Genomic DNA, 115,343 nt, shown 5'->3' on the forward strand with positions numbered 1-115,343 from the left:
ATTCTTTTTCTTCCGGGGTGATTTGATCGAAACCATCTTCTTCCGGCTTGCCTCTGCCAAAGAAAATCCAGTCTGTTGATTTTCCCTTTTTATCAGCATAAGAAATAATTTCTTCATAAGGAATGCTATTTTCCTTCTTCCTCAAAGAAAAAGCAGCCGGTTTAAAACCCAACAATGAAGCCAATGCAGTATTATTTTTTGCACCACTTGTCTTTTTAAGGCGAACCATTATTTTAGAAAATATAAATTTTTTTCTTGACATGTTAGCAACTCTAAAATAAAATGTTTTTAGCTATATAACTCACTAAAAGAATGGGGTGGTCACCATGGTTAAAAAATATCTTCCTCTTTTAAGAGACTTCGACCGGGAAATCAGTATTTTACCCAGGTCACCCCATCGTCTGGAAGCGAAGAAGGCCATCGGCACGCTTCTCGACTTCATTTTACTGCTTCAGCAATCTGAAAACTTGAAAGGGGCAACAACCGGGCAACACACGATAAAGCCCCCAACAAGGCAAAGGGGTCCCGTCAAAACTGATACCGTTGGCGCGGAGTATGTAAAGGCGGGGCCTCTTTCTTTTATTCAAAACGAATAATATAACATCACTCGATTTGATGCAAGGTTTTCGATTTTGGATAGAGAAAGAATAGTTGCTGGTTGCTGGTTGCCGGTTGCCGGTTGCCGGTTAAAACTCTAACCCCCCCGGCCCCCCTTGACAAGGGGGAAGTATCGTTGCAGGGTTTAAAATCCTGATAATCCCGTTAATCCTGTCAGAAAAAAGCAAAATTTTTACCACGGACAGGGCCGGAAAAGGGCCGGAAATTAAAATCAGATCAAAAGAAGTGTTATCCACGAAGGAACACGAAGAAAAGAAAATATTTGAAGTTTTAAAATCCTGTTAATCCTGTCTAAAAAAAATAGAATCCTTTCTTCGTGAAACTTCGTGTCCTTGGTGGCTAAATCTTTTAGCTTTTAAAATCCGGTTAATCCTCTCAATCCTGTCAAAAAAAGGGGCAACGATTAGAGGCTGCTTATAAACATTGAATGTTTACTTCAATAAATCCTCGATAATATTAGTCAAGACCTCCACAGCGGGAGGCTTCATAATATATGCGTCAAAACCTTCACCCAGGAGTTTGCCTTCTTCATCCTCTTTTGCGCTTGCCGTAAGCGCTACAACAGGTATTTTTTCTTGTCCCGGAATTTCTTTCACTTTATTCATCGCTTCTATGCCGTTCATTCCAGGCATGTTGAGATCCATAAGAATCAGATCGGGGCTTTCCTTTTGCGCCTTTTTTACGCCCTCATAGCCATCGTCGGCATCGATTACTTCATAACCGAGTGTTTTCAAAATATCACCGGTAATATTTCGAATCAGCATATTGTCGTCAACAATAAGAATCTTTTTCATGCTTATGCTCCTTCAATAATTTATTAGTTTGCATTAGAACTTATTTTTTTATTCCCTGCAGATAAAAGGCTTCTATAAAAGCGTACATTATTTTTTACCATTATCAATCAAAATCCGCCGATTATTTAAAATAAGCATGAAGGCAGAAATGAGGCTTGCAAGTTGCCGGCTGCTGGTTTTTACAATCCCCTTAATTATGCGACTAAAAAAAGACCTTCACTTTATCACGCCTTTCAAGGTCCAGTTCCTCTGCCGCATCACCTTGATTCATGGCAATTTCAAGACAGCCTGAACTACCCATAAGCAGCAGCGGTTCCCCTTCTTCCACATCACTGTATGTCCTTTTTATCCCTTTAATTTTTCTGTGGTCTATCACGACCCTGGCTTTTTCAAAATCCCTTCCGGCAAGGTCTTTTTGGCGGATGTTAGTCGTGGCGTTTCCAAAGGCGTCGATAAAGAGAATTTCTCCGACGATCTCATGATCGGACCTGAAGGGAGCAGGAATGCTGAGCCTTTGGGGATTATCAATGATGTTGCCCAGGGAACCGGGGGCTATTCCCAGGCCGGCATGGGCCGCAACGGGTGCAAAAATATCACGGCCGTGAAAGGTGGCGCTCACCTCTTTTCTAAAATAGTCTTTATTGGACAGTTCAATAATCTGCTTAATGGACTCATTTTTAAGGACCAGAGTAAAAAGCCCGTTATCGGGACCGATAAAGAGGTGCTTTTCCGTCTCAATCAAAATGCCGCGCCTCTCCGATCCGACGCCGGGATCGACGACAGCCACGTGAATGGTCCCCCTGGGGTAGAGATGATAAAAATTGGAAATAAGCAAGGCCCCTTCCAGCACATTTTGCGGCTCCACCATATGAGAAATATCAACGATATTCACCGGGGGATTAATGGAATAAATAACTCCCTTCATCTCTCCCACATAACTGTCCTGGAGACCGAAATCAGTCGTTAAGGTGATAATGGACGGCATGAAAAAATGCTCCTTACGTTGTAAACGGTATAATCAGGAATATAGCATATTGAAGAGGGCGAAACAAAGAGACTCTTGGGGGCTGCAAAGAAGCGTTGCAGCAAAATAAAAAGGGGAGCCAAAAGGCTCCCCCCTTAGTAGATATTTATTTAATTATCTGCAGGCTTTGTTATTAGCGCAGTCTGAATCGGCACAATCAACAGCGCCGTCACTGTCATTGTCGATTCCATCACTGCATGTGTTTCCATTGCCCTCGGAATGACCGCCACCGGTACAAAGAGGGTCTTTGCGGCAATCCCCCTTGTCGGAGCAATCCGCCTTGCCGTCACAGTCATTGTCAATGCCATCATCACAGACCTCAGGCACGCAGACAGGGCACGCCGGACTACCTGTACAGTTGCCGTCTGCACAGTCAATCTGTCCGTCACAGTCATTATCTGTCGCATCACTGCAAGCCTCGACAGCGCCGGGATGAATCCCGGAATCGGCATCGTTGCAATCTATAGGACCGCAATCAAGCCCTTCAACGGCGTAACCGTCACCATCGGCATCGGTACAGGGGATACACACAGGATCTGTTTCACAGACCGTATCCTGGCAATCAATTAAACCGTTGCAGTTATTGTCCTTCGTATCATCACACACTTCGGAAGCCTGGGGATTAATAAAGGGATCGGAATCATCGCAATCACCGGGGAAACACAGGCTCGAATATGGATTGAAACCATAGAACCCATCACCGTCGAGATCATAATCCGCGCAGTTTACCGGGCAGGGATCATCGAATTGGCCATTGCAATTTTCATCGATACCGTTACCGCAGATTTCGGCAGCGCCGGGATAGATGTTCGGGTCATTATCATTACAATCATAATCCGCGTTAAAACCGTCACCATCATTATCGGGGGGTGGACAAGTATCATCAAAGTTGCCGTTACAGTTTTCGTCAATGCCATTGCCGCAGATTTCCGTTGCATAGGGATAAATTAATGGATCATTATCATTGCAGTCACTAGGGTAGCACTGGCCCGTATACAGACTAAAACCGTAGAAACCGTCACCATCGGTATCATAAATTGAGCAATCTATGGCGCAGGAATCATCGGACATACCATTGCAGTTTTCATCAATGTTGTTACCGCAGATCTCGGCGGCGCCGGGATAGATATTCGGATCATTATCATTACAATCGCTCCATGTACAGTTTGTGCCACCGCTATATGTGGCGAAGCCCGCATCGTGACCGTCCCCATCATTATCAATACACCCCGGTTCGACAGCCATTGCCTGCCCGCTGAAAAGCAAAAGGGACAGAACCATTGTTAAAAACAACCTCATCTTGTGACTCATGATAAACCTCCTTTGTTTGATTTTTAATTTATTGACTCTTATATCACATTAAAAACCAAAATGCGACACATATTTCTCATTTAAATTCATTTTTTTTGCGGGAGGGGAAAGAAATATACCATTGACGAGTTCCCATTGGCGATTGAGAAAGCCCGACAGCTTGTTAAAATACTCCGGGATTTCAGGCCAGGACCGCTTATTCCTCTATTTTTTCAAAACCGCTTTTATCAATACCACAGATGGGACATAGCCATTCATCTTCATCGAGGTCTTCGAATGGCGTGCCGGGGGGGACATCAGCCTCGTCATCTCCTTTTGCCGGATCATAAATATAACCACATACTGTGCAGCGCCACTTTTCCATAAAAGAAACTCCTCAATCTGTATTTGCGCAAGCTTTCCAGCACAACCCCTTAAAAAACTCGGCTTACGTCAAATTTTTAACATCAAATATTTTATCAACTTCCTCTTTAGCAAGAATGCCTTTTTCTATAACCAATTCACGGATGGTAAGGCCTTTTTTCAGGGCCTCTTCCGATAATTCCGCTGCTTTGTAATAACCGATATGCCTGTTTAGAAAGGTGGCCAGGCCCACCGTCTTTTCCGCATAGTCCCTGCAACGGTCCTCATTGGCAATTATGCCGTCGATACAGCGCTTTGCCAGCAGGGTCATGCCGTTTTTGAGTATCTCCAGCGAGGCAAGTATATTGTGATTAATGACCGGCATCATGACGTTAAGCTCCATCTGCCCTGCCTGAACAGCCATGGCGACGGTATGATCGTTCCCGCAGACCTGGAAGGCCGCCATGTTGATGGCTTCAGCCATAACGGGATTGACCTTGCCCGGCATGATGGATGAACCGGGCTGCAGGGGAGGAAGGATAATTTCCGCAAAGCCCGTTCTTGGCCCCGAGCTTAGCAGGCGAAGATCATTGGCAATGCGTGTAATTTCAAGGGCGAGGTTCCTTAGCGATGAAGAGAGGAAGGCAAAGTCGGCCATACTCTGAGTCGCCTCAAAAAGATTGGCGCTTTTTTCTATCTTATGGCCGGACAGTTCCGACAGATAGGGGACCACCGCTTCCCGATAGCCTTCCGGCGTATTCACCCCTGTTCCGGCGGCCGTGGCGCCAAGACCGGTAAAGCGAAGGGCATGGAGAGCGAAAAGGATCTTTTCCCTGCATTTTTTCAAGGCCTCACTATAGCCGCTGAATTCCTGGCCCAGCCTGACGGGAACGGCATCCTGAAGGTGAGTTCTTCCCGATTTTATAAGAGGATAGAATTGACGGGCCTTAAGGTCAAAAGCCTTTATAAGCGTTGCCGACGATTCCAGAAACTCATCTCCCAGCATCAGGGCGGCAAGCCGCATGGCGGAAGGAAAAGCATCGTTTGTCGACTGGGACATATTAACGTGATCATTGGGATGGATGCGGGAATAATCCCCTTTTTTGCCGCCCAGTATTTCTATGGCCCTGTTGGCGACAACCTCGTTGGCATTCATATTGTGGGAAGTGCCGGCACCTGCCTGATAAACATCAACGACAAAATGACGATGCCATTTGCCATGAGTAACCTCTTTGGCCGCTTCTGCTATGGCGCTGCCTCTTTGGGCGTCAAGGGCGCCGCAGTCCATATTTGCCTCTGCGGCGGCGTATTTGACAATGGCAGTGGCTTTGATAAAAACAGGGTGGGCCTTTAAGCCGCTAATGGGAAAGTTTTCAACGGCCCTCGCCGTTTGCGCGCCATAATAGGCGTCCATTGGCACCCTGACTTCACCAAGGGTATCTTTTTCTACGCGGCAATCCATACACCCCCCCTGATTAATTTGCGTCATTCCAGCGGGACACTACCCGCTTATTCCAGGAGATGTAATAAGTATAGCAGAAAAGGGAATAATTATTTGGAAGTGAGTTTAGACTTAAGAAAGTCCTTGATTCGACTCTGAACCTGGTCAGGAATCTCCTTGCAGGAGATCTCACCGGTCAGTTCTTTTGTTTTCTTGTAGGTTTCAAAAAAAGCAAGGCATGATGAGCAGTCATCAATATGACGCTCAAATTCTTCCTTGAATTGAGGGTTCATTTCCCCCTCAAGGTAGTCGTTGATCAATTCTATCAGGTCTTCGCATCTCATAACGCTTCTCTATCCTTTGTAGTAACGGGCCAGCCTGTCTCTCAAAAAAAGCCTTGCCCTGTGCAGCCGCGACTTTACGGCAGGAATAGTCATGCCCGTCGCATCTGCAACCTCTTCCGTTGATAAACCCTGAATATCTCTCATCACCAAAACGGTTTTATATTTTTCCGAGAGCTTATCAATGTTCTCCATGATGAGTTGACGCATCTCTTTCCTGACAAGCTGGTTATCAGCTTTATCGGCCCAGTTGCTCACAGGGTACTCGTGCATACCGCTTTTTTCAAACTTGGGCATGTGTTCCTCAATCGGTATGTAGTCGTGCCTCTTGATTTTCCTGATCTTCATATAGGAAAAATTGATAGCAATCCTGTAAATCCAGCTTGAAAGCGCCGCTTCACCCCTGAAGGTATGGATTTTTTCAATGACCTGAAGCAAGGTATCCTGAACGACATCTTCAGCATCCTGCTCTTTTTTCAAAAGGCCCATAGCAAGATGATAGATCTTGTCGCTATAAGCGTCTACCAACTCATCCATGGCTGAAGCTTCTTTGGCCTTCAGTCGTTCTACAAAGTCGGTATCTTGTGATTGTGCCATCAGGCTACCTCAACTTACGATAATTAGGTGCTTAAAAAGATTCAAAAAAGGATAACAACAGAAAAAGAGCGCGTCAAGGAGATTTGAAGACCGAAATGCCTCTTCAGGGGATGGGAAAAGACAGGCCTGCAAAAGGAGAATAACTAGTCTTGCGCTGTCGGGTCCTTATGCGACGTATAGCGCAGGGCGATAAAATAAATGACGACAGAGATTAGCAGGATATACTTAATAATAACACCTCCGCTGCCGAGATACATGAGCGCCCCCGCACCGATAGCAACAACAAAGGAACCATAATCGATATAGGTCAGCGTCTGCGGAGAAACTTTCTGCAAAAACCTTCCGCCACGATCGAGCGCAATGATAAGTCCGATGATAAAAACTGCCGAGATAATGATTTCCGTTGACATCATGTGAGCGATTCTATAATAAATGAGATCTCTATGTCAAGCAAATGCAGCGTCCCCAACGTTGAAAGGATCAATTGAAAAAGAGGCGGAAAATTATCTTATGCGTTTATAGCTGATTCTCCCCTCCCGAACGGACAAAATGACAAAGGTAAAGTCCATGAAGCTTATCTTATTTATTGTCATGGGAAAGGTATAGGTCTTCACACCCTGCAGTGGTATCAACTCACCCTTATCCCCTTTTTTATCGTAACTTACCTGCTTAAAAATAATTTCCCTGTCATTTAATCTGATGACAGAAATATCGAAGGATTGTCCGGGTTTATTTTTCCCTCCCTCCCCTGCCAACCGGTAAGAAAAAAAGATTTCGCCAACCGCTGCATTCGACACGTCACCGGGCCCAATATATTTAATGTCACTTTTCTTTATTGTCTCCCTGTAAGCGCAAGCGCCGCTAAAAGAGGTGATGACTATAATAAGAACAGCGAAGAGCACGCTTTTTTGGGGGCCATTATTTATTTTCATTCACGGCACCGGACCTTCATATTTTTCAAATCTCCTGCTTTTTTTACCATTTTCACGTTTATAACACAAAAGAAATACGGCTTCACCTGTTATGTTGCCTTTTTCCGAAAAAAGTGCTGATGAAAGCCTTTACCAGAACCTTCTGGCGCCAAGATAACGTTTTTTGTAATAGGAATCTGAAAGGCTCGTTCTTTGTACCTTTTTGCCACTGCTCGGAGAATGGATAAAACCTCCCTTTCCATCGTATATGCCAACGTGGGAGGCCCCTTTTTTGTAGGTCTCGAAATAAAGCAGATCACCGGGTTTCAGGTTTTTACGGGAAATTTTCTTTCCCTGACCATACTGGTCCCAGGATTGTCTGGGAATGTTGATTCCATTCATCTTATGTGACCACCAGGCCAGACCGGAACAATCAAAACCTTTTTTTGGCGATCGTCCCCCGAAACAATATTTTTTTCCTATCTGCGATTTGGCCGTTTTCAATATTTTTTTACCCAGTTGAGGATGGGACCCTCCGACCCCCTTTGTCGCTCCTGTACAGGCGGAATAAAAGAAAAGCATAAGAATAAAAAAGCTGACAGGAAATAAAAAAAACCGGCGGGAAATATCAAATTTACCTTTCATCATCATCTCCTCCAATGAGGGGCTCTGCCCCCTTTGTGAGGGGACCATCAGATGACAGGCCTCCGGGGCGCCTCGATACTTTACTTTTTTCTGTAAACATAAACAGGATCTTTCTGTACACGATGATCAGCAGTAATAACGCTTTCAGGAAACCAGCCGGGCAGGGGGAAGTTGCAGCTTATCAGCAAGGCACCCTCTTTCATTTCCCTATCCACCTTGAGGGCAAGTTTCTCCATCACATCGGGAAAGAGATAGCAGAATATAATATCGCTATCACCAAGATAAACATTAAAGAAGTCTTTTCGACTTACTAAAACGCCGGCAGGCCCAAAAAGAAGCCTCACACGAGCCATAAAAAGAGCCAGAAAATTAATATCATACCCCCTGCCTGTAACACCGTATCGCCCTGCGGCAGCGGCGAGAAAACGACCGTCACCACAACCGAGATCAACTATTTTATCTCCCTTTTTCATCGGAATGGCATCAAGAACAGCATCTATTTTTGAACTGTGGGTAAAACAGAAAAGAGCGCCTCCCGTCCTGGGAAGTGCAATTACCATTGAAAAAACGTAGACCATCTTCACCAGGATAAGCAAGGCAATAGCGGCAATGGCCGGCCAGAGTATGTTCAGTTCCATCAATAGCTCTTCTCCTCTCTTTAGAATCTCCCGGCAGGGTATCCCTGTCAATGACGATCTTTAAGCAGGGGGAATATTATACCGCCCTTCATACCCCGCCGCTTGCTGCGGGACGGATGATGATGATATTTAAGTGTAACATATGCGCTTTACAATGCTTTCAAATAATTTTGCTTTCACCATCACGAAAGGGGCGCTTTGGAATCCTGCTGCAAAAGCGGCACCTTGCACCGGAAGCCATGCGTCAAGCGCCCTTTCCAGGTTATATTTTACGCTATGGCTCACTTATGATTTATGATAGATTTACCTCATGGAAGTAATTACGACCCATACCAATGGAGACTTTGATACCCTGGCCTCCATGATTGCAGCCAAAAAGCTCTACCCCGGCGCAATTACCGTCTTTCCTGCGGGCGTTGAAAAATCGGTCAGAGAATTTCTCCATAACTACCCCATCCCGGACTTTAAACAGGTAAAACCGAACAAGGTAAATATGAATGACGTGGACCGCCTTATCCTCGTTGATACAAGGCAAAAAGGAAGAATCGGCGCCTTTGCTTCCATTATAGGCAAAGAAGGTCTCGATATCCATATATACGATCATCACCCCTCATCTGACGACGACATTAGCGGCAGCCTTGAAATAACGGAAAAATACGGATCCACAACGACCATCATGGTACAGGTGCTGAGAAAAAAAGGATTTACCCTTAGCCCCGAAGAGGCAACCGTATTAATGCTTGGCATCTATGAAGATACGGGCTTCCTCTCCTTCATTTCCACAAGGCCGGAAGATTACCAGGCGGCGGCCTACCTCCTTTCTGCCGGAGCAGATCTTAGAATCGTATCGGATACGATCAGAAGAGAAATGTCCGCAGAAGAGGTCGCCCTTCTTAACGAACTCAATTCAACGGCCCTTACTCACAGGATTGCAGGCGCAGACATCGTCATTACCAGGGCGTCGGCAGAAAAATATGTGGGCGATGCAGCCGCCCTTGTTCACAAAATGATGGAAATGATGACTATTGATGTCCTTTTTGCGCTCATAAGGATGGACAGCAAAATTTATCTTATTGCCCGAAGCAGGGTAAGGGAAGTCAATGTGGGAGAGATTGCCTCCAAACTCGGCGGAGGCGGTCACCCTACGGCTGCTTCGGCAACAATCAAGAAGCTGACCCTCATAGAAGCAGAGGATAATCTTCTGAAAATCCTGAAAGATGAAGTCAGAGAAATCAGGTGTGCAGCCGATATCATGTCTTCACCCGTTAAAACGGTAGAAGTTAATGACTCACTGGAAGCAACAAAAGAAATTATGGCCAAGCTGAACCTCAATGTACTCCCTGTCATGGAAAAGGGAAAGCTCGCCGGTCTTGTATCGAGACAGGATATAGGAAAAGCGCTTTATCACGGACTTGCCGGCCACGAACTGAGTGAAATCATGACGAGCGACTTTTCCACAGTCAGTGCAAAGGCGCCCCTTTCAAAGGTGCAGGAACTTATCATCGATGGAAACCAGAGATTTCTCCCCGTCATCGATAATGAGAGCATTAATGGCTGCATTACCCGCACCGATATTCTGAGAATACTGCATGACGAATCAAAAAGGCTTTACCATAAGACAGACAGGGAAGTTCAAAGGCGAAACCTGAAAGGAATTCTTAAAGGGAGGCTCCCTCTCTGGATCCAGGAAATCCTCCAAAAAGCAGGCCAGGTCGCCGATGAGTCAGCCATTAACGCCTATCTTGTAGGCGGCTTTGTAAGAGACCTTCTCATGGGCAGGGAAAATCTCGACATTGATATTGTCGTTGAAGGCAACGGCATCGACTATGCCGAATCGCTGGCCGGAGCCCTTGGAGGCAGGGTAAAAAGCCACGCAAAATTCGGTACGGCAGTCGTTGTGCTTAAAGACGGCTTCAAGCTGGATATTGCCTCGGCAAGAATGGAATATTATCAAAGACCGGCAGCCCTGCCGACGGTAGAGGCGGCTTCCATAAAAATGGACCTTTACAGACGGGACTTTACCATAAACAGTATGGCTATCAGACTCAATAAAAGTAACGCCGGCGAACTGATTGACTACTTCGGAGGGCTTAGAGACTTAAAAGAAAAGGTTATCAGGGTACTTCACAGCCTTAGTTTTATCGAAGATCCAACGCGGGCATTCAGGGCTGTCAGGTTTGAAGTAAGGCTCGGCTTTCACCTGGGCAAGCAGACCCTCTCACTTATAAAAAGCGCTGCAAGACTCGATTTTTTCGACAAGGTATCATCTTCCCGCATCTTTAATGAACTCAAGATCATTATCAGGGAAAAAGAGCCCCTATGGGCGCTGAAAAGAATGGAGGCCCTCGACATTATGCGTTTCATCCATCCAAAAATAAAGATCGGCAGTGATACGGAGGAACTTTTCGGGGAAATCAAAAAAGTAACTGACTGGTACGATCTGCTTTTTAAGAAAAAGGGCTATGAACTATGGATTTTATACCTGTCGGCAATGTTGAAAAACCTGAACACCAATGAAGTTGCAGGCATGCTTAAAAATATTGGCATTGCCTCAAAGTTCGGCGACAAGATAATAGAAATCAAAAAGAAGTCTGCAAAAAATACTTCCTTATTATCCAAAAGAAAGATTGATGATCTGACGCTCTTTCATACACTTATGCACCAGCAAGTAGAGACACTGCTTTTTATGATGGCCCATAGCAAGGATGTAAAAATAAGGGAAAGAATATCACTATTTATAAGGGATTTACAAGAAACCTCCATCGAAACTACAGGTCAGGAAATAATGAAGCTGGGATTAAAACCGGGCCCTTTATTTAAAGAGATTAAAGAGACACTGGTCGATGAAAAACTAAAAGGGAATATTAAAAGCAGAAGTGATGAGATAAACTACATAAAAAAAACCTGGTTACAGGAAAGCAGGAAAGCATACCCTACCTGACAGGCCTGGCTTCGAGATATTTCTTGTTCAGATACTGGTATATCTGAAAAGAAACATTCAGCTGATCAATAACATGAATCTCATCATTGTCATCAATATCAATATCCATAGGCAGGTTAAATCCCCCCGGCATTCCGGCCGTCGATGGCGCTCCAAGCAAAAGGAGAAGATCTCCCTCCATCGAAAATATTTTAAAATGACTTGCCAGTGCATCAGTCACGTAGATATGATCTTCACTATCGACAGCAATGCCTTTTATCATCTGAAAACCACTTATGCCCTTACCCCGTTCACCAAAAGCCCTGACAAACCTGCCCTCCTTGTCAAATATCTGTATCCTGGCATTAAGCGAATCGGCAACGACTACCTGCCCGGCGGAACCGACATCAACATCTGTGGGAAAATTAAAAGTGCCTTCCACATTCCCCCGTTTCCCTATGGTGTAGAGGAAATCACCATTGAGGGTAAAGACTTTAACGTCATGCGCCAGGGTGTCAACGCAGTAAAGGAGTCCCAGTTCTTTGTTGATGCCGACGCCCGCAGGTCCGACAAGCTCATTCTCACCAAAACTTCTTAACGCCTTTCCGTCACCATCAAAAACCATGACGGCATGATACTTTCTCGATGAAATATAGAGCAGGCCTTCTTTATCAACAGCAATACCATAGGGATGCTCAACTTCTTCGATGACCTTAACTTCACGGTCTGCCATATCGAAAATAATAAGGGCCATCAAAGGAGCGTCCGTAATATAAACTTTTCCTTCCCCGTTAGATGCAATGCCCCAGGGCTTTGAAAAAACTCTCACCCCTTTATCTTCACCAAAAAGCCGGGCAAACAAAACCTCCCCCCGGGTCAGTTTTGGAAAGTCTGCGCTCGTCCCGTATGTGCCTATATATTCAATTCTCGGAGTATCAGGCAGGGGCGGCCAAAAATAACGCCGCTTTTCAGGCATGGAAAGACATGCAGAAAAGAAAATAATGAAGAGAGTTAAAAAGAAATATCTAATCATACTGTTTATATTTTTCTCATGGATTTAAGTCAAGCAGCGTCTCATGCACAAAAAGGCCGTCCTTTTGTATTAACTGATCATCAAAATAGATCGCTCCATCTCCCTTAAGAATTCTGATCAGGTCCCAGTGAACGGCGCTTTTATTTCCATTATCACAGGCCTCGTAACACTGCCCCGGTGTGAAGTGAATAGAACCGAAGATCTTTTCATCAAAAAGAATATTTCGCATGGGCTTATTAATGTTAGGATTAACGCCAATGGCAAATTCACCGATATATCTTGCCCCTTCATCAGTATCAAGCACACGGTTTAGCTCAACATCCATTCCCGGAGAAGCAGCCCTTACAATTTTCCCCTTTTCAAATTCAAAACGGACCTGATTAAACTCTTTTCCCTGATAAATAGACGGACAGTTATAGCTTATGCAACCTTCCGCAGATTCACGCAGGGGAGCAGTATAGACCTCACCATCAGGCATATTACGATGACCGTCACACTTTTGCGCTGCCATGCCTTCAATGGAAAAGGTCAGGTCCGTATCGGAAGCAACGATCCTTACCATGCAGGTCTCATCCATCAACTTCTTGAGTTTGTCCTGCTTTTTGGAAATTTCACTCCAGTCAATATTACAGGCCCCAAAAAGAAAATCTTCGTATTCTTCAAGGCTCATTTTTGCATCCTGAGCTGCGCCATGTGTCGGGTAACGACAAACAACCCATCTTGAATTTTTTACTCTTTCATCGAGAACAGGCCGCATAAGCCTGTCATAGGCTGCAATATTTTCCTGGTTAGCCATGGCCATTTCCATACTGTTTTCAGCGGCGGAAATCCCGATATAAACATCGACCTTTTTCAGAAAGTCCATTTTATGCTGCGGAAAGTAGGCAAGCTGATCATTATGGGCATGGTTATAAAAAGTGCGGGAGATCTCCGGTAAAACAAGATTATAGTCAACATATTTTGCGCCAACTTGCAGACATTTGATATAAACTTCCTTGAGCAGGGGCAAGGCCCCTGTTCCATTGGCAACAATCTGGACAATGTCCCCTTTTTTTACATTAACTGAATAATTAACGAGAGTATCTGCATACTTTTCAATCCTGATGTCTTTCAATTACGCCTCCCGGTACTCTTATTTTACCGTCTTTTAAACGCTTTTTCAGAAGTTTCTCATTGTACAACAGTACTTTAAATATAATCAAGTTGCAGTTACCCGTGACATTTTCAGGGATTCTGCCCCCTGAAGGATATTTTTTACCTCTCCTGAATAATAAAGAACGTTTTTTTATGCTAAGCTATCTCTTATTAAATCAGGTGGCAATGACGGGTCATCTATTTTCAGGATAAAATTGCACTTCATTACAAGAAGCGGAGCTATTGGTTCTTTTTGCAATATAAAGGAGTAAGAATACGGGCTATCTGCTTTTTTTTTTGGCTTATCTGAATAATCGTGGCCCCCGTAAAAAATCAAGAGCAATCTATCCTTGACAGATGGAAAATAATAAGATATTTTTCTACTTTTAAGGAACCATCCTTAAAATAACAATCTATCGTTTTATTTAATACTTTTTAGCAGATTATTTATTAACGAAAGGAGGCATTTAATTTAATTTAATTTAATTTAATCTAATTTAATTTATTTTATTAATCAAAAGGAGGAAAAAATAAAATGTTATTGAGAAAACAGTTTAGTCTATTATCGGCGCTACTTGCAATTCTTCTGATTGCAGCAGGGTGCCAGGGGCAGAAGGCTCCTGAAACAGCAACAAAGAAAGAGGAAAAAGCTCCCGCTGCAGGAGCGACAGCAACACTGTCAAAGGAAGATTTTGAAAAAGCGAAGGATCTTTATTTCGACAGATGTTCAGGTTGCCACGGCGCTCTCAGGCAGGGTGCAACGGGTCCAAACATCACCCCTGAAAAAACGCTCAAAAAAGATGTCGCAAAACTTGAAGATATTCTTTTCAACGGCACCGACGGCGGCATGCCCGGTTGGGGTAAAGACGGCTTCATGACCAAGGAAGAAACAACACTCATGGCCAAATACATCCAGCTTGATCCGCCACAGCCACCTGAGTGGGATATGAAGAAGATCAAAGCTTCCTGGAAGGTTCATATTCCTGTTGAGCAGAGGCCTAAATCACCACAAATCAATGGCTGGAAAAACTTCTTTGGCGTTATCCAGAGGGATGCCGGTAAGGTTTCTATTATCGATGGTGATAAAAAGAAGATCCTCGCTACTCTTCCTTCCGGTTTTGCAGTACATATCCTGAGAACTTCCGCTTCAGGCCGTTATATGTACTCTATCGGCCGTGACGGTAAAGCGACTATGATCGACCTATGGTCTAATCCGCCTACGCTTGTAGCTGAAATCAAGACGGGTATCGACGCAAGATCTATAGATACTTCCAAGTATAAGGGTCCCAAGGGCGATTTCAATGACAAATATGCCGTTGTCGGTAACTACTGGCCGCCTCACTATGTCATCATGAAAGGTGATACGCTGGAGCCGATTAAAGTCGTTCGTACCAGCAGCTATACTTATGACACTAATGAATACAAAAAGGAAACCCGTGTTGCTTCCATCGTTGCTTCTCACCACGAGCCTGAGTGGGTACTTAACCTGAAAGAGGCCGGTATCGTTGTGCTCGTAGACTACAGCAAGGTTAATGTTGGAACGGTAACTGAAACCAAGATCAACTCTGAAAGGTTCCTTCATGACGGTGGATGGGATTCTACCAAGAGATACTTCCTCGTTGCAGCTAATATGAGGGATACCATCTCTGTTATCGATACGGTTGAAAGAAAGCTTGTAAAGAACGTAGAAGTGGGCACCAAGCCACACCCCGGCCGCGGCGCTAACTGGGTCGATCCCGAGTTCGGTCCCGTATGGGCAACGGTTCACCTTGGCGAAGGGCTTGTTTCCATGATCGGTACGGATCCGAAAGGTCACCCCAAGCAGGCCTGGGAAGTTGTTAGAGAGTGGAAGCTTGACGGTAACTCTCTCTTTATCAAAACTCATCCCAAGAGTAACAATGTTTACTGTGACAACACGATCAACAAGAACAAGTCTAACGTGATCACTGTATTCGACAAGAACAATCCAACGGCTGATCCAAAAGAGCTGACCTTCGAAAAGAAGGTTGTTCACCTCGAGTACAACCAGGCAGGTGATGAGATGTGGATATCTCTCTGGGATAAAGACGGCGCACTCATCGTCATCGATGACAAAACGCTTGAAGAAAAAACCAGAATTACCGGTCTTGTAGCGCCGACAGGCAAGTTCAACGTTTACAACACCATGCTGGATATCTACTAGGATTATCCACATAAGAAAATGAAAAAGGGTTGGATGGGAAACCATCCAACCCTTTTTTTATGAAGTGCTAATAATTGCGGCTAAATATGTAGAAAAATCACCCCCCCTGAAACAAGCAGCGAGGAATTTTCTTCATCGTAGCCGACTTAACATCGAATTCAGGCAGCCCTGAGCTTTTGCTATTCACGGGAGTTTTCACACTAAATACGACAATAAAAGCGGCAATTGGATCAGGGTTTCCGGCACAATCTCTTGATTCCAGAACGCTTTCAATAAAAACCCTCTTAACCTGTGGATGAAACTAAAATTTTTTTAAAGCGCTGTTAAAGCAATAGCTTACCCTATAAATTCATGCCCAACTGCCATTTTCTGGATTAAGAGCGTTAAGTAAAGAATCCACGCCCAGAGGACGGGGATTTCAACGATTAATTAAACTCGGAAACGCTTAGTCTGTAGGCACTTACTGAATTCCCTCCACGACCTTTTGCTCCCTGAGCTGTAACCCAAACCTGATCTCCCTCCGGCGAAACATCGAGGCCGACGGGATAGGAATCTGTCGGCACTTTCATCACCAATTCCATGGTATCTGTTCTGATCACTGCGATGCGGCTTTCATATTTAATTGCCGCAAAAATGAGACTTCCATCAGGGGAAACCTGAATTGTTCTTGTTCCCACACCTGTCCTGACTTCATGAAGCGCTTTAATACTTCTCCTCCCCTTAATGACAGCCTCAACAATGTCATTCAAACGAAAAGATGAAACATATCCACTGATATTTGAACTCAGATAAAGCGTTTCGCCATGAGGGGATAAAACCATATGACGGGGTGTCGGTTTCATTCCAAAAACGGTTCCCATATATTGCAGTTTTTCCATATCAATAACTGCGATTCCGCCACCCTTCATACGACCAACAAGAAGGTACTTACTGTCAGGCGTAAAAACACCACCCCTTAAACAATAGCCGCAGGCAGAGTCCCTATTGAGGTGTTTATCTCCCTTTACAACATATTTTTTTTCGATCTCGATGAGTTTTTCGTAGTGGTAATCGGCAGGACTTTCAGTTGACACATTAACGATACCCACACTATTTTCCCCCCAATTGATTATTGCAACTCTTTTACCATCGGGAGAAGCAGCAATACTTTTTGGTATAGCCCCGGCAGGCATAACGCGTACAATGGAATCAGTTAAACTATCTATAACAGCCACGGCAGATGGCAGGGAAGCATTAGCATCATAACTTCTCCTATAATAAGTGACCCAAATGTACCTGCCCTTATGAGTTTCCGCAAATTCAACAGGTTTACCCCAAAAAACATTACTTATATTCCCATTGTTGCCATGGAAAGAAACAGGTTTATCCTCCCGAATAGCTTCAAAGAGTGACGCATCCTCCTTTTTAAAGCGATGCTTAATTGCACTCAGCTTTTCCAGCTTATTGTAGTCATAAGCTATTGTCGCCAGCCCTTCCAATGCATTGACATAAACCTTATTGCCGGAACTTTGAAAATGGACTGACTTTGGGGAAAAAACATGCTTATCATAATGATCGGAATTATGCGCAGGACGGCTGTTATAATGTTGAAAACGCCCAATAAGCTCAACAGATAGTTTTCTCTTCTTCCCCGACTCTTTATCTATAATAACTCTCTCCGTCTTATCTCCAATAAGGGTTCGTGTCAACTGGGGAGCCTTTTTCCCTTTACCCTGGCCCTTCGAATTTACAGAGTCTGCGGCAAAAAGAAAACAAGGGAGTATCAAACTTAAGCAAACCAGGATGAATGGAGACCCGATTTTACGTTTACTTACTATCAAGACAAAACCTCCTTAAAAATTACGAACATAAAAAAAGGGAGTGACCCGACAGCGGTCCTCCCTTTATCATTTAACTGCAGATAACTGACTTATTAATTTAGAATATAATTTTTCGGATTAACGGGAACGCCGTTGACACGTACTTCATAATGAAGATGCGGCCCCGTTGACCTGCCTGTGCTGCCGACAGCGGCAATTTTCTGCCCTCTTTTGACGACATCACCGATTCTAATAAATATTTCTGAATTATGGCCGTATCTTGAAATAACACCATAACCATGATCAATAACCAGCAATTTTCCATAGCCCGATTCAACACCTACAAAAGTTACCCTGCCGTCAGCGGGGGCAATAATCGGTGTGCCGGCCCTGGTTGCAATATCGAGCCCTTCATGCATTTTCCAGGTTCCAGTGAATGGTGAAACACGCTTTCCAAAGGTCGATGTCACCCAACCCCTTACAGGCCATACGGAAGGAGTCGATGCAAGGAGAGACTTTTTATCTTCCAAAAACTCCTGCAGTTCGACAAAGCTCTCTTCCTGAACCGCAGCTTCAACCTGAAGGTTTTCCAGTTCAGAGTGCATCTTCTGGATAAGCATATCTTTTCTGTTGCCATAATCAACGAGCGCGCTTTCCCCCGGACCGCCAATACCGATATACTGCTCACCAACGCCGGGTTTTTCAAGGTTTGTAATGACCCGTAACTTGGCATCGAACTGACGCAGCTTGATCATCTGCGTCTCAAGCGTTGTTATTTTATCCGCAAATGATCTTATCTGGTCTTTCTGGGCATAATTTTCTTCCCTGAGTTCCTTCAGTACCCAGATCTGATTCTTCACACCAACATAGTCGTAGGTGAGCCAGCCTAAAGCAACAACAATAGCCGCAGAAACCGCTGCAACGATCTGAACGCGCCCTTTGGACACTTTATATCTTTTAACACTGGATGACCTTTGAGGAACAACTATAACGGTATAGGAGTCTTTCCCCATGCGTCCCCTCCCTGATAATTATTTTATTCACTTTTAATATAACAAACAACGAGTTACAAGTCAAAGTTTCTATCATATACACCTATCTGTGTCAACAATTATTTAACTTTATAACAATTTATGGGAATTTTCAAATCATTATGAAAAAATTCTACCTTAAAGTTAGAGGCAAAACCCCTAATAAATAACTCTGCTCACCCCTATTTTCTCCAGAATTCGGGGATAAAAAGAATAAGGAGGGTATAAAGCTCAAGCCGTCCCATAATCATGCAAAAACTCAATATCCATTTGCCAAAACCGGGAATAGCGCTGAAATTATCTGAAGGTCCTACGGTCCCCAGACCAGGACCGATATTACCGATTGACGCTGCAACCGATGTAATAGCACTCATCATATCAAGTCCCAGAAAACTCATGATGACAATGGCAAAAACCGTAAGAATCATGTAAAGAAAGAAAAAGCCCAGGATAGCGTCCATAACCTCCGGGGATACCTTGCCCTTATTAAACTTGACATGAACGACAGCATGAGGATGGATAAGCCTGTAGAGCTCACGATAGCCCTGTTTTAATAGCAAATAGATCCTGACTACTTTAATACTGCCCCCTGTCGAACCGGCGCAACCACCGACAAACATAAGGACGAGAAGAAAGTACTTCCCTGCGTCAGTCCACTGCTCGAAATCAACAGAAGAAAAACCTGTCGTCGTCATGATGGACACAACCTGGAAAGAAGCAAGGCGAAATGCATGAAGCGATCCATGACCGTCAAAGAGAACAAGGCCCACCATGACAAGAACAACGGAAAAGATTATGATGAGAAGATAAAACCTGAATTCCTCATCTTTGATGAGTGCCTTAAAGTTACCCTTAAGAAATTGATAGTGCAGCGCAAAGTTGGTTCCCGCAAGAAGCATAAAAAAGGTAATAACCCCATCAATATAAGCGCTGTTATAAGCTTCAACACTTAGATTTTTGGTTGAAAACCCTCCCGTTGCCATCGTGGAAAAGCTATGACAAACGGCATCATAGAAACCCATTCCACCGGCCCTTAAGAGAATAAATTCGACAAAAGTAAAAAGGAGATAAACTTTCCATAATATCTTTGCCGTTTCCCCTATTCTCGGTTTTAACTTATCCGTTACCGGTCCGGGCACTTCCGCCTTGTATAGCTGCATGCCGCCAACACCGAGCAGGGGCAGAATAGCAATGGACAGGAGAATAATTCCCATCCCGCCGAGCCACTGGGTAAAACATCGCCACATCAAGGTAGCATGGTTTAATGCCTCAATATTGGTAACAACCGTTGCGCCGGTCGTTGTAAAACCGGAGGCAGACTCGAAAAAGGCATCCGTAAAACTAGCCAGGGCGCCTGACAAAAAATAGGGTAAGGCTCCGAAAAAAGCGACTATAATCCAGCCGACGGCAACAATGGCAAAGCCTTCCCTGTGGCTGATCTCCCTTTTAGGCCTTCTGGTAAATAGGAAGAGAAGGGAACCGAAGAGCATGCAGGCAACAAGGGAAGTCAAAAAGGCGCTAAAGTCCTGTTCACCATAGATTAACGATACGGTAAGGGGCAAAGACATGGAAAGGCCCAGAAAGAAAATGAGCAGGCTCATGTTGTGTAAAAGAAAAATGACTTGCACTAAAAAAACTCAACTTTAACAGTTAACGCTTTTTCAACGTCGGGAATAGAAGAACGAAGTGTAAATATTAAAACTCTGTCACCGGGAAGAATAATATCATCCCCCTTTGGAATAATCACCTTGCCCTCCCTCTCAATGGCCCCTATTATGGCGCCCCCGGGACCTTTAATATCCTTGAGCGGTTTGTTTACAATATCAGAGGTATCAAGCGCAATCACCTCTATTGCTTCTGCATTTTCCTCATGGATAGAGGTCACGGACAGGACCTTGCCTTTTCTCACATGTTGCAGAATACCGCTCACCGTGGACAGTCTCGGGCTGACAGCCACATCAATTCCAACGGTAGACATGAGAGGAATATAACCGGCCCTGTTAACAAGGGTAATTACTTTCTTTGCGCCCATCTGTTTGGCCAGAAGCGACGAGAGGATATTGGCTTCATCATCATTGGTAACAGCGATGAAGCAATCCACATTGGCAATGTTCTCCTCCTTGAGAATGGTCTGGTCCGAAGTATCCCCCTTAAGAACGACTGTCCTGGACAAATCAGATGCCAGCTTTTCACACCTTTCCTCATTTCGTTCTAATATCTTGACGCTAAGTCCTCTTTTTTCAAGATTGCCGGCCAGGTAAAAACCGATATTACCGCCGCCTGCAATCATTACCCTCTTGATCGTTTCTGCCTCAAAACCGAAGAGACTGACAACCTTGTTGACATTATCACTTTCCGTAACAACAAAAATTTCATCATCACCTTTAATAACGTCCTGTCCATGGGCAATGATAATCCTGCCATCCCTGTAAATTGCCGGGACAAGAACATTCTCCCCGGGATGAAGAAAGGAGATATCCTTCAATGCCTTTCCTTCAACAGGAGAGGGGGAACGCATTTTCAGACTAAAAAGCTTGACCTTGCCGTCGAGAAACTCTGATACAGAGCTTGCATGGGGAACATCCTGCGTTTTGAGAATAACTTTGGCTGCCTCTCTTTCCGGGCTGATGGCAAGATTAATATCGAGATGGTCCTTATCGAGAATGGTTGTATTTTCCGAGTATTCAGGATTTCTGATGCGGGCAATTTTAATGGGAACCTTCGATTGAGAACCGGCAATAAGACAGGCAATCATATTGACTTCATCACTATTTGTAACGGCGATAAGTATATCGGCCTGTTTAAGGCCCGCCTCAAGTAATGTCTTGGGATTACTGCCGCTTCCACAGACCGTTTTAATATCAAGGCTATCCTTTATTCGTTGAAGATTTGCCTCACTGGAATCGATGACGACAACATTTTTATTTTCCCGGGAAAGCCTTTCAGCAATGTTAAAGCCGACTTCGCCGGCGCCTATTACAAGAATTTCCATAGAGAAATACCTTAACAACTAAAGAATTAATGCATTATTTTGAACATAAGTTGTGAGGAATTAAAAAAAGGGGAGAGAAAAAGCCCGATCAAAGGCAATAGGAATGTCAGGAAATATTCAGCAGTTCCTTGACAACAGTCATCACATTATTTGCCTGGATAGGCTTGGTAATATAAGAACTGGCGCCGAGCGCCATGGCCCTGTCCTTATCTTCCTGGCCTCCCTCCGTTGTAATAACAACAATAGGAACTTCTTTATGGGTTGCATCACCTCTTATGAGGCTGACCAGTTTCAGTCCATCCATGACGGGCATATTAATGTCTGTCAGAACCAGGTCAAACTTGGCACTCGATATTTTTTTCAAACCGTCAACACCATCGTTCGCTTCCGTAATACTGACATCTCTCAGTCTCTTCAAAGCAAACACTATGAGTTGCCTCATAGTCGGTGAATCATCAACAACGAGTATGTTATATTGAGCCATATGGATAGTGCCTCCACAAGAGTTTGGAAATTACTTGGTCAAAAGATCCATGAATCCCTGGATCGTTGACAGTTTTCTTTCTGATTCGGAATAAAGCTTTGAGCCGAATATTGCCGTCGCGGCATGCCCCGCCAGCAAGGTAAAGAGTTCATAATCAACATCCCTGAAGTTATCCTTCTGCTGAAGGAGCTTATAAATAACGATTACGCCGATAACCCTCTCTTTAATTTTGAGAGGAATACAAACCATGGGATGAAGCGGTTCAATTTTCTCTGTTTCAGCCAGACTTTCCTTGAAATAATTTTCACCCGATTTGACGACGTCACCGATAATTCCTTCACCGATCTTGACAGGAGGAAGATCTTCCTTTTCCATTCCTTCCGTGGCGAAGGCCGTAAGCTGGTTGGATTTTTCATCAAAAAGGAGAACACCAAAAATCTCTGCGCCGACAAGATTAATAATGATCTCCATAATGATCTGTAAAACTTCTGAAAAATCAAGTGTGGAATGCAACTGGTAACTTGCAATGTAGAGGTTGGCAAGATTGTTATTCTCCTCCTCAACTTCTACATAGCGATTGGCAAAATCCTGGTTTTCCGCTTCAACTTCTCTGATCCGCTCCAGAATCTCTTCTTTTTCCTCTTCAAGCTTTTTGACTTTATCCTCAAGGACTTTAGAAGGTACCTCTTCCCCTCCACTGGCGCGAACCGCCTCTTCAAGCTCTACAATACGATACCTGAGCCGCTCATTCTCCTTGAGCAGGTCCTGAGTAAATTCAGACCCCTTTTTGAAAGTCTGAAGAAACTCATCTCCTCTATGCTCAGGAGGCTCTTTACCTTCTTTTTCATCCTTATCAGCGTCACTCATGACGGGACTCCTAAAGCTTATTTAAAAAGCACTCTGGAACTGAAAAAAATATACACCACATAAGAATCGATGTCAACCCAATCCCTTGTTATGACATAAATTAATAATTTCATGAGGAATTTTTTCAAGGGGAAGGATTTTATCAACCTTTCCCGTATTGACGGCTTCCTTGGGCATGCCATAAACAATGGCCGACTCCTCGGATTCGGCCATTACATAAGCCCCTCTTTTCTTGAGATCGATGACCCCCCTTTTTCCATCCGATCCCATCCCTGTAAGAACCAGCCCTATGGACCTGCTTTCATAATTCTCCGAAACGGATGTAAACAATTTATCGATAGAGGGTGCATAGGTATCATCCAACGATTTACCTCTTATGCGTACCAGCGTATCCTCTCCTTTACCGAATAAGGTCATATGGGTTCCTCCGGGAGCAATCAACACGCTTCCCTTGTCCAGTACGTCTCCGTCTTCAGCCTCCTTGATGCGTAAATCACTCAATCGGTTTAAGCGCTCTGCAAATGCCTGCGTAAAGCCTTTAGGCATGTGCTGGGAAACGACAACAGAAAGAGGAAGGTCTTTGGGAAGCGATGTAAATATGGACTGAAGGGCCGGAGGGCCTCCCGTTGAGGAACCGATTGCAAGGACGTCATAAGTTCCACCCTCCCGGGGAGCAATATAGTTTTGCTCTTTCTTAGCGACCCTTGAGACCCTTTGTTTAAGGGCTACCCTTTTTTTTATATTATCCATACGGAGTTCGGATACCATTCTCACCTTGGAGATAATATCCTTTTCTATATTGAGAAGGTCCCTTGATATTCTGGCCGTGGGCTTTGCCAGAAAATCGACGGCCCCAAAATCAAGCGCCTTAAAAACATTGGCATCATCATCTCTGGAACTGACGACAATGACAGGAATAGGCATTCTGCTCATTAAAAGCCTGAGAAAAGTGAAACCGTTCATTATGGGCATTTCCAGGTCAACAGTAATAATATCCGGTTTGAGTGAAAATGCTTTTTTCAGACCTTCTTCCCCATCAGACGCAGTCCCGATAACTTCAATGTGGGGCGACTTCTCAAGCATTTCGGAAATGGTTCTTCTGTTGAAGGCCGAATCATCGATAACAAGAACCCTGGTTTTCTTCATTCAACAGCCTCTTTCACAGTATGATCAGCATAAGCCGTCAGTTCCGGCTTCTGGTAAACCATATCGTTTTTCAGGTGCTTCAACTTAAATGAAGTGGTAATATTCATTAACGATTCGGAATGGCCCAGCAGCAGGTAACCGCCATCAGACAACTTTCGATAAAAATTTTCGATGACCTTCTTTTTGGTTTCAATATCAAAATAAATAATGACATTCCGGCAAAATATTATGTCCATCTCAGGAATAAGATTAATTTTTTGTGAATCAAGAAGGTTAAGCTTCCCAAAAGTCACCTTTTCCTTCACTTCATCATTAATATACAGTCTGCCCTCTTCCCCTTTATAAAAAAAGCGATCTTTGTAAAAGTCGGGCATGACTCTGAAGGAGGAACCGGCGTAGCCCCCCCGTCTCGCAACCTGGAGTACCCTCTGAGAGATGTCACTCCCGATAACCTCGACTTTCCAGTTATTAAAAAGACGGGATTCAATGAGCAGCATGGCTATCGTATAGGGTTCTTCTCCGGTGGAGCACCCGGCGCTCCATATCCTGATAGTCTTATCGTTTTTTTTCTCAGTCAGTTCAGGAAGGATTTCATCCTTAAATGCCTTGAGCTGATATTCCTCCCGCAAAAAATAGGTTTCATTTGTCGTCAGAATATCGACGATCCTGTTGAGTTCTTCGGCCTTGTCTTTATCATAAAGGAGGTAGTAATGATATTCCCTGAAGCTGTTTAACTGATGTTCATGAACTCGCCTTGAAAGTCTTTTTTCCAGAAGATATTTTGAGGAGATTTCAAAATAAAGGCCGCATTGACCGTTGATAAAGTCCCTTATTGCATAGAACTCTACTTCCGACATGACTAGGGTCTTTTCAGGATTATTGAACAAAAAAATCTCCCCGATGCATTATTAATATGAGGATAGTTTGAGCAGCGCTTCTTTCAAGGCATCCCTGACGATGGGATTATCTTCAATGGCAAGCTTTTCTTCCATCACCTTTCCAAGTCCTTCAACCTTTTTGTTTCCTAACAGGGAGGCGGCTGAAGCTCTCACATCCCAGTTCTCATGATCAAGCATTAAAATCAGTTTTTTCAGAAAGCTTTCATCATTCCAAAAGGAGAGACTTTCAATAGCAGTTTTTACAATTTCTCCATCGGCGCTTTCCATTTTTTCCATCATAACAGGACCATAGCCGGGAAGAGATAATGAACCGAGCGCTTCAAGAGCGGCAATGACGACAAGACCGATATCATCATTGAGGAAGTTTGAAATGAATGCTGCCGCTTCCTCGCCGCCGATATGGGCAAGGCCCTTTAAAGCAACGCTTTTAACCCAGATATCTTCATCCTGCAAAAGGGAAACGAGCGGTTCAAAACCCTCCCTACACTTCATTTCACCGAGGTGGCCTGCCGCCGCCATTCTTACATCCTTATCTTCATCACTGAGTGATAAAATAATATGAGCCAGGGCCTCCTCTCCTCCAAGGCGGCCCAGCGCATCAACGGCATTTTTCCTGACAACGGCATCCTCATCTCTAAGGGCATTGAGGGCAAGGTCCACATTTCCATCTTTGCCTATGGAAGCAAGTACATGCGAGGCATTTCTTTTAAAAACAGCAGAATCGGAAGTGATCCCCTCTTTTAGCAGAACAAGGACACTCTCTCTATACTTCTTTGCCAGCAGGGACAAGGCCCCTACTGCTGCCGACTGAACATCGACATAGTCATCTTTCAACAGGGGGGCGAGAAAGGGTATGGCTCTGTCATCCCCTATTTTGCCGAGCGATGAAGCGCTTGAATGCCTGACATGACCGATAGGGCTTTTCACTCCATCGAGAAGGAGACCAACCCCCTTTGACGAGCCGATTTCACCGATAAAAAAACAGATAGCAGGTTTAATCTCATCAGGACCGGAATAATAATAATCAATGATTATTTTCTCCCCCTTCATTCCAATACCCCTGATAGCCTCTGTAAGGGCAGGCATGAGCGCCTCATTAAGAGCAAAGTTTAGCAGATCAGGGATGAAGTCAATAGATTCGAGCCACCCCATAAGCTTGATCACCGCAAGCAAGACCTCTTCATTTTCAGAACTGAGGCATGACGATACCAGTTGAGGCAAGACACCGCTTTTTTCCCTGATTAAAGCCATAAGTTCTTCTTCCTTGCCAAGAGACTCAACAAGTTTAACGAGGGAAAGAAGGGCTGCCTCTTTCGTACTCCTGGATCTCGATTCGAGGCCACTAATGAGATAAGGAAGGGCCGCCTTCTCTTCAGAGTTACCGAGCGCATCAATTGAAGCTTTTCTTAAAAGGGGGTTGTCCAGGAGGGGAATAATCTCTTTAGAGGGAATATTTTTACCGATTCTGCAAAGCGCCTCCAGTGCAGAATAGCATAATAGCAGGTCTTTACTTTTTAAAGAACCGACAAGCGATTTAACGGCTTCGTCATCACCAATCCTGCCAAGATTTTCAGCAGCAGCAGATTTTACATTTTCATCAGGATCAGAAAGCGCTTTAATGAGATAAGGAGTGGCTCTTTTATCTCCGATGCCACCTAAGATATCTACAATCTGTTTTCTTAAATCGTGGTCATCATCATCGATATAGGGGAACAGCGATTCAACAACAGCCTCTCCAATACGCTCCAGTGTTTCAATAGCGGCATTCCTCATACCGGCATTATCTTCGTTGCGGAGACAGTTGATGAGCAAAGGAAGGAGTTTATCTGCATGACCATAGTCAACAAGAAGGAGCAGGGCCGCTTTTCTTACTCGCCAGCTTTCATCACCAAGGGCATTAACTAAAAGATGAACTGCCTCATCGCTTCTGACTCCCTCCATATATTGCAGTCCCTTGATACGGAGTTCTTCGTCGGAAACCTGAAGAAGGGATTTTATCTTTTCTATATCAATCATAAAAAAGGGAGCGTCATGGTTTAGAGCGTCTTTCCATGGCTGTCTATAAATTCATCGAGAGATTCTTTCAGATAGTCCTTTTTTTCCCTGATTTCCTTGGGTACTCTTTGTATGAAAAGCTTTCGGCCCTCTTCTATGTCATCTTTCAGCAAATCATAAAAGTTATTATTCTTAATGCCTTCGTTGACCAGCTGTTCATTATAAAGCGCTATATCAGAGACGATGATTCGCGCAAGACGGCTTGCCTTTTCATGGTCCTCACCATTCTCTTCGGAAGAGGATTTACTGACCTCTTTTTCTGTTTCCGCAGCAACGACAGGATCGGGCGCCACGTGGCTTTGAGCAGGCAAGGCGCCCTTCTCATCGGTAAGGGCCCATATTTTATCAACGAGCCGATCATGAATGTGATGCTTTTCTATATAGTCATCAGCGCCATATAATGAGTCGGGATTTCTTTTATACTTGGTTTTATCGTAAATGGCTGCAATAAGTATTACCTTTATTGGGGCAAGATCTTTATCAGATTTAACGGTTTCACAAACCTCGAAACCAAATACCTTGGGAAGGGCCACATCGAGCAGTACGACAGCAGGTCTCAACTCCCTGATCTTACGGAGCGCTTCCTCACCGTCATAGGCGATTTCCGGATGTATTCCGCTTTCATCGAGGAGGTCGGAGACAGTTTGGCAAAAAGCCTTACTTTCATTGGCAATGACAACGGTATGCTTTTCATTGTCGCCATTATCAGGTCCCCCCCCCTTAACCAAAAATACCTCTTTACATTTGAAACACCTGAGCTTACCACCACCATCCGGAATTTTTTCTGCGCTTACATTGAATGTTGCCTTGCAATTAGGACAGTTTATGATCATTTTTTATCGTTTTAATCATACCTTGAATTTTTTGATTTCATTGCCCAAAACTTCCGTCTGGCTTATCAGTGACTCGACGGCGTCATGCATACCGCTGACAGCGGTTCCATACTCACCGGTGAGCCTTTTTATCTCTTCAATATCTCTCACAACAAGACTGACTCCCTGGGCCTGTTCCTGGCTTGCCCTGTTTACAAAGTTGGTCATCGTCGTAATCTTTTCTATGGCCGCCGTAATCTGCCTGCCCCCTTTTGACTGTTCCTGGGTTGCCCTCTTAACATGACCGGTAGAATCTTTCATGGCCTCTGTGGCATTGACAATAAGCTCACTCCCCTTTGACTGCTCATAGGTCGCCTGGGCAATCCGCATAACGATATTGTTGACATTCTCCATAGCCTCCTTAACCTGCGTGCTCCCTTTCAGCTGTTCAACAGTCGCTGCGGCTATATGGCTGATCATATCCTTGGAACGAATAGAACCATTCAATATTTTTTCAAGAGAAGCGCCCGCCTCCTGAGAAAGATCGGCGCCCTCTTCAACTCTTTTCAAACCGAGTTCCATCGATTTTACCGCATTATCGGATTCCTTCTGAAGGGCCTTGATAAGCCCTGAAATCTCCTTTGTCGATGCGGCCGTTCTTTCGGAAAGATCCATTATTTCATCAGAAACGACAGCAAAGCCTTTCCCGTGTTCCCCTGCCTGGGCGGCGATAATGGCGGCATTAAGGGCAAGAAGATTCGTCTGTTCCGCCACTTCGTCAATTACCGTTAAAATTTCTCCGATATCGCTCGACTTTTCTCCAAGCTTCCTGATAATCTCGGCAGACTCATTAACAGAGAGTTTAATTTTATTCATCCCTTCGATGGTCTTTTCAACAGCCGCCATCCCCTTTTCGGCATCAGCAGCAGCATCCTGGGCAACGGCTGAAGAATCCTTGGCGGACCGTTCCACCTCTTTGATCGATGCGCTGATCTGACCAATAGATGCAACGGTGCTGTCTGCCGAGACGGAAAGTTCCTCGGCAGTGCCTGCCACTTCCTTGATAGTCACCGACATCTCTTCGACAGAGGCCGATACTTCATCGACGGAAGAAGAAAAATCTTCGGCAATATTGGCCACTTCATCAATAGATGCGGCCATTTCCAGAATAGACGATGATGCTTCTTCCGTCGTCGATGACAGGTTATCAATATTGGTGGCAATTTCAGAAAAGTTGGCCTTCATCTGGTCAATCGATGATGAGGTGTTTTCCGTGGCAGTGTGCTGGCTCTCGGCGCCCTCACTAACGGCCGAAGAATAGGAAGAAATAGCCATTGTCGCTTCATATATCTGGCTTGTCGTATTCTTGAACTTGCGGATCATCGCCTGGGTGTTCCCCATAAAGAGATCAAACCAGTGGCTTAGTTCACCGATTTCGTCGCGGGAAGTAATGTTGAGTCGCTTGGTAAGGTCCCCTTCCCCCATGGCTATATCCTTTAACATGACCGTCACCCGGTCGAGAGGGTCAGCAACGGCCCTGCCAAAGAGGAATGCGGCGACAGCGACAATACCGATAGCCAGGACTCCGATAATAAAGGAAATCAGCACGGCGCTATTTAAGGCTTTAGAGACGACTTCTTCATAAAGACCGACACTGACATAACCGAGAACTTTATTGGAAGAATCTTCCACAGGGATTGAAATATCATAAAACCTGCTGCCCAGATAGGTGCTCTTTTGGACAACAAACTTGTCTTCCCCCTCCTGGATAAGTCCCTCCAGCCACACAGGGGGACGTCCTTTTCCCTTTTCCGTGGCGCTGCTGTGATAAATAATTTTCCCCTTTAAATCGGTTATCATGGCGTAGCCGATATTACGATTGTCACTCTCAATTTCAGAACATTTTGCGTTCATAGCTTCAATGGAATAAAAGGCCATTCCGTAGGAGATTTCATTAATCACCTCTCTCAAAAGGCTGCTCGCATGGGCTTTCCCTTCCGATTGAAGGGCAACGGTATATCGCTTTGTAAAATCGAAGCCTAAAATGAGGGCAAATAAAATTATCACTATGGAAGTAACAAGGATCATCATTAGTGAAACCCTCGTTCTCAGCCTAACGTCAAGCATGTAACCTCCTTCTTCGATCTGGCGGAAATTAATCAAAATGCAGCTATTAACAATTAATTATCAATCAGCTTTATGGATAAAGCAAGATGTTTCTTATCTTTTTTATCAATAAAATCAATACAATACCCCCTCTATCTCTACATTTTAAAACTTTCTACCTCCTCTTTCAGTATGGCGCTCAGTTCCTTTAAGGGTTTAACAAGAGAATTCAGTTTTTCTGAAGAGTCAACATTGACCCCGGAAGATTTGGTTATTCTCTCTGTGCCTGCCACGATCTCTTCTCCCTTTTCATACTGCCGCTGCGATGCTTCCTGTATATGGTGAAGCATTTCATTAATAACTTCATAGCTTTCCGAAATCATTTCCGTACTGCTGCTTCGCTTTTCAACAGCAGAATTTACCCTCTCCATGAGTCCCCTCATATCATGCATGAGACTGTTAATTTCATTACTCCGGGAAGCTTCTTCCTGAGATTGTACGGAAATCTTCCCTATCATTGACTGAATCGTTTTAGCCGACTCGAAGGCATTTAATATACCTGTTGACTGTTCTTTCCCTGAGCCTAACAGCCCGGCCGATGCGTCGGCAGCCTTGTGAGAGCTTTCAAAAATTTTTTCGAATGTCTTTCCTGCCGATTCAGCAAGAGCAACCGACTCATCAATACTATGAAGACCTTCTTTCATTGAACTAATCCCTTTGCCGGCCCATGACTGCAGGCCGCCCACAAGTTCCTTAATGTCCTCGGTGGAAGAGGTGATCATGTTGGAGAGTTTTTCCACTTCATCGGCAACGACGGCAAAACTCTTTCCATATTCGCCGGCTTCTGCAGCAATGATTGAGGCATTTAAGGCCAGGAGCTTTGTTCTGTCCGTAATTCCATTGATAATCTCTACAACCTCTGAAATTTCATCTGACCGTTCATCGACTTCTTCCATTATTCTCGATGAAGATTCGACAATCTCCCTGCTTTGTGCAATGCCTTTAACCGTTTCTTCGACCTTTTTTGCACTCACTTCGGCATGGGCAAGCACTTTCTGAGCCAGCAGACCCGCCCCTTCATTGTTAATATTCATCTCATTAATCGCAGTGGCGACACCCTCTACCGACTTCAGGACATTTTCGCAATGGTCCTTCAGGCCTTTAATGGTCTTGGCTTCATTAATGACATAGCCCGTCATGTTACCGACCCTCAATGAGGACTTTTCAACAATCGGTTTCAATTCAGAAATATTTCTCACCATCATGCGGGCATCTTCATTAAGAAGGGCTATCTCTCCGATACTTTCTGATGACGCCATTTTAAGACTTTCAATACTTTCATATATTTCCTGAATGGAGTTTTTAACATCATTCACGGAAGAAGCCATATCATGAGACACCTCTTTTTGGTCCCGGGCAATATCTTTTACCTCGGCAGTTTCCTTGTAAATGTCACCTGCCATTTTATCGATATTTCCGGCAGAGTAAGTCAATTTGGAGATCGTATTGATAAGCCTTCCTGTCATCTCATTGATGGCCAGGGCAAGTTCATTAAATATTTCATCATCATCGTCACCTTGCCGGATATGAACGGTCAGGTTTCCCGAACCGATCTCTTTCACAGAGGCGGTAATACTTTCGACAGACCTGGAGACATGCTTTTTGGTATAAAAGTACGTTAAATACGATGCTGCGGGAACAAGCAAAAGGCCCGGCAGGAGATAAATTATGCCACTCTCAATCATTACGTTTTCTTCCTGTATCCTGATAGTTTTCCGACGCCATTAAGGGAAACCGGGAAATTAATCGGCTTTTTTCTTTTTTTTGGAAATACTCCCTTTCAGGCCTTCAATCATTACCTTTTTCGCAGATGACAGTATTTTATCGAGATCGAGAAGGACAAGGGCGTCATCTTCCATTCTGCATATGCCCTTCATATATTTCGAATCGATACCTTCAGCTATTCTAGGCGGTGGCTGAATATCCTTCAAGGGCACCCTGATAATTTCATCAACGGAATCAACGAGAATACCAATAGCCATTTTTTTCAATGCAACAATGATAATCCTTGTCTCCGTACCGGCAGTTTCAGCTTTTTCCACAGAAGCCCCGAACCTTTCACTCATGGATACAACAGGAATAAGCGCACCACGCAGATTGATAACCCCCTTAATAAAGGGGGGAACATCAGGCAAGGGGGTTATTTTGAGCGGTTTGATGATTTCCTTTGATTTCATAACATCAATGGTGTATCTCTCACCGCTTACTTTAAAAAGAATAAGCTGGAGATCGGCATCTGCAACCATTTCTTTACCTGCTTTGTCATTATTCATGGCAATCCTGAAGAAGCACCATTAATATTATCTAAAATTTATTCTCTTTTGCGCCAAATCGACGGAAAAACAAAATACAACCCCCTAATTAACTCAATGACAGTTGCATTTTAATATCAAAAATTTTTGTAAGGTTCGGAATAATAAGCAATCTCTCATCATACCTTCCCACACCTTTTAAGAGATCGGCATCAATAGAGGTGAGCATGGTAGGAGGCGCTTCCATAATACCTTTTTTTAATCTCACAACTTCCGTTACGGCATCGACAACCATTCCCATCCTGGTATCACCGCTTGAAGCAATAATGATTCTCGTTTCCGGTGTATATTCCGTCACTTCAAGAGAAAGCCTCATTCTCAAATCGAGAAGCGGAATAATAACTCCCCTCAAGGATATAATGCCCAGCATAAAGTCAGGCGTCTTGGGGACCTCTGTAATATCCATTATCTTTATAATTTCCCCCACATTGTGGATATCAACAGCATACTCTTCATCAGATAACCTGAAACAGAGAAACTCCTCAATATCATCCTCTTCCTCTTCTTCTTCCGCCTCACACTCTTCCTGGTAAAGCGCATCGAGTACACCGGAAAGAAAGTCTTCCCTTCCCGCCTCTTCAGTGAGAAGAGAAAGATCACCCCCTTCTTCACCTTCCCCGGAAGAAAGGTCGGCCAGGGCATTTTTCCGGACGCCTTCTTTACCCTCCTCCGCTTCGGCCGCAGCTTCAGGTTCTTCAGGCAATTCAAGGCCCGGGGCAAGTCCTTCCTGACTTTCTGCATCCTCCGCTTTAGTTTCAACCTTGCCCTTGCCCTTCGATTCCTTCAGCTTCTTCGCTTTTTTCCTGATTTCTACGAGGTCCACGTTGACTCCTAATCGATGAGCTGCATATCACATGCAATATTAAAAACAATGTCTTTGTCGATAATGTCTGCTTCCTTGCCAAAACCCTCTAAAAGTGAATTTGATGCAATATTATTAATTATTCGGGGAACACCGCCGGAATATTTGAATATTTCCTCTACGGCTTCTTTTGTAAAAAGCGCTTCCTCTCTGCCTGCAACCTTGAGCCTGTGCTCTATATAGCTGGCAGTTTCTTTCAAATCAAGGGGCTTTAAGTGATAAAGGATACTCACTCTCTGGAGCAAAGGCTCATAATGTTTTCTCGCCAGTCTCGTTCGCAGCTCAGGCTGGCCCACAAGAAGAAGGGAGAAAAGATTCTGGTCGTCAAGCTGACAATTCGTGAGAAGCCTGATTTCATCAAAAGTTCCCTTTCCCGGAATCAGTTGGGCCTCATCTATTATTATAACGGGACAAATGCCCGATTCATAATGCTTAAAAAGAATATCATTTATCTCATCAATGAGGTCTGATTTAAAATAGCTCGGACTTTCAATACCGAGCCTCCGGGCCAAAAGTTTTAGAAACTGCGTCGGACTTAATCTGGGATTAATAATAAGGATAGGCTTAAAACTCTCATCAAGAGAATCGATAAGCGCGCGCGAAAGGGTCGTTTTTCCCGTCCCGATATCACCGGTAACAAGAACGAGTTCTCTCTCTTCCACACCGTACTGCATCCTGGCAAGGGCCTCACTGTGCTCACCACTCATAAAAAGAAACCTTGGGTCCGGTGTCTTCCTGAAAGGACGTTCTTTTAAACCGTAAAATTCTTCGTACATAAATTACACTCCCGTCAATTCTTCAACAATAGAGGCTACATCGAGGACAAGAACCGTTTTGTTGTTGCCAAGATCAGTGGCGCCTGCAATACCCTTGATACCGCTAAAAACATCACCAATGGGCTTGATAACAATGTCCTGTTCTCCCACAAGTTTATCAACGACCATGCCGAAACGGTGCTGGGCAATGGCAGCGACGACAACATAGAGGTCATTAGCCTTTTTTTTCTCCCTGGCGGGAAGGTCAAAGATTTCTTCAAGTCTCACAAGAGGCAAGGTGGCATTCCTGTTTTGAATGACCTCCTTTTTCTCCACCGTCTCTATCTCTTTTTTATTTACAAGCAGACTTTCCTGGATCGAATTTAGCGGTATGGCATAGGTCCTGGAAGCCGTCTCTACAATGAGGGCCTGTATAATGGCCAGCGTTATGGGCAAGGTAATCCTGTTCAGGGTGCCATGGCCTTTTTCACTTTCAATATCGATATGCCCGCTAAGCCGTGTAAGGTTGTTCTTGACCACATCCATTCCCACACCGCGGCCCGATATTTCACTGATTTCCGAACTCGTGCTGAAACCGGGAGTAAAAATCAGTTCCAGGATTTCATCATCGGAAACCTCCTTACTTTCAGAGACAAGACCTTTCTGTTTCGCTTTTCTGAGAATTTTCTCCTTATCTATGCCTGCGCCATCATCTTCTATTTCCATCATGACATTGTTTCCACGCTGGAATGCGCTCAGCCTGACAGTCCCCTTTTCCGGCTTTCCTGCCTCCCTTCTCAATTCAGGAGGTTCTACACCATGGTCTACGGCATTTCTTATAATATGCATGAGAGGATCGCCGATCTCCTCAACAATGAGTTTGTCAAGTTTGGTATCAGCACCCTTTATAATAAGATCAACCTCTTTATTGTTGGACCTTGCAATTTTTCTTACCGTCATGGCAAGCCTGTCGAAAAGATTGCCGAGAGAAACCATACGGATCTCCATCATCCCTTCCTGGAGTTCGGCAAGCTTCCGGTTAAGCTCCCTGTTCGATCTGTCAAGCGACTTGGCAAGCATATGATAACCGGGGAGCCCTTTCATCTCATCGGCTATACTGACCATACTGTTCTTTGTAATCAGCAGTTCACCGATAATATTCATGAGGAGGTCCATTTTAGATATATCGACTCTTACCGTTCTGCTGATCGCCTTGACGGAAGTCGTTTCAATACCCCTCTCTTCTTTCTTTACTTCCTCTTTGGCCGCCTCTTCCCGATCTGTTCCATCACCGGAAACAATGGTCATACTGACGTCACTTTTATCTATCTTGGATTCGATAAAGTGGGAACTTTTCTGGGAACTGAAGAGGAGATCGAACTGTATCCCCCCCTCTTCTCCTCCGGTGGCGCTGGGAAGGGTCGATATCACTTCTCCATGATCCCTTATACTGGCGTTAATATCGCCAAGCCCTTTATCAAAAGAATCCATACTGAAAGACGCGTGAATAAGGTAAATGTTCTTTCCGCTCTTAATGCCCTCCAGCAGTCGATGTTCTTCATATTCCGTCAGAACGGCAAGAATAGTGGGGTCGATATTGAGGGAATCGATGGGAGAATGCCGTTGAAGCTCCAGCTCCTTGTTCATCGCCTTTTCAAGGGTAGACAAAAGGCCCTCGATTTTGCCGGCAGACGTTAAGGCTTCCTCATTGCCCTTTACAAGTTCTGTAATGATTTCAATACATTCAAAGAGGACATCAAGTATTCGGTCGGTAACAGACACTTTCCCAAGCCTGAGAGAATCGAGAAGGTTCTCCATGTTGTGACTTACCTCAGTGAGGCTTGTAAGGCCAAACATGCCGGCAAGTCCTTTCAGGGTGTGGGCAGACCGGAATATACTATTCAGGGTATCAGGGTGGGCATTCTCTTTTTCACTGCCAAGCACAAGCAAATCAGAGTTGAGTTTTTCTATAATTTCTTCCGCTTCAGAGATAAACTCATCGAGCGCTTTATCATCACTGTCGTTATCTTTTACCATAGTTTAGCGTTCCAGGTATTTAACAATCAGGTTTTGAAGCTGCTCCGGCTTGAAGGGCTTAATCACATACTCATTGGCCCCAAGATCTATCCCTCTCCGGCGGTCCCTGTCACTCCCTTCCGTAGAGATAATAATAAGCGGGATTTCCTTATATTCTGAATTGGTTTTAACAAACTTGACCAGTTCGAGCCCGTTTATATCGGGCATATTAATATCGGTAAGAATGAGATCAAATTTCTTGTGAGGGAGTATTTTTAATGCTTCAAAGCCATTTGATGTTTCAGTGACATCAACATCATCGAGGATTTCCACGGTAGAAACGATGAGTGAACGCATGGTTGAAGAATCTTCAACAATCAGCACATTTTTTGCCATTTACATTACCTTTCCAGGGTTGAAGATCAGATCAGGCATGAGACATCTCACTTACTCTCCTTTCAAGAAGCGCCCTTTCCATGGCGACCCCCGCCTGCATAAGAAAGACATCCAGAGCCGAAGCATCACCAATTTCCTTATCTTCAGGCACATTGTCACAATAAAGAATGACGGCAACCTTGTCATTGGCAATAATGGGGGCGGCGTAGGACTCGAAGGGATAATGGCCCCCAAGGTTATCTATAATATACCTGTTACCTTCCGTGTCTTCCAGTTTTTTTGTAATACTTCGTTGACTTTCTGTAACATCTTTCAATATGGAAGGGATGTCTTTTGAAATCTTCATGGAGCGCACCCGCTTTTCCGCTATCTCTCCTTTCAGTTCAATGCCGAACTGGCCAAGCCCTTCGAAGCCGTCACTTTTGGCAAGAAAAATGACGGACCTGTTCATAAGTTCACTTGCAAATCTGAGCGTAAGAAGCGTTATCTGCTTTCCGCCTTCGGGACCGTTTAATTCCTCTATCATCGATTTCAAAATGGATATGCCGGGGCTCGATGGAGGTTGCGCCGGCCCTTCATCTTCAGGAAGAATCTCTCCAACGGCGGCAAACTCCTTTTCCAGTCCCACAGCAAGGTCAACAAGCCCTGACGCTTCAGCGGGAATACCCCCTTCTTCCTTTTTAAGTTCTCCTGAAAAAGCGGGTTCCAGAATAGAGGCAACTTTGTCAAGAAAACTCTCAACGGCGCCATGATCATACTCCGTACCGAATTGTGCTCTTTTGGGTTTATCTATGTAGGAATGAGCACCCATTTCGTCAGCCCTTTTTTCCGCATCACGGTTGACGTGGTCGGTCATGAGTATAACGGGTATATCGGGAAAGCCGCCCCTTAAGATTTCGAGCGTCTCAATGCCTCCAAGGATTCCCGTCCCGTCCATTCTCGGCATGATAAGGTCTGCAAGGACAACGACGGCGCCATCTGTCGATCTTAGCTCACTGATTACATGAAGGGCTGATTCCGTCTTTTCCTGTACGATAGCATCATATCCCCTGCTGCTTAGCCCATCTCTGATAACATTAAGTGTATTAGGATCATCATCGATAATGACAACGCCTTTATTGATATTATCTAAAGAAATTTCCTCTTTTACAGAAGGAACCGTCTCTTTCGGCTCTTCAGGCACAGTTTCCTCATGGAGGGCCTTTATTTCTTCACCGGAAATTTCGGGAAGGACTTCCTCAACAGGCTCCTCAGGAAAAACCTCTTCTGCAAAAGACGGTTCCACCGGCGGGGGCGCTTCCACTGCCGGCGCTGCTTCCGGAACGGGCTCAGGGGCAGGCGCCGCCGCCCCGGCAGCAGCGCCGTCCCGCCTTAACTCATCCTGCAAGCGGGTGCCTTCCATTGCAATAAATTGTGGATTCATTCCATGCTCATAAACAAAAAAGTCGGCATCCGTCAAATATTCATCAACATCTTTTAATTCAAAATTAAAATTCCCTGATATCCATCCAAAAAGAGAATAAGCCGATTTTTCTATACAGCCTTTTTTGAATTCATCAATTTTATCCTGCTCGATGCCAAACTTCTCTGTTAATATATTATCCAGCTTTTCCCGGCGGCCACCTTCTTCATAAAGCCTGACAGTTTCGGAAGCCTGATCTGCGCCGAGCAACCCCCGTTCAACGAGAACACCGGCAAGGTCTTCGTTAATATCCGTTGAAAAGGCCCTGATAACCTGCCCGTCTTTAAAAACAAGCTTGCCTTCCTTATCAGGAGTATTCAGAAAAAGGATACCGGATTTTCTGCTCAGGCTCACAATCTGAAGGATATCACCAAGTCCCAGGTCTTCAAGGTTACCGACTAAACTCATTATTCTCCAAAATAATTAATCTCCTTTTTAAAAATACGGGCTAAAAAATCAGGCAATCGCTTCATTCATGCTTCCTGTTCGGTAGCCCTCAATATCAAGTGAAATATAACTAAAACCGTTCTCTTTAAATCCCTTGATAATGGCATCTCTCACAGGTGGAGAAAGAAACTTCTCAAAATCTTCAACTGTCGTCTCTATTCTTGCCACATCATCGTGAAACCTTACCCTGAATTGCCGGAAAGAAAGCGACCTGAGAATATCTTCACACTTTTCTACCCGCTTTACCCTGTCGTAGGTGATTCCCGTACCATAGGGAAATCTCGATGACAAACAGGCAAAAGACGGTTTATTCCAGGTAGCAAGGCCCAGTTCTCTGCTTAAAAGTCTTATGTCCTCTTTTGTCATACCGGCTTCAACAAGAGGACTCCTGACGCCGAGTTCCTTTGCTGCATCTCTTCCCGGCCTGTAATCACCTAAATCATCACAGTTAGCACCGTCAGCAACATGGGTATAACCGAGATCACCTGCCTTCTCTTTCAGCAATCCAAAAAGTTCACTCTTGCAAAAATAGCATCGTCTCGGACTGTTTTCAGAAAAACCGGAAATTTCCAGTTCATTTGATTCGATAACCTCATACCTGCATCCAATGAAAGAGGCCAGTTTTTTTGCTTCTTCAAACTCATGCCCCGGATAAGTGGGCGATGTTGCCGTAACGGCAAGCACCTTGTCACCCAGAATGTCGCTGCATACTTTTAGCAAAAAAGTACTGTCAACCCCTCCCGAAAAAGCAACAACAAGAGATCCCATGTCTCGGACAAGGGTCTTTAATTTTTCATATTTCTCTTCAGGACTGCCCATGGATCAACGCAGCCACATTCGATTGACGTCAGCCTCCGGCAATGGGCCGGAAACGGGGTAAATCCCCTCGCCACGGGGCGAATGGTACTTCACCTCGGCAACATCTCCCCCTTCAAATTTGCTGAAGCGCAGCATAAGCCCTCCGGCCATTTCCATGATACCGTCATTATTTTCTCCGTCAATAAAAACGGTGGGACCTGAAAAATTATGAGGTGTCAGTAAGGTCCCCTTTCTCCCAATTGAAGCAATTCGTCTGTTTTCCATTTCATTCCTTCCCACAACGGCCTTTGTATTTTCTCCCAGCCTGAAATGCCTTCCCACCGTCAACAGCTTAACATCGGTCCAACTCTGTTTTTCCTTATGACCGAAGGAATCCTTTAACCTTGAAGCAAAGTTCTTTTCCGTGAGCAGGCATCCTCCCGAAGCACAGGGGTAATCCTCGATTTTATAATCGTCGGCAACCTTAATTTGCTCCTTCCTTGACCGGCCTTGTATGGAAAGCAGTTTTTCCCTATCGATAATGCCCGTCTTTTCCGGGATGGTAGGGGGGAGAAGCCCGGCAGAAAGGGGACGCAGGATAAGCCCTTCAAGGCCGCTTTCCCTTTCGATGAGAAACATGGGGTCCTTTCTCTGCGACATAGGTCTTTGTCCCAATACTTCTCCTGTAATGATAAAAGAAGCGCCACATTCTTCCATATACTTTTTCGCACTCTGAAATGTATAAATACGGCAGTCAACACAAGGATTCATAGCGCTCCCATAACCGAACCTGGGGTTTTTAACCACATCGAGATAACCGAGATCCTTATGGACAACCTTAACCTCAATGCCAAGCTGACCGGCAGCCGTCTGCGCATGAGAATTGCAGCCGCCACCGGCCATATTGCCGTCGCAGAGGCAAAAAGGACTTTTAAAATTTAGGGCCACAACCTCTATCCCCTGTTCGACAACAAGCTTGACGGCAAGTGTGCTGTCAAGGCCTCCCGACATAAGTGCAATAGCTTTTCTGTTCATTTTCTCCTTAAATATTAACAATAAAAGATGGTCTATGCAAAACAAGCAAACAAAGATAAATACCTATAGTATTTAATTTTTAGGGCAGTGTCAAAAGTTTTGTCCATCATTTGGCACAGGGAAAAGGGCGGTCAGGCTTCTTTAATAAAGGGTTCATCAATTAAATATCAACCCGGAAAGTCAGAGCAGATTAATGATGTGGTTCAAGATTTTTTCAAGAGGCAATGCAGCTTCAGCAAGCCCCGCCTGGATAACGGACCTTGGCATGCCGTATATTGTCGAAGTGGCCTCATCCTGGGCAAGTACCCTGCCGCCTGCTTTTTTTATAAGAGCAGCGCCCTTAGTACCGTCATCACCCATGCCGGTGAGGATAACACAGAGACTGTTTTTACCGTAAACAGATGCAATGGTTGCCAGAGATACATCGGCACAGGGCTTTAATGAACTCCCCGCCGGTTCTTTATCAAGCTTTATTTTTTTTTTCAATCCTCTTTTAAAAATCTTGAGATGCCACCCTCCGGGAGCAATATAGGCGCTTCCCGATGACAGGACATCACCGTCTTGCGCCTCTTTCACCTTTAAAGAACTCATCGAATCAAGGCTTGTTGCCAGAGACCGGGTAAAAAGCGGCGGCATATGCTGAACGATGACAACAGGCATGGGAAAAGCGGCAGGAAGCAGTGGAATGATCTTGCCCAGCGCCTGAACACCACCGGTAGAGGAAGCGATAAAAAGAATCGATTCGCGGGGACTGTCCAGCTTGGCTCCTTTGGGCATTTTCAAAACTTGCCGGACTTCAACCCTTTTTTTCCTCATCCTGGCTTTTGCAAGTACCGAGGCAAGGACCTTTTCAATCAGTTCATCTCGAACAGCGGAAAGATCGAGAGACAAACAGCCCTGTGGTTTCGCCACAAAGTCGATGGCGCCCTTATTAAGCGCCTTAAGCGCGACATCCGCCCCTTTCTCCGTACAGCCGCTAAACATAATGACAGGCGTCGGTTTTATTTCCATGATTTTTTCCAGCGTTTCGAGACCGTTCATACCGGGGAGATTAAAGTCAAGCGTAATAACATCGGGATTAACACTGTCTAACATGCGTAATGCCTCCTCACCGCTTCCAAGAAGAGAAGCTACCTCTATCCTTGAATGAGAAGCCAGAATAGCAGCCGTCGCCTTTCTCATAAAGTTTGAATCATCAACAATCATTACTTTTACAGCCACAATTTTACCTGCCCTGAAATCCTTTAAAGACAAAAAAAGGGGGAGGCGTTCCCCCCTCAAGATAAAAAAATTTTCTCTCTGACAAAAAGCGCCTATACAACAGGGATGAAGACGGTAAATACGGCCCCAACGCCTTCCTGGCTTTCTATCTGGATCTTCCCCTGGTGCATCTCAACGATCCTTTTAACAAGCGCCAGTCCCAGTCCGATTCCTTCATAGCCTCTTGTCATGGAACTGTCAACCTGAAGGAAAGGCTCAAAGATTCTTTTCAACTTTTCATCATTAATGCCTATGCCGTTATCTTTTATAATAAATTCTACATTCTTGCCGCTCTGTCTCGTTTCAAAACTCACATCGCCACCTTCAGGTGTAAACTTTACGGCATTTGTGAGTAAATGGTGAACCATGAGAAGCAATTTCTTCCTGGCACCGCTAATGTTGCCCAGGTTATCCTGGCAGACGACGGTACACTTGAGTCTGTTCTCTTTGGCATCTTCCATAAAGGGGTTCTCAAGCTCCCTTACTATCGATTCGGGTTCTATTAATTCAAACTTTTCCGTATGCTGCTCTTCCTGGAGAGAAAGCATTTCCAAAAGAGAATCAATAACAAAACCGAGGCGGCGGCTGCAATGATACATATCATTCATTATTTCAAACTGGGTGGGAGTCATCTTGCCGAGATCATTATTTAGAAAAAGTTCCAGATAGCCCATAACCGGCGTAAGAGGGGTTCTCAATTCATGAGATACGGTCTGCATAAATTCATTTTTTAACCTGTCTATGCTCTTTAACTCTTCATTTGCTTCGGAAAGTTCCTGGGACTTTTCTTCCAGTTCGGCAGTCACATTTTCCAGGTTGCCATAGGAATTTCGAAGTTCATTATTCGCCTTCTGAAGCTCCACATAGTTTCGCTTCAATTCGTGGTCCCATTTTTCAAGATTGTCCATCATATCATTAAATCTTTCAGCCAGCCTGGACAGGTCATCATCATTGGGAACGTCCATTCTAAGGCCAAGGTCCCCGCTTTTTGCAACATCGTCGACAGAGTCGATGAACTTCTGAAAAGGTCCTAGAATTGTAGACCTCAGGTAAACAATGATAAGAACGGTACTGATGATGATAACGGCAATACTCAGTATAATGATGATTTTGGTTATTTTCATGCCATAGCTGTCGGCAGCATAACTGTCGGTAATAATCTCTTCAGATATGTTATCAACCTCTTGCATGGATTCGCTAATAATATCCCCCAGGCCGGATATGGCTTTTATTTTCTCTTTTTTATTTTTTTCATCTCCCGATAAGACAAATTCATTAGCATCCTTTATGTAATCCGTAAAAGCGCTCTCAATTCTATCCCACTGAGCTTTAAGTTCCGGGGGGGCTTCATCTTTTGTCGTTTTTTTGAGCATTTCCTTCGACACCTCAGCGGTTTGCATGAATCTGCCAAGGTCTGCACTGTATCCCGCCTCATATTTATACAACTCTTCCCGGGATTTATTAAATTCAATAAGAAAGTAATGATAGTTTTTATGGTTTCTTTCCTTTTCAATAACCTTTTCATAATCGGAAAACATCGACATGGAAGTCCATAAAACAGAGGCGCTCATCCATAGCACCAGGATAACCATTAATATTGCATAATTTCTTATTTTCTTTCTCAAGTTTCAGCCTTTTTGGTGTTGGTTAATATTTTTTAAAGTCATTGCATTTAGACTGTTTTTCATGAATTACTCCTGACGGCACTTACAGATTATAAGCCTCTTCAAACATGCTTTCATTCTCAACGAGCGAAAGAAACACTTTCACCACATGAGGGTCAAACTGTGTGCCGGCACACCTTTCCAGTTCATCCATAACAGGTATCATATCGATCTTGTCCCTGTAAGGCCTGTTCGATCTCATGGCATCAAAGGCATCAACGACAGAAATTATCCGTGCTTCGAGAGGGATACCCTCTTCCCTGAGTTTGTCGGGATAACCGGTGCCGTCATAGCGCTCATGATGATGCCTTACGGCAGGTAAAAGGGAGGAAAGATATCTGACGGGCTTTAAAATGCTCTCACCGACAACAGGATGGCTCTTCATGATGCTCTGTTCTTCATCGGTCAGCCTTGAAGGTTTTTTAAGAATACTGTCATTGATTCCTATCTTTCCGATATCGTGAAGTCTCGACGCATGCCTTAACATTTCTACGAAGGATTTATCAAGCTTCATTGCCTTGGCCACTTCTATGGCAAACATGGTGACCCGCTCCGAATGCCCCCTTGTATACCTGTCCTTTGTCTCCAGGGCAAATACCATGGACTCAACAATGCCGACAATATAATCAAGCTGTTCCCTGTTTTTCTTAAGCTCTCTTTCAAATTTCTTTTTAAGACTCTCTATGCTTCTTTTCCTTCTCTTTTGAAAAAGCTCACTCAACGTTTTTTCAAGTTCTCTTTCCGACAAAGGTTTAAAAAGACAATCGAAAGCGCCTTCCCTGATTACATTTTTTACCAATGAAATATCGTCACTGTCGGCAAGAAAAATGATATCCGTACCGGGACTTCTTAAAGATATTTTCCTGATTAATTCGATAATATCCACATCTGCCACAGAAACATCTGCAACCCAAACATCGTACCGGTTCTTCGAAAGATGTGACAGGGCGTGCCTCAGCAATATACTTTCACAATAGCCGAATTCCCCGACCGCTTTTTCAAGCACTTTCATTTCACTCCTGTTTTCCGCTGAAAGCAAGAGTTTAGGCACCCTGGAATCCTTCTCAACATTCTCCCTGGCATAGATTGAGCTTTCAACAGCCTGAAGGAGTTCACCCTTGGAGAAAGGCTTGACCAGATATTCACTAAGGCCTTTATCAAGCATTTCAGCCACCTGAAAATCCGTTCCATAGGTAGTCATGAGGATAATTTCCGTATTTACATCACACGCTTTTATATCAGATAAAATGGTCTCTCCCAGTATCTGCTGAAGAAGATAATCGAGAAGAATGACATGCGGTGAAAGAGAGCTTACCAGGGGCAAAAACTCCTCCGCATTTGAAGTAGCCGCAACCTGATAGCCCTCCAGAGTCAACATGGTAGAAACCATTTTAACGGTCTGTTTATCTTTGTCGGCAACAAGAATTCTTTTCATAAAAAAACCTTATTCTCTTAAAGATACTTTTTTAATACTTCAAGAAATTTTGCCGTATTGAAGGGTTTGGTAATATAATCATTGCACCCCGCCTCAAGCCCTGCTTTTTCATCCCGCTCCATGGCAAAAGCGGTAAGAGCAATAATGGGGGTATGGGCAAATTGTTTCATCTGCCGCAATTTTTTTGTGACTTCAAGACCATCGAGCCTCGGTATTTGTATATCCATCAGTATAATATCGGGCAAACTCTCTTGAGCCACTTCCAGAGCCTGTATACCATCATAAGCCTCAACAATTTCACAATTTATAGGTTCCAGAACAAGCTTGAATAGTTTCAGATTCGATGGATTATCTTCGACAATCAATATTTTTTTTCTTTCATTATCCACTTTTCACCTCTTTACTATTTAGCGTTCAATTCATTTTGTAATAAATATAAATCCATATCCATTCCCGGGGCCGGAGATTCAACCATTGACAAGGCCCGGAGCCTTTCGGACTCAGGTCAAGTCTGCTGCGGGAAAGTTCTTTCCCCCGCTGCGGTCTCCTACGACAGTCTCCTTGCCAATTTTTCAGACAGCGATTCCCCCTCCCCCTTTTCTTCTGTCAGCAGAATAACAGGAATCTGCGAGGGCTCTAACTCTTTTTCCAGCTTTTCAATCAATTCCCTGTCATCTGCCGCGGCTTGAAGAAAATTAAGTGTAACAGCATCAGGCATAAGCATCTTTGCCGCCCGCAATAATTCATCCTCATTATAAAACATTATCACCTCATAACCATCTTCTTCAAGCTCTTTGCACAGTTTTTTGTTCCCCCCCTTACCGGGCTGAAAAATAAGCACAAGCCTGGCCGGTAAAGAGTCCTTGAGCCGCCCTTTTCTGATTTCTTCTTCAAACTTGCTGAAAAAAGACCGGGGCGCCACATAAGAAGAGCTATCGGCAATCTCTGCGGAGACAGAGTCTTCAAGGGTAAAGTAAAAAATACTTCCCGAACCTGCCCTGGTTTCAAACCATATAGTCCCTCCCAGAACGTCAACCAGCTTTTTACAAATGACCAGACCGAGCCCCGTTCCTTCATAATTCCTGGAATGGGAACTGTCTACCTGGACAAAGGGCTTGAAAAGCTTTTCTATATTTTTAGAATCAATGCCTATTCCATAATCTTTAACTGAAAATTCGACGGCATTTCCTTCCCGTTTTACACGAACCTCTATGCTCTGATTTTCCCCGCTGAATTTGCTTGCATTGCTCAGGAGGTTAAGCAGCACCTGCCCCAGCTTTCCCCTGTCAGAAGTCATGGACTCCACATCTGAATCGACATCCAGCTTTATCTGCTGGCTCTTTTTCTCTGCCAGAGGGCTTATCGTCCTGATGAACACCCTTACTTCATTTTCTACATTAAACATTTCTTTTTCAATTTCAATATACCCTGCCTCTATTTTGGACAGATCGAGAATATCGTTGACAATCTGCAGAAGGTGGAGTCCACTGCCCAGTATATCACCAACGCATTCCTTTTGCTTGACCGTCAATTCACCAACAAGTGAATCGAGGAGTATTTCCGAGAAACCGATAATTGCATTGAGCGGGGTCCTAAGCTCATGTGAAACGAGAGAAATAAATTCCCCTCTTAATTGGTCTACCTGAAGAAGTTCTTCATTCTTTTTACCAAGCATATCACTTTTAAGCTTAAGATCACTGGCCAGTTCTTTCAGTTTCTCTTCTGCAGCCACCTTTTCAATACCGATACCGAGAAGAAAAGACGCAAAATTAACAAACTCAAGTTCTTTATCAAAAAAATGATCTTTACCGAACAGGAGGAGGCCCCTCACCTGCATGTCCCCCCCCACGACAGGGGCACAAACTATTTTGTACGGCTTGTGAGAAGAAAAAAGACGTCTCACTTCATCGTCCTGCCCAAGCTCACTTAACACCCCGTCAATACTTTTATTGCTTTCAAACACTTCGCCCATTACACCGGAACCGGCATTGATTAAAGAAATATCTTCCACCCTGCCGGCAGTTGCAAGGTTTTCCATTTTTCTCCCTTTGCGGGAACCATAAAAGACAATCCCTCCCTCTGCCTGAAGATAGTCGGAAATATTTTCCAGGAAGCCTTTCCCCACATCTTCCTTTACGTTCGACTGGAGTATAACATAAAGGAGATCGTTATAAGCGGAAACGGCTTTACTCTGATCGGCAAGCTCTTTGTTATTCTTCTCCAGCCTGAGGTTGGCATCTTCCAGTTCCAGCTTCTGTTCACTGAGCCTGTCGAACATATTCCGGATGCTTCTTTCTAATATGAGAATTTCATCATTAGTCCGCAAATCCTGTTCAACAAGGTCTTCCACTCCCTTAAGACCCTTCAGAAAGCGGAGAATCTTTTCGATAGGATTTGTAATACGACGGGCAATTAAAAGGGCAATAACAATAAATCCCACGCTTCCCGACAGGGTAAGCCAGACAAAAAACTTTGCCAGCGCCTCGGCCTCTGTGTAAAGGCTTTCACGATCCTGGAGCGCTAAAATTTTCCAGTCCATACCGGGGAAATTATAGTATCCTTTGAGTTTTGACATGAAGGCCAGGTATTTTTCTCCCTCAAAGAATTTATTTTCTTCTATAGAATCAATAATTGCGCCAACACCGGGCAAATCATCGGCATAGTCGTTAAAAGCAGTCCTTGCGCCCTTAAGATCTGCCAGGATGATATTATCATGGGAAAGGAGAAATACTTCTCCATGGGGAACATTAAGATCGATTATATGGGCGGCAACGGCTGACAGTTTGATATCATTATGAATCACTCCCTTGAAATCCCCCCGGTAATCATAGACGGGCGCACAAAAATCGATGACGGGAACAGGTTCCGAAAGTCCTGACATGTGAGGATCGCCAAAAATGACATGGGGCGCCTTCCCATCAGGAGAATTCAGTTGTGAGAGCAGCTTCCGGAAACAGGAATCATCTCCCATAAAAGCCCCCATACCCGATTCATCACTTGAAGCGATGACAGTCCCTCTTTTATCGATCAGGCCGAGCCACGCATAGGGCGTATAGCGCTCTTTTACCATTTTGAAAAAATCTGATTTTTCCCGGTTTTTTCCTTCTTCACGCATAAGAGGCAACATGGAATGAATGTAAGTATCGTTATACCTGAAATAAAGAAGATGATCTATCCTGTGACCGGCCGGGGCCGGCATAATAGTGAAACGTTTCTTTATTTCCTGGGCGACCCCTTTTCTTGCTGCCCTGTAACTCACATATCCGCTGACGAGAAGCGGAATGATGCCGAGGAAAAAGAGCGTTAAAATTAATCTGGTGCGAATTTTCATAATTAGACGCTAACAGTTAAATTCTAAAGGGAACCGTCAGGCACCCTTTCTTGCCTTATAAAGAAAATAATAACTCATACAACAAAGCTGAGGCTTTCAATAAATCCACAAATAAATCATATTTCCAGCCATTCATAAAAATCATGGAGCGAGGAAAAGTTCAAAAAAATGGCCTCTGAAATAAGCTCTATCCTTTTAATAGAAGGAGAGAGATCATCCAATATATCCTTCATATCCATAGCTGAGAAAGAAGAGTCCTGCCATGGTATGGTATCAAATTCTCCTTTACGCCGCGCAGGTAATATGACAGACGGGGGCCGGCATTTCCCATTGTCAACAGTCTCGAGAAGAAGGGCTTCACTCCTTCCTTCGACATAAAAAATGACCTTTATATTTCCTCGCTCATCAAGAACTGAAGCCGCCTTTTTAAGGATAATCCCTGCAAGTTCATCTTCTTTTTTTTCAACATCAGGGGCAGGAATCTTTTTGCGTCTTTCATAGACAGGCGGCGGTTCCAGAGATTCCGAAATATGAAAGGTAATCGGTTTTGTCAAATCGGAAATGAGAGATGCATCACCGAGTCCGCCTTTTATTTTACCCATTTAATTACCTCTTTTGACATGCTGTAATAATCCTGTGCGCCGTTACTGCCTTTGTCATATTCGAAAATCGTTTTCTGGTAACTGGGTGATTCAGCCAGTCTTATATTAGGCCTGATAAATGATTTGAAAACTTTGCCGGGAAATGAGCTTTCAAGTTTATGGAGCACCTCCCTTGAAAGCATGTTCCTGTTATCATAGCGGATGACCAGAAAGCCCATGATTTCAAGCCTTTCATTAAGTTCCTTTATCTCTTCAATTTTTTTAAGCACCAGTCTCAGGCCCACAAGAGAATAAAAACCTACATCGACAGGAACAATGATCCACTTGCTTGCCATGAGGGCATTGGATACGAGAACACCCATTCTCGGCGGACAGTCGATAATAATAAAATCATAGTAGCCCTCTACCTGGGCTATCTTCCTTTTAAGCCGTTCTTCATGACGGTCCATTTCCATCATTTCAAGTTCCGCCCTGTGAAGTGACATGGTGGAAGGCGCAATATGAATATTACCTTTTTTAAAAATATTGTATTTAAAATCAACATCATCATCGAGGAGGATATCTGTCATGGAAATAACAATATCTTCGATATTAATTCCAAAGGTAAGCGATGAACTCCCCTGGGGGTCCATATCGATGAGCAGGACTTTTTTGCCTGCAACTGCTAGCGCCGCAGAAAGATTGACAGCCGTTGTCGTCTTACCGCAGCCTCCCTTCTGATTCGCTATTGAAATAATTTCAGCCATTTGTGCCTTTAAACCCGGAAACGGTAGTTGGGCATGGTTTCCAGGTTAAGTCTCAAATTCCTTTATATTTTCGCCCTCTTTACAGACAACCATCTTTTCATTATCCTCAAAAATGTTTACCATGGCCCCTATATGCTTTTTCCCGATATAATAACTTTTTCCCCGAATACTTATCTGGCCCGATGAAGAAACCTTGTAAGAGGGGGGCTCACTGCTCTTTTTAGTTTCCGCCTCAACAGAAGCCGGCTCTTCAGATCTTTCAGCGGGGAGGGGGCCTTTCAGCCCGAGCCCCTCTTTCATGACAATCTTTTCGGTAGCAGAAAAAATCTCATCAAGATTAAGTATTATAGTCAACTTGTCTTTAACCTCGACTACACCATCAATGTAATCCCCTTTTAATCCTCCAACCAGCTTCGGTGGCGGTTCAATAGTATCTTCCGGCAATTTAAGCACCTCATAGACCTTATCAACCTGGATACCTACGGAAAAGTCCTGCATTTCAAGGACGATAATTCGCGTCTCTTCGTCCCTTTCTCCCGGCGCCATTTCAAACCTGGCCCTCATATCGACTATAGGAATAATATCCCCTCTCAGGCTGATTATCCCCTCGATAAACTCAGGAGACCTGGGAAGTGGAACGATGTTATAATCGGCAATGATCTCCCTGGCTTCATCTATGGAGATGCCGAACTTTTCACGGCCAAGACCAAAAGTGATAAACTTTAAAACCGCTCCTGACGAAATATTTTCTTTATCTTCCCCGTCCGTCATAAACCATCCCTCTATATTTTAAAACGCTCCGTAAGTCGTCTCAGGTTATCTCCCAGTCTGGCAAGCTCCTGTGAAGTCTGCGCAATTTCTTCAGAGCTTGCAGCCGTCTCTTTGATAATGGTGGCGATATTCTCCATTGACACAGCCACCTCATCGGAAACAGCGGCCTGCTGTTTGGAAGCTTCGGCAACCATTTCAATGGAATCGACAGTCTCCTTAACCTGGTTAATAATATGCTGGAGCGCCTCACCCGTATCATTAGAGAGCTTGCTCCCCTCCGACACCTCATTGGTAACACCCGTCATTGAAGCAACCGTTGCCGACGTATCGCCCTGGATTTCTTCCACAATTTCAGTAATCCGGACTGTGGAATCGGCCGACTTTTCGGCAAGCTTCCTGATTTCTTCAGCAACAACCTCAAAACCGCGCCCATGCTCGCCGGCTCTGTTCGCCTCAATGGCGGCATTCAAGGCAAGCAGATTTGTCTGGGCCGCGATCTCTTTAATAACTTCGACGATCTTACCAATTTGCCTGGAACGTTCACCCAGTCCCTGGACCTTTTCACTGGACTCGGAAACGGCATACTCGATCCTCGACATTCCCTCCATTGTATTTGAAACAATCTGCCCCCCCCTGGCAGCCGTTTCAGAGGTTTTTTTTGAAACTTCAAGTGATTTCTGGGAATTGGCAAATGTAGCTTGCACGGATGATGCCATCTCTTCTATGGCCGAGCCAATTTCAGCGGATTGTCTCGACTGGTTATCGACCCCCGCCGCCAGTTCTTCCGTCGAACTCGATATCTGCTCGGAGGCAGAGGCAATACTGTTTGCCGCCTCTTTAATGTCTCTGATCATTTCCTGAAGGCCATCCATAAACTTGTTAAAGGCCATAGAAGCCTGAGCAACTTCATCGCTCCCTGCCACATCGACACGGAGTGTAAGATCGCCGCCGCCTGAAGCGAGTTCCTCCATCGATTTTCGCTGCATAATAACAGGTGTCGTAATACCACTATTAATAAAATAAGCGGCTATGATGGCAAAAAGAAAGGCAAAAACGGTAATGATTATGTATCTCACAAGAGCTAAAGAAGCATTTTGACGAAATTCTTTCGCTTTGGCATAAAGGTCTGTTGAAAGTTTGTCTTCCACTTCCTTTAACAGGTTAATTTTGCCGGTAATCATCTTGAACCAGTAACCGGGAGCAATACCGAAGGAACCTGTCGCCGCTTTTTCAATAGCTACTTTCCTCATTCTAAGGACTTCACTCACATATTCACCTTGAAGCTTGCTCCGGTAATATTCTTTTTGTTCGGCAGGGGCGAACCCGAGAAATACCCGCATATAGGTGTTCTGGGCCTCGACAAGAGACATGAACTTGCTGTACATTCCGGGGTCAAAATGATCGGCGGCAAAGGTACTGCTCATAACAGCCCTTTCAATACCTGCCCTTTCCTTTCCCTGAAGGAAATTGACATAAGCGGTAATCAAGGTGGAGAGTTCGGCATTTTTGCTTATTTTACCGATAAAGCCGATGGAATCAAGGAATGCGGCATTCATATCCGTATACCAGCCAATGGCCTCCCTGGCCGATAAATCAAGTTCACTGACGAGGTTTCTTTTTTTCTCGATCACATCAAGAAAAACCATCCCCTTGTCAAATGCCTCTTTAAACTCTTTACTTAATTTGCCACCATTAAAAGTCTTCAAAAAAACTTTCAAACTTGCGATTTTTGCATCAGTCAAACTGCGCTGCACCGAAATTTCACTGACAAAGCGGGTCCCTTTGCTGCCCAGGTAGCCTGCCGTTCTTCCCCTCTCCTTCTGTGTCTCATGAACAAGGGCGCTGATCTTTACGGCAAGTTGGGAAAGAAGCTCCAGATCGTGCATATCCCTGGAAAGCTGGTATTTTTCCAGAATCCCGCTGGACGAAAAATAGAGCAACCCGGCAAGCGGAAAAAACATCATCAATGCCAGTTTGCTCCTGATTTTGAGATTGTTCAGAAAAGACATGCTCTCCTCCTTCATAAAAACAACGTTTAATAATGACTAAATTTCAGCGCTGTCCGCTTTGGCAATTACAGCCGTGTTTCGTTTCAAATAAGCGGAGAAAGCCTTCTCTCGAATGCAGTGAGAGATCTTTAAGGTTTCTCCTCACACCTCTCAGAAACCTCCGGCTCGAAATGGCAGATTTATCAGATTAATTATCCTAAATATTAATCCTTGCAAATTTCTAACGGAACAACACTGACTGGATATTAACATTACAATCCCTTCCATAAAGCCGGCACATCGAGAACAAGCACAAGCTCTCCGCTGCCGAGGATGCTGGCGCCGGAGATCCCCTCAGGAGGTGAAGCAAGCCTTTCAATAAAGTTTCCAAGCGGTTTGATGACCGTCTCCACCTTACCCATGAATTCATCAATAATAAGGCCCGCCCTGACACCCATCTGGTTCAGTATAACGGCATTCATCGTCCCCTCCCAGAGACCTGAGAATTTTTCCATACCGAACAGGTCCGACAGGCTAACGACAGGCACGGGCTGGTGCCTTAGCATGTAGATTTTTTCTCCCTTAACATATTCAAAACTTTCATCAGGGATCATTATCGTCTCATCGACGTAAGACATGGGAATGCCGAATATGTGCATTCCTTCTCTCACAAGGAATAGCTGAACAATGGCAAGCGTAAGCGGAACCCTGACGGTAATAGTCGTGCCAAGGCCCTCTTCCCAGGCCAGTCTCACATGACCGCCGATCTTTTCGATATTCGATTTGACCACATCCATACCGACACCTCTGCCTGAGACGGAATCGACGCCTGATGCCGTAGTGAAACCGGAAAAAAAGATGAGTTTTGCCGCTTCATCATCATTCATGTTTCGGGCATCTTCAGCGCTCACTATTCCTTTTTCAAGGGCCTTTTCCTTTATTTTTCCCACATCGAGCCCATTGCCGTCATCCCTGACTTCAATATAGATACTGTTATGTTCATGGTAAGCATTGAGAATGATAGTTCCCGACTTGCTCTTACCGAGCTTCAAACGTTCACCTTCACTTTCAATACCGTGACTGATACAGTTTCTAACAAGATGAACAAGAGGATCATAAAGGAACTCGATAACACTTTTATCGAGTTCCGTCTCCTCCCCTTCAGTAACGAGCTTAACGTCCTTTCCAAGGGAACGGCCCGTATCTCTCACAAGCCTGTAAAACCTGCCAAAAAGGTCTTTAACAGGAACCATCCTTATTCCCAGCACTTCATCCTGAAGCTGAGCCGCAATAGTATCGATGTAAGAAGCAATCTCCGAAAGTCCGTCATTTTTGAGTTCATTACTTATCTGGAGAAGCCTGCTCCGTCCCGCCGTCAGTTCTCCCACAAGGTTTACCATCCTGTCGAGACGGACTGTGTTTACCCGCATGGAAGCGCTGTCACGGCCTTCAGGCCCGGCAGCAGTCTCTTCACTCTGCTGCGGTATATCTTTTTCGTCCACATGAGCGGCGGCAGTCTCTTCCTTGAAATCTGCCGGGGGGCCCTCTAATAACTTTTCCAGCTTGCTCATTATGCCGGAAATATCTCCCGCTTCTTCACTTCCTGATATAAAATCTTCAAGAAGCCTGTTAGCGAGATCGAGGGAATCAAAGAAAGTATCGATTATTTCGGGAAAAAAAGGGAGGGTTCCTTCTCTTAAGCTTTCAAGAACATTTTCTATTTTGTGCGAAATATCGCCAAGGGCCGTAAGGCCAATGAAACCGGCATTGCCCTTAAGGGTATGAGCCAGGCGGAAAAGACTGTTAATAATATCCTTATCTCCGGGAGAGTTTTCAAAACTGACCAGTTCTTTAGACAGTTTTTCCAGAATTTCCTTGTTTTCGGAAACAAACTCACCATAGAGTTCACTTAGATCAGGAATATTATTATCTTCGCTCATCTCCTATCGTTCATCCTATTATTTTTTCCACGGCTCCCAACAGTTCGGGCGGCTGAAAAGGCTTGTTCAAAAAATTGCTTGCCCCCAGTTCCATCGCTGTCTGCCTGTCGGTCTCTCCTTTTTCACTGGTCAGCATAATAACAGGCGTCTTTGCAAACTCAGGATTCCCCTTTACCTCTTTCAGTACCTCCAGGCCATTCATTCTCGGCATCATGATATCAAGGATAATCAGGTCAAAGGTATCGTTTGAAACCTTCTCCATACCTTCAACACCATCATTAGCAGTAACAACTTCGTAGCCTTTATACTTTAAGGTAAAGGAAATGAATTTCTGAGTTGCCGGCGAATCTTCAATACAGAGTATCTTTTTTGCCATCTCTTCTCCTTTACTAATCCATATAAACGGGTTCTTTTTAATACCCCTTGCGGGGTATAAGTACCTTTACGAAATTATTTTCTATAAAAAATCTTAGAAAATAATTTCTATAAAGGGGCTCTTTTTTAATACCCCTTGCGGGGTATAAGTACCTTTACGAAATTATTTTCTATAAAAAATCTTAGAAAATAATTTCTAAGGTACTAAATTAAACCTTCACGTAAACAGGGCCACCCCTGTGAAATTCAAGCCTGAAAGGTATCTTTTTCACATCGATTATTTCAGCATTGCCAAGAATCAAGGCCCCCCCTTTCGGCAGAAGCTCATAAAATTTCCGGGCAATTCTCTCCTTTACTTCCTCGGGAAAATAGATAAAAACGTTTCTGCATAAAATAACATCCACTCCCCGGAAGATATCAAGGGAATCAACATGAATCAGGTTAGCATGCCGATATGTTATCATATTCTTTACTTCATCCGTAGCATGAAAATGGCTATTCTTCTCTACAAAATATTTCTTCCTGAAATTCTTCATGGGAACCCTGAAGGAATTTTCGCTAAATTCTCCTTTCCTTGCCTTTTCCAGGGCGCTGGTAGAAATATCAGTGGCCATAATGGAAAGGGACCAGTGAGAAAGTTCCTTAAAATACTCCTTTAGAAGTATTGCAAGCGTCAGCGGTTCTTCGCCGGTGGAGCAGACAGCGCTCCAGAAACGAAGCCTGTAATCATTGACGCTGTTTTTCCTTTCAATAATCCGCTTGAGGACGATGTCCCTTAAGCTATCAAGCTGTTCCTTGTGGCGGAAAAAGCTCGTTTCCTGAACCGTAATGAGATTAATGAGCTGCTGGAACTCACTTTCCGGCCCTTCATCGCTATATTTTATCTTGTAAAAATATTCCCTGTAATCGGAAATGCTGCTGACCCTCATTCTTTCCTGAATGCGGTATTCGAGATAATCAACACGATTATCCCTTATCCTTATGCCCGTTTTGTCACAGATAAAATCCCTGAAAACGGCAAAGTCTTCAGGACCGAGGCTTTCCATATTTTCTGAGTCGCCAAAATCAAAGACCATTCTTTACTCTTGAGTCAATGGAAAAGATTGCCGCTTTTTTTACGAAAAGGCTTTCATCATGGAGCATGGATTTCAATTTATGGAGACTTTCTTCATCACTGAAACGGGCCAGACCCTTAACGGCGGCTTCTCTTACTTTCCAGGATTGATCATCAAGGGCCTGCATAAAGAGTGATTTGGAAGCAGCGTCATCAACGGGGAGGAGTGTTTCGAGAAAAGTCTGCCTTACATCCTCATCATCTTCATTTTCCCATTGAATGAGATTTGCCATAATCTCTTCAGGAGAGATCGCTGCAAGCGATTTTAGTGATGCGATCCTGACAACACCCACATCATCGTGAAGGGTTTTTCTCAGGGTCTCAATAGCCCGCTTATCTTTCAATATTCCCAGCGACTGGATAGAATGATACCTCACCCAGGGATCACCGTCCTGTGCCGTTAAGAGGAGCGGCTGCACCCCTCTTATATCTTTCAGCCTGCCAAGGACAATGGCCGCCGATTTTCTCAGTGCGGGATCTTCACTTCCGAGCAGCATAACGGGAATGGACCCTACACCACTTTTCCCTTCTATCCCGGCGAGGGCAAAAACGGCTGCCTCTTTGACAGCGCTCTTATTCGCAAGAAGAAGTTCCTCCATAGCGTCCCTTGCCTCATCCACTTTCAGCAAGCCCATGATTTCCGCAATAGAGCGGCTCAATCTGTCACAGCCTCCCTTGAGCCTTAACAGGAGCCCCCTGCAATCATCAACGTCAAGCTTCATATTGACGATAGCCCTTACGGCTGATGAACGAATAATTTCCGAATGGTCTTCAAGAAAAGGATAAAGCTTCCCGGCAGAACTTCTGTCTCCCAGTTTACCAAGCAGGTTAATGGCTGCAAGCCTCATGTCTTCATCTTCATCGTCGAGAGTATTCAGGGCATACTTAAGGGCCCTGCTATCGTTGATCTCCTCCAGGGCTTGCATTGCCAGCAGTTTTGCCCTTTTTTCGGGAATATCCATAAAGTTTACAAGGGAATCGACAGATGCCGTCCCCATCTGTACGAGAGACTCCTCGGCCTTTTTGCTCACATGGTAGTCTTCATCTTCAAGCAATTTCGTCAGGGGCTTGACCGCTCTTTCCGCTTTCAGCCACCCGAGAACAACGGCGGCAGAGGCCCTCGCCTCCGCATCATCACTGCTTAAGGTTGTAATGAGTCCTCTCGTCAGGATATCCTTTTTAAAATCAAGGGGAAAAAAACCGTCATCATCAATACGAACGTTCTTCTCCTTGATTCGCACAAGGGCCTTTACTGAAGAAGAGAGGATCTCTTCATTGTCGCTTTCCAGGTTATCAATGAGAGCAGGAATAGCTTTAACGTCACCAATCTTACCAAGCGCGTCACTTGCGGGAGCAAGGAGAAAAAAATCGCTCTTCATCACTTCGAGTATCTTGTCAACGGCCCCCGCATCGCCCATATCACCAAGGGCCTCGAGGGTGGCTATCTGAATCCACATCTCTTCATCGAGACAGGGGAGGAGAAAATCAACAGCGCCACTGTCTTTTAATTTTCCAAGGGCCAGAATAATGTAATACCTGGAATCCCCCCTTGACCTTGAAAGCGCTCCCAGGAGCGGCTGCAATGCTCTCGCCTTCCCGATATCACCGAGACAATCGGCAGCGTACCTCACCGTATCGTCATCGTCATCTTCCAATGCTTTGGCAAGCGCATCTATAGCCGGCTCCCCAAGACCTGTCAGGATCTTGACGGCCGAGTTCCTCACCCTGGCGTCCCTGTCTTTCAGTATGGAAAGGAAAAGGGCAAGGCCCGACTCATCACCCACTTTTAAAATTGACTCAACGGCCATCTCTCTGACAAGCCAGTTATCATCACCAAAAGCATCGATAAGCGCTCTTAGCCCTTTATCAGATTTTACGGTGCCCAGCCGGTTTGCAGCTTCGCGCCGTACAATTTCATCCCCTCCTTTTAATTCCCCTATCAGCTTGTCTATTAATGCGTCATCCATAAGCGAGCACCTTTTATCCGCCAGCTATTTTCACCTCATGTTTCCGCTCTCTTATTATAAAGGGGCTTTGACTCTCCATGAATCTTGTTTTTTATCTCTTCAATAGAATGGGCAAGGCCTTTTATTGCACTGATATTTTCCTTTGAAATAAAGCTCATAATCTCTGTTGCCTGCTTTATCTGCACGCTGTCGCAGTCTTGTTGCTCCGTCAATCCCGACAGTTCTTCAACCATGGTAATGACACTACTAATAACCTCTGAAATATCCTTCGATGAATTACGCTGCCCGTCAATAGCAGCTTTCACTTCCTCCGTAAGACTGACCATGAGGTTTGCCGATTCATCAACCAACTTGTTTATCTTGACATGTTCATCAATCGATTTTGCCGATATTTCCAGGTTTTTAGTCTCCCGCTCAATAGCCGAATAAACTTCATCGGCCATCCTGGCCTGCTTGCCCGTTGCCGTGAGAATATCTTTCGACATCTGAACGGAAGTGCCCGACCTTTCCTGGATCTTTTTAAGTATTTCACCTGCCCTGTTGACAAGGCCAACGCCTTCCTCCACCCCCCACATACCCACTTCATTGGCCTGGACGGTGCTTTGAACCATCTCCTGGATAACATCGATCATTTGCGTTATTTCTATGGTAGAGGTTGATGTCTGGCTTGCCAGTTTCTCCATTTCATTGGCCACAACGGCAAAGGATTTTCCGTGTTCACCGGCCTGTGAAGCAATGATGGAGGCATTAAGGGCAAGCAGATTTATTCTCGTTGTCACGTTATGTATGAGTTTGACAATATTTCCAATTTCATCCGATCTGTCACCCAGTGTTTTGATAACACTTGAAGATTCGGTAACGATACTTTTCAGGTTTTCCATACTGCTGATTGTTTTCCTCACCGAATCAACGCCATGCTCCGCCTCCCTGGCCACATCTTCAGAGACCTTGTAGGATTCGAGGGCGCTCGTTTCTATATCTTTTGCAAAGGCATTAATCTCCTTTATCCCGCCGGAACTTTCCTCCGAAGAGCGGATCAGATTGCCGAAATTATCGTTAATAACCCTAACGGAAGCGTTCATCTCCTTAATATCCTGAATCGCCTTTTCAAGCGCTTTTAAAACCTCCTGATTTTGGTTGCTGATATTTCCGACAGAATCGATCATACCGATAACCGTTTTCGATGCCTTGTTTACGGAAGGCGACAAGTGTTCTATCATGGAAACGGTTTTATGTATGGAATTGCTGATCCCTTCGATTGAACCCATGGTCTCTTCCAGGGAAAATGTTTGCGCATCCGTGCCGAGGCTCAGGTTGGAAGCTTTTTCACAAAGGTCTTCAATGGCGGCCCTGCTTTCCCTTATTATGGCTAAAAGTTCTCTGCTCTGCCCTTCTTGTTCCATGAGGAGCGCTTTAGAATCAACGTCCGGCAGGGAAGAGGTTTCAGGCAATGCAATGACAGCGTAGAAAGGAAAGACTGCAAGAAGAGCAACAAGCACTGTTAAGAGAGAAGAACCGAGGAAGAACTGATTAAAAACCAGGGCATAAAAAAGGGCAATTAATATATAAAGGGAGTATGAACGGGGAATTGACAGAATTTTTTTTAGTTGCTCTAATCTCATAACCCGGAAAATATTAAGTTGATTTTACATACGAAAACAAAGCATTAGCTCATCCGGAATAATAATGAACTCCCATGCTATGGGTTTAACTCAAGGGCTTCAACGGCCTTGGCAACAAGATCCAGCGATTTAAAAGGCTTTTCAAAATAGAAGTAAGCGCCGAGTTCCAGGCTTTTTTCCTTGTTCTGCGATGACGGCAGGGCCGAAAGCATAATGATGGGAACATCTTTCACTTCTTCCGTTTCCTTAAATTTCCTGCAAACCTCGAAACCGTCCATGCCGGGCATCATAATGTCCAGAATAATAACATCGGGCCGCACCCGCTTTAATATGGCAAAAGATTCATCACCGCTTTTTGCATACTCCACCTTAAATCCTTTGGCCGTAAAAAGGAAGCCGAGCATTTTACTGAGTTTTTCATCGTCATCAATAATTAAAATAATTTTTTCCACCATACCTCCTCGATTTCGGTTTTCAGGCTCATTGATTAAAAAGTATAACAAAAAAAGGGAATTACTGAAAGTTATCACTACAGGATAGGCTTGTCAATTGACAAATTGAGAATGATGTAAATAGTAAACAAGGCGCTTACACTTAACTTCGGGCCATGGAGCGCTATATTTTACCTTAAGAGGAAAGCGTATTTTTAAACCCTTTCCCGGAAATTTACAAGACCAGGCGCATTTGTTTCAGCCAATCCAGCTATAATCACCAACGCCTTCCCTGAGAAGAGCGGGACTATCTCCCGTCAGGTCTACAATCGTTGAGGGCTCTCCCGGAAGCATTCCTGCATCGATAGTCAAATCGAGAATCTTGCCCATAAAAAGATCGATTTCACCGGGGTCGGAAATAACATCTCTCCCTGACACATTGGCGCTCGTGCTGATAATGGGATTCCCCAGTTTTTCCACGAGCATCGTCGCAATGGCATTATCAGGAATCCTGATGCCCACTGTCTTTCTTTTGGGCATGAGCATTCTCGGCACCACACTGGAAGCTTCAAGGATGAACGTATAGGGACCGGGCAAAAAACGCTTCATTATCCTGTAGGCATAATTGGATACTTTGGCGAACTTGCTGATATGAGAGAGATCGGAACAAACAAAACTCATCGGTTTATTACGGTCTCTCCCTTTGAGAAGATAAATTCTCTCAAGGGCCTTTTTGTTAAAGATATCGCAGCCGATACCGTAAATCGTATCGGTAGGGTAGGCAATAACGCCCCCCTCTTTCAGGACATCGACAACCCTGTTTATGAGCCGTTCCTGAGGATTATCAGGATTGATATGAATTAACGTAAGCCCCTCCCCTGGAAAAAATATAGTCTCAAATACCCCTAAATCCCTCTAAATCAAAGGGGGACCACTGTTCCCCCCTTTGAAAAGGGGGGTGAGGGGGGGATTTATTGCGACAAAAACTATCATCCTAAAAACAGCAGGTAGATCATTCCACCAAAGAAAAGCATTCTACACATTAAGAGTAAGCTTTTCAATACCTGCAACAGCCCTGACTGATACTAATATGGAAAAGAGTGGAAGAAAGGTGAAAAACAGTAAAAAAGCCTTTCCCCATAAACGCAAGCCCTGCCCGCCCCGCATATTCAACTCTTCTGCCCTTCCAGAACGGCTTCTACAACACTGTGCGGTGAGACGAGGTGCTTTTTGAACTTCAGTTCGCCCACATCGGCGCCCAGGGCAAGAGCCACCAGTTGAGAAAGGTTAAATACGGGCAGCCCGGTCTTCCTTTTATAAAGTTTCTCCGCTTCACCCTGATAAACATCGAGCGAGATATCACAGAGAGGACAGGGAGTAACCATGCAATCAGCGCCTTTATCTTTGGCTTCCTGAAGCCTCTTTCCACCTGCCTTGAGTGAGGCCCTTTCGTTGACAAGAAGGGTATGAAAACCGCAGCAGCGCGTTTTCCCCCTGTATTCAACAGTATGGCCGCCAAGGGCATTGATAACAAGGTCGAGAGACCGGGGGTTCCTGGGATCTTCAAAACCGAGAATTTCTCCGGGCCTTAAGGTATGACAGCCGTAAAAAGCGGCAATATTAAGCATATTGAGGGGTCTTTTAACATGATTTCTCAATTTCTGGGGACCATAGTCTTTTGCCAGCACCCAGAGAAGATGCGTCATCTCCACACCTCCCTTGTATTCCATGCCGACCTCTCTCAATACCTTATTGGTCCGCTCAAGAAGTTCGGCGTCAGACTTGAGGTCATAATTGATTTTGGCCATGGTCTGAAGGCATGTGCTGCATATGGTAAGGATATTGAGGCCCATCTCTTCGGCAATGGCAAAGATCCTTGCATTGATAACGTAACTAAGCTCCCTGTTGGCCTCATCAAGGCATCCGGCCCCACAGCATGTGGCATTATTCATAGGGACAAGTTCAATGCCCAGCATCTGCGCCACCATCCTCGTCGTGTGGTCTGCTTCCTTCGTTATCGCTTCTGCGGCACAACCGGGGTAGTAGGCATATTTCATTTTTCTACTTCCATGATCTCATAAATTTTTTCCACATCCTCTATGCCCTCGATATCCCTGAGAATAGGAAAAGGAACCTTTCCCTTCATCTGCATCCTGAGCGCCATCGGTATCATGCCGAAAGATCTGAGCACACCTACCGTTTTGAGAGGCATCGTCGTTTCATTAAGTTTGCCATGGCTTTTAATATCGGACTGAAAGGCCATAATATGCCGCACCCCTTTATTGTCGGTAATGCCGGCCTTAACGGCCTCTTCCCTGATCTTTACAATCTGGTCGAGAGGGCGCACCTCTTTGGGGCACCGGTCGATGCAGAGATTGCACCGCGTACAATCCCATACGTTGCAATCTTCACTCAAAATTTCGAGCCGTTCCTGCTTCATTGAATCTCTTACGTCGGCGACAAAGCGCCAGCCCTTGGCAAGGGCGGCGGGGCCCATGAAATTATCGTCCGTCTCCCTGATGGTACAGTCACCAAAACAGGAACCGCACATAATGCAGTTTGCCGACTCATGAATTGCTTTCGCTTCTTCGCTGGTGACGACATTCTCCCTGTCACCTTCGGCCTCCTTCGGTTCGAGCCAGGGCATGGTTTTCTCAATTTCATGCCAGAAGGGATGAAAGTTTACGATAAGGTCTTTAATAACAGGCATATTGCCCAGCGGTTCAATGTGGATATCCTTTTCACCCCAGTCAATAGCGTCAAGGCGTGTATTGCAGGCAAGAACAGCCACACCGTTAACGGTAAGGGCACAGGAGCCGCAGATGGAACTCCTGCATGACTTCCTGAAGGTTAGGGTACCATCCTGATCTTCCTTTATTTTAATAAGGGCCTCCAGGATGGTTGCATTTTTTTCGATATCCAGGACAAAACCCTGAATATAATCATCATCCATCGTCTCCGGATCAAATCTCTTGATAAATATCTTCCGTCTCATGACCTTACCTCAATATTTTCTTTCCATGGGCTCATATTTGGTAAAAGACACATCACTATAGGACAGCTTTATGCTTTCACCGTCCATCGCTGCCACCGTATGTTTCATCCACTTTTTATCATCCCTCGCCGGGTAGTCCGTACGCCAGTGAGCGCCGCGGCTCTCTTCCCTGGCAAGGGCGCCTTCGATAATGACGGAAGATAATTCAAGAAGATTGCCCACCTCAACCGCTTCGAGAAGGTCCGTATTAAAAATTTTTCCAAAATCCTGGACGTAAATATTTTCGTATCGCCCCTTGAGCCCGGCAATCTTCTCCCTGCCCTGCTCCAGCTTTTCAAGGTTCCTGTAAACTCCGGCATGACTGTTCATGAGCAGTTGAAGTTCTCTCTTTATCTTTGAATAGGATTCCCCTTCCATGCGGTTAAAAATGCGGCCTATATGAAAGGCAATTTCAGGAAGCGCCCCCTGAGGCCAATCCTCAAGTTCGGTCTCTTTTACAAATTGGGCGGCAGCGCCGCCAACGCGTCTGCCGAAAACGACGGCCTCCAGGAGAGAATTGCCGCCCAGCCGGTTTGCCCCGTGAACACTAACGCAGGCGCACTCTCCGGCGGCAAAGAGCCCTTTAATATTGGTCCGGCCATGAATATCCGTCCTGATGCCACCCATGGAGTAATGGGCGCCCGGCCTGATGGGAATCGGTTCGTCAATGGGGTCGACGCCTTCAAAGTTGATGCTCAGGTTTCTTATCTGGGGAAGCCTTTCAAGGATCTTGTCGCGGCCCAGATGCCTGATGTCGAGATGAACGCAGCCATCGGTTCCCCGTCCCTCCTCGATCTCCGTCTGTTCCGCCCTGGACACGACGTCGCGGCTGGCCAGTTCCATTGCACCGGGTGCATACTTTTCCATAAAGCGCTGTCCGGCGGCATTTAAAAGATGCCCCCCTTCTCCACGGGCCGCTTCGGAAATAAGGATGCCCGTACTTTTCAGGGTCGTGGGATGAAACTGGACAAACTCCATGTCCATAAGTTGAGCACCGGCTCTGAAAGCCAGGGCCATGCCATCTCCCGTATTGGCATGGGCATTGGTTGAGTTAAAAAAGACCCGGCCATAGCCTCCTGTGGCAAAAATAACGGCTTTGGCCCTTATCCTGTGAAGCTTGCCGCTCATAATATTAATAGCGATAACACCTCTTGCAATGCCCTCTTCAACGACCAGCCTGACCACATGCCACTCTTCATAAACCATGACTCCCCGCTTCATGAGTTGCTCGAAAAGGGCATGGAGGATGGCGTGGCCCGTCCTGTCGGCAGCATAGCATGCCCTTGGATGGGCCGCCCCGCCGAAAGGCCTCTGGGCAATACGGCCATTTTCATCTCTCGAAAAGTTTGCCCCCATCCGCTCAAGCTCGTAAATATCACGGGGCGCTTCTTTACAGAGAATTTCGATGGCCTCCTGGTCACCCAGATAATCACTCCCTTTTACCGTATCGAAAGTATGGCTCTCAGCCGAGTCGGAAGCGGCATTGCCCAGAGATGCATTGATCCCGCCCTGGGCCGCCCCCGAGTGGCTTCTCACGGGGTGGACCTTACTTATAATGGCCACATTGAGCTTATTCTCCTTCGTCGCCTCAATGGCCGCCCTCATGCCGGCAAGGCCTGCCCCGACAATGATCAGGTCATGAATTACCATGAAATACCTCGTTATAATTTTCTTAAGTTTATCAACAGCCCCGTACAAGTCAAGGAATATCTGTTAAAATTAATTAGGTTGTATTTTATGATGTATCATGTAAAATTATCTTGATTATTTCCGCAGACCCAATTCCCCTGCAAGGCGGATTCAGGTTATAATTATCTTATGGCAAAAATCCTTATAATAGAAGACAACAACAAGCTTGCCCTTTTTATTCAGCAGTTCCTGACAAAAAAAGGCCATCAATCGGCTATCGCCCTCGATGGCGTCAAGGGCCTTAAATCATTTGCCACGGAAATATTTGATCTGCTGCTGGTAGACATTAAGCTCCCCCATATGGACGGAGAGGCCCTGACGGCAAAGGTAAGAGCCAGCGAAAAGGGTAAAGACATCCCCATCATCATGATGAGCGGCTTTGTCAAGATGCCGGCGGAAATTGAAAGGCTCAAAAAAACACTCCATGTAAGTGACTTTTTAAACAAGCCTTTCTCATTTGACAAGCTCCGTTCATCCATTGACGAAGCCCTCGGAAAAAATACGGCAACCGGAGCAGAGGAGTCAAAAGAGGAAAGCCCCTCCGACCAGACCTTAAAAGGTAAACTTGAAGAACAGCCCTTTGAAAACCTCCTTTCTCATATTTTCAGAAAAAAACTGACAGGCACGCTCCTTGTAGGCAAAAACAAGAAAAAAAAGCGCTTCTACATCCTCCGGGGCATTCCCGCAGAAGTGAACGTGCTGGCCCGTGAAGATAATTTCGGCAACTACCTGCTCAAAAAAGGCCTCATCTCCATGGTTGAACTAAGGGCATATGAAGACCTCTCCAAAAACCCGGCCCATGATCCGAGAGAGATATTTATCAATATGGGCTGCCTCTCTCCTGAAGCCTTTGCAAAAGAAAACAGGGATTATCTTATTGAAAATATTGCCGGCTGTTTTTCCTGGGAGTCGGGCCTTTTTGCCTTCGAGGCTAAACCCGCCTTTATCCCCCGGGTTTATTCTTTCTCTGCCGACCTGCCTTTTATCTTTTTCAAAGCTTTCAAGGGAAGCTTAAGCCCCGCCAAAACGGAAGCCTTTCTCGGCAGGAAAGGAAAATTCTATATTCGTAAAGGAGAAGACTTTTTCAACTATCAGAACCATCTTTCCACGTCGACAACGGTAGGGACCATATTCGACCTGCTCGACGGGACAAAAACGGCTTCAGACATTATTAATTCGACAGACCTCGATGACAAGACCGTTCTTGCCACCTTAATGACCCTCGACCTTTTGAGAATCGTCTCTTATTCCCCCATGCCGGAGAAAGTGGACCTTTCGCCTCCTTTCCCCATACGTGAAAAAGAGGAAGTAACAAGGGCTGAAGAAGAGATGGAAGAGATCTCCCTTACGGAAGAGTTCGAAGATCTCGGTGAAGAGCTTAGCCTCCTTTCCGACGAACTGGAGGGGCTCGAATCGATACAGCAGCCTGAAGAAGCAGCGCCTGCCGGGGCCGGGGCAAGCGACCTGGAAGCGGAGCTTACCGCCACCTGGGAAAGAATCAAGGATAAAAACTACTATGAAATTTTTGGACTTACAACACAGACTTATTCTTTCAACAGTCTCAAAAAAGCCTATTTCGACCTGACAGGGAAATTCAGTCCCGACAAGTTCTTTGCCAGTTCCGGTGAGATTATGACTCTCGATCAGGAATTGCTTTCAAAGGTTGCCGAGGCCTACGAAACACTCTCTAACGTAGTATCGAAGGAAAATTATGATGAATACCTCGACTCCCAGGATGCCGTATCCATGGGTGCAGGAGGCGAGGACGACAAAATGAAGATCCAGGTTCAGTTCCAGTCTGGAAAGATATTCCTCGAAGAAGGCCAGTACGACAGCGCTGAAAAAGCCTTTACAAATCTCGTCAGCATGGCCCCCGACAAGCCCGAATACCTCGCATTCCTGGCCCTGTCCATTTATAATAATCCCTCAAAACGGGGAAGCAAAGCCACTATTAACAAGGCCAAGGAACTTATTAACAAATCCCTTCAACTGGGCAAGATTTCCATTGCCTATGCGCTAAAGGGAGCTATCCTGCTCGACGAAGGCAATCTCACGCTCGCCGAGGCTGAGTTCAACAAGGCCCTGAAAATCAATCCCAGCAATAAGACGGCCCTTAAGAAAATAGAAGAAATTAAAGAAAGGCGGGAACAGGAGAAGGGGGGGCTCTTCAAGCGAATGTTCAAATAATTTTTCTCTATTTAACCGCGCGAGATCGATGACCGGGCTTTTCCTGAGCTTTTCCATTACTCGACTGTTTCAGTTCTACACGGAAGGTACTCCCCTTTCCAGGTACGCTCTGCACCCCGATGGAACCCTCCATAAGTTCAACTAGATGTTTCGATATGGCAAGTCCAATGCCTGCGCCCCGCAAGGCGGGATCCTCCCGCTTCAAACTGGCAAAGGGAATAAAGATACGCAGCCGGTCTTCTTCTGAAATACCTTTTCCCGAATCAGAGATACTGATCCTCACCCGTTTTTTGTCTATCTTCTCACAGCTGATTGTCACCGTTCCCGATTCGACATTGTATTTAACGGCATTTGACAAAATGTTCAAAAGGACCTCTTTAAGGCGGGTTTTGTCTCCCCATACCACCGCTTTATTGCATACGGTCAGATTGCAACTGAGATGAATATTTCGCTCTTGTGCCAGAGGACTTATGAGGTTCACACAGGCTTCCATAATGGGACATATAGGGATGGCCTCCATATTCACCGATACTTCTCCTGACTCTACCCTCGATATATCGAGCACATCGTTTACCAGGTCCGTAAGGTGCCAGCCCGCAGAAACGATCTCGTCCACACAGAGTTTGTGTCTATCAGCCATCATCTCCCGATCTGTCTGCATCACCTGGCCAAAGCCGAGAATCGAGTTCAAAGGGGTACGCAACTCATGGCTCATCCGCGAAAGAAAGTCAGTCTTGGCCCGGCTCGTAGCCTCGGCATTTTCCTTCGCCTTTTTCAGCTCAACTTCAACTTGTTTGCGTTCGGAGATATCCTGTGAAAATACGGCAATAGCAGAGACAGTCCCATTTTTAACGGGCACCAGGTTGGTATAAAAATCTCTATTCTCTCTACTGTCCTCAAGGGCAATGCTCTTACGGGCTCTAATGACATCAGACATTAGTTTTCGCCTTGACGCCACCAGTTCCGGCGGCATAAAAGAAAAGATATTCTTCCCGACAAGATAGTCTCTTGTTTTTCCCAGCCTTGCTGCGCCCGTTGTATTAATGGCCAGAATATTTCCTTCCAGATCCATGAGGATTAAAGATTCAAGGGTTGCGTTCAACAGGGCATTCGCCCTTTCCTCGGCCTCCTGCAATTTCTTTTCCGCCCTCTTGCGCTCGGTAATATCACGGCCTATTGAAATGATTTGTTTAGGCCGGCCCTCTTCATCTCTAATAATAGAAGCATTGTATTCTGTGGGAATACGCTTTCCATCTTTCGTGATAAGAGACATCTCTGCCTTGCCTTTACCTTCTTTCATGATCCTTTCAGTAGCCTCGCTTGCTCTTTCCAGGTCTTGGGCATCATACCATTCATGGGGTGCTTTCATAGCGGCAATTTCTTCATCGGAATAACCGCTCGAATCCCGAAAAGCACTGTTCCATCGCAAGGCCTTGCCGCTTGAAACATCAAAAACAAAAAATGTATCCATTTGGGCGTTAATTGCTCTGTCTGTAAAGTCCTTCTCCGACTTCAATTGCTCTTCAATACGCTTTCGTCCTGTAATATCGGGAAATGCAGCAAAACCGGCAATGAGTTCACCCTTGTCATTGTAAATAGGCGCCGCATTGACAATCTCCCACTTTTCACTTCCGTCTCTCCTTACGACACGCAGTTCCAGACCACGGGTAAACTTGCCCTTTAGTGCCAGGGCCAGCGGCAGTTCCTCTTTGGGAATAAGATTCCCCTCAGTGTCATAATCTTTCCAGGGCTGATTCATCTCGAAAAGTTTGATGCCCTGTTTGATGCCGGGCTCATCGGCAAAATGGAGGTGCTCTGCACAGGCCGGGTTGTAGGTCAACTCACCGGTCGCTTTTGCAATGGCCATGGGTATGGGTGACTGGTCGATAACGGCCTGAAACAGTGCGTTTGACTCGGCAAGCGCCTTCTTCGCCTCCATAAGCTCAATCAAATATCGCTTCAGTCTGACAGAGGCAAAAGCAATTCCAATAAGCCCCAAAAACCAGATCAAACCGTGTGACAGCGACTGCCCGGCAATGGCCCTTCTCTCATAAGCAAGCATATCCGAAAGAGGTATCGATACGCTTACCCCGCCACGAATATCTCCCACTTTGTAACCCTGGTAGTCATGACATTTCAGGCAATCTTCTTTAACAACCATGGGCTGCATCAATCTTATATATGGCTCACCTTTTATAGCACTGAATTGAAGCACCTCTTTTTCTCCCCTTTCAAATGCCTCCAGGGCTTTCCTCTCCCATTCATCGGGAACATTAGCGGGATTATGCAGCTTAAGGCTCGTAATATGCCCGCTAATACCATACTCTTTCTTAAAAAATTCATTCATCTGCCGCACCATGTAGGCGGGATTCATAAGGGTAAGCTGCTTGCCTGAAGGCGTCCTGATGTCTCGCTCGGGAATATGCTTCAGGTAGGGGTTGGGCGGCGTCTTTTCATCAACAGCGACATAGGCACCTCCATGAGAAGCGCTCCAATACCTGAATGCCTGGTCCTTATTGAAGTTGGCCCTTGCCTCCTTGATTGCCAGTCTCCTCGTATTCTCACGTATATGATCAATGTCCCAGACCAGAAAGGCAAGGAAAAGAACTGTCCAGCCAATGACGATAAACCATGTATACTTCTTTACCTGATTTTCAGGCGCATCTGCATTAAGAGATTTACCTCGATCTATTTTCTCTTTATCTTTATTGTCACTCATTGCGCAAATACCTGATTTGATTTAAAGCTATTATTTTTCACCAGATAGGGGACTCCCGGGCAGACTCACATAAAATATGCTTCCCCCCTCAGGATTATCCTCAACCCATATGCTGCCATGGTGCAGTTCCACAATTCTTTTTGCAATAGCAAGACCAAGGCCCGTACCTTTAATAGCCGTTTTGCCTACCCTCTGAAATCGCTCGAATACTTTCTCCTTCTCCTCGTCAGGAATTCCCTCGCCATAGTTTTTAACGGAAACAAGCCGCTTTCCCTTTTCATAGCCCAGGCTGATTTCGATAGCGCTCTTTTCACTGCCGTATTTAATTGCATTGGATATGAGGTTTAAGAAAACCTCTCTTATCATTTTATTTGCCTCTAAAAGATATTCTTTTCCAGGCTCGAAGCGGACCTCCATTGCCTTTTCTTTCAGATCAAAGTCAAAGTTTTGGATAATCCCCCACAAAAGACCGCTTAATTCAATCATCCCCCGGTCCAGCTCCTCCAAATGCTGCAGCCTGGAATAGGCAGAGGCATTTCCAATCAGTTCTATGATCTTTTGCGACTCACCTCTTACCAATTCCATGATCTCTTTATTTTGTTCATCACTTTCTTTTTCATATAAAAACTCGGAAGCATTCCTTATGGCATTAGCCGGATTCATGAGGTCATGACTCATAATATCGGAAAAGAGGTCTTTGATACGATTTGACTCTTCCAGGTCTGAAGCGTATCTTTTTAATTCATATTCATTCCTTTTGCGGTTGGTAATATCGCGAATGGCAGCGACAAAGACTTTCTCTTCCCTTTTACTTTCCCCCGTCTCTTCAATCCTCAGTTCAAGGGGGAAGACAGTTCCGTCCTTCCTTAACCCTTCAAGCTCGATGCGGCGTCCCAGCACCTTGGCGGCACCGCTCTCCATGTAACGCTTCATCCCCTCAGTGTGATCTTTACGATACTTTTCCGGCATGAGCATTTCCACGTTCTTTTCAATAAGTTCTTCCTCCAGGTAGCCGAAGGTGCGGCAAAGATCTTCGTTGACAATAATGATACGGGAAGCAGCCGTTGCGACAATAATGCCCTCCCCTGCGGCAAGAAAAATGGAGTGAAGCTTCTCTTCGGCCTTTCTGCGCTCTGCAACCTCCCTGGAGAGGTTGTCAATAGAGGTAGTCCTTTCCCGTAAATTGTGAGTCATGTCATTAAAGGAACGGGCAAGGCTTCCCAACTCATCATGGGAACTGACATCCATTTCCACATCAAAGTTCCCCGCCCCTACCCGCCTTGCCATCTCCGCCATGCGCATGACGGGCAGCGCCAATCGCCTCCCTATAAATATGGAGAAGAACCCCATCACGAGAATGAATATAAGCCCTGTAATAATGTCCCGGCGCATCTCTTCCCTGAGAGCAAAAAGCGCCTCATTCATCTCCTGTGACAGGAGAACGTACCACAACTCACCCCTGTTTCCCATAATATGGTCAATAGATTCATATTTACCGCCGAAACCGTATTCAGCCAATCCTGAGGTAATAGAGATGGGAGAATAAGCCACAACCAGAGGGGCTTCTCTGCCTCCATTTATAATGGAACCGGTGCCTCTCTTTTTCATCCTGTCCAGAAGATAAGAGGGCGCCCTGGTACTTAGAGGGGCTTTCCCCTTTTCAAGGACGATGAGTCCCCCTGATCTTGCAATTTTCAGGCTCCCACTCTTACGGCGCTTAAATTTTTCAACCGTCTCCTGTAAAATGTCTTCCATATTGACGTTGCATTTCAGGATCCCTATGATTTCGCCTTTTTTCATGACAGGCACAACGACGCCAAGCACATACCCTTCAACGCTGGTGTCAAAGCTGCGGTCATCAAAAAAAACCCGCCCCTTTCCTTCATTAAAGGCGGCCTTCCACCAGTATTTGTGTGCATGGGCCAGCGTTGTCAGCTTTCCTGTTGTTGCAACGATAGTCCCGTAACGGTTAGTCAGAAAAATCTCACCATACTCTCCGGGATTCCTCGCCATAGTTTCCTTTAAAAAAGCAGCCACCGGCCCCGTCATATAAGACTGGATGAAGGGATGAGCATGGTCTGCCGTTTTCATCCACCTTTCGTTGAGCGCCTTTATCTCCCTTTCCCTTTCATCGGGCCTCATGGCTGCAAAGGCTGAATTACCGAGGTTTAGCGCCTCCTCAATGGCAGGGACACTGGAAAGTGCCTCCACCACCTTTGCCTTGTTTATAAGATCAACATGGACATGGTCCGCCCGTTCTCCTGCCTGACTGCTGAGCTCAGCCCTCAGGCGGTTCATATAGTCCAAGCGTTTATAGCGATAAGAGAGCGATGAAATACCGACAATAAAAAGGGTACCGAATCCGAATACCATCAACGCTATTTTATACTGCAGCTTCATAGATCCTGTTAATTACCTCATATTAGAGGGCCCCTATACTTACGCCTTTTGTACCTTGGGCAGGCTCACATAAAAAATACTCCCGCTCCCGGGGTTATCTTCAACCCATATTTCCCCCTCATGCAGTTCAACAATACGCTTGGCAATGGCAAGGCCAAGTCCTGAGCCTTTGATTCCCTTCATTCCAATGCGCTCAAAGCGTTCAAAAATTCGCACCTTATTTTTATCTGCTATACCGCTGCCATAATCCTTGACAGATACAACCTGCCCCTTCTCTCTCTCTTCAATATGGACTTCTATTCTGCCACCCTTTAGGCTATATTTTACAGCATTGGAAAGAAGGTTCATAAATACGTCTTTTATCATGGCATTGACACAGGCCGGATGGGGCCCTGCAACAGGGTAGTGGAGTGTCAAAGATTTTTCCTTAAGCTCGTATTCAAATTTCTCAATTACCTCACTCAAAATTTCACCTATATCTATTACCCGGCATTCAATTTTCTCTATCATTTCGAGTTTGGAAAATGTGGATGCATTCCCTATCATTTCTATGACGTCAGATGATGAATCCCTGATTAATTCCATAATCTCTCTCTTCCTGCCTGCCTCTTCACTTGCAAGCAACATTTCCACCGAGTTTTTTATAATGCCCACGGGGTTTAATACATCATGACTCATAATATCGGTAAAAAGATCTTTCATCCGGTTTGACTCTTCCAGCATGGTGGCATATTTACTGAGCGCTTCCCGGGCTTTTTTCTGTTCCGTAATGTCTTCCTTGACAGCCACGAAATGGGTTATCACACCTTCCGCGTCTTTAACAGGTGAGATAGAGGCCGATTCCCAATAAATGTCTCCATTCTTCTTCTTGTTGCAAAACTCCCCATGCCACTCACTACCTGAGGTAATGGCGCTCCACAGCTTTCGATATTCCTCAGGTGGGGTCTTGCCCGATTTTAATATGCGGGGATTTTTACCGATAGCTTCTTCAAAGGTATAACCCGTTATCTCTGTAAATTTGGGATTGACGTACTCTATCTTTCCATTTGTATTCGTCACCACAACCGTGGCCGGGCTATGTTCGACGGCACGGGACAAGTTGCGAATCCGGGCTTCGGCTTCCTTGCGGCGTTCACCACTCCTGAAAGCGTCTATTATGTTTGCGCTTGTGACGAGAACAGGACCCAGATATTTTACAAGCGCATCATCATAGCCGCCCGGCCTGTTTGCAATACCCACCATGCCTACCAGCCTGTCTCCGCTTTTTAAGGGAAGCCCTAAAAATTTATCCAGTGGCGGATGGCCGTTGGGAAGACCGCAGCGCCGCCGGTCATTAGCAGGGTCATTGGAAATAACCGGTTCAGCCGTCGTTATAACGGCGCCGAAAAGCGATTTCAGATTATAAAACTCCATACCGCTTGATTTGAATTTTTCATAAAGTTCCCTCGTCTCTTCATTCCAGGAAATATTGGTGATTGCATGGGTTTTAAGGTAGGGACCGCCTTCTTTATCGTTAAAAACCTCACCGATAAAACCGTATTCACTTGCCGTTAGCAAAAGAATATCCTCTAAAAGTTTTTCAAACAAAATATGAGGGTGCGTGTTAGAGATAAACCGTGACTGGGCAATACTTATGCAGTCGAGGAGCTTGTTGCTTTGAGACAGTTTTTCCTCAGCTTTTTTACGTTCCGTTATATCCTGAATGGTCCCTGAGATGATGAGAGGCCTGCCCTTGTCATCGACATCTACCGTTGCCTGTTCGTGGACAATTACCCGCTCCCTGGAATCATGCAATAAAATCCTGTGATCGATGTTAAAGAGACTTTTTTGCCGGAGCGCATTAAAGAATGATTGTTTAACAAACTTTCTGTCGGCAGGATGCACTGTTTTAAGAAAGTTTTTAAGGTTTGCATCAAACTTGCCCGGCACCTGCCCGAGAATACGATAGACCTCATCGGACCAGTACATCCTCTTTTCGGCAAGATTCCACTCCCAGTTGCCGAGATGGGCAATCCTCTGGGCGCTGGAAAGGCGTGTCTCACTTTTCCTTAGCGCCTCTTCAGATTCCCTGTGGCGCATATTTGCTCTTGCAATAAACCAGGCGCCGATAGCTGCAAGAATTAGCAAAATAATATATAAGGTCAGCAGTTGTCGAAACAATTCCTTCGATATCCTGTACAAGAGGGGCGGCGGCACGCGGGACACGATTTTCCAGTAGTAATCTTTAATACCCAATTCAGCAGCGCTGGGAGCAAAAGGCTCAACGGCCCCCGTACTCGACTTTTGGCCTTCCAGAAGCGGATAAATCGTTTCAAAGGTAAAAAGACCGTTGCTATTGCTAAACTGGCCTTTCTCCATTCGTAAAATCTGCTGCCATGCCCCGGGAAAGGCATTATTGATTTTTTTATCTTTTCTTTCTTTAAGCATGAAGCCCCACTCCTCTTCGGCAGAAGTACCGATGAGCCAATAGCCGTCAGAATTAAGGAGCATGGCATTACCAAAGGCTGTGGTAGCTCCGGCCTTCAGGTTATTGATGAGAACGGAACCGAGGTAGTTGAGTATAATAATGCCTCTTTTATTCCCATAGCTGTCAAAAACAGGCGTTCCAAAGCGAATCACGGGCTTAAAAGGAAGCTCTATTTCTCCTTTTTCTATATTAAGATCCAGGGGTGAGACAAAAACTTCGCCTTTTTTCAGGTTTAAAGTATCTATAAAATAATATCGCTTCCCTTTGGATTGAAGTTCCATTTCAGGCACGATTGACGGTTTCCCGGCATTATAATTGACGCGAACGATCTCCATTCCCTTCTCATCAATAAAACGGATCTGGTCATAGAAACCTTTTCTTAAGGACAGAGTTAGGAAATCACCGGCTAAATCTTCAGGTGAGTATTTCTCCCTTGAATCAAGAAGTTCATGAAACTCATGCTGTTCTGAAAGAAAGATGAGATCAGACACGACATGATCGAGATCGGAAACAATCGATTTTACCTGGAGTTTAATATGATTTTTTTCAGTGGTTTCAACCAAAACACGCTCAGAAACGGTCTCGGCAAAATATATCAAACCAAGGATAATACCCACGAGTATTGAGACGGGAAGCCAGATCAGAAGAAATGTCTTTTTCATACCCCTCTCTCCGGGAATAAGGGTTTACAATTGATAATGGAGGAACTGGCAATTACTAATTTTGTTTACATTTTATCATACTTAAGATCGGGAGGAGTCATCTTGAAGGGTTTTCAATTCTACCCAGAAGGTACTCCCCTTTCCCAAAGTACTGGTAACACCCATTGAACCACCCATCAATTCTACAAGGTGGTTTGCAATGGAAACCCCGATCCCCGCACCCTGTATGGCAGGATCAACCCCCTTAAGCTGTGCAAAGGGAGTGAAAACCAATCTTTGATTCTCTTCAGACAGCCCTATACCGGTATCACTGAATGATATTCGCAAACAGCCATTGTCTCTTTTCTCACAGAAAACGGAGATGCTGCCCGACGCCCTATTATATTTGACGGCATTGGATAAGAGGTTTAAGAATATCTCTTTTAACCTTACCTGATCGGCATAGAGTATTTCATTAAAGCAGGCTGAAATTTCGAAAGAAAGGTTGACTCCTTTCTCATGGACAAGAGGACCGATAAGGGCGATGCATTCCTCCAGGGTGGGGCAAATATTGACAGGCCGTGCATAGATGGTCAGTTGACCCGACTCTACCTTAGAAATATCGAGCACATCATTGACGAGATCTGTAAGGTGCCAGCCGGCATATATTATTTCATCGACACAGGATTCATGCCTTTCTTCCAGGCCTTCTTTTTCTCCCTGCATCACCTGGGCAAAACCGAGAATGGAATTTAAGGGCGTTCTCAGTTCATGGCTCATGCGTGAAAGGAAGTCCGATTTGGCTTTACTGGCCGCCTCTGCCTCCTCTTTCGCCTTCTGGAGACTTATTTCAGTTTCTTTCAGTTCCGTTATATCCTGTACCGTCCCCAGAGAACGAAGCCCCTTACCTTCCTTGTCATATTCCGTCTTGCACTGCTCACGGACATATTTGACGGTTCCATCTTTCAGCAGGATACGGTGAATGATATCGTAGTCACTTTTATTTTCGAGAGAAGCCCTGTACTCCTTGTCTACCCTCTCCCTGTCCTCAGGATAAATAAAATCGAGAAATTCATCATAAGTTAAAGCACCGGCCTCTTTCTCTATCCCGAAAATTCTGAAAACTTCATCAGACCAGATCAAGTCATTATTAAGCAGGTTTAATACCCAATGGCCTATGTGTGCAATATGCTGGGCTTCTCGCAGCTTTTTTTCACTTTCTTTCAGCGTATCTTCCGCTTCTTTCCGTTCCAGTTCTCCCGACGCCCTTGCGGCAACAACATGCAAGAGTGTTTCAGCACTCTTTATATTATGCAGAGGTCTGCCATCCATGACGGCAACGTGGCCTATGGACTGCCCCTTTGTTCCCCATAAAGGAACACCAACATAACTTTCAATACCCATAGTCACGAGCATTTCATCTTCGGGAAAGAGTTCCTGAATATTTTCAGGATAAATGCAGGTCTTTCTCCCTACAACTTCTTTACAGGGCGTTCCTTCAAGAGCATATTCGAAATTTTCAACAATTTCACCCCTGGCAAAGAGCGCCACCGTAGCAGCATGCTCATCATCGATGAGCCTTGCAATAAAAGCGTAATCAACACCAAGTGCATGAGCCAGGTATCTGGAAAGGGCTTCAAAGAAATTCTCGCCATTTGTTCTCCATCCCCGCTGGGCAACAAAGGAGAGGGCGTTTTCCGTCTTTTTCCTGTTAGTAATATCATGGGCTATCCCTTCAACGGCAATAACTGCTCCACCCTCATCAAAGATGGGAACTTCTGCAACTTCCAGCACATGGACCGTTCCATTTTTATGATAAATCTCCAGTTCGTAGGGAGGCTGCTGCTCGCCCTTTATGCACAGTTCCGTATAACGTTTCGCATCATCGTTAATAGGATTGTCCGTATAGTACTCCGTATAATGAGTGAAAAACTCTTCCTGCGAATAACCGAGAACAGTCTTAACGGAAGGGCTCAAATAGGTAAAAATGCCTTCCACGTTATGGGAATAAAAGAAATACTCTTCTCTTAAATTTTCAACGAGGCGCCTGAATTTTTCTTCACTCTTTTTAAGGGCCACTTCCGTTATTTTCATATCTTCCATCATACTGAGCAGCGCCCGTCTCGACCTGTCCGATTCATGCAAAAGTTTTTCATTCTCTTTGGAAGTCTTTTGCATTTTTTCAAGGGCACTTTCTCTTTCCAGGCTTTTTTCAAGATCAGCCTGGTACTTAAGATCCGCCTCGATAACGTCTCTAAACTCTTCCAGCAGTTTTTTATAGAGGTCGCTATACTCATTACGCTTATTATCGAGGACACAGATAGTACCGAACATGCTGCCATCAGGATAGTGAAGGGGGAAACCGAGATATGAGATCATACCAACTTTGATATCGGGATTGAACTTCCAGGTTTCATCATGAAGCGCATCGGGAACAAGGAGCGCTTTATTTTCATTCATGACGCTTTCACAATAAAGTCCCCTATCAAGTGGGGCAACTTCACCTTTTTTGTATGGATTACCCTCTGAACGGCTCGTGAAATAAACCATGACGTTATTTTCATCACATTTCATAATAAGTGCAGCAGGTACATTAAATAGCTCTGCAAGCAGATCTACAATCTTCTGCCATTGACTTCCAAAGCTCTCAGGAACAAAAGTGCTATTCATACCCTTCACTCCATTACCTTTACTTGCAAAGAATTCATTGATTCTCTTCCTCTTTAATTCTCATGTAACGGATATCTTTCCCTAACTCTTCCAGCAAGCGATTAACCTCCTCCTTTAACTCCATGATACGCTCCTCACGATCCAGGTTCAAGCCGCTCCATCGGCGAAGCTCATCGAGCTGTTCCTTCATTTTTTTTTCCGATTCCTTCATGGCGCTAATATCCTGAACATTGGCAATCCGGTAGAGAACCTCTCCATCGTCATCTTTAATGGCCGTCACATCCATGAGGACAGGAAAAGTGGAACCGTCCTTTCGTATATGAATCGACTCGAAAGTATAATGACCGAAATCATGGACCTTCTGAATATATCCCGGCAGATCTTTATGGCACGGGGGAGCATAAATATCCAAAAGTGAACGGCCCCTCATTTCCTCCATAGTCCAGCCATGCATTTCGGCAAAGGCCCGGTTCATCATCTCAACCTGATTGCTGTCACCACTCCCGATAGCAATTCCCCACTCGGCATATTTGAAAATCTCTCCCCATTTGATAAGCGCCTTATTGGCACGCTCCCTTTCTCTCAGCTGCCCTTTAAACCTTCTCTGTCCTGTCACGATGGCAATAAGCCCTACTATCCAGATAGCGCCATGGGTTATTAAATCACTGAGCGTTTCCTCCCATTCATGAGCGTAAAGGTCCGAAAGGGGCACGGACACACTGACGCCGCCCCGCACATCACCCACCTTATAGCCCTGGTAGGCATGGCACTTGAGGCAGCCTTCCACCGTTATCATGGGCTGCATAAGTCTGATATAGGGCTTGCCGTCAATTTCCGAAAATTCAAGAACTTCTTTTTCCTCCCTTTCAAAGGCCTTAAGGGCCTTGCGCTCCCATTCGTCAGGCGCATTTTCAGCACGATGGAGATTAAGGCTCGTAATATGCCCCCTTATGCCATAGAGGTCTCTGAACCTTTCATTCATCTCTCTGACCATGTAGGCAGGATTCATAAGGGTGAGCAACTTGCCTGAAGGCGTTCTAATGTCTCGCTCGGGAAGATCTTTAAGGTAGGGGTTGGGCCGTGTTTTTTCAGTAACAGGCACATAGACGCCGCCATGGGAAGCAGCCCAGTAACGAAATGCCTGGTCCTTATCAAAGTTGGCTCTCGCCTCCCTGACTGCAAGGCTTTCCGTATCATGCCTGTGGTCAAGAATATCGAGCGCAAGAAAGCCAAAAATGAAAAGAGTCCAGCATATGCCGAGAAACCAGGCGTAACGCGCAAGTCGCTTCTCGGGAAGTTCCGTCTTCAAGGCCTGGTCTGTAACAGCCATAAGCTGTTTCTTTTCTTCAGTCATCACTATTTTTCCGGCAATTAAAAGCTTCTCTGACTCTCTTCTCCTTTAGGCAAACTCACAGAGAAGATACTCCCGCCTTCCGGATTGTCATCAACCCAAATTCTTCCCCTGTGGAGATCGACGATACGCCTGGCTATGGCCAGACCGAGGCCATAACCCTTGTCCCCTTCCCTGGCTGCCCGCACAAAGCGTTCAAAAATTCTCTCCTTGTCCTTATCGGCTATGCCCGGTCCCCGGTCCTTAAAAGAAACAATCCACGCATCTTTTTTGCTCCTCAACTTTATTTCAATCTTGCTTTTCAAGGGGCCATACTTGATGGCATTTGCCAGCAGGTTGGTAAAAACATCACCCATCATCTTGTTAAGGAAGACAAAGGATTCCTTCCTCCTGCGATAGACAACGGTCATTTTCTTTTTCTCCAACGCCCTCTCAAGTTCTCTCATGCTTTCCTTTAACATTATATCAAGATCCAGACGGGAAAGATCGACCTTGTCCAGGGTTTCCAACCTTGAATATTTAGCGGCATTCTTTATGAGGTGGATAAGTTTGTCGGCATTGAGGCGGATTTCTTCTATTATGTCTATTTTCCCGGCATCAGTCTCTTCCTCCATCAATATCTCGGCAAAGTTCATCACCAGGCTGGCAGGGTTCATAAGATCATGCCGTATGATATCAATAAAAAGATCTTTCAGGCGGTTCGACTCTTCCAGCGCCTGGGCATTATGCCTGATAGCTTCTTCAACCTCCTCGCGCTTAAGCACATTTCTGTAGGCATCAACCATGCTTGTACAGGTAGCCAGAAAAGGTTTGAGGTATTCAATCATGCGCTCATCGTAACCGCCGGACCTGTTTGCAGCGCATACAATGCCCGTCATCTTGCCTTTCAGGGGGAAAGGTATGCCGACAAAAGAATTAAGCGGCGGATGTCCCTTTGGCAGGCCGCCGCTTCTGGGATCATTTTTCGGATCATTGGAAATAACGACCTTACCCGTTTTAATGACGGCGCCAAAGAGGGTATCCATATTTCTAAACTCCATCCCCTCTGATCTGAACCTTTTATACAAGGCCTTCGTTTCATTATTCCATGCTATATTGGTAAGGGCTCTCAGCTTGAGCCGGGGCGCTCCCTCATGGCTATAAAGAAGTTCGGCAATAAATCCGAACTCGCTATCTGTAAGCGGAAGGAAGTCCCTCAGGAGTTCATTAAAAATATCATAAGAATCGGCTTCTGAAATAACGCCTCCCTGGGCGCGATTAATGGCATCGAGCATTTTGTTGCTTTTCAGCAGTTCTTTTTCCACCCTTTTACGGACCGTCACATCCTGGGCCAGACCGGCAACACGAACCACCTTTCCCTCCTTGCCTGTGATGTGAAATCCCTTATCGGCTATCCACCGCAGAGAACCGTCCTTTCTGACTATTCGGTATTCCACATCATAAGCGCCCTTTTTGTGAATAAACTGATTAAAAATCTTGCCGATCCTTTCAACATCATCCTTGTGGATACATTCCATCCAAAGCTTCGGATTTTTGTAAATGTCTTCCTGCCTGTGCCCCCAGATTCTTTCAAACTCGGGGCTTACATATTCAACACGTTCCACATCTTCCACAGACGTCAGCCAGAAAACCTCTTTAATATTTTCAGCCAGTTGGCGAAATTTCTGTTCACTTTCCCTGAGCGCCTTCTCCGCCTGCTTTCGCTCCGTAATATCATGGACAAGCCCCTCATAGGAGACGAGGCGTCCCTTTTTTTCATCGAAATGTAAAACGGGTGTATTCATGATCCATCTGACAGCCCCCGATTTATGAATAATTCGATGTTCGAAGGGCCCGGCTGCTTTACCTGAAAGTAATCGGGAGACCTGCTTTTTCACTGATTCCTTATCATCATTATGGATCATTTGATACCAAAGCATTGGATCTTTTTCGTACTCTTTGGGGCTATAGCCGGTAACGGTAATACAACCCGGCCCATGGCTCGATGAAACAGGTTTTCCCCCTTTAATTTTGACGGAATAAATGTAATCAGTGACCGATCCCAGCAGTTCCCGGTAACGTTTCTCACTTGCCTCAATCTCTTCGGTACGCGCCCTGACCAGGGCTTCAAGATGGTGACGATACTTTTCAAGCTCCTCTTCAGCCTCTCTGCGTTCCGTTATATCCTCGCCGGAACTGAGGCTGCCCGTAATATTTCCTTCCTCATCTCTAAGAAGCGTATTGTGCCAGGAAATAAGACGCTTTTCACCTTTCCTGTTAACGACAGGATTTTCATAATACTCGAGAGCTTTGATCTTGCCCGCCATGATCTCTGCAAAACCTTTTTTCACTTCATCCCTCACATCTTGAGGAACAAAATTATCAAACCAGTTTTTGCCTATAATACTCTTTTCACTGTATCCCAGAAGACGGCTCCCCTTTTTGTTAATGAGCCTTACCTTCTGGTCAGGATCGATAACAACGAGGATAACGCCTGCCACATTGAGATACTGCTGCATCTTGACAGCCGTCGCCTTAAACTTCTCTTCAATGGCCTTTCGCTCGCTAATATCACGAATGATGGATGTAAAAAAGAACGCTCCCTTCACTTCCCACCGGGCTAATGAGAGTTCAACAGGAATTTCACTGCCGTCCTTCTTAAGTCCTGCCAACTCGACAGATTTCCCGATGACCTTTGACGGGCCTTTTTTTGAAAGAACGCGACGCAATCCTTCCCGGTGGGCCTTCCTGTACCTGTGGGGAATAATGAGGGTGGCAGGTTCTCCAACAGCCGCTTTGGCGGAATAACCGAAAACAAGTTCAGCGCCCTTGTTCCAGAAGATAATTTCGCCTTCTGAATTAATGGAAATAATCGCCTCATTTGCCGTCTCTGCAACGGACCGGAAATGTTTTCCACTTCTTTCGAGATTCTCAACATTCCAGCTGTTGCTTAAGGCGATAGCCAGGTGGTCCCCGACCATGGAAAGAATGCGAACATCATTATCATTGAATCCACCGGGCTTGTTTGCAAGCCCCATAAGTCCTTTCGCTTTTCCTCCCACCCTGAGGGGAGCAAAAAGGACATTGCTAATGGCCACATGGCCATGAGGCATAAATTTCATCCACTCACTTTGGGGAAAATTATTATCGTAAACAACTTTATTCCGGTGATAGGATTCAGCCCTGAGGCCCCGCACAGGCATGGGAAGGGAAGGATCGACGGTACAGGGAAGACCGCCTGAATCGAGGAAGAGAACATCATTTTCCTCGCCATTTTCAGAAAGGAGAGCAACATAACCGCCATTTGCGCCGGTCAGTTTTTTACATAAGGAAAAAACGGCCTTTGCCGTATCTTCAAAGCTTTTCTGTTCCATGAAGAGGTCCGTGCATTGAAGCAGCAGGGATATCTCTTCATTACGCCGCCGCAGTTCGGAAGCAATCGCCTCTTTATCCCGGGCTGCCTTTCCGGGAGGGGATGTTTTTTCAAGCCTTTCCAGCCGCTTCCGCAAAGCCTGCACTTCATGAATCAACTCATTCTTTGTCTTGTTCCGGTCCTTCATTTATCAGTGACCTGAAGATTAATGGCAAGCAATAAAGGAATCAAAAAAGTCAGGTTCAAGACAAAGATTGTCTCCTGCGACAAAATTTTTTAACGCACCATGTGGCTATTTTGAACCTTTAGATGCCGATTATAAATTTTCAGAGGCGCCTTTACTTTTTACATCCCCATTATTAAAATCTAAACCATAATAGCGGGCTTGTCCAGCCGGAACTTTAAGAAGACCGCATATGTCTATTTTTCCCTTGAAGTTGATCTTCTTTATGATCTATCGTATAAATTAATGTAAAGCATATTTTCAATAGAGAAGAGCATCTTATTATGTCAATAAGCGGCAGTCTGAAAGTTAAAAAACTGGTCAATCTTCTTAAGGAATTGCGCCGGAAAAAAGCAACAGGCGTTCTCAACATCAAAAGCTACTACGGCATGGGCTCAGTTACCCTCATCGAGGGTAAGGCAGCGATGGCCCACTCTTCAAAAAGCGCCGGAAAAATTGGCCGTAAAGTCGTTGAAAAGGGACTGGTCTCTGAAGTCCAGATCCACCAGGCGCTTAAGTTCCAGAAGGAGAAAGATAAGGGAGCACACCTTGGAGACGTCCTTGTTAACATGGGCTTTATCGACCATATCGATCTTGAAAATCTTATATTGAATCAAATAAAGGAAACCATTTACGGCATGAGTTTCTGGGAAGACGGTTTTTTCAGGTTCGATACGGACATTGATAAATCCGCACCTGCCGATATACTCCTCGATCCCAACATCCTGGCCGATGATGAAGTAGAAAGATTTCTTAAGGAATCACAGACCGGCGCAGATCCCGAAAAAAGTGACAAAAAAAAGGAAAAGGAGTCAATCAAGGGAGAAATTACGCGCAGAATCGAAAATATAAGCGATAAACTCCGCTCCTTTAAGCCAAAACAGATCATTCTTCTTGTAGAAGACGAAATGCTCATGCGGCAGATTATTACGGACAAACTCTCCCAATTCGGTTTTGTAATCGAGTCTGTGCCGACACCGAAAGAAGCCCTGGAAAAATTGGCCGCCTATGAAGAAAGCGGCATCTCTCCCATCGTCATTACGGACCTCGTCATGCCCACCATGAGCGGTAAAGGCATGTTCGGCGGTATGGAACTCCTTGAAAGAATACAGGAAGACTACTCCCACATTCCCGTTATTATGACAACAGCCTATCCCGATCAGGGAACAAAGCAAAAAGCCCTCTTCTGGGGCGTCTATTATTACATTTCAAAGCCCGACAGGGGCAAGGCGGCGCCCCATGAACTTGACGGCCTTTTTAATAACTACATGGAAGAGTTGTCCCTCTCCATCGAGAATATCATCAGACGGAGGGAGGTCTACTTTGAGAAAGATCATCTCGACATTATAAGAAATGACCTGGTAGAAGAACTCTTTTCTACAAAACTTGAACTGAGTGAAGTGGAAAAGACAATGGAAAACAAGGTAGGGGACCTGGGGTTTCTGAAAGAAACAAGCGATATCCTCATTAAAGAGCAAAATGTCAATACCGTATCAAAGAGCATCCTCAACTATGCCTCGAAAGAACTGGACAGGGCCATTATACTGCTTGCAAAAAAGGGTGAATATATCGCCTACAAAGGCATAAGCAAGGCCCCGGCGCCCGGCGCCGGAGAATTTGATAAACGTTTAACCGCTATTTCAATCCCTTCAGGTGAAATTGACATTGTAGAAAAAGTTACTAAAGATAAAAAACCCTATGAAGGACGAGTCGATCCCTCCCTGCTGCCTTTTATTAAAAAAATGGGCAATGAAATTCCGGAAAAAATCATCATTCTTCCAATGATTGTCGAAGGCAAGGTCGTCGGTCTCCTTTATGGTGACACACTCCCCGGCACTCTTCCCTGCAGGAATGTGGACGCCGTCATGATTCTTCTTAACCTGGCTTCGCTGTCACTGGAAATCAGTCACCTGAAAAATGTCCTTTCAAAGATACCGTCAGATTGACGTAAACAGGAATAATCCTGCTCCCCTTTATTGACATATAGAACATTGCAGCGTTATTATTAATCACAAACCATGAAATTTCCAAAAATCATAACCATAGCCTGTGAAAAAGGGGGCGTAGGCAAGACAACAATAGCGACGAACCTCGCCATTTACCTTAAAGCCATGTGGGAAGACCTGCCCGTGACGGTATTCTCTTTCGACAACCACTTTACTATCGACAAGCTGTTTTCTCTGGAAAAAAAGAGGAAGGCTCACTCCATAAGAGACATTTTTAACAAGGCTAATGTAAAGGACCTGGTAGAACTGGGCCAGTACGGGGTGAACTTTATCCCCAGTTCAAGAAACATTGATTACAGGGGCGACACCTATGACGAACTCATCTCCAAATTTTCCGAATCATCGCTGGGAGGTATCGTCATTGTCGATACAAGGCCCGTGCTCGACTATTTTACAAAATCGGCCCTCCTCGCCTCGGACATGGTCATTGTTCCTGTAAAAGACCTGCCATCATTAAACAACCTGAAAGGAATGAGCGACTTTTTCGAGGAAATGGGCGAACACATGCCCGATGTGCGCCTCCTTCCCTCCATTGTGGACGGCATGGTAAAATTCAAGAATGACAGTATCACCATGGACCAGTTCCTGCGGTCCGTTTCCAGAGAGAGAGGTCATCATCTGATGAAAGCCTCTATCGCCAAAAGCCCTAAAGTGGAATCGTTAACGACCAACATTACCTTCGAAGTTTATCCCATTATCAATCATGCCCGAAATACGCAGGCCCATAAAGGCTTTATTGACGTTGCAAAGGAAATAATGGACGCCCTTCATGACAAGAATGAGCCCAAATCGCTTCTCATGTACAGGAAAAAGTACTTCGACAAGGCCACAACATCAAACAAGACGTACCGCCAGATGATGGAAAAGGTGCTTCCCTACTGCCCCATATGCGCTGAAGAGATTTCATCGCGAACACTCTACATGAAGCCGGACATGCTCTATTTCGAATCGGGAACGCTGACGAAAGGGTTTATCGATACAAACTGTTTTTTACAGCACTTTCTGGGTCCCCTTACAAAAAAATCAGACAGCCTGCATAGAATATCACGGAAAATTGACGGCCTCTTCCATAAAGACATGACCCTCTCCGTCACTATCAATAATGGCGCTAACGGAGAGACAGAAAAACGTTTTTCCATCAGCCTTTACGACGAAAGCGGCGAACCGCTGGATCGTGTCAGCGTCTCTTTGGAATGCGCAGCCGGCATAACTCCCATTCTCGAAACCATTATGGAGAAAACACCCGTCGGCCCTTCCCCGTCACTCATCAAACTGGGAGGAAGCCCCATACCGGACGCCATATTTCTAGAAGAAAACTACCATAAATTCCAGGATACAAAGCTCAAAATCCTTTTAGACAGCAACAGCCGGCTATCATCTGCAAAATGAGGCGCTAAACAAAAAATAACGCGATTATCCCCTTCAAGCACGTACTAAGTACTTTGACATATTCGCCCTAAGTGGTATAGTAGATGGATGCAAATCTCAATATTTAGATTATGTCTTTTATTATGGGGTTCTGCCTGTATTATTACAGCAGGAACTATTGTCATGATACAGGTTTCCTATGATCAGGCAAGATCAAACATAGAGACATGGCTAGATGCTTTGTTGGGAATAACGCCTGAGTGGGCTAAAAACCCAAATATAGACCAATATATTACTAACTTTGGTATCGTTTTTATAGCTATCTCTATAATAATTTTCATTATTATATATAAAAAATCTCAAGATAAAACAGAAGTTTTTAAAGATCAATCATTACCTAAAATTGAAATATTATTTGAACAAGGAAAAGAACCTTATTTAGGATATGCTCCTTTAAAAAAAGTTAGGCATGAAATAATGTATGGTGTAGATGGAAGACATGGACAATATACTGGAAGGTTCAAGATTCAAAACCTAGATGAAGCGCAAGGCATTGATAAGGTTCAGGTGCGATTAATCGATGTCACACCTTCTCAAGAGTGGATAAAAAGTCTTCCTCTTCCATTGAGGCTTAAGGATGACAAATTGAGATTGCAGGAGTTTGATATAAACCCAGGTGATGATATTTATATGGAAGTTTTTGATTATTTTTGTCAAGGGCAAACAAGTTGGCCTAAATTAGTATTGTTACATCCGTTAGGAGATAGGCAAATTGAAGCAGAAGAAGGAATACATTATAACGAAAAAGAGCCTATTGTTTTTAAGGTGAAAATATCAAGTCAAAATAGTGGGAAACCTATAATCAAAAAATTCAGATTCGACCCTAGTCAAGATGATGCTAATATGTGGGTTGATATGGGTGACCCTAAAAAGCTTGAACCCAAAAATAAAGAACTTTTAAGATCTATAGTTAGCCTAGTCCTTAAATATGACTTGAGAATCAAGGATTCTAGTTATAAGCCAGCCTCTGTGGAATATTTAAAATCAAAAGTTCAGGATATGGAGGATGAGTTTGAAATCATGCTGACTAAGCCTGAGGTTGCAGAAACATGCAGATTAAAACAATCTATTCTATGCCTTAGAAATAGATATAGCAATATTTTGGGCGTAATGAATACAGTTTCATTTAATGATGAAGAAAAAAGAAAGGCCATGAAGTTTGGTACTCCTGATATAATGAGCTTTGAAGAATATAAAGATTATTTGGCTAACATAAAAGACGAATACGAGCAGGATAGAAACGACCTTTTTGCCTTATGTGATTATAATTATGAAGAATAAAAAACTAACACTTAAACAGGCCCAAAAAGAGGGACGACTGGAAGAATTCATCAAAGAGCATGAGAACGATGAACCAGCCGATAAGAAGAAACTAGAAAAGCTTATTTCTTCGGTTTCTTCGGGTAAGTCGAAATCAACTCAGGAAACATCTGAGAAGGATTAGACCTTGAATTGTAGCGGTATTCAAATTCACTTGAGTACTTGCTTAAGTGTTTTTTAGAAATGTGAATGTGAGTACCCTTGACGCTCTTTTTAAAGTTTGACCAGTAACCTTCAAGGCCGTTAACGTGGACATTGCCCCTTGCATATTCGCCTTGACCGTGATTAACGGTGTTATGGTCATAACCATGCTCACTAAGGTTACTATAAGTAAGTAGTTCATCTGTATGAACGGTAGAGCCTTCTTCTACATTGTCTTTGATAATAGGTTGTAAAGTTACTCTTTTAACGTCTGAAACAACTTTGGTCATAATGTCACCGTTTCTTTGAAGCATACCAAAAAGAACGGTTTTACCATCGGCACCGCGACCACGTTTTCCAGGCTTTTTACCGCCTATATAAGTTTCGTCAATCTCTATTTCACCGGAGAGGGGTTCATCACCATCAACTGAGCCCATGTGCTTGCGGATTTCATGGGCCATTCTCCAAGCGGCTTTATAGGTAATACCTAATTGGCGCTCAAGTTCTTTAGCTGGTACACCATGACGGGAAGTAGAGAAGAGATAAATAGCATAAAACCATAATTGTAAGGGAGTACGAGAGTTTTCAAATAAAGTGCCAGAGCAGGGATAGACATGAGAGCCACAAGACTGACAGGAATAGGCTTTACGATTACTAAGCTTATGAAACTTAGATTCCTTCCCACAGTTCTTGCAGACATGTTTTTTGCCGTACCTAACTTCCATAACGTGATCTAAACAAATATCATCGCTTGGAAATTGTTTGAAGAATTCTCTGATCGTCATTGACTTCATCTTGATACCTCCCTTAGTGTTAAAAAGAGTATATCAAGATATTATACGTGTGTCAAGGGGATAATCACGAAAAATAATCTTAACCACAAAGACACCAGGTGCACAAAGTAAGAGAAGAATAGCTTTTTGGAATCATAAATATGGTTTCATAACACCCTCTTTGAATGCATTATTTTTCCCCGCATATTTAATAAAACCTTTGTGCTTTTTGTGTCTTTGTGGTTAATAACAGACAAGAGAAAAAGAAATGACATCATCAGACCTCCCATCGATCATTACTAGTATTATTTCAGAAAAAGGTAAAATCACCTTCCGCGAATTCATGGAGATGGCCCTCTATGACCCTCTTCACGGCTATTACATGTCCCCTCATAAAAAGATCGGTAAAGCGGGGGATTTTTACACCAGCCCCGATGTTCACAAGGTCTTTGGTACGGTCATTATGAAGCAGCTGGTGGAAATGAGAGACCTTCTTTCCGCAGATATAATATTTCACGTCATAGAAGGGGGCGCCGGAAAGGGAAGCATGTGCTGCCAGATACTTGACGCTGCCAGGGAAAGAGAAAGAGAATTTTACGAGACCTTACATTATCACATTGTTGAAAAAAGTGACGCTCTGGCAGAAGTACAGAAAGAAGGCATTAGAGGAGGAGGGCATGAAGGGAAAGTCTCCTGGCACAAGGACATGGCCTCACTGCTCGATAAGGTGAATACGGCCGCCGTCATCTCCAATGAACTGATAGATGCCTTCCCCATTCACAGGGTCATCTTTGACGGCGGCAAATGGGAGGAAATCTATGTAAGGGCTGAAGATGACAACTTCTCTGAAGTAAGAGGGCCTTTGTCAGCTAATGATCTGGACCGCTATTTGTCTCTCCTTGAAGGCCCCTTCAACGAGGGCTACAAAACAGAAATTAACCTCGATGGCCCCCGATGGATAAATAGCATTGCTAAAAATCTGAAAAAGGGATTTATTCTTACTATCGATTACGGCTACCCGAGGCCCGATTACTATTCCCCCTTAAGGAGGGAGGGGACCCTTCTTTGCTACTACCAACACACAACAAGCGATAATCCTTACATAAGGGTGGGAAAACAGGACATAACAGCCCATGTCGATTTTTCCTCACTGGCAGAAGCGGGAAGGGAAGAAGGGCTGGAAGTTACAGGTTTTTGCGAGCAGTTTCACTTCCTCATGGGACTGGGCGTTTTTGACGAGTTCCAGGCCACCGGAGAAGAAGCCCCTTTCAACACAGAATCATTCCAGGAAAATATGGCCATAAAAAGGCTCCTCATGCCGGACGCCATGGGTGGTACATTCAAGATACTCATTCAACATAAAGGGATTGAAAAACCTGCCCTTAAAGCGTTCAGCTTCAAGGATTTGTCACACCGCTTGAAAAGACAATAAGCTAAAAAAATGATTGGACACAGATTTACACTGATTCATTTATGGTTCTTATTTCTGTTAATAATTGAAAAGAACTGCTACCGCAATAATCGTGACCCCTGGACAAGTTCAGGGTGACCGTTTATTTCTATCGAATATTTTACAATCCCTTTCTGCTGAGCTTGTCCAAGTACACAAACCTTTTGAACAACAACCCGTTAATGACTAGTGTCCCGTGCGGCTATTGGTGTCCTTTAAATTAGGGGGATTTTTCCTCATTTTTCGGAAAAAGTGTACTGATTCCCTGAAAAAATAAATTTTATTATGATCAAATGTAACTATTCAGCCAATTTTGAGTAACCCCTCCCAGCCTCCCCTTAGCCCAAGGGGAGGAGTTTAAATCCCTCATCTTGGGTCAAAATTAGAGCAATTCCTTGTTTTTAACCTCCCCCTTGGGCTAAGGGGGATTGAGGGGGTTACTAATAAAATATGGACACTGAATAGTTATAATCAAATCAACAGACAGAACTAACCAAACGGGACACTAGTCATTTCGAGCGCGCCCGAACAAAGTGACAAGTGCCCTTGGGGTGAAGCGAGAAATCTTGTCGCTTATGCCTATCTGAAAAGATTAAGATTTCTCCCTATGGTCGAAATGACACTTCTTTATCGGCAGGTCTTTTACAAAACAATCATAAATCAATCACTGCAAATCTGTGTCAAAAAAAGGAAGCACTACTTTTCCATGGGAAGCTTCGCCTTCTTCCATGAAGTCATATGCCCTTCAAGATAGAAGATCTTCTTAAAACCGGCCAGGGTGAGTCCGAATTTGGCCACACCTGCCCTGGGGCCGTGCTCACAATAAAGAAGAATGGGCTCTTCCGGTCCCGTCGGTATCCGTTTTTTGAGGTAATAGGCAAGCCAGAAAGGGACGTGAATAGCTTTGGGAATATGCCCTGATTCGTACTCCATCTTTGATCTTACATCAACAATGGCAGGAGCACTGTCAGACTCCATCATGGAAAGAAGTTCTGATTGAGAAATATGTGTCTTTGCCGTGGAACAGCCGGCAAAAAGAAGAGAAAAGCTCATAGCCAGGTGGCCGTATAATCTGAAAAATGATGTTACAGCTTCCTTTTCTTCCATAAGTCCCCCTCTTTATATTTTTCATTCACCGGGAAGGGCAGGACCATCACCCTGCCCCTTGAGACGCCGCTCTTTTGCAATATTGCCGCCAATAATGGCGGCCGGAAGAATAAGTATGAATGCAAGAAGATTATGCCATGTAAAATGGAGGGGAGAAAAAAACAGACTTAAAACAATACGAATGATACCCACCGCCCCGGCGTGAAAAAGCTCCCCTCCCCCGGCAAGCCTGCCGGCAATATAGCCACCCAGCATGGTAAATCCCAGTGCTGCCGCAAAGCTAAATATACGAAAGGGCGTTTCCTTTATGACGGAAAGAAGCATTTTCTCCAGATCGTCTCCTTCATAGCCCTTTCCGGCAATGATTATGGTCGCAAGGATTAAAAGAAGAATCCTGAAAACGTGACTTGCTACAAAGTCGGACAAAAAACCGACGACAATGGCTTTAATATTAATGAGTCTCCTGTTTTTCACTTTACTGCCTTCAAATAAAGAATACTTCTAAATATGAAATGGAATTAATTATTAACTTTCTCTTACAAGTTCAGGTAATCCCGTATCCGGATTAAGGGTTATTTTATTCTTTCCCGCCATAAGGTCAATCAGTTCATGACCGACAAATTCCTTCCTCCAGCCCCTCCCTAAAGGAAGACCCTCTCTCCCGGCAGTTTCTTTATTTGAAATAAAATCGCTCACCTCGGCACGGGAAGCAACGAGAGCCATATCGATATTAGAGGCAAGACACTTACCCTTCATATAAGCAAGGGCCAGATCGACCCTGGCATTTAAACACTCATCAACGCCATTATTTGCGAAGGGCTGAGGGTAGTCATTTTCGTTAATGGAAAGTCCACGCTCTACAGCTTCAATGATAACCCTTCCATAGCGCTTTGCTTCCTTATCATTAAAGCCCTTTATTCCTTTAATATCATTAAAAGACCTTACTTTCCTCCTGGCAAGGGCGACAAGAGCGTCGTCCTTCAGAACATGCCCTCTGGGGCGGTCCTCCATAATAGCTTCTTTTTCTCTCCAAGCAGCCAGCTCTCTCAAAACGGCCAGATCACGCCCTGTAAAACGCCCTGCTCCCTTTAATCGCTGGTATTGGGAAAAGGGATCCTTATCTTCATAAAGAGAGGAATCATTGTACTTTAATAGTTCTTCCTTAACCCACTTCTCCCGGTCATGCGCTTTAACACGGGAAAGTAATTTTTCTCTTGCGCCGGGAAGGTAGCGAACATCTTCAAGGGCATATTTCAACTGGGCTTCAGAAAGCGGCCTTTTAAGCCAGTCCGTTCTCGTCTCCGTTTTATGGAGTGTTATTGAAAAAATATCCCTAATGAGATCTCTCAGGGAAATATTCGAACTGAGCCCGGCAAAGCCTGCAACAAGACGTGTATCAAAAATATTAACCGGATAGCTTCCCGTAGCGCGCCTCAATATGGTCAGGTCTTGCTGGGCATCATGAAGGATTTTAACGACACTGCCATCTGACAGAAGTTCTCCCAGTATACTTAAATCCTTAAAGCGGGGAGCATCAATAAGAAAACATTCGCCTTCCGAAAGGCCGGCCTGTATCAAACCAAGCCTTGGGTAATAAGATCTCTCCCAGACAAATTCCGTATCAATGGCCACACATCCTGACTGTCTGGCATGAGAAACAAAGGCCTTCAATTCTTCAATCGTTGTTATCATAGTCATCCTGTTTCAAAAATTACTTAAAAAGAGCGCATGGTACAGGGATTAACAGATTTTGTCAAAAGGTAACCTGAATGGAGCAACTTCACTGAAAACTGCGAGCCAACAGATTATGCTCCTTTCAACAACGGCACCAGTTCATTTCATCCCTTTTAAAATCTTCTTCAGTGAGCAGCTGATCTGCATTTTGAGACAATTTCTTTCGAAGTATTAGAAAGGTAACGGCGCCGACGGGAATGGCAAAGAACAGCTTTAGCGGCTCCATATAGCCCGGCGAAACGGCGCTTGCACCCAGTATGATCAAAGATAAGGGCGTTACGATGAAAGTTCCTGTGGTCCAATTGAGAGTAAACTGTCCAAACCCTGTAGAAACAAAGAAGAGCCACAACCACTTTTTTTCTGCTATAGGGGTTCTCAGACAAAGAACAATAACAATAAGGATAAAGAGAGGAATTAATATTGCCATTGCCAGAAAAAGATAGTGCACAGGTCCGGCATTATCAAACTTAAAAGCGTTACGGCTAAGCAGGGAATCATTAAAGAGCTCTGCATGAATTCCCGTTAAAAGAATCTTCCCTTCTTTTTTCTTCAACCCTATGTTGGTAATAAGCCACTTGCCGCGAAATGTATATTCATGTTTAAGTGAAACAAGCTCATAATAGTTGTTCTTAAAAACCTGTCTGCCAACGAGTTTGACTTCCAGTATATTGCCCCGGGGAAACTCTTCCGAGAGTAACTTGATATTCGCTTTTAAATCCTGACCTTTAAGCTCATCATCCATATATTGGAACATTTCGTCATATTGATTGCTTCCAAGCAGCTCTATATATCTTTTTACAAGGCGTTTTTCATTTTCCGGGGCAGCCTGTATGAGTAATAACTCCCGGTCACATGCCGTAAGAAAGATGCAGCAAATCATAATAGCTATAATAAAAAATGAATGTCTGAGCATATTTTTTGAATTTTTAATTATACAAAAAGGCTACCTCTTATTAGCGCCCATCGAAAAAGGCGGTAAATATGAAGGACCTGCCAATCCAAAAATTTGCAGCAAGATCGGCGTAAGTATCCCTCCTGTAATCAAAGCCCCACCACAAGGTGCGGCGTATAGGCAAGATGCGGCGTATAGGCGCGGCAACAACCTTCCCGCCTTATGGCGGCAGGATGCAGGGAATGCGCCCGCCGGGGATTAAAACAATTTTATCTTATAGACGGCCCGGATAAAAGAGATAAAAGAAATCATTATTAAAAAAAAGGCCCTCAATAATTGAGGGCCTTTTTCATGCTAAAAAATCCGTTTATCAGCAGTCGAAATAAAGTTCAAACTCCTTCGGACAAGGTGTCATCCTTACAGGGTTAATCTCACTTTCCGTTTTGTAATCTATCCAGGTATCGATAACATCCTGGGTAAAGACGTCACCTTTAAGAAGGAACTCATGGTCTTCCTTAAGTGCCTCAAGTGCCTCTTCAAGTGAACCTGCAGCGGAAGGAATATTGGCCAGTTCTTCAGGGGAAAGACCGTAAATGTTCTTATCGAGCGGCTCACCGGGATCAATCTTGTTTTCGATACCGTCAAGACCTGCCATAAGAAGGGCGGAGAAAGCAAGGTAGCCGTTGCATGACGGATCAGGGAACCTGGCCTCGATTCTTCTTGCCTTTGGCGAATTAACGATAGGAATCCTGATAGAAGCAGAACGGTTCCTGCTTGAATAGGCGAGGTTGATTGGCGCTTCATAACCGGGAACGAGTCTCTTATAAGAGTTAGTGCTCGGATTACAAAGGGCATTAAGCGCTCTTGCATGCTTTAGTATTCCACCGATATAGTAAAGGCCTGCTTCACTGAGACCGGCATACTTGTCACCGGAGAAAAGGTTCTTACCATCTCTCCAGATGGACTGGTGAACATGCATCCCCGTACCGTTATCATTAAAGACAGGCTTTGGCATAAAGGTAACAGTCTTGCCGTTTCTAAAAGCCACATTCTTGATGACATACTTATACCACTTTAGCTGGTCAGCCATCTTGAGAAGTGAGTTGAACTTCATCGAAATCTCACCCTGACCGGCAGTGGCCACTTCATGATGCTGCATTTCTACGGTGAAGCCGAGCTTCTGAAGCTCCATGACCATCTCATTCCTGAGATCATTGAGGGAGTCAGTGGGCATACAAGGGAAATAACCTTCCTTGTGTCTCGGCTTGTATCCGAGGTTTGGAAGTTCTTCCCTGCCTGTATTCCAGATACCTTCAGAAGAATCGATAGAATAAAAACCATGATCAGGGCCCTGAGAGTACCTTACATCGTCAAGGATAAAGAACTCGGGCTCAGGGCCGAAATAAGCCGTATCTCCAATACCTGAAGATTTAAGGTAAGCTTCGGCCTTTCCCGCAATGTTTCTCGGGTCCCTTGAGTAAGGCTCTTTTGTAATAGGATCAAAGATGTTACAGATAAAGCTAAGGGTAGGCTCTTTTACAAAAGGGTCCATCATAGCAGTAGAAGGATCAGGAATAACAAGCATATCACTGGCATGGATGGGCTGCCATCCCCTGATGCTGGAACCGTCAAAACCGAGACCGTCTTCAAAAAGGTCTTCCTCAAGCGCCCCCACAGGGATGCTGAAATGCTGCCACGTTCCAACAAAGTCCATAAATTTCATATCAACCATGGTTGCGCCATGGTCTTTCGCCATTTTTATTGCATTTTTCGGCATTTCCTACTCCTCCTTTAAATAGATGTTTCCTGTTTTAATTTTTTAAACGGCGTCGCTTCCGCGCTCACCCGTCCTTATTCTCACCACTTCATCAATAGGAAGAATAAATATCTTCCCATCACCGATCCTTCCCGTCTTGGCAGTATTCTCAATGGCCTCGACAACCTGTGCGACAATTTCATCAGAAACGATGATTTCAAGCTTTATCTTGGGCAAAAAGTCGACAACGTACTCGGCGCCTCTATAAAGTTCCGTATGTCCTTTCTGCCGTCCAAAACCTTTCACTTCGCTAACGGTAATCCCCTGGATGCCAATTTCATTGAGAGCCTCTTTAACTTCATCAAGTTTAAAAGGTTTTATGATGGCTTCAACCTTTTTCATCCCTTTATTATCCTCCTTTTACCAATGGTTTGAAATGTGGAAAATTACCATAAAGACCGATGCAAGTCCAGACAATTCTAGCCCGTCCTCACCGTCTCTTCGGGGTAGGCATGGATACTGTGTATGGACAGGTCGGCCCCCCTGAATTCGTCATCTTCGTTGAGCCTGATGCCGACAGTCAGATCAAGTGCTTTATAAACGATGATTCCTGCAGCAAGCGCATAGACCGCCGCCAGGGCCGTCCCGAGAAACTGCGATACAAATGAAATCCCCCCCATTCCCCCCAGGGCCTCATATCCGAAAATGCCCGTTGCAATACCGCCCCATGAACCGACGAGGCCATGAAGGGGCCACACACCGAGAACATCGTCTATCTTTAATTTCTCCGTCTCCCAGATAAACCCTCTCACAAAAATCAGGGACCCCATAGCGCCGATAACAAATGCAGCCAGCGGGTGAACAATATCTGAACTGGAGCAAATAGCCACAAGACCGGCCAGCGCTCCGTTATGGACAAAACCGGGATCCCTCTTCGTTGTAAAGAGGGCGGCAAGAACACCGCCGACCATGGACATGAGAGAGTTAACGGCAACAAGTCCCGAAATGCCCGTCAGGTTTTGAGCGCTCATTACATTAAAGCCAAACCAGCCCACAGCGAGAATCCAGCTGCCAAGGGCCAAAAAAGGGATATTGCTTACGGGAATGGGCCTGCTTCTCATCTTTGTATACCTTCCAAGACGGGCACCGAGAAGAACAATGCCTGCCAGCGCAATCCAGCCGCCGACTGAATGAACGACGACAGAGCCTGCAAAATCATGAAAGGGAACTCCCCCAAGGCGTTTTAAACCTCCCTGCAACCATCCGGAGTATTTCCCCCAGACAGACGTTTCAAAGAGAGGGTAGACAATACCTGCAAAGATAGCGCCTGCAAAAAGCTGGGGCCAGAACTTTGCCCTCTCAGCTATGCCCCCCGAAATAATTGCCGGAATACACCCTGCAAAGCATAAGAGGAAAAAGAATTTAACAAGCTGGTAACCCTGGTCAGCACCCAACAGCTCATCTACGGGCCTTATAAAGCAGATGCCGTAGGCCAATGGAAATCCGATTAGAAAATAGACAACAGTCGATAGGGACCAATCCGATAATATTTTAACAAGTCCGTTGACCTGGTTCTTTTTCCTTACCGTACCAACCTCAAGGAAGGCAAAGCCTGCATGCATGGCAAAAACCATGACGGCGCCAAGCATAAGAAAAAGTACATCGCCACTTCTAATTAGAGTTTCCACATTTTTTTCCACGCTTTTACCTGCCTCTCTTTTTTACTCTTTTATCAAGAGCACAGCATAATGAGCAAAAAGCTTGCCAAAAGCATTTTTGACAATATTTGCCCTCCATTAAAGGCTTTACAAAAAAAAGAAGAATTATTTATCTGCATATAATTTATGCAGAAAAAACCACATCTATGGCACAGCAACGACACAAACCAAACAATACTCTTAATAATCAACCAGTTACAAACAATGCTCTTTTTTTATGCAATGCCTGCCAATTAGGCAGACCTAACTTTTTTACTAACAAAATGGATATCTGTGTATTTTTTAGTTGACTCGCGGGGTAAATAAGGGTTACTATTGTCTTGGTTGCAAGGTTTATCCTTGAAACCACGGACCGTCGCTGGTTCCCCCACCACCCCCCAGCGGCGGTCCTTTTTATTTTCTATTCATTTACAAAAAAAAGCCCGGCTAATCAATCGATGAGCCGGGCTTTTTTTTATTCCCTCTTTTATAATTTTGAACAGAGCAGCGTTACTTTTTATTCCCTGTGGCAATACGGGTTCCCCACAGGATCAGTATAAATGCAGCTAAGCTTGTTATAGAAACAGTCTCACCGAGAAGAAGTGAGGCATAGAGAATAGACAGTGCTTTACCGGCGTGGGAAAAGGAGCTCATATAGCTAACATCGAGTTTTGATACAAGCCAGCGTCTGTAATAAAAAAGGAAGATGCCCACAACAGTAACAAGATAGAGATAGGCCCCCACCGACTTCCCTGTTAGCGGGACGGCTAACAGGCTTTCAGCGCTGAGGCAAAAGAAGAGAGCAAAAACAATAACCGAGAGGAAATTGGTCGAAACAAGGAGTTGGCGGGGATTTGCTCCATGAATGAGCGCCTTCTTTTCAAAAACAACCATGGCATTATTAAAGACAACGCTCACCAACATAAGGAAATCACCCGTCAAATGAGAAGAGAGATTGCCCCCGTCAAAACCATTTCTCAGAATAAGCAGGAGAACCATCCCGGCAAGGCTTGTTACGATCCCCGCAACATGATGACTTCTCACATTTTCATGTTCCAGTATAAAGTGAATAAGCACAAGAGAAACAACGGGGGAAATGGTGGAAAGCATAACCGCCCTGTTTGCAGGAATAAGCCAGAGAGCCACATAAAAAAGGATGACTCCCACCGCTTTGCAGGACGCAGCGATTAGGACATATTTTCTCGCCTCCCTGTTAGGGCCGATCAGGCCTTCCCCTCGTGAAATTACCCAGAATGTAAAAACAATCCCGATGAAAGCCATGCGGAGCATACCCAGCGCAAAAGGGGGCCAACCAACGTTAATGGCATACTTTATGGCAATGGGATTGGATGAACCAACGGCGATAAATATGGAAATAAGAAAGAGGCGGTTATTGGTGATAGTCGGCATTAGGCAAGTGAACCCGGAAAATTGATTGGAGAGAGATAAACACAGATGCTTTATAATTGTCAAAGGGAAAAGCGTTTATCTTGCAGAACGGTTCTTGATGGCAAACCGGTTAGGAAATTGCACCACTGTTCCTCCCCCTTCAAGGGGGAGGTCAGGAGGGGGATGGGTTATTTTTTTGATACCATTTCCATGTTAACCCATCCCCAACCCTCTACCCTCAAGCACCCCCTGCGGAGTATAAAGGGCATCGAGACCCTCGAAAGGGAGGGGGTTTGTAAATTTCTGCAAAATCCTAACCGGACACGACTGGATCCAAGGGCTGTTTCCAGGTTTAAAGAAAGCCTATATTAATCAGCAAAAAAACCGGGACGGATATCCCCCTTTTTACAGGAAGAACTTCTCTGTTGATCTGGCTGGAAATATTCTTTGTTTACTATTTAGTGTCCATCCAGAAACTATAATGAATCAAACTATGTTTTCAATTCGGAAAGGAGGGATTTTTTGCAAGGTCAAGGATATTAAGGGTTTCGCCGAGTTGTACTACTGTACATGGCACAAGCAAAACCGAAGATTGACGTAGAGATTGCGAAAAAGCACCCTTGACCGATGAAAACTATTTAAGTTCAGATACAGCTACCATATAGTTTTTGCCGTAATATTTTGCGCATTTGGGACATGTCGTATAGAAAAAAAAGGTTTTTTTTACTTCTTTACCTTTACTTTTGACAAATTTTTCCATTTCTTTTTCCCACTTGGGTGCATTCTTATAGGGCCCCTCAAAAACCTTTGTCAGGAAGTCTCCCGTCATATGCACCATTTCCTCTCCGGGAACATCTTTAGTCACAGAAAAATAATGTTCGCCAGTCCAGGCGGAGGGGTCATAAGATAAAACAATAAACTCATCTTCACGCTTTGCATTTGCTTTTTCAATGGCACTAAATGTTTTAGGAAATACAGAACCCATATTAATGGGAATATGAAAAATACTTCTGGTTTTTGCCTTAAGGAATAATTTTTCTTTAAAGTGAAGATCTTGCTCATCCCATCCAGCCCTTTTGAACCTTGGACAGCAATGGGTCGGATTGTCACTCATATCGTACTTTGGCAGAGCATTTATTTCCATTTCACCTATCTCTATTAAGAAATACCCTTTACTATAAGTGTAGCAAAAGATGCCACTTTGTAAATAGTCCTGCTCATTTCTATAGCTCCCTTTAAAAAAACTTATAAATTACTGGGATACATCCGAATGGCACTAAGTTAAGCACTATTATTATAAAAACGGCACCCTCCAAGCCTCTACTATTAACAGGGCAACTTGAATTGTTGCATCCTCAATATTGTCATTCCCGCATTGTTTTAGCGGGAATCCGGTTTTTAATTGTTATGGATACCCGATAAAAGACTATGGCCATGACACATGTTAATTGCCATTGCCAACTTATTAATACAGGGGCAGGGTATTGATAATGCATGCTAAATACCCTTAACTTAGTGCCATTCGGGATACATCCCTTAAAGAAGTTCTCTTTAAGAACATTAGCTGTTATTCCGTAATGATGAAGTTTGAAATAGATTAGAAAAAACAAGGTCACCCCCCCTCTTGGCAGTGATTATTTATGGCGCCTCTTTTTAGCCAGAGAAGCCTCTGCCTCTGCCATCATCTCTTCGATGGTCTGGGGGTGTTCGGGATCATAGGTAACGATTTCGGCATTGAGGGCAAGCCTGAAGCCGAGAACCCTTTGTGAATTAAATATATGAAGGTTGTCCTTAAGTCTTGCATGAATTGTCGAACTGCTGTCAACAGCCGCCCCTACGGCGAGGCCGGCAAATTCGAGGTTTTCCAGATAGGCGAGGATATCGGCTCCCCGGAAGGAGTGACGAAGAATGGTTGCCGTTTCTCTTAGCACCTTTTCCACACCGATCTGCCCCAGCTTTTCCATACGATCTTCCATTTCATCGATTTCAACAAAAATGAAGAAGCGCTTTTTCTTGTATCTTTCGGCTACTCTCAATTCCTGTTTAGCCATCATCATAAAACCGCGCCTGCTGAAAAGACCGGTAACACCTTCAAGAAGCACCATGTTAAGATTACGCTGTCTCAAGTGGTGGGATTTTATGGAAAGATTAACCGACTTGCTTATAAGCTTTTTATCAAGACTCCCTTTAACAAGGTAATCTTCGGCGCCTATTTTTGACGCTTCCACGCCAAGGTACTCGTCACTTTCATCAACAAGGGCAATAATAGCGAAGGGTTTATTAAGATCAACGGCGGGGGCAATGAGATTTTCCAGGGACTTGAGGCCCGCCAGGGAGAGATTAAAAACAACGAGATCGATGTATTCCCTATGAATGATCAGATCGGCTTCTTCGAAACTCTTTGCCAGGAAAAGCTCGTAATGATTTTCAGGACCTTTCAGGAGGTCCATCATCATCTTTGCATCTTCATCCTTTTCTTCAAGCAAGAGGATACTGAGGTGTGATAAATCACCATGATCTGTTTTATATATTTCCCTTAAATCCACAAGCTCACCTGTTTATTATTTGAAAAACAATCTGCCCCTCTATTGAAAATTACTCCCAAAAAACCGCCATGTCAAGGTAAAGTACCTACCTCTTCTTTTTCATATTTCTCTCAATTTTTTCGATAAGCCGGCTTTTGGTAAACGGTTTATGAAGAGAATCGCAAAAACCATAGCTTTTATAATTTGCCATAACGGCATCGTCCGAATATCCGCTGCACACAATGGCCCTTACCCGGGGATCGATAGCTTTCAGCTTTTTAATGGTCTCCACTCCTCCCATGCCTCCCGGTATGGTTAGATCGGCAACGACAAGATCAAAGGGCGTTCCTTTTTTTAAGGCATTTTTATATGTTTTTATTGCCTTGCTCCCGTCATCAACATGGCTTACCTTAAAGCCCGTTTTCAAAAGGCTCATTTTAAAGGCATTGACAACAATATCCTCATCCTCAAGAAGAAGAATACTTCCACTGCCGGAAATGCTCTTTTGAGGCTGAACCTTTTTAAGCGCTTTTGCCCTCCCGTCAGATGCGGGGAGATAAATATAAAATACCGTCCCCTCGCCTTTTTTTGATTCTACCCCTATATGCCCCTTATGCCTTTTGATAATCGTATAGGAAGTGGCAAGACCGAGACCGCTCCCAATCCCTTTTGTCGTAAAGTAGGGATCGAATATGCGGGACAGATTCTCTTCGGCGATCCCCTCCCCCCGGTCTTTAATCGCTATCATTATGTAGCGTCCCTCAGGCAGAGGCAATATGGAATGAGAGGATATTTTTACATTTTTCGCCGACAGATTTATCTCCCCGCCATGCGGCATGGCCTGTTTGGCATTGATAAGGATATTATTCAATACCTGGCTGATTTGTCCTGCATCTATTTTTGCATTCCTCAGATCATGAGCAATATGAGTTCGCCTTCTTACATTAGAACCTCTTAAAGTAAAGGAAACCGTTTCCCTTAACAAATCGCTTACAGAAGCAAGCTTGATAATGGGCGCTCCGCCTTTGGAAAAGGTAAGCAACTGCCTGGCGAGATCGATGGCCCTCATGGCTGATGATTCAGCATAGATGATAGACTGTAAAATATCCTCATCACCAGGAATGTCCTCATTGAGATATTCCTTGAGGACTTCTATATTAGCGAGCACACCGGTAAGAATGTTGTTAAAATCATGGGCAATCCCTCCTGCCAGCAACCCAAGCGACTCCAGTCGCCCTGCCTTCAAGAGTTCCTCCTCTATACGTTTTTTTTCTGTAATATCCGTATGGGAACCTGCAAAACGGGTCGCCTTTCCATGGTCATCTCTTACACTGGCGCCTCTGGCCAATACCCAGCGGTAAGCTCCATCTTTATGGCGCAGCCTGTATTCCGTTTCATAAAAAGGGGTTTCCCCTTTAAAATGGGCTTCAATATCACCCATAACCCGATCATAATCATCACGATGAATACGGTTTTCCCAGGCTTCCATAATATTAGGAATTTCCCCCTCGTCATAACCTATTATCGCTTTCCAGCGTGGAGAATAATAAACTTCATTCGTCTCCAGGTTCCTGTCCCAAAGACCGTCATTGGAACCTTCCATAGCCAGGGCATAACGCTCTTCACTCACTTTCAGAGCTTCTTCAATTCTCAACCGGGAGATTGCGCTGCCGATTTGCGAAGCAATCGTTTCGAGGGCGATGCGACTATGTTCAGGAACAGTCTCCAGAGTGCGGGATGATATGATAAGACAGGCAATGACCCTTTTCTTATGCACCACGGGAAGAATGGCTATCGCTTTAAGTCCTTCATTGAAGCGCACATCATCCCGGGCTATTCCAAGGTCATTATACCTTGCATATATTGCCTTACCTTCCATCACCAGATGTGCCTTTCCGGAATCGGCATCGTAATGGGAGACCTTCTCTATAAAGGCAGATGAAAGCCCCTTCTTAACTCTCAGGTTAAGCACGCCCGTTGCCAGGTCCACGAGATAGACCCCTCCCGAATCCATCCCCGCAATTTCCAGCGCAAACTCAAGACAAAGACGCAAGCCTTCTTCCAGGCTTCCCGTTGCACTCAGATAAAAAGCAAGTTTACGCTGGGCAAGGATCAAATTTTCCGCCTTCTTTATGTCCGTAATATCCAGCAGCGTTCCAACCATATTTACAGGTTCACCACTCTCGTTTCTGAAAACTTCACCCTGGGCCAGAACGCTCCTCTCGGACCTGTCCTTTCTCAGGATCCTGAATTCCGTTTTATAGTTTTTTTTACCTTCCAGGGTATTAGTTATATCTTTAAGAACTCTCTCCCGATCCTCTTCATGCAAGGCGCTTAAGAAAAAATCATAGGTAGGATCTATCTCTCCCGGCTCATAACCGAATATGCGGAATTGTTCATCGGACCACACTTCCGTACCCATTTTAATATTCCAGTCCCAGCTGCCAAGGTGGCTTATTTTCTGTGCCTTTTTCAGGTTTTGCTCACTTTCCTTGAGCGCTTTTTCCGCCTTCTCACGGTCTGCAATATCTTTTTCAAGATGATTGAGAAGCACAAGGTTGCCAAGGGCAGCCGTAATACGTTCGCCTATATCGGCAAACAATTTTTTTTCATCTGAACTCCACTGCCGCTCATGGGAACATTGATGCATGCCGAGAATCCAGGCTTTGTCTCTCGCCGGCTTTAATGTCATGGCCATATGGGACCTGACATGAAACCGGCTGGAATCCTTTTCAGAAAAGTGGTGTATAAGAGGCCCTTTTTTACTGATAAGCTTCCTCATGAGCGAAGCCGTCGGCGCATTCATGGGACCCTCCATACCGGCTGCCAGGGCGCCCGGATATTCAGGATTTGTCGCTTCTACGGGAACCTTGAATGTAGACGCATCAGGATCACAGGGATACATGAGAAATACCCGGTCTGACCGGAAAATATGGAGCATTTCCCGGGCGGCCTTTTGCAAGGTATCATAAATATCTGTTGAGCCGGATAGCGCCTTATTCACCCGGTTAAGGCTTTCAAAATATTTCTTGCGCTCTTTAATTTCCGTCTCTGCCCGCTTGCGACCGGTAATATCCAGGGTTTGAGAAAGGAGGTGCAACGGCTCGCCCTTATCATTTCGAAGCAGTGATATGGTAACCGATACCCATATGGTCCGACCATCTTTACGAAGATATCTTTTCTCAACAGTGGTCCTGTCTATTTCTCCCGACAGCAGTCTTTCCAGATACTGTGCTCCCGAATGAAGATCATCAGCATGGCTGATATCATGGAAGGTTTTAGACTGCAGTTCTTTTTCCGAATAACCGAGCATCCTGCAAAAGGACCGGTTAACCTTGATGAACTGCCCAACGGGACTGATGAGCGACATGCCCATAGCTGAATCGGTAAAAGCCCTTCTAAATTTTTCTTCACTCTCTCTAAGAGCCTCTTCAGCTTTTTTCCGCTTCGTCACATCACGGGCGATCCCTTCAACAGCCCTGATTTTGCCATGCTTGCAAAATACAGGGAGATCATTAATCTCCAGGATACAAACGGCGCCGTCTTTTCGAAACATTTCCACCTCGAAGGGAGGCGGCTTTTCTCCTTTAAGACTCAGGTCGGCATATCCGGAGATATCCCTGTTAATAGGATTTTCAGTAAAACACTCTTTAATAGAGTCTATAAACTCTTCCTGTGAATAACCGAGAATTTTTTTTACGGATGGACTGACGTAGGTAAACTCTTTATCGGCATTATAGGAATAAAAGATATGATCATTGCCAAGCCCCTCAATGAGCCGATAGTACCTCTCCTCCTTATCTTCGAGAAGAATACGTTTTTCCTCCAGTTCCTTCACTTTTTTTATGAGCCTTTTTGTAAGACTTTCATTATGCATATGCCCCGGCTTTATCCCCTCTCCGTCAGGATGGCCGGGGGCATGAATCCGCTCATTTTTGCATTCGTCAATTAGCCTGCCGATAGTCTCTATAAACTCGTCAGTCTCTGTCGATTTAACAATGAAGGCTGAAGCGCCAAGAGCAAGGGCAAGGTTTTCATCTTCAGGGTCTGTAAAGGTTGAAGAATAAAATATAAAGAGGATCTCCCTGAGACGCTCATCGGTTTTAATGGCCCGACAGAGTTCAAAACCATCCATGACGGGCATGAGAATATCGGATACAATTATGTCAGGCATTGACTGACGCGCCTTTTCAAGCGCTTCACCGCCGTGGGAAGCTAAATCGACACTATAGCCTGCCGAATTGAGGATACTCTCCTGTAAAGTCCGGAAATACTCGCTGTCATCGACAATGAGAATTTTCATCACACCTTCTTATAAAAAGTTAAGAATAAACGGAAGAAACAACTTTAAGGCCCTTAATATGGAAGGGACTAAAAAAACAGAATGTCGCTATCAGCACGCTGCTTAAGAGTGGTTTAAGGGCAGTGGAAGAAGTCCCCTGTTTTCGATACCTCACAACACCAAGCCACCCCAACAAAGCTAATTGCCGTGATCATATCGAATATGTACCTAAGAGACAAGTCAAATTTGACATAACTGGAAAAAATCACCTCCGGCATTGCTGTAGTGAAAATGCCGGGCCGGCTTTTCTTTTTTGTCTCTCCTTGATAAATGAGAGTGTTAAAGGTCAAGCCCCCTTCCTCTGCCTTTCAACCGCTTTCCGCAACTCCCTCACCTCATCTGCCGAAAGCTCGGCCTTTTCAGCAAGTGCTTTAATCTCCTTTGCCATCTCCCTGACAAGAGCGGCATCGTCCTGAGCCTCCTCTTTTTCGGTGGCTCTGTAAAAGGCGATAAGTTTTGCCTGCTCCCGGGCAACGGCCCTGCATATTTCCCTGGCCATCTCCGCTACGCCGTCCACATTGTCACCCTTATTTACCGCAGGTGGGGGATCGGCTTCAGCTCCACTGTCTGCCTCATCGTCGGCCAAAGCCGCATTTTTTTCCTTTAATTCAGTGGCGCCCCCCTTTGAGGTATAACGGTCGATGTAAACCAGCGCCGCAATAGCAAGGAGTGTCATAACAATAAAAACAACCGATATTTTGACAATAAGCCCCGTCATATGCTTCTTCATTTGTGACGTTCTTTTCTCGACAGCCTTGTCAATGTCATCTATATACTTTCCCGTACCGACGATCCAGCCGAGCGGTTTATAGAGGCGTACGTAAGAGAGCTTGGGCTTGTCTCTCACGAGCCCCCTTTCCGTCGGCTTATCGGCACGGTAGGAAAGGAAGGCATCTCCACGCTCCTTGCAAATACGCACTGCTGCCACGAAACGGTTCTCCTTTGTCCCCTCTATGGTGTTGAAACGCTCGCTGTCAAGCGGCTTATTGTTGCGGCCCGGATCTACGGGATGCATGATCATCGTCGGGAAGGGCTCCCCCATGTCGGTAATCCAGAAATAACCGACGCCGTTGTCATACCTGATGGCCCTCATATCGTCCTTTATCTTGGCTTTCATATCGGCCATCGCTTCATCCACATACTTTCCCGTCCCCAGTACCCAGTTCCACTTCTTAAAAAGCCTCACATAGGATATCTTGGGGACGTCCGTAACAAGGCCGTCCGACGTTGGTTTGGGCCAGACGTAATCAATGAATCCATCTCCCTTTTTAAGGCTTACGTCACGGGCGGCAACGAAGAGATTTTCGTTTTTACCCATTGCGCAGTTGTATTTTTCATCGTCCAGTACCTTTCCGTTAAGGGAAGGCATGGTTGGATGCATCACCATTCGCGGAAAAGGAGTTGCCGTATCGTTGATCCATACATACCCTGTACCACTATCGAAGCGAATCTCCTCACCTATCTCCTCTTTTGCCAGTTTCTTCGCCCTTTCCAGGGAAAGTTCTCCTTTTTCGTAGCGTTTCATATAGCTTTTAAGGTGTCCCTCGGCAATATCTACAATGCTCTTTAACTGGCGGCCGTAGACCTTTTCGATATATTGGCGGTCCATGGCCTGCCTGTAATTTGAATCTATCATGGAAATAACCATATCCACATGGTTTTTGAGGTCGCTTTTGACCTTGTGCATGGCCTCTTCCCGGTACTCGACTATCTCCTTGTCCCCGTCCGATTTTATATTGACTATTACCGTCATGAGCAGCACCAGCTGGCAAACAACGAGAATAAAGATGGCTGCAAGACCGAATTTAAACATATTTGTCATATCAATAAATCTCCTTTCCCGTCAGTCCGGACTGTAGAAGGTCCATAGTGTTAATAAAAACTGGACACCCATTATGCAGGGCCAATAGATTAATCTGGGAATAAGGTTATCCCTGTAGCTTACGATGATATAGCCCGATTTCATCTTCGACATAAAAGCATTTACCGCAACGAGGGGAATGCAGAGATAGATAAAAAAGTAAAAGAATTCGGCGTAGGTGATCTCCGGCGTACCGTAAGCGCCCCTTAGTTTCAGATGGGCAAGGAGGGCACCGAAAAAGAGCCCCGAAAAGGAACCGATGAGCCCCATCAGTTTAAAATCGACGAGCGTACTCTGATCGGGAATTCCCGTTATAATAAGGAGAAGCGCAAAGAGTATGGTATAGAGGAACATAATCGGAAAAAGGCTCGATATAAAGGGATCGAGAAACATCCTCTGGGTAACGAGGCTGAAGTTGAGCTCCGGCATCCGCCCTGCCGGGTCCCTTCCCGCAACACCCTCCCGGCTATGCCCCCCCGAAAGATCATAACTGAAAAAGCTGCTCTTTTTTGACCATCCCGGCAGAACCAGCCCTTCCCTTATGCCTGGAAGCGACTCGGGGCTAATAATGGAGTAGTATTCCAGGTCCGGCACACACATAACGGGCAACCTGCGCTCAACAGCCTGGATCCTTATGGAAATACTTTTACTGTCAAAAGGGTAGAGACGGTATTTGAAACGCTGGCGCAATGTGGTTTCAAAATACCACTCCACCACCTTTTCACCCTCCTCTTCAGAACGGTATACTTCCCGGAGCTTGAGGCTCGTTGCATCGGGAAAAAGAACCCCCTCTTTGACAATCTTTTTTATTTTCGCATTATATCTCTGCCATACACGGCCCGTTGCCTTAATGTTGACTCCGCCCGTAAAGTCGAGCGTAAAGACCTCTATCCCCGTAGGAATGTTGAGCACCTTGTCGGGATTCCAGTATGTAGCAACCCTGTCCGAGTTAATGATTCTGTCTATCCCTTCTTCATCTACAACGATTGTCTCTCTCTGATTTCCCGTCTGAGGCGCAGTGAGGGCAAGAGACCAAATAAAGGAGATTCCCGCCAGTATGGCAAGGCATGACGAGATAGAAACGGCCCACATGCGCCCCTTCCCCCCCTTGTATATTCCAAAGAGGAGGCAAAAGAACAGTATCATAGTGAAAACGGCCAGGAAACATATGGGGAAGAGACGCTGCCGCAGGTCCTGCATATTCCCGAGAAGTTCATCACGGATCAATACCGTTCCCAATGCCCACCCCGTCGCCGGAATAGGCGAAAAGGCAATCCATGAACTCTGGCCTGTAATCTCGTTCCTGAAGGGGATAAGCCCCTTATCGCCCCGAAGGGCCTTCTCCGCCATTTTGCCGAATTCCCTGGTATCCATCTCACCTGCAATATCGAAGATGCTCTTGCCGGAGTTCACATAATCTTTGACGGGGTGATAAAGAAAGGTCCCGCTGCCTGATATTACAAAGCTGTACCCCAGCCGTCCCAGATCGAGTGAGTCTGTATAACGCTTCAGGTCTGCAAGGTCATATTCGATGAACACCTCACCGGTGATAATGCCCTCCTGCCCGGCAGCACTGGAGTGACTTATGGGTGAATTGAAGATGCGCATATGCTTTCCCGCTTCTTCCTTATTCCCCTTGCGCTGAAGATAAAAAGGTGAGTTCTTAAGAAATTTTTCGTCATGGAGATAGGGGACAAAAGCAGCGCCCATAGCCTCGATCATATCGTTATTATCGAGGATAGCTCTGAAACGCTTAACGATACCTCCCCTGGAGAGTTCGCCCGAAGCCAGACTGCGGGCAACATGGGCCGTTAAAGGTTTAATAGCCGATAAGTCCTTATTGATATTGCCGGCAGCTTTAGAGGCCTCGCTCATCGTTTTTTCACGGGCCTCTTCCTCTATACCGGCTTTTATGTATAAATATTGCCCCGTTAAAAAGGCCGTTACTGAAAAGGAAAGAATGAAAAAGGCGAGTAGAACATTGCGAATTTTAGAAGCGTCATAAGACAGGATCGTTTCGGAATCTTTCATTAACCCCAACATTAAAATGCAGAAAAGCCTGAAAACATGAATCATATCATTCATATATGCGGAGTCAAGATTTTTTTGGTTCTTAAAGGGATAAATGGAAAGGCGATGAGGTGTGTGTTTTTTAGACGTAGCAGAGAAAGTTGATGGGAAATACAAGCCAGGGCTTATAGGCGGGCTTTTCGGGGACAAAAGGAGCCTTCTAAGCCCGTTTTCGGACCTATATTTCAAACTTTTTCTTTTACTTTCAGTTAATTAGTTATGTCCAACCTCATTATGGCATTATGCATCCGAATTTCACTAACTTCTTCGTCACTACAGTTCTTTTCACTCTTTTATGGATCCCATTAATACACATCATTACTCACACCCATCTACCGGAACTTTATGCTCCAGTAATGTTTCGGCAACAAATGGTGTTTGCTTACTTTCCGGCTTAACCGTTACTACGGTCGCATCTGCTGGAGCTTGAAAATCACCCCAGGCGTTCAAGCGCCACAGGTTAGGAGCGAGTTTCCCACCAAATTCTTTATCCATACAATAGGGATTCGTATCACCATGCAGTAAAAGGACAGGCTTACGAGGTTTGTTCCGCTCTCCAAAATCTCGGGAATTGAGCCTTAGATTATCACGAAAGCTCTGGAAGGCATCACAATGCATGTGATTAGTCGCTGTACAAGGGCCAGCTGCATCGGGAGACGTCACATCGGCCTGAGTCACAATAACCATTGCCTTAGCACCTGCCTTCAAAGCAGCGTCAAAGGATTCTTCCATCCAGACCCGGTTTGCGTGATCCCGCGCATCAACCATTGAAAGGGCCGCTTCAACATCATCTTTCAAAATCTCTATGCGGCCATTGTTGGTTGAAACAAGATGTACCGTCATAAAAAACACTCCATCTTTCATCCAACGGGCATTTTCAGGGAAATTGGGTTGACGCGCATAGAGCCAGCTTTCAGGAAGATCCAGGGGTTTTCTAAAAAACAATTGTCGCAAAAAATCAAGTTTGCCAAGCTCTGAAACAGGGTGCTTCAAAAAAGCACGGTCACAATCAGTCCACTCGTTATCACCGGGTGTATAAAAAACCCGTCCCGGCAGCAGACTGTAAACATCATTTCTTCGCTCCGTCAAGAGCTCTTCCGTACAAGCTTCCTCTCCACTTTTTAAATCACCATAATGAACCACAAAAGGAGGTCTGGCCACTTTGATTGCTTTTGAAATAACTTTTTTAATTCGTTCGTTTTCTTTTTCAGAATAAGGGGTATCTCCAATAGCAATAAAACTCATCTCACTTTGGCTTTTTGCCACTGCCGGTATGTTTACAATTATCAACATGGCCGCACATAAAATAAGTTTGAATAATCGATTTTCTATTTTTGCATGAATAATTTTAATCATTTGTTTCCTCCATTTTTCATCACTTCTCAACTACAGCAGAATGGGGATAGGTCTTGGCGGGTCGTTGCCCAAAGCAAAAGAGACCCTCAGACAGGCTCAGGGTGACCGGTTTTTTCTATCAAATATAACAACAATCCTGTCGTGCTGAGCCCGTCGAAGCACTTATCCGATTTGGGCAACAGCCCGTCAAGAAATGCCCCTATTACCTTGTATAAAGTTTTCTTCACTTCTTCGCCAAAATGACGCATTCACCCTATTGCAATATTACGTATTAAAAAAAATAATATTTTCAATACATTTCCAGCAAATAACATACGAATTTTCATATCATCCGGAAACTGCATAACACCGGACTTCTCTTATCCGATTAAGGCACAAAAAAGCCCGCAACCTGTATCAATCAGGTGCGGGCTTTTAATAGCAGTTAAGTTTTTTTTGGTTCCCCATTTCCTTATCCCCCGAATACATCCTCGACTCTTTTATCAAACCTTTTAGTCGTATGCAAGAAAAAAATAATTAATGAAATGTTTCACGCAAAGACGTTTATGCCCTATTATAAGAACTTTTGTACAGTTACTCGAGATGCTTGCCTCAAACAAAGAGCTTTCAAAGAAACGGGATGATCTTGAGCAAAAGGTATCGAGCCATGATCAGGCGATAACAGGGCTTATACATGCCATATATGGAATTAGCAAAGCCGGATATTAAGGATAAGAGGCAGATAGTTAAAACTGAAGGATGACTGAACAGGGAAAGTGTCCTGAATTTTTCCTGTAGGGGGAGGTTTGAAGCCTTCCCCTATTTTTTTAGATTTTACTTAGAAGCTTCATTTTTCCCCTGAAAAGGGGCTTCTAAGGGTAAAAAAGAGGTGGTTCTTGAGGTTTTATGCTATTAAGTCATGCACTTAACCTGGTCTGACGCCAAGCACGCAAGCACGGCCAAACGTAGTTAGGCCCGACCTCATTATGAGGGGGTTACTTATTGTTTCTAAAATAGTAGTCAAAAGCATCTGCCAACTCTGACAAAAACTGAGCCCCTTCAAAATGTTTAGAATCTCTTCCATGAAATTCAATAAATCCTACCTTTGTCTCAATATCATATTCACCCAGAGCTTCGTCAAGAAATAGGAAGCCTATACTTCCAAAAGTCTCATGTTCTTCTTCATTGTACCCATCTAGAAATAGAACAATACCTACCTTCTCTCCATCCTTATACATCTTGTAATGAACATCTTTTACGGCTATAGATTTCCCACCATAGCTTATATCATTAAGAGGGCTTCGCCTTGGGCGGTACTTAACGAATTCCCACCTTTTTAAATTTGGCGCTGTAGAAAATAGTGACTCTACAGAGGGAAACGCATTTTTTATTCCACCTGCTGTAATCACAAACTCACGTTTACCATTTTCTTTGACTGGACCGAATTCAAAGGTTAGATCTGGATTGACATTTTTCATTTCATGAGAAAGTTTGTCAAAAATTGCTTCACGTTCTCGCTCGAAATGAAAAAGCCTTTCTTCATTATTCTCGAACCACTCCCAAAACTTTTGTTCCGGTGAGCCACCAAAAGCATTTGAGAAAGAAAATATTGCCATGATTATTATTCCCGCCTTTAGTTTATTCATAAAACTAATCAGTTTCTATTTTTTGTTTTAACTCAGTCAAAAACTTCCAAAAATCACCAGTATCAAATGCCACAACCCAGCCTGCCTCAATGAACATATCAACGCCATTAGATTTTGGTACTGTTACAAGCAAGTTAACTTTTGCTAATTTAACAGAAAAATCCCCTAATATGTGGCCTCGTGAATATTTACTAGTTTCACCACCTTGCGATTTTTTAATAAACCCATATTTAGATAATATTTTTTCCAACTCTTCCATGGGATTATTAGCATTTGAAACTGAAGAGGGAAGAGTAACCCAGGTTCTATATTTTGGTAATAATGAAATAACAGGTTTTTTGGTGCCTATATTTCTATGTGGTAGTACTTTGTAGAGAATAGTAATTCCTGAAACAGCTGCAACTACAAATATTATTAAATTAATATCCATCTCATTTCCTATTGAACATCTTCGGAAAAATACCGCAAGAAGTTCTTAAGTAAAGTCAAGAGGAAAACGGAGATTTCCAGAGGATACAGCACCTAATTCCAGTTATTAAGTAATGTGTCCCCAGAACTTATTAGGGAATCTTTCATTAACCCCCACCATTAAAATGCAGAAAAGCCTAAAATTTAAATCATATCATTCATATATGCGGAGTCAAGATTTTTTTGGTTCTTAATAGAACAAAGGGAAAGGCACTGGAGAAATTCGCAGAGGCCATCGGAAAAAAACTCCACCTGGAAGTGACATAGTTAATATATGTTCTTTTCAAACTCGATTTTTTTTCACAGTGGAGCGAGGGAAGCCGAAGGCCAAGTTTAGTAACTTAGAAATTTATTTCGTTAAGGCACTTACACCCCTCAAGGGGGTACTGTAAAGAGTCCGGCTTGTCCGTGTCGGGCGACCTTTCTTTTGCATACGTTATCTTTTACCCTCAAGGGGCATAAAGGCCGTCAAAGAAAAGTATGAACCTTTTTAAATTAAGGTCCCCCTCTCCTTATCCAAAAGCGCTTCAGAAATCTGCATTGACGTATCTTCCAATAAACTGATAAGGAATATCAAACCTTCCCTGCTTCGTCTGCTAAAAGTAAGCGCCCCCGAACTGTAGGCCTGAAAATCCCTCAAAAAACCCAAAATAAAACTAACCCTCTGCAAGGCATCGATAGGATCATCCTCTTCATTTAAAAGTGGATTTATTCTCTTCATTGTCACCCCTCCCTTAAGTATTTAGCTGTCAGCTTTTAGTTTAATCGTCATTGAAGTTATCTTTTAGCCCTTCCCACGCGCCCGAACGCAGTGACAAAGTACTCTTGGGGTGAAGCGATCCCAAAAAATCTTTTGTCCTTCCTCTGCGCCTCTGCGTGAAACAAATCATTTTATCTTTAACCTCTCCATGAAATCCACGTAAATCCGTGCCCCATTATCCCTTTGCCCTTCCCGCGCGGCGGCCCAGATTTTTTTCTTTTCCTTCGTGAACCTTCGTGCCCGACCTGGATAAATATGTCTTTCTTTCCAGGGAATTAGCAAAGCCGGATATTAAGGATAATATGCAGATAGTTAAAACTGAAGGATGGTTGAACAGGGAAAGTATCCTGAATTTTTACATGTAGGGAAAGGTTTGAAGCCTTCCCTTATTTTTTTGGATTTTCCTTAGAAGCTTCATTTTTCCCCTGAAAAAAATAAGGGGGGGGGTAGAAAAGAGGTGTTTTTGAAGTTTTATACTTTTAAATCAAAAAGTTAAATTGGTCTAACCCCAAGAACGGCAAGCCTTTTGGATCAATGCCGAAAAACACAGCCGGACTCCCCACGTTTTGAAATTCACAGGCATAAAAAAAACCGCCAAACAGTCTGTTTGGCGGGCAAGTGTTTAAATCAGCTTAACCGTTACAGGCCTATGGAGAAATCACTTCAATGGTTGTTATTGAGGCCAGGGCGTTGTTCGTCTCGTCGCTCTCAGGCTGAGCGTCACTGTAGTAGTCCGCTATAACGCCCACATAGTAGGTTCCCGGCACAAGATCAGTTGGAATGGTGACCACCGAATCAACTGCGCTCTCTGCACCGGCGGCAATACCTCTATACCAGCTAGCGATCAGCCGGTCGGCAGTGGTGATAACCGCATCCGTCGACAGGTAGGCGCCGTTAAAGAAATAGTGCGATGTTGTTGACGTTCCCTGATTCGCTATGGTGCTGCTCACCGTCATCTGCTCCCCGATGTTGATCGTAGTTACCGACGGTACAACCGATGTGGGCACAAGGTCTACATTGCGGATCACTTCGATGGTTGCTGTCGAAGCCAGGGCATTGTTCGTCTCGTCAATCTCAGGCTGACTGTCGGAGTAGTCCGCTATGACGCCCACATAGTAGGTTCCCGGTGCAAGATTGATGGGAATGGTTACCACCCTATCAACTGTGCTCTCGGCACCGGCTGCAAGACTCAAGTTATACAGAGACATAACCATCTGGTCTACAACGGTGATAACCGCATCCGTCGACAGGTAGATGCGGCTATAGAAATCGCTCCATATTGTTTCCGTTCCCTGGTTCGCTATGGTGCTGCTCACCGTCATCTGCTCCCCGGTGCTGATCGCGCTCACCGACGGCGTAACCGATGTGGGCACAAGGTCTACATCGGCAGGCATTACTGCCCAGGCGGAGTTAAAGGCAAAGATATAAATAAATGGAATGGTCCATTTGAAGCATAAAGACAAAATAATTTTTTTCATCATAATTACCTCTTAATTAGGTTATTGATCTTTGTGTCTGGTTTATTGATATGAAAAATTTGCAGAAATTTGCGCCCGGAGTTCGGGACGCCTGGCGGGAGGAGCGCGTAAATATATCCCTAATTTCTTGTATTTCCCACAAACAAGGCAAAGTGCCATGCTCCCCCCCCCTAATAAAATACATGGTTATGGTAAAATGAATAAAGGGGACAGTTTTCTTTTTGCTCTTTTCTTCCCAAAACACCCAACTCATGCAAAGAAAAGTAATCCCTTTTACTCCTGCTTCCGGAAAATATATCGATGCAAACGCAAAAAAGCCCACAACCTGTATCAATCAGTTGCGGGCTTTTAATGGTATTTAATTTTTCCGGTTCCCCATTTCCTAACCCCCCTATTTCGTCCTTGACTCTTCTATCAAACCTTACAGTCAAATGCAAGAGGAAAATACACTTTAGAGGTTGTAAAAAATAATCGATGAAATGTTCTCACGTGAAGGCGCAGAGACGCTAAAGAAGATATTTCAAAATGAGTTCTTATTGGAGAGGGATAAATGCAACTTGAAGATATTACGAATAAAGTTACTCCGTTAATAGCTGCATCATAATGGTGGGTTAGTCTTAGAGTACGAACATTGCAAAAAAATAACTTTCTTTGAGCATTAATCCGATTGCCGAAAGGGGGATTAATCCACCCTGCAAAAAACCTGTGGGCGGGCTTTTATAAAATGTCTGTCATTTCGAACAAAGAGAGAAATCTTTGTTTTTAATTTAAAGGGGAGTTTTAAGATTTCTCATCAAACCTTGTCGAAATGACAGCTCATAGCAAAGCATACTAACTTTATTGGTTGAGATCTTCCTTCAGCCCCTCGAAAGCATAAGGATTAAAAAATTGTCTACCCCAAAGCAGTTTGCGGTCAGTTTC

Annotated in this window: 87 protein-coding genes (1 of these 87 running past the window's edge); 8 read left to right on the forward strand and 79 right to left on the reverse strand. The window is 44.7% G+C overall.

Features of this window, described 5'->3' with window-relative positions:
- Positions 1-262, reverse strand: a 262-nt coding sequence (locus OEV42_00680; protein ID MDH3972765.1) for a helix-turn-helix domain containing protein, incomplete at its 3' end; no start/stop codon positions are given.
- A 64-nt stretch (positions 263-326) separates the two neighbouring features.
- On the opposite strand from OEV42_00680, the gene OEV42_00685 reads away from it, so the two are divergent.
- The gene (locus OEV42_00685) at positions 327-596 is read left to right on the forward strand and encodes a hypothetical protein (GenBank protein ID MDH3972766.1); all 270 of its coding nucleotides are present in this window, start codon (positions 327-329) and stop codon (positions 594-596) included.
- Positions 597-1,049: 453 nt separating this feature from the next.
- Here OEV42_00685 and OEV42_00690 read toward each other — a convergent pair whose 3' ends face one another.
- From OEV42_00690 to OEV42_00740, 11 genes are all read right to left on the reverse strand, one after another.
- Positions 1,050-1,412, reverse strand: a complete 363-nt coding sequence (locus tag OEV42_00690) for a response regulator (protein ID MDH3972767.1) — start codon at positions 1,410-1,412, stop codon at positions 1,050-1,052.
- Positions 1,413-1,614: 202 nt separating this feature from the next.
- Positions 1,615-2,397 (reverse strand): SAM-dependent chlorinase/fluorinase, encoded by a 783-nt coding sequence (locus tag OEV42_00695; protein MDH3972768.1) that lies wholly within the window; start codon positions 2,395-2,397, stop codon positions 1,615-1,617.
- Positions 2,398-2,550: 153 nt separating this feature from the next.
- Positions 2,551-3,747 (reverse strand): MopE-related protein, encoded by a 1,197-nt coding sequence (locus tag OEV42_00700; protein ID MDH3972769.1) that lies wholly within the window; start codon positions 3,745-3,747, stop codon positions 2,551-2,553.
- 196 nt (positions 3,748-3,943) lie between these two features.
- Positions 3,944-4,111: a rubredoxin gene (locus tag OEV42_00705; protein ID MDH3972770.1), complete on the reverse strand. Its 168-nt coding sequence runs from the start codon at positions 4,109-4,111 to the stop codon at positions 3,944-3,946.
- A gap of 63 nt (positions 4,112-4,174) precedes the next feature.
- Positions 4,175-5,551, reverse strand: coding sequence for an aspartate ammonia-lyase (locus OEV42_00710; GenBank protein MDH3972771.1), 1,377 nt, complete (start codon positions 5,549-5,551; stop codon positions 4,175-4,177).
- An 89-nt stretch (positions 5,552-5,640) separates the two neighbouring features.
- Complete coding sequence (locus tag OEV42_00715; protein MDH3972772.1) at positions 5,641-5,874, reverse strand: zf-HC2 domain-containing protein; 234 nt, start codon at positions 5,872-5,874, stop codon at positions 5,641-5,643.
- A 9-nt stretch (positions 5,875-5,883) separates the two neighbouring features.
- Positions 5,884-6,468, reverse strand: coding sequence for a sigma-70 family RNA polymerase sigma factor (locus OEV42_00720; protein ID MDH3972773.1), 585 nt, complete (start codon positions 6,466-6,468; stop codon positions 5,884-5,886).
- Positions 6,469-6,611: 143 nt separating this feature from the next.
- Positions 6,612-6,881, reverse strand: a complete 270-nt coding sequence (locus OEV42_00725; GenBank protein MDH3972774.1) for a hypothetical protein — start codon at positions 6,879-6,881, stop codon at positions 6,612-6,614.
- A 90-nt stretch (positions 6,882-6,971) separates the two neighbouring features.
- Entirely contained in the window at positions 6,972-7,400 is a 429-nt protein-coding gene (locus OEV42_00730) for a hypothetical protein (GenBank protein MDH3972775.1), read from the reverse strand.
- Between the two features lie 129 nt (positions 7,401-7,529).
- Entirely contained in the window at positions 7,530-8,024 is a 495-nt protein-coding gene (locus OEV42_00735) for a C40 family peptidase (protein ID MDH3972776.1), read from the reverse strand.
- Between the two features lie 80 nt (positions 8,025-8,104).
- A complete protein-coding gene (locus OEV42_00740) occupies positions 8,105-8,662 on the reverse strand; it encodes a class I SAM-dependent methyltransferase (GenBank protein ID MDH3972777.1) in 558 nt (185 codons plus the stop codon).
- Positions 8,663-8,972: 310 nt separating this feature from the next.
- Between OEV42_00740 and OEV42_00745 the strand changes: the two genes are divergently transcribed.
- The gene (locus tag OEV42_00745; GenBank protein MDH3972778.1) at positions 8,973-11,603 is read left to right on the forward strand and encodes a CBS domain-containing protein; all 2,631 of its coding nucleotides are present in this window, start codon (positions 8,973-8,975) and stop codon (positions 11,601-11,603) included.
- Here the strand turns inward: OEV42_00745 and OEV42_00750 are convergent.
- Positions 11,596-12,615, reverse strand: coding sequence for a 6-bladed beta-propeller (locus OEV42_00750; GenBank protein MDH3972779.1), 1,020 nt, complete (start codon positions 12,613-12,615; stop codon positions 11,596-11,598). The genes OEV42_00745 and OEV42_00750 overlap by 8 nt on opposite strands.
- A gap of 16 nt (positions 12,616-12,631) precedes the next feature.
- Positions 12,632-13,729 carry an aminopeptidase gene (locus OEV42_00755; GenBank protein ID MDH3972780.1) on the reverse strand — a complete coding sequence of 366 codons (1,098 nt, stop codon included), beginning with the start codon at positions 13,727-13,729 and terminating at the stop codon, positions 12,632-12,634.
- 555 nt (positions 13,730-14,284) lie between these two features.
- On the opposite strand from OEV42_00755, the gene OEV42_00760 reads away from it, so the two are divergent.
- Positions 14,285-15,931, forward strand: coding sequence for a nitrite reductase (locus tag OEV42_00760; protein MDH3972781.1), 1,647 nt, complete (start codon positions 14,285-14,287; stop codon positions 15,929-15,931).
- A 425-nt stretch (positions 15,932-16,356) separates the two neighbouring features.
- On the opposite strand, the gene OEV42_00765 is transcribed toward OEV42_00760, so the two are convergent.
- The 39 genes from OEV42_00765 to OEV42_00955 form a co-directional block, all read right to left on the reverse strand.
- The gene (locus OEV42_00765) at positions 16,357-17,751 is read right to left on the reverse strand and encodes a beta-propeller fold lactonase family protein (protein ID MDH3972782.1); all 1,395 of its coding nucleotides are present in this window, start codon (positions 17,749-17,751) and stop codon (positions 16,357-16,359) included.
- A gap of 92 nt (positions 17,752-17,843) precedes the next feature.
- On the reverse strand, positions 17,844-18,743 hold the full coding sequence (locus tag OEV42_00770; protein ID MDH3972783.1) for a M23 family metallopeptidase: 900 nt from the start codon (positions 18,741-18,743) through the stop codon (positions 17,844-17,846).
- Positions 18,744-18,943: 200 nt separating this feature from the next.
- Complete coding sequence (locus OEV42_00775; protein ID MDH3972784.1) at positions 18,944-20,389, reverse strand: TrkH family potassium uptake protein; 1,446 nt, start codon at positions 20,387-20,389, stop codon at positions 18,944-18,946.
- Positions 20,389-21,753, reverse strand: coding sequence for a Trk system potassium transporter TrkA (gene trkA / locus OEV42_00780; GenBank protein ID MDH3972785.1), 1,365 nt, complete (start codon positions 21,751-21,753; stop codon positions 20,389-20,391). The genes OEV42_00775 and trkA overlap by 1 nt, the downstream gene beginning before the upstream one ends.
- Positions 21,754-21,859: 106 nt before the next feature.
- Positions 21,860-22,237, reverse strand: coding sequence for a response regulator (locus OEV42_00785; protein ID MDH3972786.1), 378 nt, complete (start codon positions 22,235-22,237; stop codon positions 21,860-21,862).
- Between the two features lie 30 nt (positions 22,238-22,267).
- On the reverse strand, positions 22,268-23,104 hold the full coding sequence (locus OEV42_00790; protein MDH3972787.1) for a GAF domain-containing protein: 837 nt from the start codon (positions 23,102-23,104) through the stop codon (positions 22,268-22,270).
- 72 nt (positions 23,105-23,176) lie between these two features.
- Positions 23,177-24,250, reverse strand: a complete 1,074-nt coding sequence (locus OEV42_00795; protein MDH3972788.1) for a chemotaxis response regulator protein-glutamate methylesterase — start codon at positions 24,248-24,250, stop codon at positions 23,177-23,179.
- Complete coding sequence (locus OEV42_00800) at positions 24,247-25,107, reverse strand: protein-glutamate O-methyltransferase CheR (GenBank protein ID MDH3972789.1); 861 nt, start codon at positions 25,105-25,107, stop codon at positions 24,247-24,249. The genes OEV42_00795 and OEV42_00800 overlap by 4 nt, the downstream gene beginning before the upstream one ends.
- A 51-nt stretch (positions 25,108-25,158) precedes the next feature.
- Entirely contained in the window at positions 25,159-27,165 is a 2,007-nt protein-coding gene (locus OEV42_00805; protein ID MDH3972790.1) for a HEAT repeat domain-containing protein, read from the reverse strand.
- Between the two features lie 20 nt (positions 27,166-27,185).
- Positions 27,186-28,037 (reverse strand): zinc-ribbon domain-containing protein, encoded by an 852-nt coding sequence (locus OEV42_00810; protein ID MDH3972791.1) that lies wholly within the window; start codon positions 28,035-28,037, stop codon positions 27,186-27,188.
- 15 nt (positions 28,038-28,052) lie between these two features.
- Positions 28,053-30,143 (reverse strand): methyl-accepting chemotaxis protein, encoded by a 2,091-nt coding sequence (locus OEV42_00815; protein ID MDH3972792.1) that lies wholly within the window; start codon positions 30,141-30,143, stop codon positions 28,053-28,055.
- 137 nt (positions 30,144-30,280) lie between these two features.
- Complete coding sequence (locus tag OEV42_00820) at positions 30,281-31,867, reverse strand: methyl-accepting chemotaxis protein (protein MDH3972793.1); 1,587 nt, start codon at positions 31,865-31,867, stop codon at positions 30,281-30,283.
- Positions 31,868-31,924: 57 nt separating this feature from the next.
- A complete protein-coding gene (locus OEV42_00825) occupies positions 31,925-32,455 on the reverse strand; it encodes a chemotaxis protein CheW (protein MDH3972794.1) in 531 nt (176 codons plus the stop codon).
- Between the two features lie 88 nt (positions 32,456-32,543).
- Positions 32,544-33,317, reverse strand: coding sequence for a chemotaxis protein CheW (locus tag OEV42_00830; protein MDH3972795.1), 774 nt, complete (start codon positions 33,315-33,317; stop codon positions 32,544-32,546).
- 8 nt (positions 33,318-33,325) lie between these two features.
- Positions 33,326-34,132, reverse strand: coding sequence for an AAA family ATPase (locus tag OEV42_00835; GenBank protein MDH3972796.1), 807 nt, complete (start codon positions 34,130-34,132; stop codon positions 33,326-33,328).
- A gap of 3 nt (positions 34,133-34,135) precedes the next feature.
- Entirely contained in the window at positions 34,136-36,148 is a 2,013-nt protein-coding gene (locus OEV42_00840; GenBank protein MDH3972797.1) for a chemotaxis protein CheA, read from the reverse strand.
- 3 nt (positions 36,149-36,151) lie between these two features.
- Positions 36,152-36,523, reverse strand: coding sequence for a response regulator (locus OEV42_00845; protein MDH3972798.1), 372 nt, complete (start codon positions 36,521-36,523; stop codon positions 36,152-36,154).
- 31 nt (positions 36,524-36,554) lie between these two features.
- Positions 36,555-38,393, reverse strand: coding sequence for a response regulator (locus OEV42_00850; protein MDH3972799.1), 1,839 nt, complete (start codon positions 38,391-38,393; stop codon positions 36,555-36,557).
- 48 nt (positions 38,394-38,441) lie between these two features.
- A complete protein-coding gene (larE, locus tag OEV42_00855) occupies positions 38,442-39,251 on the reverse strand; it encodes an ATP-dependent sacrificial sulfur transferase LarE (protein MDH3972800.1) in 810 nt (269 codons plus the stop codon).
- A 3-nt stretch (positions 39,252-39,254) separates the two neighbouring features.
- Positions 39,255-40,265: a hypothetical protein gene (locus OEV42_00860; protein MDH3972801.1), complete on the reverse strand. Its 1,011-nt coding sequence runs from the start codon at positions 40,263-40,265 to the stop codon at positions 39,255-39,257.
- Positions 40,266-40,445: 180 nt separating this feature from the next.
- Positions 40,446-41,486: a chemotaxis response regulator protein-glutamate methylesterase gene (locus tag OEV42_00865; GenBank protein MDH3972802.1), complete on the reverse strand. Its 1,041-nt coding sequence runs from the start codon at positions 41,484-41,486 to the stop codon at positions 40,446-40,448.
- Between the two features lie 92 nt (positions 41,487-41,578).
- Positions 41,579-43,150: an ATP-binding protein gene (locus OEV42_00870; protein ID MDH3972803.1), complete on the reverse strand. Its 1,572-nt coding sequence runs from the start codon at positions 43,148-43,150 to the stop codon at positions 41,579-41,581.
- An 82-nt stretch (positions 43,151-43,232) separates the two neighbouring features.
- Positions 43,233-44,624 (reverse strand): response regulator, encoded by a 1,392-nt coding sequence (locus OEV42_00875; GenBank protein ID MDH3972804.1) that lies wholly within the window; start codon positions 44,622-44,624, stop codon positions 43,233-43,235.
- A 17-nt stretch (positions 44,625-44,641) separates the two neighbouring features.
- Positions 44,642-45,013, reverse strand: a complete 372-nt coding sequence (locus tag OEV42_00880) for a response regulator (protein ID MDH3972805.1) — start codon at positions 45,011-45,013, stop codon at positions 44,642-44,644.
- Positions 45,014-45,171: 158 nt separating this feature from the next.
- Complete coding sequence (locus OEV42_00885; protein MDH3972806.1) at positions 45,172-47,955, reverse strand: ATP-binding protein; 2,784 nt, start codon at positions 47,953-47,955, stop codon at positions 45,172-45,174.
- A 116-nt stretch (positions 47,956-48,071) separates the two neighbouring features.
- Entirely contained in the window at positions 48,072-48,557 is a 486-nt protein-coding gene (locus tag OEV42_00890; GenBank protein ID MDH3972807.1) for a hypothetical protein, read from the reverse strand.
- Positions 48,545-49,303, reverse strand: a complete 759-nt coding sequence (locus OEV42_00895) for a ParA family protein (GenBank protein MDH3972808.1) — start codon at positions 49,301-49,303, stop codon at positions 48,545-48,547. Before OEV42_00895 ends, OEV42_00890 begins: the two co-directional genes overlap by 13 nt.
- A 45-nt stretch (positions 49,304-49,348) precedes the next feature.
- Complete coding sequence (locus OEV42_00900) at positions 49,349-50,074, reverse strand: chemotaxis protein CheW (protein ID MDH3972809.1); 726 nt, start codon at positions 50,072-50,074, stop codon at positions 49,349-49,351.
- 11 nt (positions 50,075-50,085) lie between these two features.
- A complete protein-coding gene (locus OEV42_00905; protein ID MDH3972810.1) occupies positions 50,086-52,083 on the reverse strand; it encodes a methyl-accepting chemotaxis protein in 1,998 nt (665 codons plus the stop codon).
- A 251-nt stretch (positions 52,084-52,334) separates the two neighbouring features.
- A complete protein-coding gene (locus OEV42_00910) occupies positions 52,335-54,002 on the reverse strand; it encodes a chemotaxis protein CheA (protein ID MDH3972811.1) in 1,668 nt (555 codons plus the stop codon).
- Between the two features lie 10 nt (positions 54,003-54,012).
- Positions 54,013-54,378 (reverse strand): response regulator, encoded by a 366-nt coding sequence (locus OEV42_00915; GenBank protein ID MDH3972812.1) that lies wholly within the window; start codon positions 54,376-54,378, stop codon positions 54,013-54,015.
- Between the two features lie 208 nt (positions 54,379-54,586).
- Positions 54,587-55,453: a protein-glutamate O-methyltransferase CheR gene (locus OEV42_00920; GenBank protein ID MDH3972813.1), complete on the reverse strand. Its 867-nt coding sequence runs from the start codon at positions 55,451-55,453 to the stop codon at positions 54,587-54,589.
- Complete coding sequence (locus OEV42_00925; GenBank protein ID MDH3972814.1) at positions 55,443-57,458, reverse strand: HEAT repeat domain-containing protein; 2,016 nt, start codon at positions 57,456-57,458, stop codon at positions 55,443-55,445. Before OEV42_00925 ends, OEV42_00920 begins: the two co-directional genes overlap by 11 nt.
- A 35-nt stretch (positions 57,459-57,493) precedes the next feature.
- Positions 57,494-59,080, reverse strand: a complete 1,587-nt coding sequence (locus OEV42_00930; GenBank protein ID MDH3972815.1) for a methyl-accepting chemotaxis protein — start codon at positions 59,078-59,080, stop codon at positions 57,494-57,496.
- Positions 59,081-59,157: 77 nt separating this feature from the next.
- Positions 59,158-59,535, reverse strand: a complete 378-nt coding sequence (locus tag OEV42_00935) for a response regulator (GenBank protein MDH3972816.1) — start codon at positions 59,533-59,535, stop codon at positions 59,158-59,160.
- A 234-nt stretch (positions 59,536-59,769) separates the two neighbouring features.
- The gene (locus tag OEV42_00940) at positions 59,770-60,402 is read right to left on the reverse strand and encodes an L-threonylcarbamoyladenylate synthase (protein MDH3972817.1); all 633 of its coding nucleotides are present in this window, start codon (positions 60,400-60,402) and stop codon (positions 59,770-59,772) included.
- Positions 60,403-60,680: 278 nt separating this feature from the next.
- The gene (locus OEV42_00945; GenBank protein ID MDH3972818.1) at positions 60,681-61,568 is read right to left on the reverse strand and encodes a CoB--CoM heterodisulfide reductase iron-sulfur subunit B family protein; all 888 of its coding nucleotides are present in this window, start codon (positions 61,566-61,568) and stop codon (positions 60,681-60,683) included.
- The gene (gene sdhB, locus OEV42_00950; protein ID MDH3972819.1) at positions 61,565-62,506 is read right to left on the reverse strand and encodes a succinate dehydrogenase iron-sulfur subunit; all 942 of its coding nucleotides are present in this window, start codon (positions 62,504-62,506) and stop codon (positions 61,565-61,567) included. The genes OEV42_00945 and sdhB overlap by 4 nt, the downstream gene beginning before the upstream one ends.
- A 9-nt stretch (positions 62,507-62,515) precedes the next feature.
- Positions 62,516-64,195 (reverse strand): FAD-dependent oxidoreductase, encoded by a 1,680-nt coding sequence (locus tag OEV42_00955; GenBank protein MDH3972820.1) that lies wholly within the window; start codon positions 64,193-64,195, stop codon positions 62,516-62,518.
- A 168-nt stretch (positions 64,196-64,363) separates the two neighbouring features.
- Between OEV42_00955 and OEV42_00960 the strand changes: the two genes are divergently transcribed.
- Positions 64,364-66,421: a response regulator gene (locus OEV42_00960; GenBank protein MDH3972821.1), complete on the forward strand. Its 2,058-nt coding sequence runs from the start codon at positions 64,364-64,366 to the stop codon at positions 66,419-66,421.
- A 7-nt stretch (positions 66,422-66,428) separates the two neighbouring features.
- On the opposite strand, the gene OEV42_00965 is transcribed toward OEV42_00960, so the two are convergent.
- The 6 genes from OEV42_00965 to OEV42_00990 form a co-directional block, all read right to left on the reverse strand.
- Positions 66,429-69,140 carry a PAS domain S-box protein gene (locus OEV42_00965; protein ID MDH3972822.1) on the reverse strand — a complete coding sequence of 904 codons (2,712 nt, stop codon included), beginning with the start codon at positions 69,138-69,140 and terminating at the stop codon, positions 66,429-66,431.
- A gap of 30 nt (positions 69,141-69,170) precedes the next feature.
- Positions 69,171-71,540 carry an ATP-binding protein gene (locus OEV42_00970; GenBank protein MDH3972823.1) on the reverse strand — a complete coding sequence of 790 codons (2,370 nt, stop codon included), beginning with the start codon at positions 71,538-71,540 and terminating at the stop codon, positions 69,171-69,173.
- Between the two features lie 39 nt (positions 71,541-71,579).
- Entirely contained in the window at positions 71,580-74,669 is a 3,090-nt protein-coding gene (locus OEV42_00975; protein MDH3972824.1) for a PAS domain S-box protein, read from the reverse strand.
- Positions 74,670-74,750: 81 nt separating this feature from the next.
- Positions 74,751-77,318, reverse strand: coding sequence for a PAS domain S-box protein (locus tag OEV42_00980; GenBank protein ID MDH3972825.1), 2,568 nt, complete (start codon positions 77,316-77,318; stop codon positions 74,751-74,753).
- A 34-nt stretch (positions 77,319-77,352) separates the two neighbouring features.
- Positions 77,353-78,672 (reverse strand): DUF3365 domain-containing protein, encoded by a 1,320-nt coding sequence (locus OEV42_00985; GenBank protein ID MDH3972826.1) that lies wholly within the window; start codon positions 78,670-78,672, stop codon positions 77,353-77,355.
- A gap of 17 nt (positions 78,673-78,689) precedes the next feature.
- On the reverse strand, positions 78,690-82,208 hold the full coding sequence (locus OEV42_00990; GenBank protein MDH3972827.1) for a PAS domain S-box protein: 3,519 nt from the start codon (positions 82,206-82,208) through the stop codon (positions 78,690-78,692).
- A gap of 320 nt (positions 82,209-82,528) precedes the next feature.
- Between OEV42_00990 and OEV42_00995 the strand changes: the two genes are divergently transcribed.
- The 3 genes from OEV42_00995 to OEV42_01005 all read left to right on the forward strand — a co-directional run bounded on the left by OEV42_00995 (position 82,529) and on the right by OEV42_01005 (position 86,959).
- Positions 82,529-84,190 carry a response regulator gene (locus tag OEV42_00995; GenBank protein ID MDH3972828.1) on the forward strand — a complete coding sequence of 554 codons (1,662 nt, stop codon included), beginning with the start codon at positions 82,529-82,531 and terminating at the stop codon, positions 84,188-84,190.
- Between the two features lie 72 nt (positions 84,191-84,262).
- The gene (locus OEV42_01000; GenBank protein ID MDH3972829.1) at positions 84,263-85,639 is read left to right on the forward strand and encodes a ParA family protein; all 1,377 of its coding nucleotides are present in this window, start codon (positions 84,263-84,265) and stop codon (positions 85,637-85,639) included.
- 87 nt (positions 85,640-85,726) lie between these two features.
- Positions 85,727-86,959 carry a hypothetical protein gene (locus OEV42_01005; GenBank protein ID MDH3972830.1) on the forward strand — a complete coding sequence of 411 codons (1,233 nt, stop codon included), beginning with the start codon at positions 85,727-85,729 and terminating at the stop codon, positions 86,957-86,959.
- Between the two features lie 101 nt (positions 86,960-87,060).
- On the opposite strand, the gene OEV42_01010 is transcribed toward OEV42_01005, so the two are convergent.
- Positions 87,061-87,933 (reverse strand): IS1595 family transposase, encoded by an 873-nt coding sequence (locus tag OEV42_01010; protein ID MDH3972831.1) that lies wholly within the window; start codon positions 87,931-87,933, stop codon positions 87,061-87,063.
- Between the two features lie 247 nt (positions 87,934-88,180).
- On the opposite strand from OEV42_01010, the gene OEV42_01015 reads away from it, so the two are divergent.
- Entirely contained in the window at positions 88,181-89,344 is a 1,164-nt protein-coding gene (locus tag OEV42_01015; protein MDH3972832.1) for an SAM-dependent methyltransferase, read from the forward strand.
- A gap of 714 nt (positions 89,345-90,058) precedes the next feature.
- On the opposite strand, the gene OEV42_01020 is transcribed toward OEV42_01015, so the two are convergent.
- The 19 genes from OEV42_01020 to OEV42_01110 form a co-directional block, all read right to left on the reverse strand.
- Positions 90,059-90,469, reverse strand: a complete 411-nt coding sequence (locus OEV42_01020) for a rhodanese-like domain-containing protein (GenBank protein MDH3972833.1) — start codon at positions 90,467-90,469, stop codon at positions 90,059-90,061.
- Between the two features lie 21 nt (positions 90,470-90,490).
- A complete protein-coding gene (locus OEV42_01025; GenBank protein MDH3972834.1) occupies positions 90,491-90,943 on the reverse strand; it encodes a hypothetical protein in 453 nt (150 codons plus the stop codon).
- A gap of 51 nt (positions 90,944-90,994) precedes the next feature.
- Positions 90,995-92,161 (reverse strand): ribonuclease D, encoded by a 1,167-nt coding sequence (locus tag OEV42_01030; protein ID MDH3972835.1) that lies wholly within the window; start codon positions 92,159-92,161, stop codon positions 90,995-90,997.
- 124 nt (positions 92,162-92,285) lie between these two features.
- Entirely contained in the window at positions 92,286-93,083 is a 798-nt protein-coding gene (locus OEV42_01035; GenBank protein ID MDH3972836.1) for a hypothetical protein, read from the reverse strand.
- A 382-nt stretch (positions 93,084-93,465) separates the two neighbouring features.
- A complete protein-coding gene (gene glnA / locus OEV42_01040) occupies positions 93,466-94,872 on the reverse strand; it encodes a type I glutamate--ammonia ligase (GenBank protein MDH3972837.1) in 1,407 nt (468 codons plus the stop codon).
- A 42-nt stretch (positions 94,873-94,914) separates the two neighbouring features.
- Positions 94,915-95,253, reverse strand: a complete 339-nt coding sequence (locus tag OEV42_01045; protein MDH3972838.1) for a P-II family nitrogen regulator — start codon at positions 95,251-95,253, stop codon at positions 94,915-94,917.
- A 77-nt stretch (positions 95,254-95,330) separates the two neighbouring features.
- Positions 95,331-96,500, reverse strand: coding sequence for an ammonium transporter (locus OEV42_01050; protein ID MDH3972839.1), 1,170 nt, complete (start codon positions 96,498-96,500; stop codon positions 95,331-95,333).
- Between the two features lie 558 nt (positions 96,501-97,058).
- Positions 97,059-97,958 (reverse strand): DMT family transporter, encoded by a 900-nt coding sequence (locus OEV42_01055; GenBank protein MDH3972840.1) that lies wholly within the window; start codon positions 97,956-97,958, stop codon positions 97,059-97,061.
- Positions 97,959-98,571: 613 nt separating this feature from the next.
- Positions 98,572-99,081, reverse strand: coding sequence for a hypothetical protein (locus OEV42_01060; GenBank protein ID MDH3972841.1), 510 nt, complete (start codon positions 99,079-99,081; stop codon positions 98,572-98,574).
- A gap of 490 nt (positions 99,082-99,571) precedes the next feature.
- Positions 99,572-100,483: a diguanylate cyclase gene (locus OEV42_01065; protein ID MDH3972842.1), complete on the reverse strand. Its 912-nt coding sequence runs from the start codon at positions 100,481-100,483 to the stop codon at positions 99,572-99,574.
- Between the two features lie 85 nt (positions 100,484-100,568).
- Entirely contained in the window at positions 100,569-104,765 is a 4,197-nt protein-coding gene (locus tag OEV42_01070; GenBank protein ID MDH3972843.1) for a PAS domain S-box protein, read from the reverse strand.
- Positions 104,766-105,090: 325 nt separating this feature from the next.
- Positions 105,091-106,626 (reverse strand): cache domain-containing protein, encoded by a 1,536-nt coding sequence (locus tag OEV42_01075; protein ID MDH3972844.1) that lies wholly within the window; start codon positions 106,624-106,626, stop codon positions 105,091-105,093.
- A 21-nt stretch (positions 106,627-106,647) separates the two neighbouring features.
- Positions 106,648-108,696 carry a Cache 3/Cache 2 fusion domain-containing protein gene (locus tag OEV42_01080; protein MDH3972845.1) on the reverse strand — a complete coding sequence of 683 codons (2,049 nt, stop codon included), beginning with the start codon at positions 108,694-108,696 and terminating at the stop codon, positions 106,648-106,650.
- A 357-nt stretch (positions 108,697-109,053) separates the two neighbouring features.
- On the reverse strand, positions 109,054-110,091 hold the full coding sequence (locus OEV42_01085) for a hypothetical protein (protein ID MDH3972846.1): 1,038 nt from the start codon (positions 110,089-110,091) through the stop codon (positions 109,054-109,056).
- Between the two features lie 974 nt (positions 110,092-111,065).
- Positions 111,066-111,716, reverse strand: a complete 651-nt coding sequence (locus OEV42_01090) for a hypothetical protein (GenBank protein MDH3972847.1) — start codon at positions 111,714-111,716, stop codon at positions 111,066-111,068.
- A gap of 4 nt (positions 111,717-111,720) precedes the next feature.
- Positions 111,721-112,146, reverse strand: coding sequence for a hypothetical protein (locus OEV42_01095; protein MDH3972848.1), 426 nt, complete (start codon positions 112,144-112,146; stop codon positions 111,721-111,723).
- A gap of 528 nt (positions 112,147-112,674) precedes the next feature.
- Positions 112,675-112,905 (reverse strand): hypothetical protein, encoded by a 231-nt coding sequence (locus tag OEV42_01100; GenBank protein ID MDH3972849.1) that lies wholly within the window; start codon positions 112,903-112,905, stop codon positions 112,675-112,677.
- Between the two features lie 686 nt (positions 112,906-113,591).
- Positions 113,592-114,425, reverse strand: a complete 834-nt coding sequence (locus tag OEV42_01105) for a hypothetical protein (GenBank protein ID MDH3972850.1) — start codon at positions 114,423-114,425, stop codon at positions 113,592-113,594.
- 834 nt (positions 114,426-115,259) lie between these two features.
- Positions 115,260-115,343, reverse strand: partial view of a type II toxin-antitoxin system HipA family toxin gene (locus OEV42_01110; GenBank protein ID MDH3972851.1) — the final stretch only. Its footprint extends 1,188 nt past the window's final position; the window shows 84 of its 1,272 coding nt (coding positions 1,189-1,272); its start codon lies off the right edge, out of view — the gene reads right to left on this strand; the stop codon is at positions 115,260-115,262.

It is taken from the genome of Deltaproteobacteria bacterium (genome assembly GCA_029860075.1).
Classification (GTDB): domain Bacteria; phylum Desulfobacterota; class JADFVX01; order JADFVX01; family JADFVX01; genus JAOUBX01.

Excerpts from the sequence above, each read along its gene's own strand:
- OEV42_00925 (MDH3972814.1), bottom strand. The coding sequence starts at position 57,458 with ATGGATGACGCATTAATAGACAAGCTGATAGGGGAATTAAAAGGAGGG.
- OEV42_00785 (MDH3972786.1), bottom strand. The coding sequence starts at position 22,237 with ATGGCTCAATATAACATACTCGTTGTTGATGATTCACCGACTATGAGG.
- OEV42_00740 (MDH3972777.1), bottom strand. The coding sequence starts at position 8,662 with ATGGAACTGAACATACTCTGGCCGGCCATTGCCGCTATTGCCTTGCTT.
- OEV42_01015 (MDH3972832.1), top strand. The coding sequence starts at position 88,181 with ATGACATCATCAGACCTCCCATCGATCATTACTAGTATTATTTCAGAA.
- OEV42_01070 (MDH3972843.1), bottom strand. The coding sequence starts at position 104,765 with ATGAAAATTCTCATTGTCGATGACAGCGAGTATTTCCGGACTTTACAG.
- OEV42_00805 (MDH3972790.1), bottom strand. The coding sequence starts at position 27,165 with ATGATTGATATAGAAAAGATAAAATCCCTTCTTCAGGTTTCCGACGAA.
- OEV42_00910 (MDH3972811.1), bottom strand. The coding sequence starts at position 54,002 with ATGAGCGAAGATAATAATATTCCTGATCTAAGTGAACTCTATGGTGAG.
- OEV42_00825 (MDH3972794.1), bottom strand. The coding sequence starts at position 32,455 with ATGAATAATGACAAAGCAGGTAAAGAAATGGTTGCAGATGCCGATCTC.
- OEV42_01010 (MDH3972831.1), bottom strand. The coding sequence starts at position 87,933 with ATGAAGTCAATGACGATCAGAGAATTCTTCAAACAATTTCCAAGCGAT.
- OEV42_01085 (MDH3972846.1), bottom strand. The coding sequence starts at position 110,091 with ATGATTAAAATTATTCATGCAAAAATAGAAAATCGATTATTCAAACTT.
- trkA (MDH3972785.1), bottom strand. The coding sequence starts at position 21,753 with ATGGAAATTCTTGTAATAGGCGCCGGCGAAGTCGGCTTTAACATTGCT.
- OEV42_00750 (MDH3972779.1), bottom strand. The coding sequence starts at position 12,615 with ATGATTAGATATTTCTTTTTAACTCTCTTCATTATTTTCTTTTCTGCA.
- OEV42_01030 (MDH3972835.1), bottom strand. The coding sequence starts at position 92,161 with ATGATAACAACGATTGAAGAATTGAAGGCCTTTGTTTCTCATGCCAGA.
- OEV42_00975 (MDH3972824.1), bottom strand. The coding sequence starts at position 74,669 with ATGAAAAAGACATTTCTTCTGATCTGGCTTCCCGTCTCAATACTCGTG.
- OEV42_00860 (MDH3972801.1), bottom strand. The coding sequence starts at position 40,265 with ATGAACAGAAAAGCTATTGCACTTATGTCGGGAGGCCTTGACAGCACA.
- OEV42_01020 (MDH3972833.1), bottom strand. The coding sequence starts at position 90,469 with ATGGAAGAAAAGGAAGCTGTAACATCATTTTTCAGATTATACGGCCAC.
- OEV42_00890 (MDH3972807.1), bottom strand. The coding sequence starts at position 48,557 with ATGGGTAAAATAAAAGGCGGACTCGGTGATGCATCTCTCATTTCCGAT.
- OEV42_01035 (MDH3972836.1), bottom strand. The coding sequence starts at position 93,083 with ATGATTTGCTGCATCTTTCTTACGGCATGTGACCGGGAGTTATTACTC.
- OEV42_01075 (MDH3972844.1), bottom strand. The coding sequence starts at position 106,626 with ATGACAAATATGTTTAAATTCGGTCTTGCAGCCATCTTTATTCTCGTT.
- OEV42_00810 (MDH3972791.1), bottom strand. The coding sequence starts at position 28,037 with ATGATCATAAACTGTCCTAATTGCAAGGCAACATTCAATGTAAGCGCA.
- OEV42_00905 (MDH3972810.1), bottom strand. The coding sequence starts at position 52,083 with ATGTCTTTTCTGAACAATCTCAAAATCAGGAGCAAACTGGCATTGATG.
- OEV42_00915 (MDH3972812.1), bottom strand. The coding sequence starts at position 54,378 with ATGGCAAAAAAGATACTCTGTATTGAAGATTCGCCGGCAACTCAGAAA.
- OEV42_00735 (MDH3972776.1), bottom strand. The coding sequence starts at position 8,024 with ATGAAAGGTAAATTTGATATTTCCCGCCGGTTTTTTTTATTTCCTGTC.
- OEV42_00800 (MDH3972789.1), bottom strand. The coding sequence starts at position 25,107 with ATGTCGGAAGTAGAGTTCTATGCAATAAGGGACTTTATCAACGGTCAA.
- OEV42_01045 (MDH3972838.1), bottom strand. The coding sequence starts at position 95,253 with ATGAAAAAGGTTGAAGCCATCATAAAACCTTTTAAACTTGATGAAGTT.
- OEV42_00835 (MDH3972796.1), bottom strand. The coding sequence starts at position 34,132 with ATGTACGAAGAATTTTACGGTTTAAAAGAACGTCCTTTCAGGAAGACA.
- OEV42_00725 (MDH3972774.1), bottom strand. The coding sequence starts at position 6,881 with ATGATGTCAACGGAAATCATTATCTCGGCAGTTTTTATCATCGGACTT.
- OEV42_01090 (MDH3972847.1), bottom strand. The coding sequence starts at position 111,716 with ATGAATAAACTAAAGGCGGGAATAATAATCATGGCAATATTTTCTTTC.
- OEV42_00730 (MDH3972775.1), bottom strand. The coding sequence starts at position 7,400 with ATGAAAATAAATAATGGCCCCCAAAAAAGCGTGCTCTTCGCTGTTCTT.
- OEV42_00935 (MDH3972816.1), bottom strand. The coding sequence starts at position 59,535 with ATGGTGGAAAAAATTATTTTAATTATTGATGACGATGAAAAACTCAGT.
- OEV42_01000 (MDH3972829.1), top strand. The coding sequence starts at position 84,263 with ATGAAATTTCCAAAAATCATAACCATAGCCTGTGAAAAAGGGGGCGTA.
- OEV42_00930 (MDH3972815.1), bottom strand. The coding sequence starts at position 59,080 with ATGAGATTAGAGCAACTAAAAAAAATTCTGTCAATTCCCCGTTCATAC.
- OEV42_00875 (MDH3972804.1), bottom strand. The coding sequence starts at position 44,624 with ATGAAAAGAATTCTTGTTGCCGACAAAGATAAACAGACCGTTAAAATG.
- OEV42_01050 (MDH3972839.1), bottom strand. The coding sequence starts at position 96,500 with ATGCTTGGCGCCGTCATGGTTTTTGCCATGCATGCAGGCTTTGCCTTC.
- OEV42_00960 (MDH3972821.1), top strand. The coding sequence starts at position 64,364 with ATGGCAAAAATCCTTATAATAGAAGACAACAACAAGCTTGCCCTTTTT.
- OEV42_01055 (MDH3972840.1), bottom strand. The coding sequence starts at position 97,958 with ATGCCGACTATCACCAATAACCGCCTCTTTCTTATTTCCATATTTATC.
- OEV42_01060 (MDH3972841.1), bottom strand. The coding sequence starts at position 99,081 with ATGGAAATAAATGCTCTGCCAAAGTACGATATGAGTGACAATCCGACC.
- OEV42_00790 (MDH3972787.1), bottom strand. The coding sequence starts at position 23,104 with ATGAGTGACGCTGATAAGGATGAAAAAGAAGGTAAAGAGCCTCCTGAG.
- OEV42_01095 (MDH3972848.1), bottom strand. The coding sequence starts at position 112,146 with ATGGATATTAATTTAATAATATTTGTAGTTGCAGCTGTTTCAGGAATT.
- OEV42_00945 (MDH3972818.1), bottom strand. The coding sequence starts at position 61,568 with ATGAAATATGCCTACTACCCCGGTTGTGCCGCAGAAGCGATAACGAAG.
- OEV42_00965 (MDH3972822.1), bottom strand. The coding sequence starts at position 69,140 with ATGAGTGACAATAAAGATAAAGAGAAAATAGATCGAGGTAAATCTCTT.
- OEV42_00695 (MDH3972768.1), bottom strand. The coding sequence starts at position 2,397 with ATGCCGTCCATTATCACCTTAACGACTGATTTCGGTCTCCAGGACAGT.
- OEV42_00705 (MDH3972770.1), bottom strand. The coding sequence starts at position 4,111 with ATGGAAAAGTGGCGCTGCACAGTATGTGGTTATATTTATGATCCGGCA.
- OEV42_00920 (MDH3972813.1), bottom strand. The coding sequence starts at position 55,453 with ATGGTCTTTGATTTTGGCGACTCAGAAAATATGGAAAGCCTCGGTCCT.
- sdhB (MDH3972819.1), bottom strand. The coding sequence starts at position 62,506 with ATGAGACGGAAGATATTTATCAAGAGATTTGATCCGGAGACGATGGAT.
- OEV42_00795 (MDH3972788.1), bottom strand. The coding sequence starts at position 24,250 with ATGAAGAAAACCAGGGTTCTTGTTATCGATGATTCGGCCTTCAACAGA.
- OEV42_00840 (MDH3972797.1), bottom strand. The coding sequence starts at position 36,148 with ATGGTAAAAGATAACGACAGTGATGATAAAGCGCTCGATGAGTTTATC.
- OEV42_00820 (MDH3972793.1), bottom strand. The coding sequence starts at position 31,867 with ATGATTGAGAGTGGCATAATTTATCTCCTGCCGGGCCTTTTGCTTGTT.
- OEV42_00845 (MDH3972798.1), bottom strand. The coding sequence starts at position 36,523 with ATGGCAAAAAATGTGCTGATTGTTGAAGATTCTTCAACCATGCGTTCA.
- OEV42_00850 (MDH3972799.1), bottom strand. The coding sequence starts at position 38,393 with ATGAGTTTAGTCGGTAACCTTGAAGACCTGGGACTTGGTGATATCCTT.
- OEV42_00990 (MDH3972827.1), bottom strand. The coding sequence starts at position 82,208 with ATGAAGGACCGGAACAAGACAAAGAATGAGTTGATTCATGAAGTGCAG.
- OEV42_00690 (MDH3972767.1), bottom strand. The coding sequence starts at position 1,412 with ATGAAAAAGATTCTTATTGTTGACGACAATATGCTGATTCGAAATATT.
- OEV42_00715 (MDH3972772.1), bottom strand. The coding sequence starts at position 5,874 with ATGAGATGCGAAGACCTGATAGAATTGATCAACGACTACCTTGAGGGG.
- OEV42_00710 (MDH3972771.1), bottom strand. The coding sequence starts at position 5,551 with ATGGATTGCCGCGTAGAAAAAGATACCCTTGGTGAAGTCAGGGTGCCA.
- OEV42_00815 (MDH3972792.1), bottom strand. The coding sequence starts at position 30,143 with ATGCTTGACGTTAGGCTGAGAACGAGGGTTTCACTAATGATGATCCTT.
- glnA (MDH3972837.1), bottom strand. The coding sequence starts at position 94,872 with ATGCCGAAAAATGCAATAAAAATGGCGAAAGACCATGGCGCAACCATG.
- larE (MDH3972800.1), bottom strand. The coding sequence starts at position 39,251 with ATGGGCAGTCCTGAAGAGAAATATGAAAAATTAAAGACCCTTGTCCGA.
- OEV42_00745 (MDH3972778.1), top strand. The coding sequence starts at position 8,973 with ATGGAAGTAATTACGACCCATACCAATGGAGACTTTGATACCCTGGCC.
- OEV42_00955 (MDH3972820.1), bottom strand. The coding sequence starts at position 64,195 with ATGGTAATTCATGACCTGATCATTGTCGGGGCAGGCCTTGCCGGCATG.
- OEV42_00970 (MDH3972823.1), bottom strand. The coding sequence starts at position 71,540 with ATGAAGCTGCAGTATAAAATAGCGTTGATGGTATTCGGATTCGGTACC.
- OEV42_00720 (MDH3972773.1), bottom strand. The coding sequence starts at position 6,468 with ATGGCACAATCACAAGATACCGACTTTGTAGAACGACTGAAGGCCAAA.
- OEV42_00900 (MDH3972809.1), bottom strand. The coding sequence starts at position 50,074 with ATGACGGACGGGGAAGATAAAGAAAATATTTCGTCAGGAGCGGTTTTA.
- OEV42_00685 (MDH3972766.1), top strand. The coding sequence starts at position 327 with ATGGTTAAAAAATATCTTCCTCTTTTAAGAGACTTCGACCGGGAAATC.
- OEV42_00770 (MDH3972783.1), bottom strand. The coding sequence starts at position 18,743 with ATGGGGAAAGACTCCTATACCGTTATAGTTGTTCCTCAAAGGTCATCC.
- OEV42_01105 (MDH3972850.1), bottom strand. The coding sequence starts at position 114,425 with ATGATGAAAAAAATTATTTTGTCTTTATGCTTCAAATGGACCATTCCA.
- OEV42_01005 (MDH3972830.1), top strand. The coding sequence starts at position 85,727 with ATGCAAATCTCAATATTTAGATTATGTCTTTTATTATGGGGTTCTGCC.
- OEV42_00700 (MDH3972769.1), bottom strand. The coding sequence starts at position 3,747 with ATGAGTCACAAGATGAGGTTGTTTTTAACAATGGTTCTGTCCCTTTTG.
- OEV42_00895 (MDH3972808.1), bottom strand. The coding sequence starts at position 49,303 with ATGGCTGAAATTATTTCAATAGCGAATCAGAAGGGAGGCTGCGGTAAG.
- OEV42_01100 (MDH3972849.1), bottom strand. The coding sequence starts at position 112,905 with ATGAAGAGAATAAATCCACTTTTAAATGAAGAGGATGATCCTATCGAT.
- OEV42_00980 (MDH3972825.1), bottom strand. The coding sequence starts at position 77,318 with ATGAATAGCACTTTTGTTCCTGAGAGCTTTGGAAGTCAATGGCAGAAG.
- OEV42_00885 (MDH3972806.1), bottom strand. The coding sequence starts at position 47,955 with ATGAAAATTCGCACCAGATTAATTTTAACGCTCTTTTTCCTCGGCATC.
- OEV42_00995 (MDH3972828.1), top strand. The coding sequence starts at position 82,529 with ATGTCAATAAGCGGCAGTCTGAAAGTTAAAAAACTGGTCAATCTTCTT.
- OEV42_00985 (MDH3972826.1), bottom strand. The coding sequence starts at position 78,672 with ATGACTGAAGAAAAGAAACAGCTTATGGCTGTTACAGACCAGGCCTTG.
- OEV42_01080 (MDH3972845.1), bottom strand. The coding sequence starts at position 108,696 with ATGAAAGATTCCGAAACGATCCTGTCTTATGACGCTTCTAAAATTCGC.
- OEV42_00760 (MDH3972781.1), top strand. The coding sequence starts at position 14,285 with ATGTTATTGAGAAAACAGTTTAGTCTATTATCGGCGCTACTTGCAATT.